At 60.5% G+C, this 112647-nt stretch carries 109 protein-coding genes and 1 pseudogene (1 of these 110 only partly in view); 56 read left to right on the top strand and 54 right to left on the bottom strand.

Going from position 1 to position 112647, the window contains the following annotated elements:
- Positions 1–88: 88 nt before the first annotated feature.
- Positions 89–433 (top strand): hypothetical protein, encoded by a 345-nt coding sequence (locus HYI44_RS14375; protein ID WP_122838865.1) that lies wholly within the window; start codon positions 89–91, stop codon positions 431–433.
- A gap of 96 nt (positions 434–529) precedes the next feature.
- Here HYI44_RS14375 and trxA read toward each other — a convergent pair whose 3' ends face one another.
- The 3 genes from trxA to HYI44_RS14360 all read right to left on the bottom strand — a co-directional run bounded on the left by trxA (position 530) and on the right by HYI44_RS14360 (position 2692).
- On the bottom strand, positions 530–1402 hold the full coding sequence (gene trxA, locus HYI44_RS14370) for a thioredoxin (protein WP_122838866.1): 873 nt from the start codon (positions 1400–1402) through the stop codon (positions 530–532).
- A gap of 169 nt (positions 1403–1571) precedes the next feature.
- The gene (locus tag HYI44_RS14365; RefSeq protein ID WP_225569684.1) at positions 1572–2231 is read right to left on the bottom strand and encodes a class I SAM-dependent methyltransferase; all 660 of its coding nucleotides are present in this window, start codon (positions 2229–2231) and stop codon (positions 1572–1574) included.
- The gene (locus HYI44_RS14360; protein WP_122839054.1) at positions 2228–2692 is read right to left on the bottom strand and encodes a YbaY family lipoprotein; all 465 of its coding nucleotides are present in this window, start codon (positions 2690–2692) and stop codon (positions 2228–2230) included. The genes HYI44_RS14365 and HYI44_RS14360 overlap by 4 nt, the downstream gene beginning before the upstream one ends.
- 128 nt (positions 2693–2820) lie before the next feature.
- On the opposite strand from HYI44_RS14360, the gene nrdR reads away from it, so the two are divergent.
- The 12 genes from nrdR (at position 2821) to HYI44_RS14300 (ending at position 11529) form a co-directional block, all read left to right on the top strand.
- On the top strand, positions 2821–3285 hold the full coding sequence (gene nrdR / locus HYI44_RS14355) for a transcriptional regulator NrdR (protein WP_003228656.1): 465 nt from the start codon (positions 2821–2823) through the stop codon (positions 3283–3285).
- Positions 3282–4415: a bifunctional diaminohydroxyphosphoribosylaminopyrimidine deaminase/5-amino-6-(5-phosphoribosylamino)uracil reductase RibD gene (gene ribD / locus HYI44_RS14350; protein WP_045057494.1), complete on the top strand. Its 1134-nt coding sequence runs from the start codon at positions 3282–3284 to the stop codon at positions 4413–4415. Before nrdR ends, ribD begins: the two co-directional genes overlap by 4 nt.
- A gap of 46 nt (positions 4416–4461) precedes the next feature.
- Entirely contained in the window at positions 4462–5127 is a 666-nt protein-coding gene (locus HYI44_RS14345; protein WP_045057495.1) for a riboflavin synthase, read from the top strand.
- Positions 5128–5157: 30 nt separating this feature from the next.
- Positions 5158–6249 carry a bifunctional 3,4-dihydroxy-2-butanone-4-phosphate synthase/GTP cyclohydrolase II gene (gene ribBA / locus HYI44_RS14340; RefSeq protein ID WP_045057496.1) on the top strand — a complete coding sequence of 364 codons (1092 nt, stop codon included), beginning with the start codon at positions 5158–5160 and terminating at the stop codon, positions 6247–6249.
- A 91-nt stretch (positions 6250–6340) separates the two neighbouring features.
- Entirely contained in the window at positions 6341–6817 is a 477-nt protein-coding gene (ribE, locus tag HYI44_RS14335; protein ID WP_003185938.1) for a 6,7-dimethyl-8-ribityllumazine synthase, read from the top strand.
- A complete protein-coding gene (nusB, locus tag HYI44_RS14330) occupies positions 6814–7314 on the top strand; it encodes a transcription antitermination factor NusB (protein ID WP_045057497.1) in 501 nt (166 codons plus the stop codon). The genes ribE and nusB overlap by 4 nt, the downstream gene beginning before the upstream one ends.
- 18 nt (positions 7315–7332) lie before the next feature.
- Positions 7333–8298, top strand: a complete 966-nt coding sequence (gene thiL, locus HYI44_RS14325) for a thiamine-phosphate kinase (protein WP_225569683.1) — start codon at positions 7333–7335, stop codon at positions 8296–8298.
- Positions 8295–8798, top strand: a complete 504-nt coding sequence (locus tag HYI44_RS14320) for a phosphatidylglycerophosphatase A (protein WP_045057499.1) — start codon at positions 8295–8297, stop codon at positions 8796–8798. Before thiL ends, HYI44_RS14320 begins: the two co-directional genes overlap by 4 nt.
- A gap of 23 nt (positions 8799–8821) precedes the next feature.
- Positions 8822–9547: a substrate-binding periplasmic protein gene (locus HYI44_RS14315; protein ID WP_122838871.1), complete on the top strand. Its 726-nt coding sequence runs from the start codon at positions 8822–8824 to the stop codon at positions 9545–9547.
- Positions 9548–9695: 148 nt separating this feature from the next.
- On the top strand, positions 9696–10313 hold the full coding sequence (ribA, locus tag HYI44_RS14310; protein ID WP_045057501.1) for a GTP cyclohydrolase II: 618 nt from the start codon (positions 9696–9698) through the stop codon (positions 10311–10313).
- Entirely contained in the window at positions 10310–10729 is a 420-nt protein-coding gene (locus tag HYI44_RS14305) for an MFS transporter (RefSeq protein WP_122838872.1), read from the top strand. The genes ribA and HYI44_RS14305 overlap by 4 nt, the downstream gene beginning before the upstream one ends.
- The gene (locus HYI44_RS14300) at positions 10729–11529 is read left to right on the top strand and encodes a cobalamin-binding protein (RefSeq protein WP_225569682.1); all 801 of its coding nucleotides are present in this window, start codon (positions 10729–10731) and stop codon (positions 11527–11529) included. Before HYI44_RS14305 ends, HYI44_RS14300 begins: the two co-directional genes overlap by 1 nt.
- A gap of 138 nt (positions 11530–11667) precedes the next feature.
- Here the strand turns inward: HYI44_RS14300 and HYI44_RS14295 are convergent, their stop codons facing one another.
- The 4 genes from HYI44_RS14295 to HYI44_RS14280 all read right to left on the bottom strand — a co-directional run bounded on the left by HYI44_RS14295 (position 11668) and on the right by HYI44_RS14280 (position 16810).
- Positions 11668–13551, bottom strand: a complete 1884-nt coding sequence (locus HYI44_RS14295) for a TonB-dependent receptor domain-containing protein (RefSeq protein ID WP_122838874.1) — start codon at positions 13549–13551, stop codon at positions 11668–11670.
- A gap of 141 nt (positions 13552–13692) precedes the next feature.
- Positions 13693–15591, bottom strand: a complete 1899-nt coding sequence (gene dxs, locus HYI44_RS14290) for a 1-deoxy-D-xylulose-5-phosphate synthase (RefSeq protein WP_225569681.1) — start codon at positions 15589–15591, stop codon at positions 13693–13695.
- A 92-nt stretch (positions 15592–15683) separates the two neighbouring features.
- On the bottom strand, positions 15684–16571 hold the full coding sequence (gene ispA, locus HYI44_RS14285) for a (2E,6E)-farnesyl diphosphate synthase (protein WP_225569680.1): 888 nt from the start codon (positions 16569–16571) through the stop codon (positions 15684–15686).
- A complete protein-coding gene (locus tag HYI44_RS14280) occupies positions 16568–16810 on the bottom strand; it encodes an exodeoxyribonuclease VII small subunit (protein ID WP_003228627.1) in 243 nt (80 codons plus the stop codon). Before HYI44_RS14280 ends, ispA begins: the two co-directional genes overlap by 4 nt.
- A 358-nt stretch (positions 16811–17168) precedes the next feature.
- On the opposite strand from HYI44_RS14280, the gene HYI44_RS14275 reads away from it, so the two are divergent.
- The 14 genes from HYI44_RS14275 to HYI44_RS14210 all read left to right on the top strand — a co-directional run bounded on the left by HYI44_RS14275 (position 17169) and on the right by HYI44_RS14210 (position 36873).
- Positions 17169–17960: a YfaP family protein gene (locus HYI44_RS14275; RefSeq protein ID WP_225569679.1), complete on the top strand. Its 792-nt coding sequence runs from the start codon at positions 17169–17171 to the stop codon at positions 17958–17960.
- A gap of 51 nt (positions 17961–18011) precedes the next feature.
- On the top strand, positions 18012–19709 hold the full coding sequence (locus tag HYI44_RS14270; protein WP_225569678.1) for a DUF2138 domain-containing protein: 1698 nt from the start codon (positions 18012–18014) through the stop codon (positions 19707–19709).
- A gap of 32 nt (positions 19710–19741) precedes the next feature.
- A complete protein-coding gene (locus HYI44_RS14265) occupies positions 19742–20344 on the top strand; it encodes a DUF1175 domain-containing protein (RefSeq protein WP_163019400.1) in 603 nt (200 codons plus the stop codon).
- Positions 20341–24906 (top strand): alpha-2-macroglobulin family protein, encoded by a 4566-nt coding sequence (locus tag HYI44_RS14260; protein WP_225569677.1) that lies wholly within the window; start codon positions 20341–20343, stop codon positions 24904–24906. The genes HYI44_RS14265 and HYI44_RS14260 overlap by 4 nt, the downstream gene beginning before the upstream one ends.
- A 1-nt stretch (position 24907) precedes the next feature.
- Entirely contained in the window at positions 24908–26527 is a 1620-nt protein-coding gene (locus HYI44_RS14255; protein ID WP_225569676.1) for a DUF2300 domain-containing protein, read from the top strand.
- A gap of 3 nt (positions 26528–26530) precedes the next feature.
- Complete coding sequence (locus tag HYI44_RS14250) at positions 26531–27337, top strand: YfaP family protein (RefSeq protein ID WP_225569675.1); 807 nt, start codon at positions 26531–26533, stop codon at positions 27335–27337.
- Positions 27338–27561: 224 nt separating this feature from the next.
- Positions 27562–27990 (top strand): hypothetical protein, encoded by a 429-nt coding sequence (locus HYI44_RS14245; RefSeq protein ID WP_225569674.1) that lies wholly within the window; start codon positions 27562–27564, stop codon positions 27988–27990.
- A 555-nt stretch (positions 27991–28545) separates the two neighbouring features.
- The gene (locus tag HYI44_RS14240) at positions 28546–29016 is read left to right on the top strand and encodes a GNAT family N-acetyltransferase (RefSeq protein ID WP_225569673.1); all 471 of its coding nucleotides are present in this window, start codon (positions 28546–28548) and stop codon (positions 29014–29016) included.
- 575 nt (positions 29017–29591) lie between these two features.
- Positions 29592–30086 (top strand): CS1 type fimbrial major subunit, encoded by a 495-nt coding sequence (locus HYI44_RS14235; RefSeq protein WP_225569672.1) that lies wholly within the window; start codon positions 29592–29594, stop codon positions 30084–30086.
- 108 nt (positions 30087–30194) lie between these two features.
- Complete coding sequence (locus HYI44_RS14230; protein WP_225569671.1) at positions 30195–32717, top strand: TcfC E-set like domain-containing protein; 2523 nt, start codon at positions 30195–30197, stop codon at positions 32715–32717.
- A 131-nt stretch (positions 32718–32848) separates the two neighbouring features.
- The gene (locus HYI44_RS14225) at positions 32849–33589 is read left to right on the top strand and encodes a molecular chaperone (protein WP_225569670.1); all 741 of its coding nucleotides are present in this window, start codon (positions 32849–32851) and stop codon (positions 33587–33589) included.
- 50 nt (positions 33590–33639) lie between these two features.
- Positions 33640–34125, top strand: a complete 486-nt coding sequence (locus HYI44_RS14220) for a CS1 type fimbrial major subunit (protein WP_225569669.1) — start codon at positions 33640–33642, stop codon at positions 34123–34125.
- 7 nt (positions 34126–34132) lie between these two features.
- Positions 34133–35398, top strand: coding sequence for a hypothetical protein (locus HYI44_RS14215; RefSeq protein WP_225569668.1), 1266 nt, complete (start codon positions 34133–34135; stop codon positions 35396–35398).
- 173 nt (positions 35399–35571) lie between these two features.
- Positions 35572–36873 (top strand): M20/M25/M40 family metallo-hydrolase, encoded by a 1302-nt coding sequence (locus HYI44_RS14210; RefSeq protein WP_225569667.1) that lies wholly within the window; start codon positions 35572–35574, stop codon positions 36871–36873.
- Here HYI44_RS14210 and gspM read toward each other — a convergent pair whose 3' ends face one another.
- The 15 genes from gspM to HYI44_RS14135 all read right to left on the bottom strand — a co-directional run bounded on the left by gspM (position 36874) and on the right by HYI44_RS14135 (position 51685).
- Entirely contained in the window at positions 36874–37374 is a 501-nt protein-coding gene (gene gspM, locus HYI44_RS14205) for a type II secretion system protein GspM (protein ID WP_225569666.1), read from the bottom strand.
- The gene (gspL, locus tag HYI44_RS14200) at positions 37371–38513 is read right to left on the bottom strand and encodes a type II secretion system protein GspL (RefSeq protein WP_225569665.1); all 1143 of its coding nucleotides are present in this window, start codon (positions 38511–38513) and stop codon (positions 37371–37373) included. The genes gspM and gspL overlap by 4 nt, the downstream gene beginning before the upstream one ends.
- A 5-nt stretch (positions 38514–38518) precedes the next feature.
- The gene (gene gspK / locus HYI44_RS14195) at positions 38519–39406 is read right to left on the bottom strand and encodes a type II secretion system minor pseudopilin GspK (RefSeq protein ID WP_225569664.1); all 888 of its coding nucleotides are present in this window, start codon (positions 39404–39406) and stop codon (positions 38519–38521) included.
- Positions 39399–40019, bottom strand: a complete 621-nt coding sequence (gene gspJ / locus HYI44_RS14190) for a type II secretion system minor pseudopilin GspJ (protein WP_225569663.1) — start codon at positions 40017–40019, stop codon at positions 39399–39401. Before gspJ ends, gspK begins: the two co-directional genes overlap by 8 nt.
- Positions 40016–40402: a type II secretion system minor pseudopilin GspI gene (gene gspI, locus HYI44_RS14185; protein ID WP_225569662.1), complete on the bottom strand. Its 387-nt coding sequence runs from the start codon at positions 40400–40402 to the stop codon at positions 40016–40018. The genes gspJ and gspI overlap by 4 nt, the downstream gene beginning before the upstream one ends.
- A complete protein-coding gene (gspH, locus tag HYI44_RS14180; RefSeq protein ID WP_225569661.1) occupies positions 40386–40871 on the bottom strand; it encodes a type II secretion system minor pseudopilin GspH in 486 nt (161 codons plus the stop codon). The genes gspI and gspH overlap by 17 nt, the downstream gene beginning before the upstream one ends.
- A 3-nt stretch (positions 40872–40874) precedes the next feature.
- Positions 40875–41309, bottom strand: a complete 435-nt coding sequence (gene gspG / locus HYI44_RS14175; RefSeq protein ID WP_318653931.1) for a type II secretion system major pseudopilin GspG — start codon at positions 41307–41309, stop codon at positions 40875–40877.
- A 17-nt stretch (positions 41310–41326) separates the two neighbouring features.
- Complete coding sequence (gspF, locus tag HYI44_RS14170) at positions 41327–42544, bottom strand: type II secretion system inner membrane protein GspF (protein ID WP_225569660.1); 1218 nt, start codon at positions 42542–42544, stop codon at positions 41327–41329.
- A gap of 2 nt (positions 42545–42546) precedes the next feature.
- A complete protein-coding gene (gene gspE / locus HYI44_RS14165) occupies positions 42547–44037 on the bottom strand; it encodes a type II secretion system ATPase GspE (protein ID WP_225569659.1) in 1491 nt (496 codons plus the stop codon).
- A complete protein-coding gene (gspD, locus tag HYI44_RS14160) occupies positions 44034–45974 on the bottom strand; it encodes a type II secretion system secretin GspD (RefSeq protein ID WP_225569658.1) in 1941 nt (646 codons plus the stop codon). Before gspD ends, gspE begins: the two co-directional genes overlap by 4 nt.
- An 11-nt stretch (positions 45975–45985) precedes the next feature.
- Positions 45986–46534, bottom strand: a complete 549-nt coding sequence (locus HYI44_RS14155; RefSeq protein WP_201148500.1) for a type II secretion system protein N — start codon at positions 46532–46534, stop codon at positions 45986–45988.
- 36 nt (positions 46535–46570) lie between these two features.
- Complete coding sequence (locus tag HYI44_RS14150; protein ID WP_225569657.1) at positions 46571–47086, bottom strand: cytochrome b; 516 nt, start codon at positions 47084–47086, stop codon at positions 46571–46573.
- Positions 47087–47169: 83 nt separating this feature from the next.
- A complete protein-coding gene (gene gbpA / locus HYI44_RS14145; RefSeq protein WP_225569656.1) occupies positions 47170–48651 on the bottom strand; it encodes an N-acetylglucosamine-binding protein GbpA in 1482 nt (493 codons plus the stop codon).
- Positions 48652–48849: 198 nt separating this feature from the next.
- Positions 48850–51021: an ATP-binding protein gene (locus tag HYI44_RS14140; protein ID WP_225569655.1), complete on the bottom strand. Its 2172-nt coding sequence runs from the start codon at positions 51019–51021 to the stop codon at positions 48850–48852.
- Positions 51022–51055: 34 nt separating this feature from the next.
- Complete coding sequence (locus tag HYI44_RS14135; protein ID WP_201148502.1) at positions 51056–51685, bottom strand: response regulator; 630 nt, start codon at positions 51683–51685, stop codon at positions 51056–51058.
- Positions 51686–52012: 327 nt separating this feature from the next.
- On the opposite strand from HYI44_RS14135, the gene HYI44_RS14130 reads away from it, so the two are divergent.
- On the top strand, positions 52013–52345 hold the full coding sequence (locus HYI44_RS14130) for a hypothetical protein (RefSeq protein WP_225569654.1): 333 nt from the start codon (positions 52013–52015) through the stop codon (positions 52343–52345).
- Positions 52346–52406: 61 nt separating this feature from the next.
- On the opposite strand, the gene HYI44_RS14125 is transcribed toward HYI44_RS14130, so the two are convergent.
- Positions 52407–53600, bottom strand: coding sequence for a lytic polysaccharide monooxygenase (locus HYI44_RS14125; RefSeq protein WP_263868630.1), 1194 nt, complete (start codon positions 53598–53600; stop codon positions 52407–52409).
- Positions 53579–53911, bottom strand: a complete 333-nt coding sequence (locus tag HYI44_RS14120) for a lytic polysaccharide monooxygenase (protein ID WP_225569653.1) — start codon at positions 53909–53911, stop codon at positions 53579–53581. Before HYI44_RS14120 ends, HYI44_RS14125 begins: the two co-directional genes overlap by 22 nt.
- Positions 53912–54421: 510 nt before the next feature.
- On the opposite strand from HYI44_RS14120, the gene HYI44_RS14115 reads away from it, so the two are divergent.
- Positions 54422–54862, top strand: coding sequence for a cupin domain-containing protein (locus tag HYI44_RS14115; protein WP_225569652.1), 441 nt, complete (start codon positions 54422–54424; stop codon positions 54860–54862).
- A gap of 207 nt (positions 54863–55069) precedes the next feature.
- On the top strand, positions 55070–57526 hold the full coding sequence (locus HYI44_RS14110) for an ATP-binding protein (RefSeq protein WP_225569651.1): 2457 nt from the start codon (positions 55070–55072) through the stop codon (positions 57524–57526).
- A 159-nt stretch (positions 57527–57685) separates the two neighbouring features.
- On the opposite strand, the gene HYI44_RS14105 is transcribed toward HYI44_RS14110, so the two are convergent.
- Positions 57686–58096, bottom strand: a complete 411-nt coding sequence (locus HYI44_RS14105) for a hypothetical protein (protein WP_225569650.1) — start codon at positions 58094–58096, stop codon at positions 57686–57688.
- A 433-nt stretch (positions 58097–58529) separates the two neighbouring features.
- Between HYI44_RS14105 and HYI44_RS14100 the strand changes: the two genes are divergently transcribed.
- The 3 genes from HYI44_RS14100 (at position 58530) to HYI44_RS29620 (ending at position 61003) form a co-directional block, all read left to right on the top strand.
- Positions 58530–59225 carry a response regulator transcription factor gene (locus HYI44_RS14100; protein WP_201148505.1) on the top strand — a complete coding sequence of 232 codons (696 nt, stop codon included), beginning with the start codon at positions 58530–58532 and terminating at the stop codon, positions 59223–59225.
- Positions 59226–59778: 553 nt separating this feature from the next.
- Entirely contained in the window at positions 59779–60498 is a 720-nt protein-coding gene (locus HYI44_RS14095; protein ID WP_225569649.1) for an MFS transporter, read from the top strand.
- A 154-nt stretch (positions 60499–60652) separates the two neighbouring features.
- Positions 60653–61003 carry an MFS transporter gene (locus HYI44_RS29620; RefSeq protein ID WP_225569648.1) on the top strand — a complete coding sequence of 117 codons (351 nt, stop codon included), beginning with the start codon at positions 60653–60655 and terminating at the stop codon, positions 61001–61003.
- Here the strand turns inward: HYI44_RS29620 and HYI44_RS14085 are convergent.
- From HYI44_RS14085 to HYI44_RS14035, 11 genes are all read right to left on the bottom strand, one after another.
- On the bottom strand, positions 60949–61236 hold the full coding sequence (locus HYI44_RS14085) for a hypothetical protein (protein ID WP_225569712.1): 288 nt from the start codon (positions 61234–61236) through the stop codon (positions 60949–60951). The two genes, HYI44_RS29620 and HYI44_RS14085, sit on opposite strands and share 55 nt — an antisense overlap.
- Before the next feature lie 47 nt (positions 61237–61283).
- Positions 61284–61538: a helix-turn-helix domain-containing protein gene (locus HYI44_RS14080; protein ID WP_225569647.1), complete on the bottom strand. Its 255-nt coding sequence runs from the start codon at positions 61536–61538 to the stop codon at positions 61284–61286.
- Positions 61539–62011: 473 nt separating this feature from the next.
- Positions 62012–62764: a helix-turn-helix transcriptional regulator gene (locus HYI44_RS14075; RefSeq protein WP_225569646.1), complete on the bottom strand. Its 753-nt coding sequence runs from the start codon at positions 62762–62764 to the stop codon at positions 62012–62014.
- Positions 62765–62994: 230 nt separating this feature from the next.
- The gene (gene ppa, locus HYI44_RS14070; RefSeq protein ID WP_045061525.1) at positions 62995–63522 is read right to left on the bottom strand and encodes an inorganic diphosphatase; all 528 of its coding nucleotides are present in this window, start codon (positions 63520–63522) and stop codon (positions 62995–62997) included.
- 113 nt (positions 63523–63635) lie between these two features.
- Complete coding sequence (locus HYI44_RS14065) at positions 63636–64448, bottom strand: zinc-dependent peptidase (RefSeq protein WP_225569645.1); 813 nt, start codon at positions 64446–64448, stop codon at positions 63636–63638.
- 6 nt (positions 64449–64454) lie between these two features.
- On the bottom strand, positions 64455–65111 hold the full coding sequence (locus tag HYI44_RS14060) for a DedA family protein (RefSeq protein ID WP_225569644.1): 657 nt from the start codon (positions 65109–65111) through the stop codon (positions 64455–64457).
- Between the two features lie 338 nt (positions 65112–65449).
- The gene (locus tag HYI44_RS14055; RefSeq protein WP_122838915.1) at positions 65450–65911 is read right to left on the bottom strand and encodes a GNAT family N-acetyltransferase; all 462 of its coding nucleotides are present in this window, start codon (positions 65909–65911) and stop codon (positions 65450–65452) included.
- Positions 65912–66029: 118 nt separating this feature from the next.
- Positions 66030–66866, bottom strand: coding sequence for an ethanolamine ammonia-lyase subunit EutC (gene eutC, locus HYI44_RS14050; RefSeq protein WP_412548490.1), 837 nt, complete (start codon positions 66864–66866; stop codon positions 66030–66032).
- Positions 66863–68257, bottom strand: a complete 1395-nt coding sequence (locus HYI44_RS14045; protein WP_225569642.1) for an ethanolamine ammonia-lyase subunit EutB — start codon at positions 68255–68257, stop codon at positions 66863–66865. The genes eutC and HYI44_RS14045 overlap by 4 nt, the downstream gene beginning before the upstream one ends.
- Positions 68258–68308: 51 nt before the next feature.
- Positions 68309–69760 carry an ethanolamine permease gene (gene eat, locus HYI44_RS14040; protein WP_045061519.1) on the bottom strand — a complete coding sequence of 484 codons (1452 nt, stop codon included), beginning with the start codon at positions 69758–69760 and terminating at the stop codon, positions 68309–68311.
- Positions 69761–69908: 148 nt separating this feature from the next.
- On the bottom strand, positions 69909–71429 hold the full coding sequence (locus tag HYI44_RS14035; RefSeq protein WP_225569641.1) for an aldehyde dehydrogenase family protein: 1521 nt from the start codon (positions 71427–71429) through the stop codon (positions 69909–69911).
- A gap of 299 nt (positions 71430–71728) precedes the next feature.
- Between HYI44_RS14035 and HYI44_RS14030 the strand changes: the two genes are divergently transcribed.
- From HYI44_RS14030 to HYI44_RS14015, 4 genes are all read left to right on the top strand, one after another.
- A complete protein-coding gene (locus tag HYI44_RS14030) occupies positions 71729–73645 on the top strand; it encodes a sigma-54-dependent Fis family transcriptional regulator (protein ID WP_225569640.1) in 1917 nt (638 codons plus the stop codon).
- A gap of 176 nt (positions 73646–73821) precedes the next feature.
- The gene (mpl, locus tag HYI44_RS14025; RefSeq protein ID WP_122838919.1) at positions 73822–75171 is read left to right on the top strand and encodes a UDP-N-acetylmuramate:L-alanyl-gamma-D-glutamyl-meso-diaminopimelate ligase; all 1350 of its coding nucleotides are present in this window, start codon (positions 73822–73824) and stop codon (positions 75169–75171) included.
- Positions 75168–75800, top strand: coding sequence for a flavin prenyltransferase UbiX (gene ubiX, locus HYI44_RS14020; protein WP_045061515.1), 633 nt, complete (start codon positions 75168–75170; stop codon positions 75798–75800). The genes mpl and ubiX overlap by 4 nt, the downstream gene beginning before the upstream one ends.
- Positions 75793–76077: a YceK/YidQ family lipoprotein gene (locus tag HYI44_RS14015; protein ID WP_122838920.1), complete on the top strand. Its 285-nt coding sequence runs from the start codon at positions 75793–75795 to the stop codon at positions 76075–76077. The genes ubiX and HYI44_RS14015 overlap by 8 nt, the downstream gene beginning before the upstream one ends.
- 37 nt (positions 76078–76114) lie before the next feature.
- Here the strand turns inward: HYI44_RS14015 and HYI44_RS14010 are convergent, their stop codons facing one another.
- From HYI44_RS14010 to HYI44_RS14000, 3 genes are all read right to left on the bottom strand, one after another.
- Positions 76115–76756, bottom strand: coding sequence for an oxidoreductase (locus tag HYI44_RS14010; RefSeq protein ID WP_122838921.1), 642 nt, complete (start codon positions 76754–76756; stop codon positions 76115–76117).
- Positions 76757–76783: 27 nt separating this feature from the next.
- Positions 76784–78502 (bottom strand): C13 family peptidase, encoded by a 1719-nt coding sequence (locus tag HYI44_RS14005; protein ID WP_122838922.1) that lies wholly within the window; start codon positions 78500–78502, stop codon positions 76784–76786.
- 113 nt (positions 78503–78615) lie between these two features.
- Positions 78616–79071 carry a MaoC family dehydratase gene (locus tag HYI44_RS14000; protein WP_045061511.1) on the bottom strand — a complete coding sequence of 152 codons (456 nt, stop codon included), beginning with the start codon at positions 79069–79071 and terminating at the stop codon, positions 78616–78618.
- Positions 79072–79268: 197 nt separating this feature from the next.
- Here HYI44_RS14000 and HYI44_RS13995 point away from each other — a divergent pair, with 197 nt between their 5' ends.
- The 3 genes from HYI44_RS13995 to HYI44_RS13985 are packed head-to-tail and all read left to right on the top strand — an operon-like array spanning position 79269 to position 80946.
- Complete coding sequence (locus HYI44_RS13995) at positions 79269–79631, top strand: CidA/LrgA family protein (RefSeq protein ID WP_122838923.1); 363 nt, start codon at positions 79269–79271, stop codon at positions 79629–79631.
- Positions 79628–80344, top strand: coding sequence for an LrgB family protein (locus tag HYI44_RS13990; RefSeq protein ID WP_045061509.1), 717 nt, complete (start codon positions 79628–79630; stop codon positions 80342–80344). Before HYI44_RS13995 ends, HYI44_RS13990 begins: the two co-directional genes overlap by 4 nt.
- Positions 80345–80355: 11 nt before the next feature.
- A complete protein-coding gene (locus HYI44_RS13985; RefSeq protein WP_122838924.1) occupies positions 80356–80946 on the top strand; it encodes an LON peptidase substrate-binding domain-containing protein in 591 nt (196 codons plus the stop codon).
- A gap of 25 nt (positions 80947–80971) precedes the next feature.
- Here the strand turns inward: HYI44_RS13985 and HYI44_RS13980 are convergent, their stop codons facing one another.
- Together HYI44_RS13980 and HYI44_RS13975 are read right to left on the bottom strand one after the other, a co-directional pair.
- Positions 80972–82288, bottom strand: coding sequence for a bifunctional DedA family/phosphatase PAP2 family protein (locus HYI44_RS13980; RefSeq protein WP_225569639.1), 1317 nt, complete (start codon positions 82286–82288; stop codon positions 80972–80974).
- Between the two features lie 185 nt (positions 82289–82473).
- Positions 82474–83172 (bottom strand): DNA-3-methyladenine glycosylase, encoded by a 699-nt coding sequence (locus HYI44_RS13975; RefSeq protein WP_122838926.1) that lies wholly within the window; start codon positions 83170–83172, stop codon positions 82474–82476.
- A gap of 170 nt (positions 83173–83342) precedes the next feature.
- On the opposite strand from HYI44_RS13975, the pseudogene HYI44_RS13970 reads away from it, so the two are divergent.
- The 13 genes and pseudogenes from HYI44_RS13970 to HYI44_RS13910 form a co-directional block, all read left to right on the top strand.
- Positions 83343–84632: pseudogene (locus tag HYI44_RS13970) on the top strand (glutamate-5-semialdehyde dehydrogenase); the annotation flags it as partial.
- A gap of 1 nt (position 84633) precedes the next feature.
- Positions 84634–85323: a nicotinate-nucleotide adenylyltransferase gene (nadD, locus tag HYI44_RS13965; RefSeq protein ID WP_163019394.1), complete on the top strand. Its 690-nt coding sequence runs from the start codon at positions 84634–84636 to the stop codon at positions 85321–85323.
- Positions 85324–85395: 72 nt separating this feature from the next.
- Positions 85396–85890 carry a ribosome silencing factor gene (gene rsfS / locus HYI44_RS13960; protein ID WP_045062095.1) on the top strand — a complete coding sequence of 165 codons (495 nt, stop codon included), beginning with the start codon at positions 85396–85398 and terminating at the stop codon, positions 85888–85890.
- 12 nt (positions 85891–85902) lie between these two features.
- The gene (rlmH, locus tag HYI44_RS13955) at positions 85903–86370 is read left to right on the top strand and encodes a 23S rRNA (pseudouridine(1915)-N(3))-methyltransferase RlmH (protein ID WP_003185785.1); all 468 of its coding nucleotides are present in this window, start codon (positions 85903–85905) and stop codon (positions 86368–86370) included.
- 10 nt (positions 86371–86380) lie between these two features.
- A complete protein-coding gene (gene mrdA / locus HYI44_RS13950; protein WP_122838929.1) occupies positions 86381–88276 on the top strand; it encodes a penicillin-binding protein 2 in 1896 nt (631 codons plus the stop codon).
- Between the two features lie 31 nt (positions 88277–88307).
- Positions 88308–89411 carry a rod shape-determining protein RodA gene (gene rodA, locus HYI44_RS13945; RefSeq protein WP_163019402.1) on the top strand — a complete coding sequence of 368 codons (1104 nt, stop codon included), beginning with the start codon at positions 88308–88310 and terminating at the stop codon, positions 89409–89411.
- Between the two features lie 17 nt (positions 89412–89428).
- Complete coding sequence (mltB, locus tag HYI44_RS13940) at positions 89429–90439, top strand: lytic murein transglycosylase B (protein WP_122838931.1); 1011 nt, start codon at positions 89429–89431, stop codon at positions 90437–90439.
- Positions 90439–91452, top strand: coding sequence for a septal ring lytic transglycosylase RlpA family protein (locus HYI44_RS13935; RefSeq protein WP_045062092.1), 1014 nt, complete (start codon positions 90439–90441; stop codon positions 91450–91452). The genes mltB and HYI44_RS13935 overlap by 1 nt, the downstream gene beginning before the upstream one ends.
- 180 nt (positions 91453–91632) lie before the next feature.
- Positions 91633–92790, top strand: coding sequence for a D-alanyl-D-alanine carboxypeptidase family protein (locus tag HYI44_RS13930; protein WP_045062091.1), 1158 nt, complete (start codon positions 91633–91635; stop codon positions 92788–92790).
- An 86-nt stretch (positions 92791–92876) separates the two neighbouring features.
- On the top strand, positions 92877–93152 hold the full coding sequence (locus HYI44_RS13925; protein WP_045062090.1) for a DUF493 domain-containing protein: 276 nt from the start codon (positions 92877–92879) through the stop codon (positions 93150–93152).
- Positions 93152–93799, top strand: coding sequence for a lipoyl(octanoyl) transferase LipB (gene lipB, locus HYI44_RS13920; protein WP_010467370.1), 648 nt, complete (start codon positions 93152–93154; stop codon positions 93797–93799). Before HYI44_RS13925 ends, lipB begins: the two co-directional genes overlap by 1 nt.
- 1 nt (position 93800) lies before the next feature.
- A complete protein-coding gene (gene lipA, locus HYI44_RS13915) occupies positions 93801–94823 on the top strand; it encodes a lipoyl synthase (RefSeq protein ID WP_007894397.1) in 1023 nt (340 codons plus the stop codon).
- A 172-nt stretch (positions 94824–94995) separates the two neighbouring features.
- Positions 94996–95946 (top strand): S66 peptidase family protein, encoded by a 951-nt coding sequence (locus HYI44_RS13910; RefSeq protein ID WP_225569637.1) that lies wholly within the window; start codon positions 94996–94998, stop codon positions 95944–95946.
- A gap of 117 nt (positions 95947–96063) precedes the next feature.
- Here HYI44_RS13910 and HYI44_RS13905 read toward each other — a convergent pair whose 3' ends face one another.
- From HYI44_RS13905 to leuS, 4 genes are all read right to left on the bottom strand, one after another.
- Positions 96064–97386, bottom strand: coding sequence for a lytic murein transglycosylase (locus HYI44_RS13905; protein WP_122838933.1), 1323 nt, complete (start codon positions 97384–97386; stop codon positions 96064–96066).
- Between the two features lie 124 nt (positions 97387–97510).
- A complete protein-coding gene (gene holA, locus HYI44_RS13900) occupies positions 97511–98548 on the bottom strand; it encodes a DNA polymerase III subunit delta (protein ID WP_122838934.1) in 1038 nt (345 codons plus the stop codon).
- 39 nt (positions 98549–98587) lie between these two features.
- Entirely contained in the window at positions 98588–99193 is a 606-nt protein-coding gene (gene lptE, locus HYI44_RS13895) for an LPS assembly lipoprotein LptE (protein ID WP_122838935.1), read from the bottom strand.
- An 87-nt stretch (positions 99194–99280) separates the two neighbouring features.
- Complete coding sequence (gene leuS / locus HYI44_RS13890; RefSeq protein WP_225569636.1) at positions 99281–101887, bottom strand: leucine--tRNA ligase; 2607 nt, start codon at positions 101885–101887, stop codon at positions 99281–99283.
- Positions 101888–102166: 279 nt separating this feature from the next.
- Between leuS and HYI44_RS13885 the strand changes: the two genes are divergently transcribed.
- Together HYI44_RS13885 and HYI44_RS13880 are read left to right on the top strand one after the other, a co-directional pair.
- A complete protein-coding gene (locus tag HYI44_RS13885; RefSeq protein ID WP_045062082.1) occupies positions 102167–102487 on the top strand; it encodes a hypothetical protein in 321 nt (106 codons plus the stop codon).
- A 106-nt stretch (positions 102488–102593) separates the two neighbouring features.
- On the top strand, positions 102594–103355 hold the full coding sequence (locus HYI44_RS13880) for a YdcF family protein (protein WP_122838937.1): 762 nt from the start codon (positions 102594–102596) through the stop codon (positions 103353–103355).
- A gap of 131 nt (positions 103356–103486) precedes the next feature.
- Here HYI44_RS13880 and lnt read toward each other — a convergent pair whose 3' ends face one another.
- The 5 genes from lnt to miaB form a co-directional block, all read right to left on the bottom strand.
- Positions 103487–105010, bottom strand: a complete 1524-nt coding sequence (gene lnt, locus HYI44_RS13875; RefSeq protein WP_225569635.1) for an apolipoprotein N-acyltransferase — start codon at positions 105008–105010, stop codon at positions 103487–103489.
- Between the two features lie 8 nt (positions 105011–105018).
- Positions 105019–105858, bottom strand: a complete 840-nt coding sequence (locus HYI44_RS13870) for an HlyC/CorC family transporter (protein ID WP_045062079.1) — start codon at positions 105856–105858, stop codon at positions 105019–105021.
- 5 nt (positions 105859–105863) lie between these two features.
- Positions 105864–106358 carry an rRNA maturation RNase YbeY gene (ybeY, locus tag HYI44_RS13865; RefSeq protein ID WP_225569634.1) on the bottom strand — a complete coding sequence of 165 codons (495 nt, stop codon included), beginning with the start codon at positions 106356–106358 and terminating at the stop codon, positions 105864–105866.
- Positions 106351–107355 (bottom strand): PhoH family protein, encoded by a 1005-nt coding sequence (locus HYI44_RS13860; protein ID WP_122838940.1) that lies wholly within the window; start codon positions 107353–107355, stop codon positions 106351–106353. Before HYI44_RS13860 ends, ybeY begins: the two co-directional genes overlap by 8 nt.
- 228 nt (positions 107356–107583) lie before the next feature.
- On the bottom strand, positions 107584–108912 hold the full coding sequence (gene miaB, locus HYI44_RS13855) for a tRNA (N6-isopentenyl adenosine(37)-C2)-methylthiotransferase MiaB (protein ID WP_163019395.1): 1329 nt from the start codon (positions 108910–108912) through the stop codon (positions 107584–107586).
- Between the two features lie 135 nt (positions 108913–109047).
- On the opposite strand from miaB, the gene HYI44_RS13850 reads away from it, so the two are divergent.
- The gene (locus HYI44_RS13850) at positions 109048–109377 is read left to right on the top strand and encodes a DUF1820 family protein (protein ID WP_045062075.1); all 330 of its coding nucleotides are present in this window, start codon (positions 109048–109050) and stop codon (positions 109375–109377) included.
- A gap of 137 nt (positions 109378–109514) precedes the next feature.
- On the opposite strand, the gene HYI44_RS13845 is transcribed toward HYI44_RS13850, so the two are convergent.
- The 4 genes from HYI44_RS13845 to HYI44_RS13830 all read right to left on the bottom strand — a co-directional run.
- Positions 109515–110063: a tetratricopeptide repeat protein gene (locus tag HYI44_RS13845; RefSeq protein WP_225569633.1), complete on the bottom strand. Its 549-nt coding sequence runs from the start codon at positions 110061–110063 to the stop codon at positions 109515–109517.
- Positions 110064–110287: 224 nt separating this feature from the next.
- Positions 110288–111571 carry a glutamate-1-semialdehyde 2,1-aminomutase gene (gene hemL / locus HYI44_RS13840; protein WP_225569632.1) on the bottom strand — a complete coding sequence of 428 codons (1284 nt, stop codon included), beginning with the start codon at positions 111569–111571 and terminating at the stop codon, positions 110288–110290.
- 31 nt (positions 111572–111602) lie between these two features.
- Complete coding sequence (gene thiE / locus HYI44_RS13835) at positions 111603–112226, bottom strand: thiamine phosphate synthase (protein ID WP_122838943.1); 624 nt, start codon at positions 112224–112226, stop codon at positions 111603–111605.
- A 32-nt stretch (positions 112227–112258) separates the two neighbouring features.
- Positions 112259–112647: the 3' end of a hydroxymethylpyrimidine/phosphomethylpyrimidine kinase gene (locus HYI44_RS13830; RefSeq protein WP_045062071.1), read on the bottom strand. Its footprint extends 409 nt past the window's final position; only the last 389 of its 798 coding nucleotides appear in the window; its start codon lies off the right edge, out of view; the stop codon is at positions 112259–112261.

The raw sequence follows: 112647 nt of genomic DNA, 5'->3' as shown, positions 1-112647 counted from the left end.
TTATAACGTGTACAGAGTTTGACTGCCTGCTTGGCGTTGCACAAGTCCCGTGGGAGCATGCGCAGAAGAAAAAGGCGGGAGCAGACTCATGTTGCGTATACGCGGAAGCATCGGCGCCTGGCCGGTGGATTTGACATTGGAGATGGACGACGCGGATTGGGCGCGGCTTGGCGCGCAGTTGCAGGTCGCTCCGGCTGACGCCAGCGCGACGCCTGTGGCGAAACCGGTCACCCAGGACGATGCGCTGTGGCAGGTCGCCAAGGATCTGTTGCGCCAGGCCGGGCAGTTGAGCGGGCCGGATTTGCTCGAGCAGCTGGAAGGGCTGACTGGCAGCGCGGCAGCGGGCAAGCGCTTGCTGGTGCGCTTGCGCCATTGTGCGGACGTGAAGGTGGTCAGCGGCGCAGATACGCCGATTTACAGCTGGGTCGATTGAAGATCGCCGCCTCCCTTCGCTCGACCGCCCCTGCAAGGAGTCACGTGCACCCCGTAGGCGCTATCGAGTGAAACAAGGCGGCGATCTTTTGCTCTTTTAATAAAGAGCAGCAAACAACTTGCGACGGTACGTGGTCACCAGCGGGTGATCGTTGCCCAGCAGCTCGAAGACTTGCAACAAGGTCTTGTGCGGCAGGCCTTCGTTGTAGCTGCGATTGCGGATGAACAGCTTGAGCAATCCGTCCAGCGCCGCATCGTATTGCTGACGGGCCAATTGCTGGACGGCCAGTTGATAGACGGCCTCATCGTCCAGAGGGTTCTTCGCCAGGCGCGCCTTCAGGTCTGCGGCATCCGGCAGGTCCTTGGCCTGGCCGAGGAACTGGATCTGCGCCTTGGCACCGGCCAGGGCGGCCTTGTGTTCGTCGCTCTTGACCGAGTCGAGTACCGATTGCGCATCAGCCAGCTCGCCGCGCTCAGTCAGGCAGCGGGCGTAGAGAATCAGCGCCTTGGCGTTGGTATTGTCTTCACCCAGCAGCACCTTGAGCACGGCTTCGGCATCGGCGAAGCGGCTGTCGTCGAACAACGCCTGAGCCTGTTCGAACGGATCGGCGGCGGCCGGCGGTGGCATCTGCACATGCGGCTCGAGCATGGTGCGTACGGCTGACTCCGGCTGCGCGCCGGCAAAGCCGTCGACCGGCTGGCCGTCCTTGAACAGCACCACGGTCGGCAGGCTGCGAATGCCAAAGCGGGCGACGATGTCCTGCTCCAGATCGCAATTGACCTTGGCCAGCAACAGCTCGCCCTGATAGCTCTCGGCGATGGTCTGCAGCATCGGCATCAGCACTTTGCAAGGCGCGCACCATTCGGCCCAGAAATCCACCAGGACGGGTTTGTGGAATGAGTTCTCGATCACCGACTGGTCGAAATCGGCGGTGGTGGCGTCGAAGATGTACGGCGTTTCCTGACTCATGGGGGATCTCGTAAAAGCGTGAATGGGGCCACTATAAGGCTTGGCGGGGGGTGGCCGGAAGCGGGGTGTGACCGGGAGAGTTGTATCGCCTGATCTGACGCTTCGCCAGCAGGCTGGCTCCCACCATGGAATGCGGTCAACTGTGGGAGCCAGCCTGCTGGCGATGGCGTCAGCCAGGGCGCCGCGCGTGGTAGAGACTCACATGCCGAAACTCTTCCGGTTCGGCCAGATCCGGCAAGGTCATCGCCTCCAGCATCTCGATGCGCCTATACAGCGGATGGCGAAAATCCCTCACCCGCGAATCCGCCACCAGCGCCTCGCGCCCGCGACTCAGGAATTGATCGAGTAACGGCAGGTTCGCCCGGTCGTACAGGACGTCGGCCACCAGGATCAGGTCGAACCGGTCTGCTTCGGCGAAGAAATCTGTCGAGTAGGCAAGTTGCACAGCATTGAGCTCGGCATTCGCCCGGCACGCTGCGATCGCCAGCGGGTCGAGATCGCAGGCCACCACTTCCAGAGCGCCGGCCTTGACCGCAGCAATGCCCGCCACCCCGGAGCCGGCGCCGAAGTCCAGCACCCGTTTGCCGGCGACCCACTGCGGGTGTTCGGCGAGGTAGCGTGCCACCGCCAGGCCACTGGCCCAGCAGAAACTCCAGTACGGCGGCTCATGCAGGATCCGCCGGGTTTCCTCCGGGCTGAAGGCGCGGTCCATGTTGTCGCCGTCGATCAGCCAGAGCTTTAGCTGTGTTCCGGGCAACGCGACAGGCACCAGCTGCGCATCACCCAGCAATTGCCCCAGCGACTGCTGCAGGTCGAGCGGTGCAGTCATGGTGCTTTGACGAATTGCAGCTGACCCATGGCCTGGGTCGTCGGTTGGGTAATGACCTGCGACGGCAGATGCAGAATCAGCTGCCCCGACTGGCTGGCGCGGCCACGCAGTTCAACCCGCTGGCCCGCCGGAAAGGATTCCGGATTGAACCGCAGGTGGAACGGCAGGACCTGATTGGTACCAATCAGGCTGGAACTGGCGAGCAACTGCTGCGGGCGGTCCTTGTCGTCGATTACCAGCAAAGCCAGTTCGACTTCGGCGCCGGCCGGCACGCCTTGCAGCGTGCCGCTCAGTTCGCGCTGGTAAGCGGGCAGTGGACCAAGCTGGGCCGACTCCCGGGCTTTCTTCTGCGCCTGTTGCGGTGCGGGGCCCGGGGTCGGCGGTTGCGGCTTGGGCGCATCAGTGCCGCAGGCCACCAGCAGGCTGAGAAGGCTGAGTAAAACGAGCGGTTTTAGTGGCATTTGCGGCTCCAGCAGGGTGAAATCCATGGATCGTTCGATATAGCCAGTCTGTATACCGCAAACCCTATGGCTTGTCTTGCGACGGGGATGCGCTACCATGGCCCTCCCTTTTTTTGTTGCCTGCCACCATGCACTGTCCCTTCTGCGGTGCCAACGACACCAAGGTCATCGACTCGCGTCTGGTCGCCGAGGGCGAACAGGTGCGCCGCCGGCGTGAATGCCTGGCCTGCGGCGAACGTTTCACGACGTTCGAGACGGCTGAACTGGTGTTGCCGCGCCTGATCAAAACCGACGGCAGTCGTCAGCCGTTCGACGAAGAAAAACTCCGCGCCGGCATGCAGCGTGCCCTCGAAAAGCGTCCGGTGAGTGTCGAACGCCTCGAATCGTCGCTGGTGCACATCAAACACAAATTGCGAGCCACCGGCGAACGTGAGGTCAAGTCTCTCGTTGTCGGTGAACTGGTGATGGCCGAGCTGCAAAAGCTCGACGAAGTCGCCTACATTCGTTTCGCCTCCGTGTATCGACGCTTCCAGGACCTTAATGAGTTCCGTGAAGAGATCGATCGCCTGGCCCGTGAGCCGGTGAAAGAATGAGCACATCCGCAGAGCAAACCGTCCTCGACGCCCACTACATGGCCCGCGCTCTTGAACTGGCGCGCAAAGGTCACTACACCACCCACCCCAACCCGCGGGTCGGCTGTGTGATCGTGCGCGACGGGCAAATTGTCGGCGAAGGCTGGCACGAACGCACCGGCGAGCCTCACGCAGAAGTCCACGCCTTGCGCGCCGCAGGCGACAAGGCCCGAGGCGCCACCGCCTACGTCACGCTCGAACCGTGCAGCCACCACGGCCGTACGCCGCCCTGCGCCGATGCGCTGGTGCATGCAGGCCTGGCCAGGGTCGTTGCGGCCATGCAGGACCCGAACCCGGCGGTTGCCGGTCGCGGCATGCAGCGTCTGTCTCAAGCCGGTATTGCCACTGAAAGCGGCGTGCTCGAAGGCGAGGCGCGCAAGCTCAACGAAGGCTTTCTCAAACGCATGGAACACGGCTTGCCGTTCGTGCGGGTCAAGCTGGCGATGAGCCTCGACGGTCGCACGGCGATGGAAAGCGGCGAAAGCCAATGGATTACCGGCCCGGCAGCGCGTTCGGCGGTACAACGCCTGCGTGCACAGGCCAGCGTGGTGCTGACTGGCGCCGACACGGTGCTGGCCGATAATGCCCGCTTGACCGTGCGCGCCGATGAGCTGGGCCTGGATGCCGAGCAAACCGCGCTGGCCATGAGCCGGCCGCCGTTGCGCGTGTTGATCGACGGGCGGCTGCGAGTGCCGCTGGACGCGCCGTTCTTCAAGGCCGGCCCGGCGCTGGTCGCTACGTGCATGGCGATCGAAGAGCAATATGCCAATGGCCCGGAGTGCTTGATCGTTGCGGGCGAGGATGGCTTGGTCGACCTGCGCAAGCTGCTGGTCGAGCTGGCTGCCCGCGGGGTCAACGAAGTGCTGGTCGAAGCGGGGCCGCGTCTGGCCGGTGCTTTCGCGCAACAAGGGCTGGTGGACGAGTTCCAGATTTTCATCGCTGGCAAGTTCCTTGGTTCCTCGGCACGCCCCCTGCTGGATTGGCCACTGGCGCAGATGAAAGACGCGCCAGCACTCAAAATCACCGAAATTCGTGCGGTTGGCGATGACTGGCGGGTCACTGCCATTCCTGTGCCAGCAGCGAGCGTATAATTTCCGGCCATCGCCACAGCGCTGGCCCGTTCTCGAGGAGGACTCCATGTTTACCGGCATCATCGAATCCATCGGCAGTATTCGTGCATTGACCCCAAAAGGCGGAGATGTACGGGTTCACGTAGAAACCGGCAAGCTCGATCTGAGCGACGTCAAGCTGGGTGACAGCATCGCGGTCAATGGCGTGTGCCTGACCGCGGTTGAATTGCCAGGCAATGGTTTTGCCGCCGACGTCAGTCGCGAAACACTCGACTGCACCGCCATGAACGACCTCAAAAGCGGCAGCCCGGTCAATCTGGAAAAAGCCCTGACCCCGACCACCCGCCTTGGCGGTCATCTGGTCAGCGGTCACGTCGACGGCGTCGGCGAAGTGGTTGCACGCACCGAAAATGCCCGTGCCGTGGAGTTTCGCATCCGCGCCCCGAAGGAGCTGGCCAAGTACATCGCCCATAAAGGCTCGATCACCGTCGACGGCACCAGCCTGACCGTGAACGCGGTCGATGGCGCCGAGTTCATGCTGACGATCATCCCCCACACCCTGAGCGAAACCATCATGGCGTCGTATCAGCCAGGTCGCCGGGTGAACCTGGAAGTGGACTTGCTGGCCCGTTACCTGGAGCGCTTGCTGCTGGGCGACAAGGCCGCGGAGCCAGCCGCCGGCAGCACCATTACTGAAAGCTTCCTGGCCCAAAACGGCTACCTCAAATCCTGAGCTCTAATTTCGAAAGAAGGGGGGTGCCTTGTGGCGCTCAATAGCATCGAAGAACTGGTTGAAGACATCCGCCAAGGCAAGATGGTCATCCTGATGGATGACGAAGACCGCGAGAACGAAGGCGACCTGATCATGGCCGCCGAGTGCTGCCAGCCAGAACACATCAACTTCATGGCCAAGCACGCTCGCGGCCTCATCTGCATGCCGATGAGCCGCGAACGCTGCGAACTGTTGAAGCTGCCCTTGATGGCCCCGCGCAACGGTTCCGGTTTTGGCACCAAGTTCACCGTGTCCATCGAAGCGGCCACCGGCGTGACCACCGGCATCTCTGCCGCAGACCGTGCTCGCACCGTGCAGGCGGCTGCAGCGAAAGACGCCAGGGCTGAAGACATTGTCAGCCCCGGCCACATCTTCCCGCTGATGGCCCAGGCCGGTGGCACCCTGGCCCGTGCTGGCCACACCGAGGCGGCGTGTGATCTGGCGCGCATGGCCGGTTTCGAGCCGAGCGGGGTGATCTGCGAAGTGATGAACGATGACGGCACCATGTCCCGTCGCGCCGAGCTGGAAGCCTTCGCTGCCGAACACAACATCAAGATCGGTACCATCGCCGACCTGATCCACTACCGGATGATCCACGAACGTACCGTTCAGCGGATTGCCGAGCAGCCGCTGGACAGCGAACTGGGCCAATTCAACCTGGTGACCTATCGTGATTCCGTGGAAGGCGACGTGCACATGGCGCTGACCCTGGGCACCGTGTGCGCCGACGAGCCGACGCTGGTTCGGGTGCATAACATGGACCCGCTGCGTGACCTGCTGATGGTCAAGCAACCGGGCCGCTGGAGCCTGCGCGCTGCGATGGCGGCGGTTGCCGAGGCCGGCAGCGGGGTGGTGCTGCTGCTCGGTCATCCGCTCGATGGCGATGTTTTGCTGGCGCACATCCGCGAGACGGCGGACCAGACACCTGTGAAAAAACCGACCACCTACAGCATCGTCGGTGCCGGTTCGCAGATCCTTCGGGACCTTGGCGTGCGCAAAATGCGCCTGATGAGTGCGCCAATGAAATTTAATGCGATATCCGGTTTCGATCTGGAAGTTGTAGAATACGTGCCCTCCGAATAAAGACCGGTTGTTTCCAGTCCTTGATTCGCGGTTAACACATCACTGAGGGACGCGTAGAAAACGCGTCCCGGCTCTTTAAGAGATCTAACGAATGACCCTGAAGACCATCGAAGGTACCTTCATCGCCCCTAAAGGCCGCTACGCTCTGGTAGTCGGCCGTTTCAACAGCTTTGTCGTTGAAAGCCTGGTCAGCGGTGCAGTTGATGCCCTGGTTCGCCATGGCGTGAGCGAAAGCGACATCACCATCATCCGCGCTCCTGGCGCCTTCGAAATTCCGCTGGTTGCACAGAAAGTCGCCCAGAAGGGCGAGTACGCTGCAATCATCGCACTGGGCGCAGTCATTCGTGGCGGTACCCCGCATTTCGAATACGTCGCTGGCGAATGCACCAAGGGCCTGGCCCAGGTGTCCATGGAGTTCGGCGTACCGGTCGCTTTCGGCGTCCTGACCGTTGATTCCATCGAACAAGCCATCGAGCGTTCCGGCACCAAGGCCGGTAACAAAGGTGCTGAAGCTGCCCTGTCCGCCCTGGAAATGGTCAGCCTGCTGGCGCAGTTGGAGGCCAAGTGATTAGCGACGAAAGCGATCGTTTCAACCCGCGCGATCCAAAGCCTGCGGATGCCGGCAAGCCATCGAAAAGCGTAAAGCGTCGCGAAGCCCGTCAGCTCGCGACCCAGGCGCTGTACCAATGGCACATGGCCAGGCAGTCGCTGAACGAGATCGAAGCGCAGTTCCGGGTCGATAACGATTTCAGTGATGTCGACGGTGCCTACTTCCGTGAAATCCTGCACGGCGTTCCGGCACAAAGAGACCGCATCGACGCCGCACTGGCGCCATGCCTGGACATCACCATCGAAGAGCTGGACCCGGTTGAACTGGCCGTGCTGCGCCTGTCCACCTGGGAGCTGCTCGAGCGCGTCGACGTGCCGTACCGCGTTGTGATCAACGAAGGTATCGAGCTGGCGAAAGTCTTCGGTTCCACCGACGGCCACAAGTTCGTCAACGGCGTACTCGACAAGCTGGCTCCGCGTCTGCGTGAAGCTGAAGTGAAGGCGTTCAAGCGCTAACCGGCGTTTGGTATCGCTATGGGCGAGTTTGAGCTGATCCGCAATTTCTTCGCCGCCGCGCCTTGTGCGCGAGGCGGCGAAGGCGTTGCTCTGGGAATCGGCGACGATTGTGCCTTGCTGGCTGTTCCCCCCGGGGAGCAGCTGGCCATTTCCACCGACACCCTGGTTGCAGGTGTGCATTTCGCAGATCCTTGCGACCCTTTTCTGCTCGGCCAGCGTTCGCTGGCGGTGGCTGTGAGTGATCTGGCCGCCATGGGCGCCACGCCGGTTGCCTTTACCCTTGCCCTGACCTTGCCGACGGTGACTGCCGATTGGCTGCAAAGCTATGCCCGTGGGTTGAACCTCATGGCCCAGGGCTGCGGCGTGGCGCTGGTGGGCGGGGATACCACCCGCGGACCGCTGAGCCTGACCATGACCGTGTTTGGCCGAGTGCCCAGCGGTCAGGCCCTGGTGCGAAGCGGCGCGCAGCCAGGTGACCTGGTGTGCGTTGGCGGTGAGCTGGGCAACGCTGCCGGGGCCTTGCCGCTGGTACTCGGCCAGCGAACGGCCGAACCGTCGATTGCCGATCCGTTGCTGGCACATTACTGGTCGCCGCAGCCTCAGCTGGCCCTGGGTCGAGCGCTACGGGGCAAGGCGACCTCGGCGCTGGATATCTCCGACGGCCTGCTGGCGGACTGCGGGCACCTGGCGCTCGCCTCGAAGGTAGGCGTTCAGGTCGAGCAGAGTAAGCTGCCGGTCTCTGCGCCCCTGGTGGCCTTCCTCGGCCAGGCGGGCGCGCAAGAGGCGGCCTTGAGCGGTGGCGACGATTACGTGCTGGCCTTTACCCTACCGTCCGTCGAGTTGCCCGGCCTGTTGGCCGACGGCTGGCCGATCCATGTGGTCGGACGTGTAGTCAGTGGTCAGGGCGTGACCCTGCTGGATGCCGACGGACGAGACATCACCCCGCAAACCCGGGGCTACCAACATTTTCGGGAGACAACGTGACAGATCATCCCAAGCAGGTTCCGGCGGAATTCGTACCGCCGTCGGTCTGGCGCAATCCATGGCATTTCCTGGCGTTCGGCTTTGGCTCGGGCACCTTGCCAAAGGCACCGGGCACCTGGGGGTCATTAGTTGCGCTACCCTTCATTCCCTTATGGCAGATGCTGCCCGATTGGGGTTACTGGCTGATGCTGGGCATCACCATGCTGTTCGGCTTTTGGCTGTGCGGCAAGGTGGCCGATGATTTACGCGTGCACGACCACGAAGGTATCGTCTGGGACGAGATGGTCGGAATGTGGATCACCCTGTGGCTGGTGCCGGAGGGCTGGTACTGGTTACTGGCGGGCTTCCTGGTGTTCCGCTTCTTCGACATTCTCAAGCCGTGGCCGATTCGCTGGATCGACCGGCACGTGCATGGCGGCGTCGGGATCATGCTTGATGACGTACTGGCCGGTGTATTTGCCTGGCTGGCGATGCAGGGGTTGGTGTGGTTATTGGCTTGAGGGACTGACCAGGGGGACAGGGAATGGCTCGGCGTGGTTTGGCGGTAATGATTTTGGCGATGCTGTGCTCGTGGGTGCAAGCGGGTGACCTGGCGCCACCCTCGGTGATTCATCTGGCCAGCGAAGAGTGGGAAGACTATACCGCTGCCGATGGCCATGGCCTGGCCTGGGACGTCTTGCGCGAAGTGTTCGAGCCGGCGGGCGTCAAGCTGGATATCCGTACCGAACCCTATACCCGCTCCATCGGCCTGGCCCAGCGCGGTGAAGTGGATGCCTGTGTCGGCGGCTATCGTGACGAAGTCAGCGACCTGCTTTATCCAAGGTGGAGCTACGACACCGATCACATCTATGCCTTGGGGCTGGCCAGTAATCCCGCGCCTACCCTCGATACCCTGGGCAACTACCGGCTGGCCTGGGTGCGTGGCTACCAGTATCAACTCTACCTGCCCAATATCAGCCGCTACAACGAAGTGGTCCGGCGCACAGGCATCCTGTCGATGCTGCTGCACAACCGTGCCGACTACTACATCGATGCCCTCACCGAGGTGGATTACGTGGTCAGCCGGGCCAAGGATCCTGCGCAGTTTCGCCGTACCCATGTCGCCGAGTTGCCGTTGTACCTGTGCTTTGCCGACAACCCCAGGGCGCGCGGGCTGATGGCGTTGTTTGATCAGCGCATGGAAGTGCTGGTGAAGAACGGCCAGTTGAAGCCGATCTTCGAACGCTGGAAGCAACCCTACCCCTTCTAACGTCCAGCTCCTACGGGGCTGATCGCACGACCGTTGATCAAACATTTTGATTGTTATGCCCCATAATTCAGCCTAAGCGTCCGCTGGAACCTGCTGTTACAATGCCGCGTCTGCGAATCTCCAGTACCTATAGATCAGGAGCACACCGGTGCCTGTCGTTTTTGTCGCCGCTTCCAAGCTGCCAACGCCTTTTGCGCAATTCACCATGCACGGCTTTCTCGACGAAGAGAACGGGCGCGAGCACGTAGTCCTGAGCCTGGGTGAGTTCGATGACGGTGCCCCGGTACTGGGTCGCTTGCATTCCGAATGCCTGACCGGCGATGCCTTGTTCAGTCAGCGCTGCGACTGTGGTTCGCAGCTTGAGGCAGCCTTGCAGGCCATCGCCCGTGAAGGCCGTGGCGTGTTGCTGTACCTGCGCCAGGAAGGTCGCGGCATTGGCCTGTTGAACAAGATCCGGGCCTATGAATTGCAGGACGGGGGCGCCGACACCGTCGAAGCCAACGAGCGCCTGGGCTTCGCCGCTGACCAGCGTGACTACGCCATGTGCCTGCCGATGCTGGAACATCTGGGAGTGAAATCCCTGCGCCTGATGACCAACAACCCACGCAAGGTCAAAGCCTTGACCGACATGGGCATCGTGGTCGCCGAGCGCGTGCCGCTGCACACCGGGCATAACCCTCACAACAAACTGTACCTGGCCACCAAGGCCAGCAAGCTCGACCACATGATGGGCAACGAGCATCAGGGCGAGGCGGATCGAGCGTGACCCGAGGTCAGGTGCGGCGGCGACTGTCCGTCAACTGGTGGCAATACCTGGCGCTGGCGCTGGTGCCATTGTTCGTGATCAACGGCGTGTTCGGCCAAATGGAGCCCATCCTGCCGGTGTTGGCGATGCCTTTGTTCATTGCTGGCGTGGCCTCGATGTTTGTCAGCCTGAAATTCTTCGGTGCCTACAAGCACGCGCTGATCGCCACGCAAAAAGCCCTCGATACCCCTGAGGAGCCCGCCGCCTGGATCGCCCTGGCCGCCAAGCGACGCACGGCGTTCCTGGTCGCCGGTTTGCCTGCCTGGATCGGCGCCCTGGCGGTGTTTGTGGGGCTGGAAGCGGTGCCGCTGTTTCTGCTGGCGCTGTCGACCGCCGTGTTGTTCTACCTCTACCGCATCCCGCGTCAGCTTGGCTGATGTGGCGTAATTGGCTGGCGGTGCTGCTGCTGGCCGTGAGCGGCAACGCTGCGGCGGTCGAGCGGGTTGTCAGCCTGGCGCCATCCCTGACTGAAATCGTCGTTGAGTTGAATTGCGCAGATCTCCTCGTGGGCGTTCTGGATGCCGGCGAGCGCCCCGCTGCACTTGATCAACTGGCTTCGGTCGGCCGCTACGGCCAGCTGGACATGGAGCGCCTGCTCAGTCTCAAGCCGGATTTGCTGTTGTTATGGCCCGGCAGCGTCGGCCCGGCCCAGCGCGAACAGCTCAAGCGCCTTAATATCCCCACTTATGTTGCCGAACCGCATGACCTGCAACAACTTGCGGCACAGATCGAAGCGATAGCTCGCCAGCTCGGGCGACCGGAGCGGGGTCTGGCGCTGGCTGCAAGTCTGCGGGCTCGCCTGGCTGAGCTGCGTCAGCGATACCGAAGGGATGAACCGTTGCGGGTGTTTTATCAGGTCTGGGATCGACCGCTGTATACCGTGGGTGGCGGGCAGATCATCAGTGATGCTCTTGAGGTGTGTGGGGCGCGCAATGTGTTTGCCGACCTGCAGCTGCCGGCGCCGCAGGTGAGCGTGGAGGCGGTGCTGCAGCGCAATCCCGAGGTCATTCTGGCCGGGGATCAGGCACAGCTTGAGGCATGGAGGGCCTGGCCCCAGGTCGCGGCCGTGGCGCACGGGCGGTTGTTGCGCGTGGTGGATAAGGGGCTGGAGCGGCCTAGCGGGCAGATGGTCGAGGCGACGGCCGCATTGTGTCGGTTAATTGCGCCGGACCGCTAAACCGAGTCGCCTGCATCGCGGGCAAACCACGCTCCCACAGGTTTTGTGCATTACCTGAAACCTTTGGGAGCGGCGGTTCGACGGTTCGGCTTGCCCGCGACGAGGCCAGTCCAGGCAACGTTGGGTCAGAGCTCTGGGTCAGAGCTCCGGCGTCCAGCTCACCCCGAACATCCACGCCCGGCCTTCCTCGCGATACCCGTATTGACTCCCGTCATAGCTGTACAGCACCCGGCTGTAACCCTTGTCCAGCAGGTTATCCACCTTCAGTTCAAGCCTGATCTCGCGATTCAACTCCCAGCTGCTGCGCAATCCCAGCAGCGCATAACCGCCTAAGGGCTGCTGGTTGGTCTCGTCGTCGTAACTGCTGCTCACGGCCTGCCAGCTGGCGCCGACGCCCAGCCGGTCAAACTGTCGATCCAGGTCCAGGCTCAGGGTGCGTCGAGCGCGGCGGGCCAGGGTATGGCCGGTGTCGCGATCCTGCGGATCAATGATCGCTACGCCCAGGTTGCCTTGCCAGCCGAACAGCTCCTGCTTCAACGCAGCCTCGAAGCCGTTGATGCGCGCCGATGCGACGTTCTGCGGGCGTGAATTGCTGCCGAAAATGATCGCGTCTTCCAGGTCGGTGCGATACAGCGACGCCTCCAGGCGACTGGTGTCGCTTAACTGGCTGCGCCACTGCAGTTCGTAGCTCTTCGAGGTTTCCGGCTTGAGATCCGGGTTGCTGAAATCCGGGTAATACAGGTCGTTGAAGGTCGGTGCGCGGAAACCTTCGCTGTAGCTCAGCAACAGGTCATTGTCCGGATTCAGCGGCAAGGTAAAAGTGCCACTCCAACTGTTCTGGCCGCCAAACTGCTGGTTCTGGTCCCGGCGCAAGCCCAGCTCCGTGGAAAAACTCTCCGCCTGGTAGCGGTGCTGAATGAACGCAGCACGGTTCCAGCGACTGTCTTGATCGAACGGCGTGCTGCTGTTGATCCGGTCTTCATACCAGTCGCCCCCAAGGATCAGGCTGTTGCGGTCGTTGAGCGTCAGGTCGTTCTGCCAGTTCACCGAATCGCGGTAGGTATTGAAGACGCTGCGCTCGTCGCTGAGCTTGTCGAGCGTCTTCTCGCGGTTCTCGCTGTGCCCCAGTTCGACCCGGGTTTTCCAGCGGTCGTTGACCCGGGCATCGACGTAGCTGCTGAAGCTGCTGACGGCAAAGTCGCTGTAGGGTTGCTGTTGAAATGATTCAAACGTGTCCAGGTCGAAGCGGCCAAACGGGTTGTCAAACGCGCTTTTGCCGCGGTTATCCAACAGGTTGGCGCCGACTTCGATGTCATCGGTCAGCGCATGGCTGAGGCTCATGCTCACCGACTTGTTACGGTACTCATCATGGTCGCCATCGCTGGGGTACGACTCGTGGGTGCGATCGATGCCGGCGGTCTCATCAAGACTGGCCCCCAGGTCGAAACGGGTTTTCTCGTCACCGCCAGACAAGCCAAGGCTGCGTTCCCAGGTCTGATTGCTGCCAAAGCCGGCGTGAATGCGCGCCTTCAGGCCCGGCTCGGCGCCGCGGCGGGTGAAAATCTGGATCACCCCGCCAATGGCATCGCTGCCGTAAATCACCGACCGGGAGCCACGCAACACCTCCACTCGCTCAACCTGCTCGATGTTGATGTGCTGCAGGTTGCTGTCGCCGGAAGTCGAGTTGCCGATGCGCTGGCCATCCACCAGCACCAGGCTCTGCGCCGACCGGGTGCCGCGAATGTAGATCCCCGGCAGGCTGCCGCGCCCGCCGGTTTGTCCGACCTGTACCCCCGGCACGCGCCGCAGCAGGTCGGTGACACTGGCCGGTTGCAGGCGGTCGATATCTTCGCGGGTGAACACAGTGTTGGCGGCGCTGCTGTCGTTGCGCGCTTCGACCTGGCGGTTGGCGCTGATCAGCACGTCGGGAAGCTTCAGGGCCTGGTCGCGTTCAAAGGTGTCGGCCAGCAGTTGACCGGCAGGCAGGAGGGTCAGCGCCAGGGCGAGCGGGGAGAGTTTCATGGAGGATCCGAGGTGATGCGGCACAACGCCCTGTAGGAGCTGCCGAAGGCTGCGATCTTTTGATTGTGTTTTGGCAGATCAGGAGCTGGCGAAGGGCAAGATCAAAAGATCGCAGCCTTCGGCAGCTCCTGCGCGGGGTGGTTACAAATTGAACAACTGCAGGCGCTCGCGAATCGAAGCTTCGATCCCGGCCTCATCCAGTCCACACTCAGCCAGCATCTGCGCCGGCTTCGCGTGCTCGACGTAAAGGTCCGGCAAGCCCAGGTGCAGCATGGACTTGAGGATATTTTCCCGAGCCAGAAATTCGCTGACCGCGCCGCCAGCGCCGCCCATGATCGCGTTTTCCTCGACGGTCACCAGCAAGTCGTGACGGCCGGCAATTTCACGGACCAGGGCTTCATCCAGTGGCTTGACGAAACGCATGTCGACCACGGTTGCATCCAGCGTCTCGGCGACCTTTAACGCTTCGGCCAGTTGCACGCCAAACACCAGCAGGGCGACCTTGCTGCCCTGGCGGCGAACGATGCCCTTGCCGATGTCGATCGGCTCCAGGGTTTTTTCTATCGCAGAATTCGGGCCAGTGCCGCGTGGGTAGCGCACTGCTGCCGGACCGTTGTACAGGTGGCCGGTGGTGAGCATCTTGCGCAGTTCGTTTTCGTCGCTTGGTGTCATCACCAGCATGCCGGGGATGCAGCGCAGGAACGACAGGTCGAAGCTGCCCGCGTGGGTCGGACCGTCTTCGCCCACCAGGCCGGCACGGTCGATAGCAAACAGTACGTCGAGGTTCTGCACCGCCACATCATGCACGAGCTGGTCGTAGCCACGTTGCAGGAAAGTCGAGTAGATCGCCACCACTGGCTTTGAACCTTCGCAAGCCATGCCTGCCGCCAAGGTCACGGCGTGCTGTTCGGCAATCGCCACGTCGAAATAGCGCTCCGGGAACCGTTCGCTGAACGCCACCAAGTCCGAGCCTTCCTTCATGGCCGGAGTGATGCCGACCAGTCGCGGGTCTTCGGCGGCCATATCGCACAGCCACTCGCCGAATACACCCGAATACTTGGGGCCGCCGGCTTTCTTCGGGGCCGCCGCCGGTGCGTCGACCGGCTCCAGCTTGGTGATCGCGTGATAGCCGATCGGGTCGACTTCTGCCGGAGCAAAGCCTTTGCCTTTCTTGGTGACCACGTGCAGGAACTGCGGGCCCTTGAGGTCGCGCATGTTGCGCAGGGTCGCGATCAGGGTCGGCAGGTCGTGGCCGTCGATCGGTCCGATGTAGTTCCAGCCCAATTCCTCGAACAACGTTCCGGGGACCAGCATGCCCTTGGCATATTCTTCAGTACGACGAGCGATTTCCCAGGCACCGGGCAGGCGCGACAAGACCTTCTTGCTGCCTTCACGCATGCTCGCGTAAGTGCGGCTCGACAGGATCTTCGCCAGGTAATTCGACAGGCCGCCGACGTTGCGCGAAATCGACATGTCGTTGTCGTTAAGAATCACCAGCATGTCGGCGTTCACTTCCGGCGCGTGGTTCAGCGCTTCGAAGGCCATGCCGGCGGTCAGTGCGCCGTCGCCGATCACCGCGATCGCCTTGCGATCACTGTTCTGCAGGCGGGCGGCAATGGCCATGCCCAGCGCGGCACTGATCGAGGTGCTGGAGTGGCCGACGCCAAAGGTGTCGTACTCGCTTTCGGAGCGACGCGGGAACGCAGCAACGCCGTCCTTCTGGCGCAAGGTGGCCATGCGCTCGCGGCGGCCGGTGAGGATCTTGTGCGGATAAGCCTGATGACCCACGTCCCACACCAGCCGGTCATCCGGGGTGTCGAATACGTAATGCAACGCGATGGTCAGCTCGATGACGCCCAGGCCGGCACCGAAATGCCCACCGGTCTGTCCGACCGTATAGAGCAATTCCAGGCGCAACTCATCGGCCAGGGTTTCCAGCTCGGCTTCGCCTAACCGGCGCAGGCCGTCCGGCGTGTTGGCACGGTCGAGCAGGGGCGTGGTCGGGCGCTTGCGGGGAATCTCATGAAACGTCGTGGGCATCAGGCGAATCGTTATAGGTATAAAAGATGCGGCAGTTTACCTGATGCATCGCCCCCTGCCCACGCGTTGGTTTTAACTTGGCGGATACGCCGTCAGCTGCGGCGCTCGACAATATAGCGGGCCAGGTCGCGTAACGGCTCCGCGGCCGCGTCAAACGGTCGCAGGGCGTGCAGGGCCTGATCGCGCAATTCCAGGGCGTAGGCCTTGGCTTCATCGAGACCGAGCAGGGCGGGATAGGTCGGCTTGTCGCGGGCGATGTCCGCACCTTGGCGTTTGCCCAGGGTTTCGGTGTCGCTTTCGACGTCGAGAATGTCGTCCTGCACCTGGAATGCCAGGCCGATGGCCTGTGCATAAGTCTGCAGGGACTTCAGTTCGTCCTTTTCGGCACGGCCGCTGGCCAGGGCGCCAAGCTTGACGCTGGCTTCGATCAACGCGCCGGTCTTGTGCCGGTGCATGTATTCGAGCGCCTTCTGATCGAGCTTCAGGCCCACCGAGCCGAGGTCGATAGCCTGGCCGCCCACCATGCCGGCCGGGCCTGCGGCCAACGCCAGGGCGCTGACCATCTGCAGGCGGATGTCAGCATCGGCGCTGCTCAGCTGCGGATCGAGCAGGGCGCTGAACGCCAGGCTCTGCAAGCCATCACCGGCCAGAATGGCGCACGCTTCATCGAATTTTTTGTGCGTAGTTGGCTGGCCGCGACGCAGATCGTCGTCGTCCATGGCCGGCAAATCGTCGTGCACCAGGGAGTAGGCGTGGATCAGCTCAACCGCACAGGCCGCACCATTGGCCTGCTCGACCTTGCCACCCAGTGCTTCGCAGGCGGCATAGGCCAGCAATGGGCGAACGCGTTTGCCGCCGTTCATCACGCTGTAACGCATGGCTTCGTACAAACGCCCGAGTTCGGGGCTTGGGGCGATAAACAAGGTCTCCAGTGCCGCGTTGACACGCGCCTGGCTGTTGGCCGAATAGGCGGCAATCATTCCGGTTGTTCCGCGTCGAAGGGTTCCTCGGCGAGTTCGCCATCGCGCTCAAGCAGCACCTGAACCTTTTGCTCGGCCTGAGCCAGCGCCGCCTGGCAATCGCGAGTCAGCCCGATGCCCTGCTCGAAAGCCGTCAGCGAATCTTCCAGCGACAACTCGCCGTTCTCCAGTCGCTCTACCAGCGTTTGCAGGTCAGCGAGGGATTGTTCGAAATCCAGTGCAGCTTTTTTGCGGGCCATGGCGGCTATTTCCGGTTGACGTTAAACCGGCGCGACACTAGCAGACATGGGGGTTATGGGCAAATGAACGGGGTTTTTTAGACCTGTTTCAAGAGCATTGACACCGTCCCTGTGGGAGCGGGCTTGCTGGCGAAGGGGGAGTATCCGTCACCATTAATGTTGGCTGGTAAATCGCTTTCGCGAGCATTTCCACCACAAATAAAGATGTATCTGATTGTTTAAAAAACGCCACATCGCTAACCTTCGCGCCTTGTGCGACCCGATATCACGGGTCATTCTGACGAAACGCAGTTTTTTGGATCTGTAACGCACCGAGGATCGGGTGCCAGGTTTCGTTATGCATGGCAGGAGGCGTCACATGCGTTGTTTTCTTTCACTGCTGATGCTGCTGGGCTGGGCCTGCGCCGCCTTGGCCGAGCCGACGGCGCAATTGTCAGAACCGGTCGGTGGCTGGCGCTACAACGGCTTGCTCGATCGCAGCGGATACTCTCAGGTTGCCTATCCGACGCCACCCATCGACCGGGGCGTGCAGCGCAATCGCACCATGATCCAGGGCCAGCTCAAGGCCATCGGCACCCAGCGCGGGCCGCATACCCTGGCGGTCAACGGCAATCCCCTGAATCTGTACACCGACGACCAGGGCCGCTTCGCCCGGCCCTATGCGTTCGGTGCCGGCTCCAACAGTGTCGAAGTGCGCAGCGCCGAAGGCAAATCCCTCAAGCGCGTTCAATTCTATGAAGCCAACAGCCTGCGCACCCCGGCGCAGATTCGCGTGGTGCTGGGCTGGGACGATCCGAAAGCCGAGCTCGACCTGCACATCGTCACACCCGATGGCCAGCATGCGTTCTGGTCGCATCCGGCGTTATCCAACGGGGGCGGCCTGGACCCGGACGGGGTGGACGGTCCCGGCCCGGAAATGTTCACCATGACTGCGCCGATGCGTGGCACCTATCTGGTTTACGTCAACTATTGGGGCAACTTCGGTAGCGGCGGCTATAACTTCGATGAGACCAGTAACCAGAACGAGGTTATCACCTCGCAAATCAACCTGGTGCTGAACGAGAACACCATCAACGAGAAACGCGAAACTTTCATCGTGCCCCTGCGCGCGATTGGTGACCTGCTGCTGGTCAAGACTTTCAACTATTAAGCATCCCGCTCCACGGATGAACTGCTGAGCCTCGGGAACATGAGCGTGAATATGAGCGATAACACCGTACCTGCGTCAGCCAATCCCCCGCGTCGCTGGCCGGCACTGTTGATCGGCCTGTGCGTAGTGGCTGGCGTGGCCGGCGCCATGGGTTGGTTCATGTACAAACCCAAGGCGCCGATGGCACTGCTGGCCAGCGACAAGCTGGGAATGAGCCGGCCGGACGGCCTGCTCGAAACCCATTCCCTGAGTCAGTTGCCCAAAGACCTGCTGGCCGTACCGTTTCTCAAGGAAACCCTGACTGAGGATTTCGTCTTTTATTACGAGACCCATGCCGATCGCCTGGGCTTGATCGGCAGCCTGCGACGGATCATTTACGAGCATGACCTGAAATTACAGGACAGCCTCATCGAGCAGCTGTTCGATCAGCCGGCAGATGTTGCACTGTGGCGCGGGGCAGATGGTCGCCTGAAGGATTTTCTGCTGGTGATGGATCGTGGAGGCCTGGCCAAAGTGCTGGAGCCGCTGGCCAAGGTGGCGCTGGATGATACCCAGTTGAGCAAGGTCGCTGAGGTGAAAGTCGGCGCCGACGATGTCGCGCTGTACCAGCTGACCTATAACGCTACCAAGGCGTTGCTGTTCGCTTCTCATGGCGACAAATTGGTGGTGCTGTCCAATCCGACCCGCCTGCAAGACCCCGAAAATGGCGCAGCGCCAGAGCCGGGGAGTGTTTCCAGCCAGGCCATCGCGGCCTTGCTCAATGGCGAAAAACTGTTTCCCGAGGCCTTTGGCCTGCCACCCCGAGCCCCGGGGGTGAAACAGCGGTTGTCGGTGAATTCCAGTGTTTTGGCCATGGGCTACCAGCGATTCATTCCCAACTTTGCCGGGCTTCGTTTCGACATGGACGACCAGGGCTGGCACGGCTTCCTCGCCATGGACGAACTGGACAATCAGCCAGACTTCGATTTCAAGCCGATCTGGCAGGCCATGCCCATGGGCGCCAGCGCTTGCGTAGCCTTGCCGCTGGCTGCCGAGCAACAGCAACCCTTACTGGTGAAGCTCGGCGCCGATGACAAGGTGGCCCAGGCGTTGACCGGACACATGGCAGGTGCTGCCGGCCTGTGCTGGTACGCCGATTCGCGGCTGTACACACCGTTGATGGTGGCGAGCCTGGACGATGATGACAGTGCCAGGCTCGACGGCGACCTGGGCACTTTGTTCGGCTCGATGGTCGGTGCCTATGAAGGCAAGGTCGATGAGCACGCTTTCCCTGTGGTGGAGAAACAGCAGGGTGACACCCGTCAGTGGCAGCGTCAGGTCAGCTCCAGTTTCGGCCCCTATGCAGCCAGCGAGGCCGAGCAACCGGCGGCGATCACCGGCAAGGCGTTCATGCGCGTGAGTCTGGCGCGCCATGGCTCGACGCTGCTGTTCTCCCTCGACGACAAACTCGTCGACAAAGCCCTCGACACCCTCGACAAGCGTTTTCCGCCGATGGCCGACCTGGTGCCGAAAGACCTGTTGATGCCGGTGTATTTCGGCCCCGATGCCATGGCGCAACTGATGCAGCGCGAAACCCTCGACAGCCTGCCACAGGACATGGAGCCGGTGTTTTACAACGCCGCCCAGACTTACCTGATGCCCAAACTGCGCACGCTGGGCGGCTATGGTAAATACGCCCTGACCTTGCCCGAAGGCAGTGAGCCCAACGGCCATTGGCAGTGGCTGCCGTTGCAGTGGAAAGCCCTGTGACCTTGCTTGTCCGCAGCCTTGGCCTGGTGGCGATGCTCTTGGGCACTCGCGTGTTCGCCAGCGACGCGGCCTCGCTCGATCCACAGCAATCCCAAGTTTTTCGCGCCTGGTTCGTACGCATCGCCCAGGAACAGTTGGTGCAGGGCCCAAGCCCGCGCTGGTATCAGCAGGACTGCGCCGGGCTGGTTCGATTTGCCGCCAACGAAGCCCTGAAGGTGCATGACGACAAATGGCTGCGCAGCAATGGTATGTCCAATCGCTACCTGCCGCCGCAATTGCAACTGAGTGAGGCGCAACGTGGCCTGGCCCGGCAGTGGCAGCAAGGTGGCGGCAAGGTCGGGCCCTACGTCAACGCGATCAAGCTGATCCAGTTCAACAGTCATCTGGTTGGCCGTGACGTGGCTCAGGCCCGGCCCGGCGACCTGATGTTTTTTGATCAGGGTGACGACCAGCACTTGATGATCTGGATGGGCCGCAACATTGCCTATCACACTGGCACCACCACCCCCACTGACAACGGCATGCGCTCCGCGAGCCTGCAGCAACTCATGACATGGAAGGACACCCGATGGATACCCGACGCAGCCAATCCCAACTTCATCGGCGTCTATCGACTGAATTTTCTCTCCCAATGATCGGTGCCCGCATGCTGCGTTTTCTGCCTTTGCTGTTGGTTCTGATGCTGCCTTTCTCGGCGGCTGATGCTGAAGACAGCGTCGAGCCAAGTGGCTACACGCCGGTGCCCGGCGAGAGTTTTTTCCTGCTGGCCGACAGCAGTTTTGCCAGCGACGAACCCGCAGTGGTTCGGCTCGAAGCCCCCGGGCGCGATTACCGCCGGTTTCGCATGGAGCCTTATGGCGGCGCGGATATCCGGGTGTATCGCATCGACAAGCCGCTGGACTTTCTCAAGCGCCAGAAGAACCTGCACCGGGTGGTCAGCGATGGCCAGTTCAAGGGCGAAGGCCTGTCGAACACCCTCGCGTACCTGTGGGACAACTGGTACCGCAAATCCCGTCGAGTGATGCAGCGAGCGTTTTCCTACGAGTCGCGTAAACAGGTCACCGAGCAAGTACCGGAGCTGAAGATGGGCGCCGCCATGGCTGCGCCCACGCCCTACGATGCCCAGCCGCAGTTCGCCCTGATTCCGGGCTTGCCGGTGGTCAGCCAGTTCCGCTATCCGCTGTGGGAAGCCAAGCCGATCCAGCCGCCGCCAGGCGTGAACCTGGCCGGTTCCTCCAGCGATTTTGTCAGCGTCGCTGCGGGCAACGTCTACATCCCGCTGGGTCATTTGAAGCCGGGTCTTTATCTGGTGGAGGCGCTGATCGGCAAGTACCGCGCAACCACCATGGTGTTCGTCTCCAACACCGTGGCGGTGAGCAAAATTGCCGGTGATGAATTGGTGGTCTGGGCGGCGCGCAAACACGAAGGCAGCTCGGTGCCGAAGGTTAATGTGCTGTGGACCGATGGCCTCGGCGTGATGAGCAGCGGCGCTACCGACACGGACGGTTTGCTGCGGCTGAAACACGTCAGCCCCGAGCGTTCGTTCGTGATCGGCGAGGACGAGGAGGGCGGTGTTTTCGTCTCCGAAAACTTCTATTACGACAGCGAAATCTACGACACCAAACTCTACGCGTTCACCGACCGGCCGCTGTACCGGCCAGGGGATTGGGTGTCGCTGAAAATCGTCGGCCGCGAGTTCAAGAACGCGCGGGAATCGGTGGCGCCGACTGCTGCCGACGTCAACGTGACCGTGCTCGATGCCACCGGCACGGCGCTGCAATCGCTGGCTCTGAAGCTCGACTCCAAAGCCGGTACCCAGGGCCGTTTCCAGCTGCCGGACAACGCGGTGGCGGGCGGTTATGAAATGCGTTTCAGCTACAAGGATCAGGCCTACAGCAGTGCCTTTCGCGTCGCCGAATACATCAAGCCGCACTTCGAAATTTCGCTGAACCTGGCCAAGCAGGATTACCGCACGGGCGAGCCGGTGAAGGGCAGCCTCGTGCTGTTGTACCCGGACGGCAAACCGGTGGCCAACGCCAAGTTGACCCTGAGCCTGCGCGCCCAGCAGCTGTCGATGGTCGACAACGAGCTGCAATACCTCGGGCAATTCCCGATCGAGCTGACCAGCACCGAACTGACCACCGATGTCAAGGGCAACGCGACCCTCGACCTGCCGGCCGCCGACAAACCGAGCCGCTACATGCTGACGGTGTTCGCCAGTGATGGCGCGGCGTATCGGGTCAGGACCACCAAGGAAATCCTCATCGATCGTGGTGCTGCAAGTTTCAGCTTGCGTGCACCGCAGCGCTTCAGCGCAGTCGGCGACAAGGTTGCCTTCGGCTACGCCAACGAAAGTGCTGGCGAGCAAAGCAAAGCCGTGACCCCGAGCAGCTACAGCTGGGTGCGTCTGGAAGACCAGAGCACCGGCGAGGGCAAACTCGGCGCGAAAGACCAAGGCTTCACTATCGCTTTCGACCGTCCGGGCACTTACAACCTGACGCTGAAGGATGAACATGGCCGCGTCGTCGGCGCCACCGGTCATTCGGTCACCGGCGAGGGGGTCAAAGCCGTGCCGGGCACTGTGGAAATTGTCCTCGATAAACCCGAGTACGCGACCGGCGATGAAGCCCTCGCCTTGATCACCTTCCCGGAACCGGTCAGCGATGCACTGCTGTCCCTGGAGCGTGACAAGGTCGAGGCCACCGCGTTGCTGTCCAGGGGCGGTGACTGGCTGAAGATGGAAAAACTCAGCGAGACCCAGTACCGCGCGCGCATCCCGGTGAAGGATAACTTTGCACCGAACCTGACATTCTCCGTGCTCTACACCAAGGGCGGTCAGTACAGCTTCCAGAACGCCGGCATCAAAGTGGTGACGCCGCAAATCGACGTGGCAATTGCCACCGATAAAGAGGCGTACCAGCCGGGCGATACCGTGTCGGTTGACCTGACCACCCAGTTCGCCGGCAAGCCAATTGCGGCGCACCTGACGGTCAGCGTCGTCGATGAAATGATCTACGCGCTGCAACCGGAAGTTGCGCCGACCATCGACCAGTTCTTCTACCACCCGCGCCGCAACAACGTGCGTACCAGCGCCAGCCTGTCGTTCATCAGCTACGACGTGGCATTGCCCGGCAGCCCAGGCGCGCCGGGCAAAGCCAACCGCAGCGAGCGCGGGGTGAAAGTGCTGGAGCGCCCGCGTCGTGAAGACGTCGACACTGCCGCCTGGCAGCCGGAATTGGTGACCGATGCCAGCGGCAAAACCCGTTTCACCTTCAAGATGCCGGACTCGCTGACTCGCTGGCGTATCACTGCCCGGGCCATCGCTGATGACGGGCAGGTCGGGCAAAAGAAACAATTCGTGCGCTCGGAAAAACCGCTGTACCTGAAGTGGAGCGGCCCTACCCGATTCCGTACCGGCGACAAACCGGATCTCGGTGTGTTCGCCTTCAGCCAGGCCGAAAAACCGGTCAAGGCTGAGCTGGTGATTCATTACGGCGGCGCCGACCAGCGCGTGCCGGTGACCCTGAACAACGGCATCAACTACATCGCGTTGCCGGCGTTTGCTTTGGCGAGTGGGGACTGGACGGCTGAACTTGTGCAGGACGGTAAGACCGCTGATGCCTTGGCCGTGCGCCTGACTGCGACCGGTGAAGGCTGGCAGGTGACTCAAAGCCAGGTGGTGGATGCGCCCAGCGGTGATACAGCGCTGAACTTGCCGGCGGACGCGACGGATATTCGCCTGCGCCTGGATGACAGTCCGCAAGCGTTGTTCCGCTCGGCGCTCGATGATTTGTTGAGTGACCCGTACGGCGGCGTCGAGCAAACCGCCAGCCAGTTGTTGCCATTGAGCATCGCCTATCCATCGCTGTCGTCGAACCCTCAGGTCCGCGATCGCTTGCGCCTGATCATGCAAAACAGCCGTCTGCGCCTGGTGCAAATGGCCGGTCCTTCGGCGAGTTTCACCTGGTGGGGCCAGGACGGGGAGCCGGACGCCTTCCTCACCGCTTACGCCTATTACGCCGACTGGTACGCCAGTAAAGCGCTGGAACTGACCCTGCCGCCGGAGCATTGGCAGCGGGTGCTCGAGGTTTACGCCAAGCAAGCGAAAAACACGCCGCTGTTGCAGCGTGCGCTGATTCTGGCTTTCGCCAAGCAGATGCAATTGCCGGTGAACACCTTGCTCAGCGGCTTGCTGGATGACCTGACACAAGCAGGCGAGGGGCCGGCAGCGAACATGCTCGACGACGCGCAAGACAGCCTGGTCATGGGCGATCCGGATTCGGCGTTGGGCCTGTCGGTGGCCCGCGTGCTGGCGGCGTCCCTGGCCAACCCGTTGAGGGTCAGCCTGCCGGAGGCGTTCAATCGTCAGCTGGCGGACGCCCGGCAGCGCCTGGAGGTCAGTTCACACCCCTTTGTCGAAGCATTAAATCTGTCGCTGCAACCCTTCGAACAGGCCCGGGCGCAAGCCTTGCTGCCACGCCTGCTGCCGCAACAATCCACCCTGGAACGCGCCTTGGCGCTGACCTGGCTGGCGCGCAGCATTGAACAGGCCTCGCCCACCATCGCGCTGGCACCGGGAGACGGCTGGAAGAAACAGCATGGCGCTACCGGTGAGCTGTACTGGACGTGGCAGGGCGCTACGCCAGTGCCGACAGTGCTGGCGTTGTCCGGGGCACAGGAGCGGCCGTTAAAAGCCGCGCTGAGTTTCCAGACACGGCAGCCGCCAGCCGAGCCGTTGGCCGTGACCGTTACCCGCCGTTTGTCACGACTGGTGCCCGGTGACGAAGCCTTCACCTTCAAGCTCGAGCCGGTGAACGGCAAGCCGTTGTCCAGCGACAGCCTGTACCTGGACGAAGTGGTCATCACCAGCAAAGCGCCGAAACCGCTGCGCTACGGCATGATCGAAGTGCCGCTGCCACCGGGCGCCGATGTCGAGCGCACCACCTGGGGCATCAAGTTGATGGGCAAGGCCGGCACCGAACCGACTTCGCTGGAGAAGGCGCGTTTCGAACCGGGGCAAATGGCTTACGCCATTCCAGTGGATGCCTTGAGCGGCGAATTGCGCGTGCGTCACCTGGTGCGCTTCTCGCACAAAGGCCAGTTCAACCTGCCGCCAGTGCGGTTCACCCAGATCTACGCGCCACAGCACCAGGCCCAGGAACAGAAACCGGCGCTTGGCCAGGTCATGGTCCACTGACATGACCCGGCGTCTGGTCTGGCTACTGCTGTGTTTGCTCCCTGCGCTGGCGACAGCGCAGGACGACCCGCTGCGGCTGGGCTTCAAGGGTGAATTGCTGTCGTTGAACCGGACGCAATTGATCTCCCGCGAGTCGTTGCCTTCAGATCTGCAGACGCCGTTAGGCAGTATGTGGAAGCTGTTTGTCTACGCATGGCTGGTGGATACCGGCGCCCATGAACCACCTTATGAATGTCGCGGGCAGTCGAAGGAAGAAGTGTATTGCTGTACGACTGGCGGCAAGATCGGGCGTGATCAGGCGCTGGTGAATTCCTGCGGGTTGTACTTTGAGCCTGCGCGGTTGGGCATTGCGGGCGCTCAATGGCGCACGTATTGGCAGGCACGGCAGGCACCGCAGTGGTTGCTGAACTTGCCGTCGTTGCAGCCTTCGACCCGGGTACAGGTCGTTGACTTGCTGCGGATGCTGGCCGTAATGCCCGCGCAGGATCAGGCGCGGCGGGTGTTGCTCGATGTGGTGTTGAACGCGGCGGACGGCAATGTCGTCGGTGAACTCGGCGGCCGGCTGCGGGTGAAAACCTGGAGCTGGCTGGGGGATCAGGACCCTGCGTCGCGTCAGGGCGGGTTTGCCGGTTGGACGGTGGATGGCACGCCGATCTGGGCCGGTGGGCGCGGCACCAGTCAGATGGTTCTGCGCAAACATGGCCAGGCCCTGGCGGCAGTGTTGCCGGTGGATTGGCCGTTGGATGCGGGACGTTGCGTTGAGGTTGGTCTGTTTTCACGCTATCCGGTTGGACGGGTTCTGGCGGGGGATCGGGTGGTTGCCGATGGGCCATTGCAGGGCGACTATCGCGTGGAGTTCGCTAATGGCAATCAGCTGGCTATCCACAGCGACGGTGAGCTGTTTCTGCTCAAGGACAAACTCGTTGCGCGCCTGGACCGCGAAGAATACGTCGCCCGTGTCCTGCAGCGAGAAGCCAAATCCGAACCGGTTGAAGCGGCCAAAGCCCTGGCCATCGCGATCCGTACCTACCTGCTGCAAAACGCCACCCGCAGCGGCGACTGCCTGAGCATCGACGACAGCAGCACCCGCCAACGCGTCGCCCCACGGCCGGCCATCGCCCAATCGCGCAACATTGCCGCGTGGACCAGCGACCTGGTCCTGGCCGGCAGCACCGTCACCTATCACTCCGACCAGCCCGGCCCGGACAAACTCTCCTGGCAACAAGCCGTCGAACAAGCCAACGCCGGTCAGCGCTACGACGCCATCCTGCTGCATGCCTATCCACGCGCCAGCCTCAGCCGCTGGGACAACCCTGTGGCGTCCTGCGAAGCACTGCCCGCCGCCCAGGACTGGCTGCAAAAACAGCGCCGCAGCTGGCGTGGGCGGTTGGACAGCGAGGTCGGCTACAACGAAATCAGCACCTTTGCCGTCTGCCGCCTGGCGTTCGGCCGCCCCTATGTCGACCGCGAACGCCAGCGGCTCTATGTGCGCGGCGTGCTGTCGCTGCAGGATCGTCTCGACCTGACCCATGAATACTTGCACCTGGCCTTTGAAGCACATCCCAACGGCCAGGACGAAACCTACATCGAAGGGCTTGCCCGTCACCTGCTGCTGGAATAGGCCATGAAACTCCGTTATTCACCGATCATCCTGTTCCTTTGCCTGTTGCCGACAATGGTGGCGGCCCAGAGCGCCGTGAAACTCGACACCCCCGTCGGCGGCTGGCGCACCGGTGCGCCCGAGGGGGAGGGCGAGCGTTTCCGCCAGACCGTCAACTACCCGGCTTCGTCGGTCAACACGCCAGCCGGCCAGGCCAACACCGCCCGCATCAGCGGCCAGATCAAGGCCACCCCCAAATCCACCGAACCAGGCCGCCTGATCGTCAACGGCGTCAGCATGCCCCTGAAGATCGACGACGCCGGCCGCTTCGATCGTCCGTTCTCATTCCCCAACGGCAGCAACAGCGTCGAAGTCCGCAGCCCCGACGGCCAGCAGCGCCACCGCAGCCAATTCCTCAACACCAGCGGCGGCGCCACCCCGGCCAAGCTGCGGGTACTGCTGGCATGGGACAGCGACAACACCGACCTGGACCTGCACCTCATCACCCCGGACGGCGCCCACATCTGGTACGGCGACCGCGCCGTCCCGAACGGCGCGGCGCTCGACGTCGACGTCACCACCGGCTACGGTCCGGAAATCTTCGCCATGCCGGCACCGATCAAGGGGCAATACCTGGTGTACGTGAATTATTTCGGCGGCGGGTACCGCAGCGATGACGAAGGCCAGGAAGATGCCGTGCAGCCGCTGACCACGGCGCAGGTGACGGTGATTACGGAGGAAGGGACGCCGAACGAGAAGATGGAGACGTTTGTGGTGCCGATGCGGGCAGTGGGGGAGTTGACGTTGGTTAGGGGGTTTAGTTATCCGTGAGGGGATTTCGGCAGTGTTGCTGGAATTACTTCCCTGACGACGCGACCGGGTGAAAATCTCAAGAAGTAAGCAAAATCTTATAGATATAAAGAATGTTTGCACTAATGCTCGTAAGGTTTTGCCGGTGCGCAACTCTGTATGGAAATTAAAATACCATCCAGATGGTCGCCACATTTTTCTCCCATTGTTCTAATAACGTTCCCTACTTGCTTGGAGATTCTTTGATGCTATCGCGCGTCATAACCCTATCATTGCTCGCCGGCCTGGCGTCTCAGGCCATCGCCAGCTGTGACATGCCCGACTCACTGGTCAATCAGACCATGATCAATGTGGCCGATCCACTTTACTCGCCGAGTAATCCCAATGCCGGTAATCAAATTCGGTTAACGTTGAACGATGGTCATTATCAACTTGAAGTCCTCGGAACGCCGATCATCTCCACTGGCGAATATGAATACCGTAAGCATGCGCGCGACCTGGGTCAGTTGGTCATGCGAGAAACGTATCAAGGCGAGCCGGTAAACTACACATGGACCCTGGTGTGTGAATCCAACCAGCGCGGCACTTTTGTCTTCAGTCAGCAGAACGGCCCCATCAAACCGGATGTTCGCCAAAACACCGGGCGCTATACGCTGGATGCGACGAGTCGCTGACACCTTGCCGACAGGCTGAAGGTTGGCTTTTTGTACGCGTTCTCCTGTAGAAGCCAGCTGGCTGGCGATGGTCGTTAACGATAACGCGTGTGGGCTGGCTAAATGCGGCGCGCTTGAGTCCATCGCCAGCCAGCTGGCTTCCACAGGTTTTGGGTGAGTTGAGTTTCCCGCGATGGCATGAACATGTTCAGCGTGGGCACGGCCACCTGTGGGAGCTGGCTTGCCAGCGAAGGCGGCCTGACAGCCACCCCACTGTCTTCTGATGCACCTATCCGCTTCTGCGATAACAACCGCTTATATCTTTATCAGAGCAGTAGGCCGGCTGGGCGTCATTGACGTTGAAATCCCGTACAAGCCACAGGAAGCAAGAATAATTCTATAGATGCAAGTCACGTTTTACGATAACCCGCGTGATGTTCTCCGGGAGTGATTTATACATAAAAAGTAAATATGTAATAACTTGCCGTACTCGTGTCTTCTGTTTTAGTTGTGTATCGTGTTTGACTGTAGGCACTCCTGATTTTCTTACTGATACATTTTCTTCTTGAGAGCAACATGAAGATCATCCTCGAACCCATGTCCGTCGCTTCATTCGAGCGCTTCAAAGTTTACAGCATTGCCGATTTCGCCGCGCAGATGCAGCGCACCGGCGAGTGGGCGATTGACCGGGCGCCGGCGTTGGCCGAGGCGGCCTTTGCCCGGTTGCTGCCCGAGGGTTTGCTGACCGCGGATAACTACCTGTTCGATATCAGGGACAGGGCCCTGGGTGAGTGCGTAGGCGCCATCTGGGCTGGGGTGATCGAAGAGGAGCAGCGTGAAGGTTTCATATTCGACCTGGTGGTCCATGAGTCCTACCGGCGCAAAGGCTATGCAAGATTGGCGATGCAGGAAGTCGAAGCATTTTTTGTGACCTTGAGCGTGCGCTCGATTGCGCTGGAGGTTTACTTTGATAATGAGGGTGCGCGGCGCCTTTACGATGAGTCGGGCTATCAGGTGACCAGCCAAAGCATGCGTAAAATATTATGACTTTTTAGGTCTTGATAAAATATTGTCAATGATGATGCAGGTGTCCGTGCGAGGTTTTATCCCAGTCCACAACTGTAGCCGTTTGGCACCGCCGTTGGTCGCTTTCAAAGAGCGATGCTTCCGGCGCGATTTCAAGCATGTTTTGGGTTTTAGCGTGGGGGGTAATGGCAAGTCGTCGGCTTCGGCATTATTTTGGTATAAATACTCTAAATCGAATAGTTGCTCTAATTTCCGCTGCGCAGGCGAATGATGGGAGTAAATTGAATAAGAAGAGTACTGGATTTTGAGGTATGTAGTACTTATCTGTAGGAGATAGTTGTAAGTAGAATATTGGGATTTTTTCTTATTTTTTTTTCGGAATTTTCCTAAAGTCGCTGTGGTGTGCTCTGCTTATATTCGTGGAGTCAAGCAGCCAATTGAGAATGTTCGTTATATCTGCGGTCTGTAATTTTATATGTGTGATGGGTTACCAGACTTGAACATATTGAAGTTTGTCGTGGATCTGGCGCATTCGTTTTATTTGGCTGGATCGTTTTGACTTGACTAACGATTCTCTCAATCACAGGTAGTGAAAAATGTTTAAAAAACTTGCGTTCTCCCTTTCCTCGGTTGCTGTGCTGATGAGTTCTTCCCTGGCCATGGCCGCGACGGAAGAAGCGATCACTATTCAACTCAAGGCCAATGTGCCAGGTCCGACTTTCCATGTCCGTCCGCCTGCGAGCGAAGACTGGACCACCGTGCAGGAAATTCGCTGGGATGCCCAGCGCAAGCAACTGATTAACTGGAGCAAAAACCTCGAGGTCTTGAGTACCACGGCCGGTATCCAGGCCAAGCTGGTCTCCGAACCGGAGCTGATCAGCGGCTCCAACCATATCAAGCTGGAAGTGTTTGTCCACGGCAATAGAGTAAAAACCACAAGCGAAGAGGTGGTTAACGCTGCAGATGCTCAGGCGGGCCGTCAGGTAACGTTTGAAATCAAGCCGGAGCAGACCACTGGAGCGGCTCGTCATCCCGAAGGCAACTATACCGGCACCGTCGCGCTGATCTTCGAGCCCGCCGCCGCCCCTTGAGACGCCGTTAACTGAGCAGTTGATCAACGGCTACCTTACGCGGCTGGCGAGTCACTTGGATCCGCCAGCCCGTTTTTAACTTTATTTTCCGCCAAGAGAATTCCCTGCATGTTCCCGATGACGCCCATCGCGGCGGCGCTTGCATTTTTTTTCTGTGCCGGAGTGCTCGCGGCCCCCACTGCCATCGGCACCACGCCGCGCAGTTTAATGGCCCAGGCCAAGGGTCTGCCCAGTGAGTTCGAGGAGCATTTTTTCGATGTGCCGCTGGCGGTTCGCGTGGAACTGGATCAGCAATTGCTCGGTGAGGCGATGATCGTGCTGTCGCGCGATGACCGCATCACCCTGCTGGAGTTTACCGACGTCGCCGACAGTCAGATCCCGGCCAATGAGCGCGACACCTGGGCCGCTTACCTGCAACAGGGCGTGCCGCTGGGGGCCTGTGTCGGCAGTTGCCCGGAGCAGATGCTGGCCGTGCACTACAGCCTGCAAAACTCGCTGGTGTCGATCGCCACCGAGCGCGCCGAACGCGACACCCAAACCCCGCGTTTTTACGACCAGCCGCGCGCCGGCAGTACCGGCCTGATCGTGCGCAACCAGTTGAACCTCAACGGGGGCCAGCAGCAGGACCTGGGTGGGCGGTACGGTCTGGAAGCCAGCAGCAGCCTCGGCAACTGGACCCAGAGCTTCAACATGCAACTGTCGCGCATGGGCGGCGGTAATGACCAGGTCTATCATGCAGTGCAGGAGCTTTATAGCCAGCGCGAACTGCAGGGCAACTTCCTGCGCCTGGGCTACTTTACTCCGGCCTCCGAAGGCTTGAGCCGCCAGCCGCGGACCTTGGGCAACAGCCCGGACACCGCCCTGGGCGTCATGTACGGCAGCTCTGACAGCCTGGCCATCGACACCCCGACCCCCAGCGTCTACCCGATCTATGTCACCGCCAATCGCCTGGGCTCGGTGGAGATCTACCGCGACGGCCTGTTGATCAACACCCAGCCGGTGCCCGCCGGTTTGCAGACCCTTGATACCCGGCCGCTGCCCGGCGGTATCTATGAAGTCGAAGTGCGCCTGATCGAAGACGGGCAGATCACCTCGACCAGCCAGGAGCTGGTGTACAAACCCAACAACTGGCGCAACCCCGACGAGCGCTGGCGCTACAACCTGTTCGCGGGGCGCGAGACCAAGCTGCTGAGCAACTGGGACGACGACAAGAACGACGCCATGACGGCGGGTGTCGCATTGAACTACCTGCTGCACCCACGGGTGGTGGTCGGCCTGTCCGGGCGCCAAGTGCGCGACACCTTGCAATACGGCACCTCGGTCGACTGGAGCCTGGCCGACAGCGTCAGCGTCTACGCCAACCTGTATCAAACCCAGGACTATGGCACCGGCGTCGACCTGCAAGGCCTCTACAGCTATGGTTCTGGCAGTCTTATCGCCAGCCATACCCGCAGCTGGCTGGACACTCGCAACACCTACGAGACCCTGCCCGACGGCACCCGTATTCGCCAGCGCAACGTGTACAACGGCGAGGCCAGTAACTCGTTGCTGTCGATCAACCACCGTGTCAGCCAGAAAAGCTCGCTCAGTGCGCGGGTCTCCCACAGCGACGGCTACACCGAGGGCGTGGGCCTGGATGTGGGCTGGAATCAGCGCACCTACCTGTTTGGCAGCGATGGCAACTGGCGCCTGTCGCTGTTCGACCGCCCGGGCAGTTCCAGCACTGGCAACGAGCGTAATCGCGGCATCGACCTGAGCCTCAACCTGTCCCTGGGCGGCCCCGGCCAGCAGATCAGCGGCAGCATTGGCTCGCGCACTTCCCGTGACGGCGCTCGCGACAACAATGCCTCGGTCACGTATCGCAAGACCCTGCAGGATCACCTGCTGCAAAGCGTTTCCGCCACCGCCAGCAACGACACCTACGGCGTCGGCGTCTCTGGCACCGCCAGCTTCCTCACCGAAGCGGTCAGCGGCGATGCCTTTGCCCAGCGCTCGTCCTATAACGGCAACCTCACCGGTGGCCTGAACCTGGACAGCACCTTTGCCTTCAGCGGCGAGCAGATGGTCATGACCAGCCAGTCCCGGGGCGATGGCGCCGGCATGATCATCGACGTCGAATCCGACCTCGATAACATTGCCCTGCGCGCCGACGATTTGAGCGGCGGCAGCACCCGGCTGCACCCCGGGCGCAACTTCGTGCCGATCACTGCCTATCGCAACAGCACGGTGAGCTTCGATTTTGAAGGCAACCACGTGCCGGCCGCCAGCATCCAGCCGGTACGCACCCGCTATCACCTGAACAAGGGTGGCGTCGAGTACCGCAAGATCAGCGTTAGCAAGACCCTGACCGTGCTCGGTCGCCTGCTCGACCCGCAAGGCCGGCCACTCAAGGGCCACCACGTGATCAACCACGCCAGCCGCGGCGTCAGCGAAGTCGACGGCTTCTTCTCGATGGAAATGAGCGCCAGCGCGCCGACTTTGGAAGTACGCCACAACGACCAGTTGCTGTGCCAGTTCCGCCTCGACCCGGCGGCCCAACCGACCGAGCAGGATGTGTTGATGATCGGTGATCTGCGCTGTTCGCCGGATACCCTGGCGGATGCGACATTTAAAGCAGAGAAGGCCGGTTAATGGAGTTCTTCAATGCTCATGGGGTTGGTAACTGCCCAGGCAATACCCAGACAACATTCACGGTTGGCAAGGGCCCGAAAGTCTGGTCTGGCGACTCTCTATGTATCAAGCAACAAACGAGGTTTTAACCCATGAAATACCTGATGACGTTCTTCGGTCTTTGCTGTTTGCCATTCCTCGCCCAAGCAGGCCCGCAAATCAATGTCGGGGTGGTCTACGACTACCTCGACGGCGAAAAAAGCACCTACTTGAAGCGGGTGTTCAATGGAGGCGATGCCACGGCCTTCGTCAAGGTCAATGTTCTGGAGATCGTTTACGACGCAGAGGGCGTGCCGCAGGAAATCCCGGTCAAGTCCCAGGCCGACGTGGTGGCCCGCGATGGCCTGATGGCCAGCCCGGCGCGGTTGATCGTGCCGGCCAATGGCATGCAGGGCACGCGCTTGCTGTTCATGGGCGAGCGTGAGCATGAGCGTTATTTCCGTGTGCGCTTCATCCCGGTGGTGCCGGAGCAGGAGGATCAGTTCGCGGTCTCCAGCGAAGAGCGTGAAGATTACAAAAAAGAGCTGTCGGCCGGGGTCAATATCCTGGCCGGGTACGGCACGATCTTTTTCGTGCGCCCGAAAGTGACCCGTTTCGATACCAAAATTGAAAACACCAAGGGCCAGTACCTGTTGCGCAATAACGGCAACAGCGTGGTGATCGTCGATCAGTTCAAGGACTGTTCGAGCAAGAGCGAGCAGGAATGCAACCCGGTAACCAAACACCACATTCTCGCCGGGCGCGAGTTCAAGTTCGACAAACAGGCCGGTCGTGAATACCGCTTCAAGCTGGTGGAAGGCGAAAAGAAAAAGACCATTGAGGTCAAGGGTTGATCCCGGCGCCCCGCACTGGCGGGGGCGCCCTGAAGTCACAGGTATTTGCCATGTTCAAGACACTGACCACCACTGTGCTGCTGTTGACCAGTACCTGGGCGCTGGCCGCTCGGGAGGAACACGTGTTCGAGGTCTCGGTGCGCATCCCGACCTTGCAGTTCTACGTGACACCCACCGACCCCGGCTGGATGCACAAGGAGCAGGAACTGCAGTGGGATGTGCGTAAGTCGACCCTGAGCAGTTTGCGCAAAGAGTTTGACGTGCTCAATGACGGCGGCGCGGTGAGCGCGAAGTTGGTGGCCCCGGCGTATTTATCCAATGGCAATGCGCCGGACAATATCCAGTTGAAAGTGAAGTTCAACGGGGTGGAGCTTGATGCGCAAGCGTATAAGCAAGTTGTCTCGGCGCAGGATGCCAAGGTGGGGAGTCGGGTGCCGCTGGAAGTTATTCCGCAGATGACGGCTGGGGGATATAAGCCGGGGACCTATTATGGGAATGTTAATATTGTCTTCAATGCTGTTGCACCGGATGCTTGATAGATTTATGACTTTATTAGAAATTTTGGTTTTACGCGTTCGTCACTGGTTGTGGCGAGTGGTATTGGTCGGTAGTGTTGTATCTCCTGCATCTGCCGTTGATATAGATATCATGGCGGAATTTGTGCCGGATCGTTCTCGTCCGCAGGATAATAAATTTAAAGATATTACTCCTCCTTATGGTATGTGTGCCTGGAAGCCGAACAATTGTCCAGGTATAAATAGCGTGCATATGCGGTCCTACGCAATGGCAACGCGGCCTATTATTGCCAATCATTCTTCAGAGCGCCAGGGTGCAATGTTTCGTTTGCCCTCTCAATGGCGGACGATCAGCGTATATCACGAGGCAGATGGAATGCCGGAAATTTTAAAATTTAGGATGGCCGGCATCTCAGGCACTTACTCCACGGGTCCAGATTTAAGACGATATTTTAACGACTATAGTTCGACTGCTGAGCAGTTACATGAACGTTTGTGGGGTGGCGGTAATGGTTGGCGAAATCCACCATCCCCATGTGGGTTTTTAGCGGAGCCTGCACGTATAGACTTCCTCACGCATCAATTTAACTGGGGAATGCCGATACAAAGTGACGGTGTATGCGCGAAGCGGGCTTCATACGATATAATCAGCTTGCAGTACTACAATTTGACTATGGTGTATGAGCTTGAAGCACCGAAGCCGCTAGATATGCGGGCGGGAAGGTATAGAGGGAATTTGAATTTCTTGATGGGCCCGGGTCAAGATATAGATTTTGGTGATGTTGTTTTACCTGATACTCCAAATTTAAACATCAATTTCACTCTCGATGTCGAACATGTGTTTAAGGTCGATATTCCACCGGGCGGTGATCGGGTGGAATTAGTGCCCGAAGGTGGCTGGCAATCCTGGTTGCAAAACCCGGCTCGTGCTCCGAAAAAACTGTTTCGGGACCAGACGTTCCTTATCTCGTCGTCCGTTCCTTTTAGTATGCAATTGATTTGCAGCGACGGGTATGCAGAATGGTGCGGAATTCGTAATGAAAATAACCACCATATACCCCTTGCGGTCCATGTCAGTCTGCCGAGCGGGATTGTTGATGGTGAGGGACGTCCGGCCGTTCGTCAGACACTAAGTAATAAGCGAGGCGTAAAGTTTCAGCCGGGAATTTATGTGGACAATAAGCCCGCCACCTTGCACTTCGAAGCCGGTCGCTTCGTTGACGAGATGCTCCGTGATCATGCTGGCAGCACTTACTCGGGTACCGTCACGGTTGTTTGGGATTCAGATGTTTAATGCTGGCCGATTGAGGGAACTGTAGGAGCGAGCTTGCTCGCGAGGGTCGTTACGATAACGCGGGGAGTCTGGTTGCCCGTGGTGTTCTCGGGTTTTTCGCGAGCGTGCTCGCTCCTACAGTTTGGGGGGCGTACTTGTTATTTGGGGGTTCTGTTAATGGGCGGTGATGACTTATGTGTTTCGGTAAGAAAATTCTTGGTTCGCTGAGTTTGTCTGTTTTTCTATTGGCGCCGCTGGCGAGCGTGCAGGCCTCGGATCAACAGATCAGTCAGTACCTTTCCTCGCAAAAGGCCGAGCAACTGTCGCTGCTGGAGCTTCTGGTGAACACCAACAGCGGCACCCTGAACATCGAAGGCGTGCTCAAGGTCGGCAAGCTGCTGGAGCCCGAGTTCCAGGCGGCCGGTTTCAGCACCCGCTGGATCGAGCTGCCAGCGGCGATGCAGCGCGCCGGCATGCTGGTGGCGGAGCGCAAGGGGACCTCCGGTAAAAAACTGTTGCTGATCGGCCATCTGGATACGGTGTTCCCCAAGGACAGCCCCTTCCAGACGTTCGAGCGCCAGGGCCGGTTCGCCACCGGCCCGGGCATCATCGACAACAAGGGCGGCGTGGTGGTGATGCTGTATGCGCTCAAGGCCCTGCACGCCATGGGCGCGCTGGACGGTGCGAGCATCACCGTAGTGTTGACCGGCGATGAGGAAAACAGCGGCAAGCCGATTTCGGTCTCGCGCCAGCCCCTGATCGAGATGGCCAAGGCCAGCGACGTGGTGCTGGACTTTGAACCGACGGTCAGCGGCCATGCCTCGGTAGGGCGGCGGGGCACGGCGCACTGGTTGATTGAAGCTGCCGGTCGAGAGGGGCATTCGTCGATCATCTTCAGTGACGAAGTGGGGGCGGGTGCAGGTTTCGAACTGGCGCGTATTCTCGATCAACTGCGTACCAGCCTGGCAGGCGAGCCAGGGCTGACCGTTAACCCCGGCACGCTGGTGGCCGGGGTCAAGGCCGAGTACGACAAGGCCAGTGGCGCGGGCAGGGCTTTTGGCCGGACCAACCTGGTGGCACAAACCGCCATCGCCAGTGGCGATGTGCGCTACTTGACCATCGAGCAAAAACAACAGGCCGAGGCGCGCATGGCCGCTATCGTCAAGGACAGCCTGCCCGGCACTACCTCGACCCTGCATCTGGAGCAGGTGCTGCCACCGATGCCGAGCACCGCCAGCAGCCTTCAGCTGTTCGAGCGTTACAGCCTGATCAGCCAGCGCCTGGGCCATGGCCCTGTTACGTTGCTGCCCGCCGAGTTGCGTGGCGGTGGGGATATTTCCTATGTTGCGCCCTATGTCTCCACCGCGCTGGTGGGCATTGGTGCCAGCGGCGACGGCGAGCATTCGGCGCGCGAACGCCTGGACGTCGAGTCGTTGTTCAGCCGCTCGCAACTGGCCGCGTTGCTGATGCTGGAGCTGGTCAAGCCAGCGCCCTGACTAACGGCCAGACAACTGCAACTGTGCCCTGGCCCGGGCATCCGGGCTGACTTCCAGCGACAGCGACAGGACCTTGACCTGTTGCTGTTCGAGCTCCGCCAGCCAACCGATAAACGACGCTAAAGGGCCTTCCAGGCTCAGGTCGATGTGTCCCGAAGGCGAGTTGTCCATGCGTTCCAGATTGAGCTGCGCCTGGCGGCTGGTGCGGGTAATCAGCCCCGGCAGCGCTTCGCCGCTGATGGCCTTGGTGCTGACGCGCGGTTGCGCGGGCAGGCTGTGCAGTTGCTGTTGCAAACGGCTTTGTTGATTAAACGCCTGTTCGGCGCGGGCCAGAGCCTGTTGCGGCGGTTGCCAGAGCAGCAGGTAAGCGGCCATCACGCCTATGAACACCGCCAGGCCGCGCACGGCCTGTTGCTCGCGGGTGGCCAGGGCTTGCCAGCGCTGGCGCAAAACGGCAACGGCTGACGGTGCTGCGGTCGGGGTTACGGGGGCGTCGCTCATAGGGCTTGTTCCTTGATCTTGAGGCGCGTGCTGACGCCCTGGCTGTCGCGTACAGACGCCTCGGCGCTGACGCTTAGCCACTGGCTGACCAGGCGTTCACGCAGTTGTTGCAGGTCGGCGAAGTCCGGGGCGCTGACTTGCAGGCCCCAGCCTTCGCCCTGCTGATAGCTGAGGCGATGGACCACAGCCATTCCACCGCCGCTGGCGCCCCATTGTTCGGCCAGTTGCGAGAGCTGGTGGGTCATCCCGACCTGGCTTTGGCCTTGCTGGCGTAGCTTGGCTTGCACTTGGCGTGGCAGGTCGATGACCGGGCCGTCGTCCGGGAAGCGTTGTTGCCACAGGGCCAGGTTGGCCTGCTTGAGTGCTGTCGTGCGTTGCTCGATCAGCAATCGATGGCCGACGGTCTGCACCAGGTGTGCGGCGCAACCGATCACCAGCACCAGGGCCAGGGTTCGCCACGGCCAGCGGCGTTTGCCGGGGCGTGCGAACGCGCCCTGGCACAGGTCAATGGCACTCGCCGAGCCCTGGCTCAAGCGGGTCCAGGGGTTGTCTTCAGTGTGCCACTGGGCCGGATCGATGCCGCTCGGCGCCTGCGCGCCGAACCAGTACAGGGTGCCGGGCAGTAGCGCGGCGAGGGCGGGTAGTTCGGCGTCGCTCAGGGCCAGTCGCAGCGGTGCCGCGCCGCCGATCAGCCAGCGTTGGTCCCAGGCGAGGGCGCAAGGCTGGTCGGCGGGCAGGCAGTCGGCGTCGATGTGCACGCGGACCGGGTGCAGGCCCTGTTCGGCCAACGTTGCCAGGCACTGGCGCAAGCGCTCACGGTCGATGGCAAACAGTGCGCAGTGCTGCTTGTTGCGCAAGGCGCCGTGGGCCAGGTGCAGGTCGTCGAGGTCGTCGATCACCTGCTCTTCCAGGGCCGATTGCAGCGCCTGGCGCAGCCAGCGACCGCTGCGTGCGGGCACGCTGACCTGATGATAACTGGCCATTTCCATCGGTAGCAGCAGGGTCAGCGGTTGGCCGCGCAGCTGTGCCGCGGCCTGTGCCAGGCTGCCTTGCTGCGCAGGGGTATCGGCCTGCCACCAGGTCAAGGACCACTCGGCGTCGGCACTTGCTGGGGGGGAAAGGTACAGCCAGTGACTCATGATCATTACTCGTTTGGCCGGTCGGCTTTGGCAGGGTTGGGGGGCAGGTGGCGCTGTTCGACGCGCAGGGTCTTGCCGTCGATGCTGTGCAGGTCGCTGACCAGGCGCAGGCGTCTTCCGTCGAGTTCTACGTCTATGGTGGCGCGAAACTGCTGGCTGCCCACCGTCAACCCACGGGCTTTGATGTCGCGGCCAGCGAGCATGGGGTTGTCGAGGAAGACCTGGACACTGGGGTAGCCGGCCTCGGGTCGGGTCTTGACCAGGTTGCTGGCGGTGGCCAGGTCCAGTCCTTCGAGGCTGGCCAGCACCACGGCACTGGCGGTGTTGATGTTCAAGGCGCTGGCGGGGCCTGCCGTGAGCATGGGCCGCAGTTTTTCCAGGGCTGCGGCGTCCACTTGCGGCAGTTGGCGCAGTTCGCTGATGTCGCTGATGGGCAGGGGCTTGCCGTTGCGCCCGGGCCGGCTCGAGAGCAAGGCCGGGTCGTGGGCACGCACCCCCAGCAGCGCCAGCAGGCGCTGGTAGCGGGCGCTGGCAAGCAGATCATTGGGACGGCGCAGGCTGTTGAGGTTGAGCCGGGCGCCGAGGTCTTCGAGCTCGATATGGATGCGCCCGCCTTCGATGTCCATGACCGGTGCCGGTGCTGCCCAGGGCTGGCCCGGGTGCACCACTTGCAAGCCGTTCTCGCGGCGTGCTTGCGCCAATATTTGCTGACGGGCCCAGCTTTCGCCACTCAATGCCAGTTGCCAGAGTTGCTGGTGCTGCACCAGGTTGGCACTGCTGTGCAGGCTCAGGCGCTGGCGGGCGAGCATATGGCTGACGATGACCGTCACCAGGGCGGTGATCAGCAGCACACTGAGCAAGGCGACGCCGCGCTGCTGGCGGGGATTACGCATGGGGCGGGTCGGAGCGGCTGGCGCTGGCGGGCATACCGCCAGGCATCAGGATGACCCGGCGGATATCCGGGAACCCGGGGGCATCGATCACGATTTCCAGGGCCCCCGGCAGGCCCAGTTTTTGCTCATCCGCCGGCCAGCCGGTGTGGGGTTGGCCGTGGCCATCGATGTAGCGCAGGCGGCTCAGGCGCACGCCGTCGAGCAAGACCTGGCGCTGGGGCTGCGCGACGCCCGGCTTGCCGTCATCCAGTGGCAGGGTTTCGCGCAGCCATTGCTCGTCTAGCCACAGGTGGCGCACCTGCAGCACCTCGCTGCGCGGCTGGTCCAGCGGGTTGCGCCAGCCGCCGCGCACCAGGCGCAGTTCGCCGGGTTGGCCGATCATCGCCTGGCTGGCGCTGGCGTCATCGCTCAGGGCACGGCGGCTGGCCAGTTGCAGGTCACGCTCGAGCAGGGTCATGGCCCGCTGCAGATGCCGCAGTTGTCGTTCGTGACTGGCGATACGCCGGTCACTGTGCAACACGCGGTCGAGCAACTGCCAGGTGGCCAGGCCCAGCAGGCTGAAGATGGCGATGGCCACCAGCACCTCGAGCAGGGTAAAACCGCGCTGCGTCATGGTTGTGCCTCGATAAAACCGACCAGGTGCGCGCGGCTGTATTGCCGGGCGTCATCCAGGCTGGCCTGGGGGGAAACCCGCACGCTGACTTTGAGCAGGCGCGAGTCGGGCGCCGGTTCGCTATCGGTCAGCAACCACCACTGGCGCCCGCCGAATTCGACCCTTTGTTCCTGGCGTTCCTGGCCACGCGCGAGCATGCCGGCGCGCAGTTCGTTGAGGCGGTTGTCGGCGATCCACAGGGCCTGGGTACGTTCCGACAGCCCGGCACTGTTGCGCGTAATATGTTGCACGGCGCTGTAGAGGGCGATGGAGGCGGTGGCGAAAATCGCCAGCGCCACCATCACTTCCAGCAGGGTAAAGCCGCGTTCACTCGACAGGTTCAAGGAGCGGCTCCTGGATACCGTCGCTAGACAGGCTTAGCAGCGGCTGGCCGCGGTATTCCAGCCATAGAGTGAAAGGCGTGGTTTCGTCGCTGGACAGCACCAGCAGCTGTGGCAGGTCGTGGCCCTCATACGGAGTTTCGAGCAGGTCGGTGGTCTCCAGGCGCAGGCTGAGGTTCGGCGCCAGGGTCTGGCGCGCAAACTCCTGATTCGGCGCCCAGCGCCCGTGTTCCTCCAGCCGCTGCACGGCGTAACCGTCGGGCTCGAAGCGCACCCCATACTCGCGGTTGGTCAGCACCGCTTGTTCACGCAGCAATTGCAGCAGGCCACGCAGGCGCTCACCTTCACGGCGCACCTGTTGCGTCCCGGAGTCGGGGTTGAGCAGGCCGACCAGGCCGCTGAACAGGGCAATCACCAGAATCACCAGCAACACTTCCAGCAGGGTGAAACCCCTGGCGCGTGAAGGGCCCACCGCCTAGCGCTCCCAGTTGCCTATGTCGGCATTCAGGCCTTCGCCGCCGCTCTGGCCATCGGCGCCAAAGGAAAACAGGTCGTAGCTGTCGTTGTAGCTGCCCGGCATCAGGTATTGGTACGGATTGCCCCAGGGGTCCATCGGCAGGCGCTTGAGGTAACCGTCGGGGTTCCAGTTGCGCGCCGGTGGGTAGCCGTCGGGTTTGCTGACCAATGCCTGCAGGCCCTGCTGGCCGGTGGGGTAGTTGTGATTGTCGAGCTTGTAGATGTCCAGGGCCATGGCGATGGCCTTGATGTCGCTCTGGGCCGCCGTAGCCTTGGCCTGGTCGGGGCGGCTCATGATCTGCGGCACCACCAGGGCGGCGAGCACCCCGAGGATGACCACCACCACCATGATTTCGATCAGGGTAAAACCGCGTTGTCGCTGGATGTTTTGCACGTTCAAGTGTTCCGGATTCAGGTGATCAGTTGGTTGAGGCTGAGGATCGGCATCAGGATCGCCAGGACGATGATCAGTACCGAGGCGCCCATGAACACCAGCATCGCCGGCTCGAACAGGCCGACCAGCAAGGCAATGCGGTTGGCCAGTTGTTCTTCCTGCTGGCGGGCCGCGCGTTCGAGCATGTTGTCCAGCTCGCCGGAGCGTTCGCCGCTGGCGATCATGTACAGCATCATCGGTGGAAAACTGCCGTTGAGTTCCAGCGCCCGCGTGAGGCTCACACCTTCGCGGACCCCGCGAGCGATGTCTTTAAGACCTGTACGAATTTTCTCGTTGGCCACCACTTCGCAGGCGATTTCCAGGGCGTCCACCAAGGGCACGCCGCTGCGCCCGAGAATCGCCAGGGTGCTGACAAAACGCGTGCAATCGCTGGCCCTTAGCAGGCGTCCGATCAGCGGCAATTGCAGCAGCGTGGCGTGCCAGCGCTGGCGGTGGCGCGGCTGGCGCAGGGCCATCCGCACGCTGAGCACCAGCACACCCACCAGCACCAGCACCGGCAGGCCGAAGTCGCGCAGCAGGGCGCTGCTGGCGATCAGGCCACGGGTCAGCAGCGGCAGCGTTTGGCCGCTGTCGATAAACACTTGCACCACGTCCGGGACTACAAACCCGAGCAGGAAGCCGACGATGCTGAAGGCGGCGACCATCAGGATGCTCGGGTAGAGCATCGCCAGTTGGATCTGCTGGCGCGCGGCCTGGCGCGCCTCGGTGTAGTCCGCCAGTTTGAGCAGCACCTGGCCCAGGTGCCCGGAGCGCTCGCCGGCGGCGACCGTGGCGCGGTACAGCTGTGGGAAGGCTTTGGGGTAGCCGCCCAGGGCGCTGGCCAGGCTGTAGCCTTCGAGCACCCGCGCCCGTACCGCCAACAGCATGCTTTTGATCCGTTGTTTTTCGCACTGCGCCGCCACTGCCGCCAGGGTTTCTTCCAGCGGCAGCGCCGCCTGCACCAGGGTCGCCAGTTGCCGGGTCAACAGCGCCAGCTCGGCGCTGTTCAGGCCGCCACCCGAGGGGCGCGCCGGGCCTTCGCCGCGCACGCGCTGTCGCTGGGTGGCGGTGATTTTGAGGGGCACCAACTGACGCTCGCGCAACAGCTGGCGCACCTGGCGTTCGCTGTCGGCCTCGATCACACCGCTGGATTTTCGACCGGCGCTGCACATGGCCAGGTATTCGTAGGCGGCCATGTTCAGTCCTCCTGGGTCACGCGCAGCAGTTCTTCGAGGCTGGTCAGGCCTTGCAACACCACGGCGCAGCCATCGCCGAACAGGCTCGGGCTGTGCTGCCGGGCCTGGGCCAGCAGCTCGTGCTCGCCGGCGCCGGCATGGATCAACTGGCGCAGGCTGTCGTCGAGCAACACTAGCTCGTAGATGCCCTGGCGCCCGCGATAGCCGCTCTGTTGGCAAGCGCTGCAGCCTTGTGGCTGGTACAGCAGCGGGGCGTTTGCCGGGCTCACGCCGAGGCGCTCGCAGGCTGCGGCATCGGCCGGCGCACTGCGCTTGCAGTCGGCGCACAGCAGGCGCACCAGGCGCTGGGCCAACACCCCCAGCAGTGAGGTGCAGAGCAGGAAGCGTTCGACGCCCATGTCCGCCAGGCGCGTGACGGCGCCGACGGCGCTGTTGGTGTGCAGGGTCGAGAGCACCAGGTGCCCGGTCAGGGAGGCCTGCACGGCAATTTCGGCGGTCTCGCGGTCGCGGATCTCGCCGACCATCACCACGTCCGGGTCCTGGCGCAGAATCGCCCGCAAGCCACGGGCAAAGGTCATTTCGGCCTTGGCATTGACCTGGGTCTGGCCGATGCCGGTGAGGTGATACTCCACCGGGTCCTCGATGGTCAGGATGTTGCGCTGCGGGCTGTTGAGGCTGGCGAGCCCGGCGTACAGCGTAGTGGTCTTGCCGGAGCCGGTGGGGCCGGTGACCAGCAGGATGCCGTGGGGTTTGTGCAGGGCCTGTTCCAGGCGCTGGCGCACCTCGGCGTTCATCCCCAGGCGGCTCAGGTCCAGGCGCCCGGCCTGTTTGTCGAGCAGGCGCATGACCACCCGTTCGCCGTGGCTGGAGGGCAGGGTCGAGACGCGCACGTCGACTTCGTGGCCGGCAATGCGCAGGGCAATGCGGCCGTCTTGCGGAACGCGTTTTTCGGCGATGTCGAGCTTGGCCATGACCTTGATCCGCGACACCAGCAGGGTGGCCAGTTCACGCCGTGGCCTGAGCACTTCGCGCAGCAGGCCGTCGACCCGCAGGCGCACCGACAGGTGTTCTTCGAAGGCTTCCAGGTGCACGTCCGATGCTTTGTTTTTCACCGCTTCGCTGAGGATCGCATTGATCAGGCGGATAATCGGCGCGTCGTCCTCCTGCTCCATCAGGTCGGTGGTGCGGGGTAACTGCTCGGCCAGGCTGGCCAGGTCGAACTCCTCGATGAACTGCTCGCCCAGGCCTTCGGCCACCTGTTGTGCACCGTCCTGGCCGTCGCGGTAGTGCGCGGCCATCTGCAGGGCGAAGGCATCGTCGTCCAGCACCTGGCTGAGCAGCGCGGCGCCATGATAGCGGCGCACTTCGGCGATAATCGCCAGCGGCGTGTCGGCCCGGCAATACAGGCGCGCGCCCTGCTCGCCGGGCTCCAGCAGCACGCCGTGGCGACGTGCGTAGGCAAAACTCAGGCGCGACATCGCCGGCGCCGTCATGGGCGCTGCAACCTGGCCGGAGCACGCATATCGAACGCCTCCGCAGGGTCAATCGCTTCGGCGTCAAACAACTGGTGTGGGCTGTCCGGCAGCAAGGCGCGGGTCTTGCCGTCGGGGCTGCGCAGGTCACGCAGGCTGCGGTATTTGCGCGAACTCAAGGCCTCGGCACTGGCCTGGCTGCGCAGCAGGGTCGGGCGCAGGAACACCATCAGGTTGGTCTTTTCATTGACCTCCTTGGTGCTGGAAAACAGCTTGCCGATCCAGGGAATGCTGCCGAGCACTGGCACCTTGCTGACCTGCACCTTGACGTTGTCCTTGATCAACCCGCCGAGCACGATGATCTGCCCGTCATTGGCCAGGATGGTGGTCTTGACCGAGCGCTTGTTGGTGATGATATCGCTGGTGCTGATGCCCGCGGGCGCCGCGGCCAGCTCCGAGCTTTCCTGCTCGACCTTCAGGCGCAGGGAGTTGCCTTCGTTGATGTGCGGGGTGACCTTGAGGGTGATCCCGACATCCTTGCGTTCCACGGTGGTGAACGGGTTGCTCGCGCCATCGGTGCTGGTGGTGTAGGAGCCGGTCTGGAAGGGCACGTTCTGGCCGACCAGGATCTCCGCTTCCTGGTTATCCAGGGTCAACAGGCTGGGGGTCGACAGCAGGTTGTTGTTAGAATCGCTGGACAAGGCGTTGATCAGGGCGCCGAAATGACTGCTGCCCAGGCCGATGATCGCGCCATCCGGCAGTGTAGGGGGCTTGCCGTCCTTCAAACTGCCCAGCAGCGTGCCGATGGCCAGACCGGTGCCGCTGAAGTTGGCCGCACCGCCGAAGTGTGCGCCACTGCCGGCCCATTGCACGCCCAGGGCTTCGTTGATATCGCCGCTGACTTCGACGATGGCCGCCTCGACCAGCACCTGGGCCCGGGGTTGGTCGAGTTCGTCGATCACGCTGTCGAACATCGCCAGTTGGGCCGGCGAGGCCATTAGCACCAATGCGTTCTGACTTTCATCGGCGCTGATCAGGATCGGCGCGTTCTGCTTCTGACTGGATCTGCCACTGCTGCTCCCACCGTCGCTTCCATTAGCCGACTCCAGGCGTTTGCCGATGCCGCCGAGCAGGGTTTCCAGTTCCTTGGCGTCGCTGTGGTTAAGACGGCGCACGCGGGTGTTGTCGCCGGCGTTTTTCGGCACATCCAGCACCTGTGCCAGGCGCTGCATCTGTTGGCGCACCGGGGCCGAGCCGACCAGGATCAACTGGTTGCTGCGGCTGTCGCCGATGGCCTTGGCGCTTTGCTGGGCGCCACCGCCCTGGTTCAGGCTGTCGGTCAGGGTCTTGGCCACATCGGCGGCCCAGGCATGGCGCAGCTGCAGGGTGCTGAAGGCCTTGTTGCCGGGGGAATCGAGCTCGCCGATGACTTCGCGCAGGCGTTTGACGTTGTTGGCGCTGTCGGAAATCACCAGGGCGTTGGCGGTGGTCGACGGTGCCAGGTAGGCGTCGGTGGCCACCAGCGGGCGCAGCGCCACGGCCACTTCGTTGGCAGCGGCATGGTGCAGTTCGACCACCTGGGTGACGATTTCTTCACTGCTGGCGCTGCGGCTGGCACTGGCCTTGGTCTTGGCTTCGGCCACCGGCAGGATCAGTACCCGGTCGCCCTGGTCCATGGCGGCGAAGCCCTGGCTGCGTAACGCGGAAAGGAACAGTGAATAAATGCCTTGCTGGTCCATAGCGGTCGTCGATTGCACCGTGACCTTGCCGTTCAGGCGCGGGTCCAGGACCATGGTCTTGCCGGTGATCAGGCCGACCTCGTTGACCAGGTCGCGCAGTTCGGCATCCTTCATGTTCAGGGTCCATTGTTGCGCCGCAGGGGGCTTGTCGGCGGCCTGCACGGGGGAGAACACGGTGCCGAGTGTCAGCAGGGACGCGGCCAGTAACGCTAGGTTCATGATTTTTGGCTTCACAGGGACGGTTGAATGAGGGACCCGGCCGGCGCGGCGGCGACGGTCGTACCGGCAGGCGCTGAAGGGGTTAGTAGCGAGGTCTTCGCCGTTGCCAGTGTCAGCGTCTGCTCCACGCCGTTGCGCAGGATCACCACCTGCGTTGCACCGATCCGGCGCAAGCTGCCGCCGCCCGGCAGGGGCTGGCCGATTTGGTAGAAACGGCTGCCCTGGGGGCTACCGATCAGCGCCCTGGACAGCTGCGCATCGCTTTCAAGCAGGCTGCCCAGCAGGTCCAGCGGCACGCGTGGGGTGTTCAGCGTTTCGGCGGCGGGCACCGCGCCGAACAGCCGGGCGATCGCACCGCTGTTCAGCGGCGCCGTGGCGACCGGCGGGGCGCTGGCCTGGTGGTTGGCGTCACTGGTAGGCGCGGCGTTGCTCAGCAGCCAGCTGCCATGGCCCAGCCAACTCAACCAGGCACATAGCAGCAGACACGCGGCAACGCCCAGCCAGGTATCCACGGCAGCCGTTTTCAGCCAGTGGGCCATGCGTGCATCAAGGTCTTTCACGGCGGCTCCATGGGCGGCAGGCGCCCGCACGGGGGGTCATGCCCGGCGCAGCGACATGCGCTGCAGCAGCTTGTGCCCATTGCAGTGATGCACCGCCACGGCGCCGATGTGGCCGACCACCAGCAGGGCCAGGACTACGCAGCAGGCCTTGTGCACGGTGTTGAAAAAGCCAGTCAGCAGCGGTTCTGCCAAAGGCTGGGGAATGAGCGCCAGGGAAAACACGTTGATCGGGCGTTCCATCATCAGTACCCCGGTGACCAGCACCAGCGCAGTCATGACGTACAGGCCCAGGTGGCCGGCTTTGACCAGCACTTGATTGCCCTCGTCTGGCGCATGCGCCAAGGGGTGGGCCAGGGTGAAATAGATCCGCAGCGCAAACAGCGGAATCAGCACCGCAGTCAGCGATACGTTGATGAAATTGATGCCGTCGCTTAGGGCGTCGGGCAGGTCGAGCATCGCGTTGCCGAAACCACTGACCGTGGCCCAGATAATCACCAGGGCGAAAATCCAGTGCAGCAGCACGCGTGGGGTTGAATAAGCGATTGAGCGCATGGGTGGTTTTACTTCAGAAATAGGCAGGACAAGACGGAAAGCGTGGCGCTTGCGCGCCACGCCTGGTTCAACTCCGGGATCGCTTACTTGCGGATCCAGGCGTCTTGCCAGTTGGAACCGACGCCTGGTTCAAAACCGGTGGCGTTTGCGCCCCACTGGGAGCAGAAGCCGCTGTAAGGGAAGATCTTGCATTCGTAGGTATTGCCATCCTTCGGCTGCAGCACGGTGGTGCCAGCCTTGTATTCCTTCAGGCCTTCAGGGAAGACGAAGTCATACGAGCCATCGCTTTCAGCCTGCACGGTGAAAGAAACGGTTTCCTGTTTGGTCGCGCCTTTCTTCGGTGCCGCTTCGACTACCAGGTCGAACTTGCCGGCCTCGATGTCCTTCAGGTTGAGCGAGAAGTGCGGGGTGTTATCGCCGGCGGCGGCTTGCTTGTGTGCAACGCTTTCATGCTTGGCGTTGAACACCGTGGCCTTGATGGTGAAATCACTGCCCTTGGCAATCGCGTTGAAGTGCAGGTCGACTGCGCCTTCCTTCAAGGTGTAGCTCGGCTGCATACCGGTGATGTTCAGTTCGATCGGCTGGTTGACCAGTTCCTTTTCCAGCTGGAAGCCAGTGATGTCGCTGCCTTTCTTGACGAAGACGCTGTTCTTGCCGAAGTTCGGTACCACTTCGCCATCAGTGTTGAGCTCACCCATCAGGAAGCCCAGGTTGGCCGCATTGACTTTTTCCGCCAGCATGTGTGGCCAGATATCGGCTTTGGCTTGTTCGTCCGAGGCAATGGTCAGGCTGACTTTCTTGTCTGTCATTTCGCCGCTGGCACCGAACAGGCGGGTGGTGACTTTATCGCCGATTTCCAGCGCTTGTGGCTGCACCACGCCGAGGTTGTCCCAAGGGGAAGGGGCCACTTCCTCACCGTCGATGTTGACGTCGATGGTTTGGTAGAAGGTGGCATCGGTATCGCCGACTCTCCAAGTGGCCAGCACTACGTGGTAGCCGGTGTGATCAGCAGGAATATTGACTTCGTGGGAGGTACGCACCTCGGCCATCTGTTTGCCGCCATTGACGTGAAGCAGTGGTACCAGTTCAAACGAATCGCGAGTCAGGGGCTCGTTCGGATTCCAATCTTTTTTGGTGATGTAGAACTCTTGATAGTCGATCGGGTGGCGAGCGCTGTAATGCCAGGTGAACGTGTTCAGGCCGGGCTTGATGTCGCTTTTTCCCCAGCGAGTAGCCGTCTGGATATCTAATTCGCCGAATTGGCTCATGCCGCCGCTGGCGATCTTGCCGTCTGCCGGGCCACATTCGGTAAAGGGGCCCGTGCAGGCAATGCCGTTATAGTCGCTGCGGCCGGTGACGGTGTATTCAACACTCTGTGGCTCGTACGTCACGCTGCCGCAGTCATTGTTCACATTGGTGCGGCACATGTATGCACGGGATTTCGGGCTTTCGATGTAGCCGTGAGCACTGGCTTGCTGGACGGCCATGGAAGCCAGGGACGCCATGCCGATGGCGGCAACCAATGGCAGTTTGCGGAACAGACGCGATTGCTTATTGCGGATCATCTCTCGACCTTAAATCAGATGAATAATCATGGGGTTCATGCCTCCTGAGGGGGGGGCCCGATACGCCAGTAACCTTTGTCGATACCTGCCACCGGGCCACCTCAGAAAGCATCGACAGACTAAGGCGGGTGTGCGGGGGCGGGTATGGGAGGAGTACGAGAGTGCGGCGGACGCCTATCCCGTCCGCCAGCGTGAAGATCACGCCACTGTTTCAAGTGCCTGCTGGACGTCGTCGTGCAGCGTTGCCAAGCTCTGGCGCAGTGCCAGCAGGCCGTTGGCAATGCCTGAAGGATCACCTTCAGCCAGCTGTTTGAGCGCATGGCAGGCCCGGGCCAGGTCCTCGGCATCGATCAGGCAGGCGACGCCGTTGAGGCGATGCACGAGGTCGTCGACGGCCTGTGTAGTCGCCGGGAGCCGGCACAGTTGCGCAATCTCCTCACCCAGGTTGTTGCGCAGTTCCAGCAGTACGCGCCGGCGCAGCTCGGGGGTGTCGGCGAAGGTCTCCAGGTGCTGCAGATTCAAGCTGCAGATGGGTTCCTCGCAGGGTGTCGGCGCAGGGGCGAAGTGATGGGTGCTGAGCACCTCCTGCAGGCGCTCCAGGGTGACCGGCTTGATCATTAACTGGTTCATCCCTGCTTCCAGGCAGCGCGTCGCTTCGTTGGTCAGGGCGCTGGCGGTGTAGCCGATGATCGAGAGGGGCCAGGCCTGGCGGTTTTTTTCTGCGGTGCGCACCGTGCGGGTCAGCTCGTAGCCGTCCATGTCGGGCATGTTGCAATCACTGATCAGCACGTCATACGACTCGAGCTGCAAGGCCAGCAGTGCCTCGGCGCCGCTGCACACATGGGCGGCCTGATGGCCCAGGCGCTCCAGCTGCAAGGCCATGACCAGGCCGTTGGTCGAGACATCGTCGACCACCAGCACGTGCAGCGCGCGGCTCGCCTGCGCAGTGGGCGCCCGGCGCTTGGCGCTCGGTGGGCTGACGGCCTGCCAGGTCAGTGGCAACTCGAGACTGACAGCGCAGCCCTGTCCGGGCTGGCTGTCGAGCCAGATCCGGCCTCCCATGAGCTGGACCAGTTGATGGCATATGCTCAGGCCCAGTCCTGATCCGCCGTAGAGGTGCGCGATGCTGGCGTGGGCCTGGCGATAGGGCTCGAAAATTTCGGCCTGCTGTTCTTGTGGAATGCCGATGCCACTGTCGCTGACCGTTAGTTTGAGCAGGCTGGTGTCGGGCCCTGTATCGCTTTCCTGCACCCAGATACGGATAGCGCCGCTGTGGGTGAATTTCAGCGCGTTGCTGATCAGGTTATGCACGATCTGTTGCAGGCGCAGGGCATCCAGGTGATGCATCCGTTGCGGGGCCGCGCAATAGTCGAGACTCAGCTCCAGATGTTTTTCATGAGCCTGGGCAGCGAACAGGCGCAGGCTGCTGCTGAGCAGCGGTTGCAACGCAGTCGGCGCCGGGGTTAGTTGCATCAGGCCGCTTTCGATCTTGTCGAGATCAAGGATATTACCAATCAGGTCGATCATCGACATCGCCGATTGCTGGGCGACACGCAGGTTCATCGAAGGAGTTGGCTCGGCGCTGGCCTCCAGCTCCAGCAAGCCGACCAAGGCGTTCAACGGGGTACGCAACTCATGGCTCATGGTGGCGAGAAACTCGCTCTTCGCCGCGCTGGCTTTCTGGGCGATCTGCTTGGACTCACGCAGCTTGAGTTCAAGCTGCTTGCGCTCGGAAATATCCAGCCACCCGCCGAGCAGGCCCTCCAGTTCACCCCGGGCATTGTAAAAGGGCACCAGCCATTGGTAGAGCTGGCGTAGTACTCCGTTGAGCTCAAGACTGGTGTCGACAAAGTGCGGTTGGTGGGCCCTTAACAGGCGCCGGTGCGCGTGCTGCAGGTTTTGGGAAAAAATACTCGGCAGGCAGTCCTGCTCGGTCGGCAATTGGCCTCGAATATTTTCCAGTGCGGTGCAGAACAATTCTTCGTAGGCGCGGTTGCAAGTGTTGAGGCGGCCCTGCAAGTCGCACACGTATAAGGGGGTCGGCAGGCTGTTGATCAGTGAAAATTGAAAGGCCAGTTTGTCCTGCAGTTCAGCCTGCGCCGATTTGCGCTGGCGAACCTGAATCTGCAGGCGCCAGTTCCAGTATAGCGACGACAGGAAGATCACCAGAATCACCAGCGCGATAGCCCAGGCCTGGTCCGATACCAGGGCCCAGGGCGAATGGATCGGAGCTGGAGCACTGACGGGCAGTTCATCGCAGGCTTGGACCGGGCACCAAGCCCCCATTCCTGAAAGCAGGCACATAGCGGACAACAGGCGCAGCAGCCGGCGCCCCATGCGGTAATGGAAAGCGGGAGTTAAAGCGAGCATTGAATAACCGGGATCTGTGAGTGACGGGTGCGTCTCATGCCAGGCCGCAGGCCTTGATGTGGGTGAACAGAGCAGCAGCCGTGTCCACGCCAAGCTTGCGCATGGCACTGATTTTCTGGGTGCTGATGGTCTGTTTGCTGCGACACAGGTGCTGGGCAATCATGCTGACGCTGAGCCCCGAACCGATCAGGCGCAGCACTTCAACCTCCCGGGCGGTCAGTTTATGCAGTTGTTGCGAGCTGTCGTGGCTAACGCTGAGTAGTTGCTGGATCGAGGGCGACATGAATGGTTGCTCGCCACGGTGGTTGATGGCTTTTGGCAAGTCATTGAGCAACCCGCGCTTGCTCACCAGGCCGCTGATATTCATTTTCAGCAATTGCGCGGTCAATGTCGGGTTGTCGAGCATGGTGACCACGACTATTGCCATGTCGGGGTAGTACCTGCGCAGTCTCTGGATCAGCCGCAGCCCATCCATCTGGCGGTCGCAAGGCATGTTCAGGTCAGTGACCAACAGCTCGCAGGGCTGCTGGTGCAGCAGGTCAAGCAACGTTTCCACGCTTTGCGCCTCGCCGACAATCTTGAGTGCGCTTTGGCTTTTCAGTACGGCGCGCACGCCCATCAGGGTGATTGGGTGGTCGTCGGCTATCACTACGCGCAGAGTCATGTTCGGGGTGTGCTCGAGGTTTGGGGCGAAGGCAGGACAGACATCCTGTGGCGTGCCAAGGAGCGTCTGGTCAAAGACCCGAGGATCCTACCCTTGTTACACGTAGGAAAATTCAGGAGAAGTCTGAAAATGTAATCCTGGTTTTTAGCCGGGGTCGCGCCAGGGGGGGCATGAGCTCAAGCTCCCTTTATTTATGGTTTTAATTGGGAGTTTTCCTATGGGTGTTGATGCTCGCGCGCGCTAAACAAGATGGCTGCGCTGCTGGCAGAAGGGCCGATAAACAAAGGGAAGTGAGTGACAATGAAAATAGACCTACAGGCGTTGGTCGTGCCATTCGTCAAGGCATTTTATGGTGAGGTCATCTGCTCGCCGGAAAGACTGGCTGGATTATACGGTGACGAGTCGGTGTGTTTTTCCAACAGTGAGCTCTTCAAGGGGGCCAATGAGATCGTTCAGGGCAGTGCGTGGCGCAGCCAGCTCGATCATCACGTGCATACCAGCAATGTGCTGCCCTTTGGGGACAATGCGCTGATTGTGGTCATTGGTGAGGTGCACAGCCAGGCGCTGGAGCAAAAGAGCTGCTTTTATGAAACCTTCGCTCTGGTGATGCGTGAAGGTGGCCGGGTCTACGTATCTCATCAGTCCTGTGTGTTTGGCTGAGAGTGCTCTTACCGGGGGGGCGTGACGCTTGCGCGTCACGCACGGGTGCTGAAAGCACCGATTACCTGCGCGACCAGGCCGCCTGCCAGTTTGCGCCGTTGCCCGGCTCAAAAGAAGTTGCACTGGGGCTCCACTGGATGCAGTGGCCACTGTTCGGGAACGGCTTGCACTCGTAGATTTTACCGTCCTTGGGCTGCAGCACCCGGGTGCCGGAGACGTAGCTCTTCAAGCTCGCAGGGAAGACATGGTCATACTGGGCGTCGCTTTCCTGCTGCACAGTGAAGCTGACGGTGTGTTGCAACTGGGCTCCCTTCTTCGGGGTGGCGATGATCACCAGGTCGAACTTGCCGACCATGATGTCCTCGAGGGTGATCGAAAACTGCGGCGTGTTGTTACCGGCTTCAGCCTGCTGGTGCGCGATGCTTTCACCCTTGGCGTTGAATACCGTGGCCTTGATGGTGTAGTCGACGCCCCTGGCGATCGCATTGAAGTGCAGGTCGACCTTGCCGTTTTTCAGTGTGTAATTTTGGCGCATGGCGTCGACTTTCAGCTCACCTGGCTGTTCTGCCAGTACCTGCTTGACCAGGACGCTGGTGATGTCACTGCCTTTCTTGACGAAGAAGCCGTTCATGCCGAAGTTCGGCACTACCTGGTTTTCGACATTGAGTTCGCCCATCAGGAAGCCCGGGTTGGTCGCGTTGACCTTTTTCGCCAGCAGGTAGGGCCACACATCGGCGCGGGACTCTTCGGCCGAGGTAATTTTCAGGCCGACCTGTCGTGCTTGCAGTTCGCTGCCTTCGACAAACGCACGGGTGAATACCTCGTCGCCGATTTTCAGGGCCTGAGGTTGCACGGTTCCGATGTGTTGCCAATCCGAGGGCGGTGCCTTTCCGTTGTCAATATCGAGGTCGATGACCTGGTAGAAGGTGGCGTCGGTATCCGCCGCTTTCCAGGTGGCCAATATGACATGGTACCCGCCGTGGTCGGCCGGGATGTAGACCTTGTGCGGAGTGGTGCCCTCGGCTGGAACCGGTACGGTGTTGTTCCATTTTTCGTCGAGCAGTGGCTTGAGTTCGAATGATTCTCGGCTAAGCGGCCGGTTCGGATTCCAGTCTTTATTTGTGATGTAAAATTGCCAATAGGCGGTGGCATGGCTGGCGTTGTAATGCCAGGTGAAGGTGTTGAGTCCTGGCTTTATAAGGGTTTTTTTCCAGCGGGTCGCCGTCTGCTCGTTCAGTGGCGAGAAGACGTCCATACCGCCAGCCGCGATGGTGCCATCAGCTGGGCCGCATTGATTGAAATCTCCGGCGCAGGCTCGGCCCTCCCCTGGAAATGGCGGATGCTGCCGCCGGGACGACCAGGGAATTCAATGCTTTGCGGTTCGTACTGCACGCTGCCGCAGTCCCTGTTCAGCGCGCCTTGATGTTCCTGGCACATGAAGGCCCGCGATTTCGGGCTTTCGATGTAGCCGTGAGCGTTGACTGGCTGGGCAATGATGGCGGTAACGCCCATGGCCATGACCATGGGCAGTTTGCGCAGCAGGCAAAAGGGTGTTCTGTGGATCATCGATTGACCTTATGAGTATTAGGAGTTGATTCTGTGCCTGTCGACGTTGCGGATTTGGCAGCGGGCATCGGCTGCCTGCGTTTGTTGTTGGCACAACCCCGGGGCGTCGCTATACGTTACGGGATGTGTAGCGCGGGTATATGGGACGAGTCCGAACTGGCTCTTTAAACTGCGGGTCACGGGCTGGCGCTTTCACACCGGTATGCTCATTGGGCCGATGCCGCCGAGCCTCACGGCGGCATTGAGTAGTGCGTGGTGCCAGGAAGTCCCTGCTTCGTAATAAAAGTGCCTGGCCACGCCGTAGCAGCAAGCCCCGGCGCCTGGCTGGCGGCCAGGTGGCGTCATATATGGGAGTATTCCTATATCCCTGTTCTTCCAGGTCGCATACATAGGAAGAGTCTTGTAAGGGTGAGCCTGCGCGGGACGAAGACTGACTATTTCAAGTAGTTCATCAAATAGCGATGATTAACAACAAGATGTGTCATCAGTCCCTGATTCTTCCGTTAGAGAATGAAGCCATTGTTTGATGCTTTTATAAAAAAAATTCTATTTGTCTGCGGCGTCAGCCTGCCGTTGTTGGCAGGCTCGGTAAGTGCACACAATCAATCCACCGTTGAAACAGAGACGCTACTTCGTGGTAGTACATCTTGGGATGGCCTGCCTTATGTAGATTACCCGAGCGGATCGCCCGAGTTGACGGTGGTTAAAATTACCATCCCGGCACACACGGCATTGCCTTGGCATACACATCCAATGCCGAATGCAGCCTACGTCTTGTCCGGAGAACTCACCGTCGAAAAAAAGGACAGCGGTGAGAAAAAGACCCTCAGCGCAGGGCAGGTGTTGCCGGAGATGGTGGGGGCGTTGCATCGTGGGCTGACGCGCGACTCGCCCGCAGTGCTGATTGTGTTTTACGCCGGGGCCAAGGGTATGCCGTTGTCCCAGCCTTGACGCGGGTGTGGGTGAAATCAATAGATAACTGTTCACGCGAGTTGGAGCTGTTTGCCATTGCGCTGGCGGCGTTAGTTCAAACGGTGACTCATTACAATTTCGTAAACATATTTCATGAAGTATCCGAATTAAAGGGGCTTACAATGATTTCCCCCCGGCGTCCCTACTGGCTGCGGTGGGTTGAGTCTTCATGACAGGGAATGAGGGATGAAGTGGTCAGGTGTGACCGGTGTGCGGCGCTATCTTGAGGGGGCAGGGGCTCGTTATGAGCAGGCGTACAGCAAGGGAATATTGCGTGCTTTCCTGCGTACACTGCTGTTGACGATTGCCGGTTTCCAAGAGGGGGCCTGGGGCCAGTCCAGCGACTTGTTTACAGAGCAGGAGCTGGCCTGGATAGCTGCGCATCCGGTGTTGAACATCGGTATCGACCCCGATTGGCGCCCCATCGAATACATCGGGGACGGGGTCTACAAGGGGCTCAGCGCCGAGTACGTGAAGGCGGTCGCCAGAGTGTCCGGGCTGCAGTTTCGCCTGGCCCCGCCGGTAGGCTGGACGAGTGCTACCGAGGCGCTGTTCGAAGGACATGTCGATCTGCTCCCGGCTGTTTCCGAATGGCTGGCGTCTCCGAATATTCGGCAACGGATCGCCTACAGCGAACCGTACTTCGTCGGCTCGACCCTGATCGTCACCCAGGCGAGTTCACCGGTTATTTTTGATCCGCGCCAACTCAGCGGTAAACGGGTTGCCGTCAAGGGCGGGGGCGGCTACGAACAAAGCTTGCGCGCGCGTTACCCCGACATCGAACTGGTAGTGGTCAATAGCCCTGCGCAAGCGCTGGAGAAGGTCGCCTTGGGCGACGCATATGCGGCGGTCGATATTGAAGCGGCACTGATTCCGATCCTGCAGAAACGTTACTTCGATACCCTGCACGTGGCGGGCTCTCTTCCGGATATGCTCGCGGTGGTCAGAATTGGTACCCGCATTGAAGATCAGCTGTTGATCTCCATCATCGACAAGTCGCTGGCCTCGCTGACTGCGAAGGAGACCGACCTGATGCTGGCGCAATGGGTGAGCACCACCCATTACCAGCTACCTTCGTGGTCGACGATGCTGCATTACTACGTGTGGGAGCTGGCACTCGCCGTAATCTTGTTGCTCGCCTTCGTTTTCCTGTTGTTGCGAGCGTACAGGGCTCGACGTCGGGCCGAGCGCAGCGAGCGCGACAAGGCCATGTTCCTTGCGGTCATGAGCCATGAAATCCGTACGCCGATGAATGCCGTCCTGTCGTCGGTGGAGTTATTGGGGCGCAGCAAATTGTCGCCTGATGATGCGTTGCTGGCCAAGGTCGCCGTGACCAGCGCCAATTCCCTGCTGGGGTTGCTGGACGATGTGCTGGACTTTTCCAAGCTCGAAGCCGACAAGCTGGAGTTGCGCTGTCTGCCGACGGATTTGCAGGCGCTGATTCAGGACGCGTTGAGTATCGTCGAATCGCGGGCCGAGGAAAAACGTCTGCGGTTGAACATGTCGGTGCGGCTGGATTCGCCACTATGGCTGGTCATCGACGCCCAGCGTGTACGTCAGGTGCTGATCAACCTGTTGTCCAATGCGATCAAGTTTACCGAGGCCGGGCTGGTCAGGGTCGAGGCTGAAGTGACTGTTGACCCGCTTGTCCCTACTACCGGTCGGCTGCGTGTTGTGGTGTCGGACACCGGGATAGGTATCTCCAGGCGCCAGCAGTTGCGATTGTTCCAGGCGTTTTCACAAGTGGATGAATCCATCGCGCGCAAGTTTGGCGGTTCCGGTTTGGGGCTGACGATCTGCGCCAGCCTGCTGAAGTTGATGGGTGGCTCCATTCGACTGGAGAGTCAGTTCGGCCGTGGTACCCAGGTAGAGGTGTTGTTGAGTGCGCCCTTGGTCCCGCCTTTGAACAACCCGATGCACGATGGGCATCCCCCTGTGTTGTCGACGGGCAGGCGGCGTGCGCTAAGTGTGCTGGTGGTAGAGGATCATCCGGAAAACCAGTTTGTCATCAAGCGCCAGCTGCATGCACTGGGACACAGCGTCACACAGGCAGAAACCGGGGGGCTGGGCCTGAGCCTGCATGCCCATTCGAAGTTCGACATCATCCTGTTGGACTGCAATTTGCCAGACATCGATGGCTACGCATTCGCCGCGAGTGTTCGTCGACGAGAGGTCGAGACCCTGGAGCGTGTGCCGATCATTGCGATCTCGGCGCTGGTCGGCCCCGAGCACACGAGTGTTTGTTTCGAGGCTGGTATGGATGGCGTACTGGCCAAGCCATTGAGACTCGAACAGCTGGGGCAAATCATTGACCTGTGGTGTGATGTCCCGCCTCTGGCGACGGTCGATGCAGACGAGCCCCCTGGCGTTGAAGTTGATTTACAACAGGCATTTACTTTGACCTCCTGTGTGGACCTTGAATGTATGTTCCAGGCCCTTGGCGCCAGTGACTGGCTTCAGGTAGCCCGCATGGCCCATCGTATATCCGGGGCCGCCATGATGCTCGGGGTTACCGATGTGGTCGCTGCCGCGCGCGAGGTAGAGAGCCTGGCAGCAGAGGCAGGGGGCACGCAGGGCATTGCCGCGGCTATCGAACGCCTGCGAGAAACAGTCGACTGTTTGTCATGCGTCGAGAGTGGGTGATTCGCGATGGCCGGCAAACCGGTGTTGTTGATACCGGCCCTTTGTTCCGCTTTGGGGTTTTCCCCTGAGTGCGATTAAGGTCTTCGATTGGCGGACGCGGTCTGCAGGTTGGCTTGCACGAATGACAGGGCGAAAGTCATTCTTCCTGTCATTCAGGTTTTATTTAAAGCAGATCAGCATGAAGCTCTGAGAGGTATCACCTGAACGGCCTGCTTTGCCCATGTACGATGTGATGACCGTGACGCGATCCTGCCGTGGTGCTGCACCCAGCTTCGCTACCCCATAGAGCAAGTCATCTTCGCCCTCGCTGTCAGTCGTGGATGCAGAGCAAAAAGCCGGTGCTTGTTTGTAGGTGTCGGGCTTGAAATTAATTTCATAGTTTGAAAACCAATCCTTTTGAGGGAAGTATTTCACGCTATCAATCCATTCCGACGACTGACTGAGTACTTTTCCCTCTTTGCTGATAGAAGCTGTAAAGTACTCGTTTTCTGCAGGGGCTGACACTGCCGTACAGCTGATGCCTAGTACCGCCAGTATGCCCGAATTTCGCACTATTTTACTTAAGTTCATAGTATGCCTCCAAAGAACATGGTGCCTGTTAAATACTTCCAGGTTGGAGCAAAATTAAGTTAATAGGGAGTTGTGCGTCAATTGCCTTGAAGTATCTGAATATAACAACTGTAAATATTGAAACTTTGTTGAAAGCGCCAGGGTTGGCTCTTGTTATGGATGTTGATGATGTTTTTTTACAGGGTGGGATTTTTTCGAGTTGAAAGCAGGTTGATTTCTCAACGGAGAATTACCGTTCCGATACCCGCACTGGCCGCGCCATGGGATTAATCTGAATCTCTAAAAATTTAGGAATATTCCTATTTTATTTGGGCGCAGGTTCTCTGTATTCTTGACTCTGCTTGTTTTAGTCATAATAACCCTGGGAAGCGTGTGGGCTTGTGCTCAAGTAATGAGTAGCCATTCTGGTTGTCCTGAGGCTAAGGAATTTTTCATGGTTTCATTGTTTCGTCCCATTCGCCTGATGGTGCTGGATGACCATGCGCTCATTCTGCAAGGCATCGCCGAGAATGTCAGGCAAGAGCGGGATATCACTGTGCTCGGGTATTTTACCCAGAGCCAGAAGTTGATCGACGCATTGAATCAACAGGAGGTGGATGTGGTCCTCATGGACTATTCCCTGGGGCCGGGCGAAGTGGACGGACTGAACCTGATTCGCGGCTTGCGGATCAAGTTTCCCAAGGTGAGCCTTCTGGTGATTTCCGCATTGCATGCCCCGGCTACTGTGGCCATGGCGATGCGCTGCGGTGCCAAGGGTTTCCTGGGCAAGGAAACGGCGAAGGAACAGTTGCTGATAGCGATTCGCCGTGTCGCCAGCGGGCGTGACTACCTGCATCCCATGATGGAAAACGAACTGCGGGAAAATCAGGTGTCAATGGCCCAGGAGAGCCAGGAAGATCTGGCGAACCCTTTGGGATTGAACACGTTGATCACCTCCAGCGAACTGTCCGTTCGTGAGCGGGAAGTATTGCGCTGTTGCCTGGATGGCTTGTCGGTGACGCAAATCGCTCAGAAATTCACGCGCAGCGTCAAGACCATCAGCACCCAAAAGCATTCTGCCTATAGAAAGCTCGGGATTCGCAACGACAACGAACTGTTCAAGGTTCGTTCGCAGTTTGAGGGTTGGTAGTGCGGCGGGTCGTTGTTTTTCAGCCTACCGGCTTGTCACTGCGGCCGCCGCTTTGTACTGACAGGTCTGCCTCCACACCAAGAAACTGACTGACACAACCTTTGGGGACGTGGGCGAGACGCGAAACTGTAATTAATTGAGGGGCGGCCTCATAGGCTTCGTATTTATTGGGTGGTGAATTGCCGCTCGACGAAGTGATCAAGGACTGTTTGCCATTCCTCGCGTTGCTTATAGTGCTTCTCGGGTGCTTCGCTGCTCAGCAAGGGATCTATATTAGGCTGGGTTCAGGGAAGTTACGAACTGGGGCTCCGGGCTTTAGTTGCTCGCGCCGACGAATCGGTCGGACTCCAACCTGTATAAGATCTTCAGAAACCTATGTATGAGCTATTGAAGTCGTTTGGGGTCAGACCGCCATTGCGGTGTTATGTAACATATTCGTTGGTTTCAATGGGTGTGGTTTTATAAATAGACTTTCTGATCTGCGAATCTTTTCGATTACAAACGCATCAGATGGTGTTGCATTTGAGCCTGATCTTTATCTCCAGGTAGGTGCATGAAAATGAACAATGTGAGAGCGCTTCTGACTGTAAGCGCCTTATCATCACTTTCGCTGTGGATTGATTTTTTTCTCATTTTTTTAGTGCCTATTTATTTATGGCACGCATCACCCTCTGAAATTGCGATTCTAGCCTTCTCCTTGGGGGCAGCTTCACTATTTGTGGGGCCCATAGCGGGCATTATTCTAGATCGTATACATATTAGAGTTAGCTTTCTTTCGGGAATGTCATTGCGAATTCTCACTACATTAGGTTTTTTTCTCGCGCCTAGCTTCGAGTGGTTTGTAATAATCGCCGTGCTTAAAGGTCTAGCTAATATGCTGTATTTTCCAGCATTAGCGATATCAGTTAAGCAGCTAGTGTCAGCGGACTGTAGAACAGATTTCTTTAGTTACTCCAGCCTGCTTGATCAACTTACAAAAGTATCCACCCCGCTTCTTGCTGGAGTCCTCACTATTTTGCTGCCTGTGCAATCAATCTTTTTGGTGTCAGTCGCACTTCTACTTGCGGCTATACCCTTTTTAAAATTGATATGGCCTAGCTTGCAGCCAGCTCTGCCAAATGCTGTGCTTACTATAAGGTCAGTTTTTCTCGATCTTATAAGCGGAGTTAAAATATTTCGATCTTTAGACGTTCAGTTAAAAATAGGTTTTTTTACTCGCTCTCAACATCTCTCGCTTTGGCTAGCTACGACCCTCACCTTGCATCACTCATAACGTCTCTTCAATTTCCAGCGATTGTTTTTTCCTTAATAGTATCCTCTACCGCAGCGGGTGCTGTATGTGCTGCGATTGCGATTAAATTTAAAATAATAAATTTTAATGAAGTAAAGTTGCGAACTCTTGGGTTGGTTTTTTTAGTGCTGGGGTCTTGTCTGCATGTATTATTTTATATTTCTCTTCTGTTATCCGCCCCGCTTATTTTATGGTCTCTTGGCTTCTAAATGGATTTGGCTACGAGCTATTGATTATAGCTTCTAACATCATACTTCAAAATCTCTGTCCAGCAGAAAAGTTAGGAAGGGTTTCAGCGTCATTCAGAAGCCTGCAAATGCTCTGTATCGTCTTAGGCCCAATATTAGGTAGTGTGCTTATTTCAGTATTTGGTCGGGCCTCACCTTTTATTTTGGCTTCTACATTAGCTTTGCTCACGGCAGCACTGGCGATCTATTTCCAGTGTATGTCGAAGCGCATCGAAAATGCAGAATCACAAATGATGTGAGTGAGCCTCTGTCGTCCGACAGAGAAACCCCAACTTGCGTCATTACCCTCAATGCACAACAACCGTTGTCCCCCCACCGTCAGATCATTCGCTGCATGAGTGGTGCGCCAATCATCAGTGGCATCCCATTGCAGGATATCCCCGGGATTATTGAGCGCCTGCCAGGTTTCACCGATGGGCGCGCAACGCTCGTTTGGATCTTGATTTTCATAATGTAAAAGCCATTCCGGCACAAATCGGGCGTCCAGTGGCAAGTACGTGCATGCAGTGGCCGCTCGCTCTAGGCATGGCGGTTCCTGATTAGCATTTGTTCTATCTCGCTCAGGATACGGTGCGGGTCAGCACCCAGGTTCATGGAGACCTCAAGAAATTCAATCACGTCGAGCCTGCGCTCTCCACGCTCATACTTCGATACGTAGGACTGGGGTCGGCCCAGCTTTTCGGACAGCTCTTGCTGAGTGAGCTGCGAGGTCTTGCGTGCCTCGACCAAAAGCGCGAGAAAGTGTTGATACGGTGCTGTGTGAATCGTCTTCATGCTGATCTGCCGATTTTTTACCAACAGATCAAATAAACCTTTTTCAGGTTTATCCCAAAACGGGTTCAACCCGTTTTAGGTTTGTGGTAGATTTTTATTTTCTTCGCAGACGTTGGGAGCATGTCGTGGCGTCGACCAGTACAAGAGCAATCAGGAAGGATGCCAAAGCGGACAGGTTTATTTCAGGCATTAAAAAGCCGGCTTGTGGCCGGCTTCTCGGGGACTGGCTTGATTCATTTTTGGTAAACCGCGCCAGCCTTCAAAACGTACACCCGGCTCTTGCGTCCGGCTGTGGGACCTGGGGAGAAAATCATCTGCCAGGTCGGTGCGATCTGGGCCTCGGAAGGGTCGATGCGCAAATGTGGGGCGCAGCATACTGATTTTTGTGGGGAATTCCCAGTGTGATGTGGCCGGTCGAGCGTTTCGGTGAGTAGCAGCTAACTGCGCAGCTGCTACAGGTCAGTTCGTCAGGTTTACAGGAACGGCACGATCGGCCGGCGTTTGTTGAGGGTGGACCACCAGAAGACCCAGCCGAGCACGCGGATGTTTTCTTCTTCGATTTGCGCCGGGCGGAAGACTTCGTCGGGGTATTGGGCGTTGTTGTGACTGCGCATGCGAATGGCGTTGCCGGGCACGCGGTGCAGGTATTTGATCAGGAGCATACCATCGTGTTCGACGGCGTAGATCTCGCCGTCGATGATTTGAGTGAGACCGCGATCGATTGCGAGCAGGGAGCCGTCTTCGATTTTCTCGGCCATGCTGTTGCCCATCATTCGTGCGCAAATGGCGTCGGAATATTTGATTTCCAGGGAGTCGAGGTCGCAGCGCGGCAGGCGGATGAAGTTGTCCGGGTCCTTGCCGACGTGAGTTTTGCTGGAGCCGGGTGTAATTGGCATTTCCTTGTAGAAGGGCACTTCGACATCCGTCGGCTCGATCACCTGGTAGGTGCCGCGGATGGCATGGGCGTCGAAGATGTTGCCGGTGTTTTCGATCAGGCGCGCTTCTGCGGCATCCTTGGGCCCTTCGCCGATTTTCAGCCAGGCGCTGTTGATGGACAGAATCCTGGCGACTTCTTCCATACGGTACTCGGGCACGCCTCGGGTGTACCAGTTATGGACGTTTTGCGCATTGGAGATCTGGAGGAAGTCGGCGAATGCCGTCGTCGTGATCTTCGCCTCCTTGAGGGCTGCCTTGAATCGTTTGCCGCAGGTTTTGTTCTTTTTCATAAACGCGAGTTTAATGCGGTGGGCCAAGGCTTTGAATCAACGAGCCGTTCAAATATCGCCTGATTTTTGCCACTGGATGTAAGACGCTTTGTAGGAAAATTAAACAAAGAAAAACCAATTCGGCCTGCTGTTAAACACATCGTTTAAGGCGCTTTTCCAGCGCCCACAAAAAACCCCGGATATCCGGGGTTTTTCTTGAAGCTGCAAGCTTGAGGCTTGAAGCGGCTTCTTTAGCCTTTATAGGCCGCAACCGACTTCATGATCTCGGTGCGGGCTGCTTCTGCGTCGCCCCAACCTTCGATCTTCACCCATTTGCCTTTTTCGAGGTCTTTGTAGTTCTCGAAGAAGTGCTTGATCTGTTCCAGCAGCAGGGCTGGCAGATCGGTGTATTCCTTCACGTCGACGTACAGCTGGGACAGCTTGTCGTGCGGGACTGCGATGACTTTGGCATCGCCGCCGCCGTCGTCGGTCATGTGCAGGATGCCGACCGGACGAGCGCGGATCACCGAGCCTGGGGCAACCGGGTAAGGGGTCACGACCAGCACGTCGAGGGGATCACCGTCGTCAGCCAGGGTGTTCGGGATGAAACCGTAGTTGGCCGGGTAGAACATCGGGGTGGCCATGAAACGGTCAACGAACAGGCAATCGCTGTCTTTGTCGATTTCGTACTTGATCGGCGCGTGGTTGGCCGGAATCTCGATCGCGACGTAGATGTCGTTCGGCAGGTCTTTGCCAGCCGGAATCTTGCTGTAGCTCATTGGGCGGTGCCCCCGTTAGTTGACCAAAAACACTTGGCCGGATTGACCAAAAAGTGGCGGCGATTATAGGCATATTCCGCCGTCGATGCCACGTACCAAGGGTCGTAGAGACCTTAGTCGTGTGCCTGATAGACCGGGTCTTCGGCCTGAAGTTGCCGCAGCCGGGCGAGCGGGTCCTGCCGGTAAAACAGCTTCAGCTGCTCGTAGACCTGAGGATACGCCTCGTGCAGCAAATCCGGGGCGCTGAAGAAGTATTCGCTGGTGACGGCAAAAAACTCCGCAGGATTCTCTGCGGCGTACGGGTCAATGGCGGTCTGGGCGTCGGGATCGTGGTCCAGTTGCTGGTCGAGGTCGTCGTACGCCTGCTGCATGACCCGGGCCCAGTCGCTGATCCGCATGTCGGCATGCAGCGGCGGCAGGCCGTTGGCGTCGCCGTTGAGCATGTCGAGTTTGTGCGCGAGTTCGTGGATGACCAGGTTGTAGCCTTCCCAGCCACCGCTGGCCATCACGCCCGGCCAGGCGAGGATGATCGGGCCTTGCTGCCAGGCTTCACCGCTGTGTTCGCCATCCCATTCGTGCTCGACGCCGCTCGCGTCGCGATGGCGCTGAGGGCTGAGGAAGTCATCCGGGTAGAGAACGATCTCGTGAAAACCCTGATACCAGTTCAGGTCACCCAGGTGCAGCAACGGCAATTGCGCCTGGACGGCCAGCAGCAGGCGCTGTTCCTGGTGCAGTTCGACGCCGGGCAGGGCGCTCAGGTGTTTATCGTCGAGGAACAGCACGCTGGCTTCACGCAGCCACTGGTCTTCCTCGGCGCTGATGCCGTCGAGGAAGCTCAAATGCTGGCGCACCCGTTGCCACAGGTCGTCGGCAATCGGGTGCTTGGCCAGGATGCGCTGGCGCCGCCAGGCGCTCAGGGACCACATGACCGGTCAGTGTTGGGCGGTTTTGGAGCTGGAGCCGCCCATGCGGCTGCGCACGATGCCGATGATCATCGGAATCAGCGACAGCAGGATGATGCCGACCACCAGCAACGACAGGTTGGTCTTGATGAACGGTACGTTGCCGAAGAAGTAGCCCAGCGTCACCAGCCCGCCGACCCAGAGGATGGTGCCCAGTACGCTGAAAAAGAAGAAACGCGGGTAAGGCATCCGGGCAACGCCGGCGACGAACGGAGCGAAGGTGCGGATGATCGGCAGGAAGCGCGCCAGGGTCACCGTTTTGCCACCGTGCTTGTCGTAGAAGTCGTGGGTCTGCTGCAGGTAGTCGCGACGAAAGACTTTCGAGTTCGGGTTGCTGAACAAGCGCTCGCCCGCCGTTCGTCCTATCACGTAGTTGGTACTGTCGCCGAGGATGGCCGCCAGCATCAACAGGCCTCCCAGCAGTACCGGGTCCATGCCGCCACCGGCGGCTACGGCACCGGCGATGAACAACAGGGAGTCGCCCGGCAGGAACGGCATGACCACCAGGCCGGTCTCGCAGAAGATCACCAGGAACAGAATGGCGTAGATCCATGGCCCGTAGTTGTTGACCAGCAAATCGAGGTAGACGTCGAGATGCAGGATAAGGTCGAGCGGGTTGAAATCCATGGAAAGCACCTGTGGTGACGGCCCGACTCAGCAAGCCTGTGCGAATGACTGCGCGAAAAGGCCTACAGGGGGATGTAGTTTTTCTTACGAGCCGAAAAGGTCGGCATTATACGAGCTGACAACTGAAAAGCCCGTTGAGTTTGTAGCGGGGGATGTCGGGGAGACCGGCGGTGTATTCGGGAGGCTTTTGTGTGGGCTGCTCGCGATCGGGTGTGTCATGCGCACCTGCGGTGTATGCGCCACCGCTATCGCGAGCAAGCTTTGCTCCCACAGTATGAGCTGACCCCCACAGTAGAGGGTGAGCTTGCACCCTCAGTCGCGAGCTCCGGGTGTACCGCTCAGAGCTCGTCGCTGATCGGCAGCACGTAGTTCTTGAACTCGGTGTCTTCCTTGAAGCCAATGGACTCGTAGGTTTTCTGCGCGACTTCGTTATCACTGCTGGTGGACACGCGCATGCGCACGGCATTGGTGTCCTTGGCCATCTTCTTCGCAGTGCGGATCAGATTGTCGGCCACCAGTTGGCGCCGGGCATCTTCGGCAACGTAGATGTCGTTAAGGATCCACACGCGTTTGAGCGACAGCGAAGAAAAGCTTGGGTACAGCTGGCAAAAGCCCATCAGCTTGGTGCTGTCGTCATCGGACACCGCCAGGTAAATCACCGACTCCTTGCGACGCAGGCGTTTTTCGAGGAACGCCCGGGATGAGTCCGGATAAGGCAGGGAGCCATAGAACTCGCGGTATTTGACGAATAACGGGGTCAGCATGTCCAGGTGTTCGAGGGTCGCTTGAATAATCCGCATCGATAGGTCTCGTCTTCAAGTGGCTGTCTTCACGTGCTCTGACGGCGAACGGTTCTCACTCGGCAGCCGTGCGTCGATCCTGCCTGAAACCAAAGGCCAAACGCAATGCGGAAACGGTTCAGGCTTCTGGTGGACCGAGCAGGAAGTTGCCTTTCATTTCAACGTCCGGGTGCGCTTCGAGGGTTTGCACCTGGGCTTCATCCTTCAGATTGACCCCGGACAACTGCCGCCGACAGGCCTCGCGCATCAGGTACAGCAAGCGATGTGCCGCCATGCCGTAGCTCAAGCCCTCGAGACGAACGTTGGAAATACAGTTGCGGTAGGCATCGGTCAGTCCGACCTTGGGGTTGTAGGTAAAGTACACCCCAAGGCTGTCCGGCGAGCTGAGGCCGGGGCGTTCACCAATCAGGATGACCACCATCTTTGCGCCCAGCAGCTCGCCGATTTCGTCACCCACCGCGACTCGACCCTGTTCCACCAGGATCACCGGCGACACTGACCAGCCTTCGGCCTGGATCTGTTCTTCCATGCGCTCCAGCAATGGCAGGGTGTGCCGATGCACGGCCAGCGCCGACAGGCCGTCGGCCACCACGATGACCAGGTCAACTCCGCCGGGGTTGGCTTGGGCGTGTTCGCGCAGGCTCTGGGCCGACTCGTCGCTCAATTTCCGGCCCAGATCGGGGCGTTGCAGATAGCTGTGGCGATCAGTGGCGGCACTGCGCAGCAGCAGGCTTTGACGTGCGCGTTGATCGAGTTGTGCGCTGATAGCGGCGTGATCAACCGGCAGATGCACGGCGTCCCGCGCCTGGGCGTGGGCCAGCTGGAAGTCCAACTGGGCACTGGTGGGCATGCTGGTGCCGGTTCGTCCGAGGGCGATCCGCGCCGGCGTCAGGCGGCGCAGTTCCAGCCAGGGGTTTTGCGGATCAACAGGTGGTTTGTCCATATCAACACTCATCCCAATTGCGCCAAGGCCTGGCGGAAGGCCGGGGGCAGGTTGTTGCCGAAGAGGACCTTGCCGTCCGCCTGGGTAAAGATGCCCATCCTGGCCAGCCACTGTTCGAATTCCGGCGCGGGTTTCAGGCCCAGGGTCTGCCGGGCATAGAGCGCGTCATGAAACGAGGTGGTCTGGTAGTTGAGCATGATGTCGTCGGAGCCGGGGATGCCCATGATGAAATTGATCCCGGCCACGCCCAGCAAGGTCAGCAGGGTGTCCATGTCGTCCTGGTCGGCTTCGGCGTGGTTGGTGTAGCAGATGTCGCAGCCCATGGGCACGCCCAGCAGCTTGCCGCAGAAGTGATCCTCGAGGCCGGCGCGGATGATTTGCTTGCCGTTGTACAGGTATTCGGGCCCGATAAACCCGACCACCGTATTCACCAGAAACGGTTTGAAATGTCGCGCAACGGCGTAGGCCCGGGTTTCACAGGTCTGTTGATCGACCCCGTGGTGGGCGTTGGCGGACAACGCACTGCCCTGGCCGGTCTCGAAATACATCAGGTTCTGCCCCAGAGTGCCGCGATTCAGGCTTAGCCCGGCGTCGTAGCCTTCCTGCAGGACATTGAGGTTGATGCCGAAACTGGCATTGGCCGCTTCGGTGCCGGCGATGGACTGGAACACCAGGTCCAGGGGAACTCCGCGATTGACCGCTTCGATGGAGGTGGTGACATGGGTCAGCACACAAGCCTGGGTCGGGATGTCATAGCGCTGGATGATGGCATCGAGCATTTCCAGCATCGCGCAGATGGAGGCGATGCTGTCGGTGGCCGGGTTGATCCCGATCATGGCATCGCCGTTGCCATACAGCAGGCCATCGAGAATGCTCGCGGCAATGCCGGCGGGTTCGTCGGTGGGGTGATTGGGCTGCAAGCGCGTGGACAGCCGGCCGCGCAAGCCCATCGTGCCGCGGAACCGGGTGACCACGCGGATCTTCTGCGCGACCAGCACCAGGTCCTGGACGCGCATGATCTTCGACACGGCGGCGACCATTTCCGGGATCAGGCCAGGTGCGAGGGCGCGCAGTCTCTGTTCGTCGGCATGGTCGCTGAGCAGCCAGTCGCGAAAACCGCCGACGGTTAAATGGCTGACTACCGCGAAAGCCTGCTTGTCATGGGTGTCGATGATCAGCCGGGTGACTTCATCGGCTTCGTAGGGGATCAGTACTTCCTGCAGGAAGTGGGTCAGCGGGATGTCGGCCAGCGCCATTTGCGCGGCCACCCGCTCGCCGTCGTTGAGCGCGGCAACGCCGGCCAGGAAGTCCCCGGAGCGTGCCGGACTGGCCTTGGCCATGACGTCCTTGAGGCTTTCGAACCGATAGACCTGGGCGCCGACGGTGTGAGCAAAACTAGCCATACAGATTCTCCGTGACGGCGCAGGCCGGGCCTGCGCCGTGGTTTGCGGCGGTCAGTGCAAGGCTTTTTCAGCGGCCTGAATCGCCGCGAACTCTTCTTCGGGCGTGCCTGCTACCAAGTGATGCCGACTGTAGAACGCAAAGTAAGCAATTAACACTCCATAGATGATCGCGGCCCCGATGACCACCCGCGGATCCACCAGGAAGCCCGCCACTACCGCGATGCAGGCCAGTACCAGGGCCACGCCGGAGGTGAAGATACCGCCCGGCGTACGGTATGGCCGATCCATTTTGGGGCGGCGAATGCGCAGGGTGATGTGGGCGGCCATCATCAGGACGTAGGAAATGGTCGCGCCGAACACTGCCACGAGGATGAGCAGGTCACCCTGGCCGGTCAGCGACAGGCCAAAACCGATAATCCCTGGAATGATCAGCGCCAGCACCGGTGCTTTGCTTTTATTGGTTTCAGACAGTTTGCGCGGCAGGTAGCCGGCGCGGGACAGGGCGAAAATCTGCCGCGAATAGGCATAGATGATCGAGAAAAAGCTGGCGATCAGGCCTGCAAGGCCCACCAGGTTGACGAAGCCGCCCATCCAGGTCGAACCGCCATACGCCTTGCTCAAGGCTTCGACCAGCGGGTTGCCCGAGGTCAGCAGCGCGTTGGCACCTGCACCACCGGGCCCGATGACCAGGATCAGCAGGGCAAAGCTCACCAGCACCAGCATCGCGCCGATCAGGCCGCGGGGCAGGTCGCGTTTCGGGTTTTTGGTTTCTTCTGCCGCGAGCGGCACACCTTCGACCGCGAGGAAGAACCAGATCGCGTAGGGAATCGCCGCCCACACGCCGACATAGCCAAAGGGCAAGAAGCTGCTGGCGCCCTTGGCGTCCGTTACGGGAATGTCCAGCAGGTTGGCGACGTTGAAGTGCGGCACCATCGCTACCAGAAATACGCCCAGGGCCAGCGCGGCAACGGCGGTGATGATAAACATCAGTTTCAGGGCCTCACCGACACCGAAGATGTGGATCGCGATGAAGATAATGTAGAACGCCAGGTAGATCATCCAGCCGCCAATGCCGAACAATGACTCGCAATAGGCGCCGATAAACACCGCGATCGCTGCGGGTGCGATGGCGTACTCGATCAGAATCGCTGTCCCGGTCAGGAATCCGCCCCAGGGGCCGAATGCGCTGCGGGCAAAACCGTAACCGCCACCAGCGGTAGGAATCATGGAAGACAGTTCGGCCAGTGAAAAGCACATGCACAGGTACATGGTGGCCATCAGCAATGTGGCGAGGAACATGCCACCCCAGCCACCTTGGGCGAGGCCGAAGTTCCACCCGGCGTAATCGCCGGAAATGACGTAGGCCACGCCGAGGCCGACCAGCAGGACCCAGCCGGCGGCGCCTTTTTTCAGTTCCCGTTGCTGGAAGTATTGCGAGTCGACTTTTTCAAAGTCCACGGAAGAGCCGGTCGCCGGGACGCCCGAAGGGGATTCGCTAGGCATAGGGTTCACCATTGTTATTGTTTTGGGTGGGCCTTGTGGGGTGTGAGCCTGCTCGCGATGGCGGTGGATCATTCAACTGATGCGTTGAAAGGGTGAACCGCTATCGCGAGCAGGCTCGCTCCCACAGGGGGAGCAAGTGCTGCGAGTTTTAGAAGAAGCCCAGCGGATTGATGTCGTAGCTCACCAACAGGTTTTTGGTCTGCTGGTAGTGGTCGAGCATCATTTTGTGGGTTTCACGACCGACGCCGGATTTTTTGTAACCGCCAAACGCGGCGTGCGCCGGGTACAGGTGGTAGCAGTTGGTCCATACGCGACCGGCCTTGATGGCGCGGCCCATGCGGTAGGCGCGGTTGATGTCGCGGGTCCAAAGGCCCGCACCCAGGCCGAACTCGGTGTCGTTGGCGATGGCCAGGGCTTCGGCTTCGTCCTGGAAGGTGGTGATGCTCACCACCGGGCCAAAGATTTCTTCCTGGAACACGCGCATTTTGTTGGTGCCCTTGAGCAGGGTCGGCTGGATGTAATAGCCGGTCGCCAGGTTGCCCTCGAGTTTTTCCACCTTGCCGCCGGTCAGCAGTTCCGCGCCTTCGCCCTTGGCAATCTCCAGGTACGACAGAATCTTGTCGAACTGCTGCTCGGACGCCTGTGCGCCGACCATGGTGTCGGTGTCCAGCGGGTCGCCTCGCTTGATCTGCAGGACTTTTTTCATCACCACTTTCATGAAGTCGTCGTAGATCGACTCCTGCACCAGTGCGCGGGACGGGCAGGTGCAGACTTCGCCTTGGTTGAAGAACGCCAGCACCAGGCCCTCAGCGGCCTTTTCAATGAAGGTTTCTTCAGCGTCCATGATGTCGGCGAAGAAGATGTTCGGCGACTTGCCGCCCAGCTCCACGGTGGACGGGATGATATTTTCGGCGGCGCATTTCATGATGTGCGAGCCGACCGGAGTCGAGCCGGTGAAGGCGATCTTGGCGATGCGTTTGCTGGTGGCGAGCGCTTCGCCGGCTTCTTTGCCGAAGCCTTGCACGACGTTCAACACACCGGGCGGCAGCAGGTCGCCGATCAGCTCCATCAGTACGGTGATGCCCAGTGGCGTTTGCTCGGCTGGCTTGAGCACTACGCAGTTACCGGCGGCCAGCGCCGGGGCGAGCTTCCAGGCAGCCATCAGGATCGGGAAGTTCCACGGGATGATCTGCCCGACCACGCCCAGGGGCTCATGGATGTGATAGGCCACGGTGTTGCCGTCGATCTCGGCAGCGCTGCCTTCCTGGGCGCGCAGGCAACCGGCGAAGTAGCGGAAATGGTCGGCCGCCAGCGGAATGTCGGCATTCAGGGTTTCGCGCACGGCCTTGCCGTTGTCCCACGACTCGGTGATCGCCAGGACTTCCAGGTTCTGCTCGATACGATCGGCAATTTTCAGCAGTACCAGCGAACGGGCCTGGGCAGAAGTGCTGCCCCAGGCGTCAGCGGCGGCGTGTGCAGCGTCCAGCGCCTTGTCGATATCTTCGGCGGTGGAACGCGGGAATTCGGCGATGGGTTGGCCATTGACTGGCGAGGTATTGGTGAAGTACTGACCTTTGACAGGCGCGACGAACTCGCCGCCGATGTAGTTACCGTATTTGCTTTTGAACGAAACGATAGCGCCTTCAGTACCGGGGTGAGCGTAACGCATGATGGTTCTCCTTGGCTTTTATGCTTATTGAGGGAGTGGCGCATGTGCGCTTGCCATAAGCGTAGAGCAAAGGTTGGGCCACTGCCTTGCAGGGCCGGGGAATCAAGGGGTTGCGCGGTTTTTCTCGGACGGGTGGGCGGGCGCTGTGACGGTATCGGTACAGCGTGGGTGACAGTTTGTGCCGGATTTGCCACACCCTGTGACTGGGCGGTCTTGCCAGTATTGCAATGCGCTGGAGCCTGGAGGATGCTCAGTGGGCGTGATGGACCGCGTAGGACCTCTCGGGAGAATAATAAGAGATGCAAGACAACCATTTGAGCCGTCATGCCCAGCAGGTCATGACCGTCACCCAGGGCAAATCACACTTGCATGGCCCTGGCAGTGATCCGTCCATCGCCCGTTCGTGGCTACGTTGTCTTGAGGACTATCACCTTGACCCTTCCCTGACGATGGCGCCCACGGTGCTGGAGCACGGCCGCGTGCTGGAAAGTCGCGAGCGCTTGCAGCAAGTGCTGCATATCGCCGGTACTGAAATGACCAGCCTGCACCAGCAATTGTCCGGCGCCGGTCATGCCGTGCTGCTGACCGATGCCCGGGGGGTGATTCTCAACTGTGTCACGGCGCCTGCCGAACGCAAGATCTTCGAGCGTGCCGGCCTCTGGCTGGGCGCGGACTGGAGCGAAGCCTGCGAAGGCACTAATGGCATAGGCACATGCCTGGTGGAGCGTCAGTCGCTGACCATCCACCAGGATGAACATTTTCGCGGGCGTCACACCGGCCTGACCTGTTCGGCGAGCCCCGTGTTCGACCCGCATGGCGAGCTGCTGGCGGTGCTCGACGTGTCCTCGGCGCGCCACGATGTATCGCGCCAGAGCCAATTCCACACCATGGCCCTGGTGAACCTATCGGCGAAGATGATCGAGAGCTGTTACTTCCTGCGCTATTTCGACAATCAATGGCTGCTGCGCTTTCACCTGCAGGCCGAATCCGTCGGGCTGTTCAGCGAAGGCTTGCTGGCATTTGACGGAGAAGGGCGGATCAGCGCGGTCAACCAGAGCGCCCTGAATCTGTTGGGGCACATTCGCGGCGGGCTGCTGGGTAAGCCCGTCGAGGCATTTTTCGATTGTTCGCTGGACGAGCTGCTTGGTCGTGCAAGTATCAATGCCAGCGCCAGTTGGCCACTTCGCACTCGTGACGGGCGCAACCTGTTCGCCTTGTTGCGCGGGCAATCGCGCAGTATTGCGGCACCCATAATAAAGAGCCCGGTAGCGCCGCAGCAATCGCGTCCTGCCGGCATTTGCCTGGGTGATACGTCGCTGCAGGAGGATTTTCGCAAGGCCTTGCGAGTCTTCGAGCGTGACGTGCCGCTGCTGATCAACGGCGAGACAGGCTCGGGCAAGGAGGCCTTTGCCAAAGCCGTGCACAATGCCAGCCAGCGCTGCGAAAAAGCATTCGTCGCGCTCAATTGTGCGGCCATCCCCGAAAGCCTGATCGAAAGTGAGTTGTTCGGCTATCGCGGCGGCAGTTTCACCGGGGCGCGCAAGGAAGGCATGCGAGGCAAACTACAGCAGGCGGATGGCGGCACCCTGTTCCTGGATGAGATCGGTGACATGCCCCTGGCATTGCAAACCCGTCTGCTCAGGGTGCTGGAAGACCGCCAGGTGGTGCCGATCGGCGGTGAACCGGAGGCGGTGGATGTACGCATCATCAGTGCAACTCACCGTAACTTGCTGGGGCGGGTGCAGAACGGCAGTTTCCGCGAAGACTTGTATTACCGGCTCAATGGACTCGAAGTGGCCTTGCCGGCGCTGCGCGAACGCACCGATAAATCGCAGCTGCTCGATTTCCTGCTGGCCGAGGAGGCCGGCTCGGACGCTGTGCTGATTGAAGAGCCTGCGCGCCAGGCGCTGCTCGGGTTTGCCTGGCCGGGTAATGTGCGCCAACTGCGCAATGTGCTGCGCACCTTGGCGGCGTTGTGCGACGGCGGGCGGATCGGTCTTGCGGACTTGCCGGCAATGATTCGCCAGGCGCTGCCGCAAACGGATATGGCCCCCGCACCATCGGAGCATCCGCTGGAGGATGCCGAGCGGTTGGCCTTGCTCAATGCGCTGGAGCAAACGCGCTGGCACATGACTCACACGGCCGAGCAGCTGGGTGTCAGCCGAAATACCCTGTATCGCAAACTTCGCAAGCACGGCCTAAGCCGATCCCTGTAGGAGCGAGCTTGCTCGCGAAAAACCTGAGAACAATGGGGTCATTCAGAAAACACGCGTTATCGTTGACGTTTTTCGCGAGCAAGCTCGCTCCTGCAGGGCAGGCGGTGATCTTGAAACACAGAGTGCGAATTTTGCCTCTCTAGGCTAACCTGCGGCCATGTTTTACGAGGTCGACTATGCACATTCATATTCTTGGTATTTGCGGCACTTTCATGGGTTCGATGGCGGTCCTGGCCAAAGAGCTGGGCCATCGCGTCACGGGCTCCGATGCCAACGTCTACCCGCCAATGAGCACTCAGCTTGAGGCTCAGGGCATTGAGTTGACCCAGGGTTACGATCCCGCGCAACTGGACCCGGCTCCGGACCTGGTGGTGATTGGCAACGCCATGTCCCGCGGTAACCCGGCAGTCGAATACGTCCTGAACAAAGGCCTGCCGTATGTCTCCGGCCCGCAGTGGCTGGCGGACCATGTGCTGCAAGGCCGCTGGGTGCTGGCTGTCGCCGGGACCCATGGCAAAACCACTACCAGCAGCATGCTCGCCTGGGTGCTGGAACACGCGGGCATGAGCCCGGGCTTCCTGATCGGCGGCGTGCCGCAGAATTTCTCAGTGTCGGCGCGTCTGGGTGATACGCCGTTCTTCGTCATCGAAGCAGACGAATACGACAGTGCCTTTTTCGACAAGCGCTCCAAATTCGTTCATTACCGTCCGCGCACCGCGATCCTGAATAACCTTGAGTTCGATCATGCGGACATCTTCCCGGATCTGCCGGCTATCGAACGGCAGTTTCACCATTTGGTCCGAACCATCCCGAGTGAAGGCCTGGTGATCCATCCGACCACCGAGCCTGCCCTGCACCGGGTGATCGACATGGGTTGCTGGACACCTGTGCAGACCACCGGTGCCGGCGGCCAGTGGCAGGCCAGGCTGCTCAGCGAAGACGGCTCGAAATTCGAAGTGATGTTCGAAGGCAAGGTCCAGGGCGTGGTGGAGTGGGACATGACCGGTCAGCACAACGTTGCCAATGCCTTGGCAACCTTGGCGGCGGCGCGACATGTCGGCGTGGTGCCGTCCATGGGCATCGCAGCCCTGAGCGCCTTCAAAAGCGTGAAGCGGCGAATGGAGAAAGTGGCGGAAGTTCGCGGCATCACCATCTATGACGACTTCGCTCACCATCCGACGGCTATCGCCACGACGCTCGACGGCCTGCGCAAGCGCATCGGTGACGCACCGCTGATTGCGATCATCGAACCGCGTTCCAACTCCATGAAACTTGGCGCACACCGTGATGGCCTTCCGGAAAGCGTGGTCGATGCCGACCAGGTGATCTGGTATGCCCCGGCCAATCTCGGCTGGGACCTGGGCGCCACCGCCGCGCTGTGCACGGTACCGTCGATTGTCAGTGATTCCCTCGAAGGCATCATCGAACGCGTGAAGAGCCAGGCCCGGCCCGGCACTCACGTGGTGATCATGAGCAACGGCGGCTTCGGCGGCCTGCACGGCAAACTCGCCGAGGCGCTGCAATGAACAACGGGCCGGAACGCATCACGCTGGCGATGACCGGCGCTTCGGGCGCCCAATACGGCTTGCGCCTGCTGGACTGCCTGGTGCGCGAAGACCGGGAGGTGCACTTTCTGATCTCGAAGGCGGCGCAATTGGTGATGGCCACCGAGACTGATGTTTCGCTGCCGCCGAAAACCCAGATGATGCAGGCGTTCCTGACCGAATACACCGGCGCTGCCGCCGGACAGATTCGCGTCTATGGCAAGGAAGACTGGATGTCGCCGGTCGCTTCGGGCTCCGGGGCTCCGGCGGCGATGGTGGTGGTGCCCTGTTCCACCGGGACTTTGTCGGCCATCGCCACCGGGGCTTGCAACAACCTGATCGAACGGGCTGCGGACGTGACCTTGAAAGAGCGTCGCCAGCTGATCCTGGTGCCCCGTGAAGCGCCTTATTCGAGCATTCATCTGGAGCACATGCTCAAGCTGTCGAACATGGGCGTGACCATTCTGCCGGCATCGCCGGGCTTCTATCATCAGCCGCAGACGATTGATGACCTGATCGATTTTGTCGTGGCGCGGATTCTCAACCTGCTGAACATTCCCCAGGACATGCTGCCGCGTTGGGGCGAACACCACCTGACCAGCGATGAATAAGCTGCTGGTGATCGTCCTCGCGCTGCAATTGGCCGGCTGCGCTACTGCACGCACGCTGGATGCTGCCAAGCCTGGGGCCCCCGTGGTTTATGCAGGGACTCGGCTGGATTTGTATGCCCTGAACGGCGGGTGCTGCGCCATGGATCGCTTCGGTGCCGAGGCGCCTGGTTACCCCGGCGCGGACCTGCCGGCGAGTGCGTTGCTGGATACGCTGTTGTTGCCGTTGTCGTTGTTGACGGTGATTGGCGTGGGGTTTCAGGCGACCGGGGGATTGTGAAAGTCAAAAGATCGTCCGATCGGACGATCTTTTGATCTTATTTACCTAACTTACGTAATTCATCCGACTCTACCACCCGAACCCCGTCCTGCTCCTCCAGTGCCAGGCGCCACATCGCCCGCGCCAGTTGGCAGGCTTCAATCCCGTGGTACTTGCCCGGAATCAGCCGGGATAACGGCCCGGCGACTTTTTCAGCCAGGCGTGGCTCAACTCGATCACCCAGCAGTAGAGAAGGGCGGCAGATAGTCAATTGCGGCCAGTCCTGCGCGCGCAAGGCTTGTTCCATCTCGCCTTTGACCCGGTTATAGAACACCGACGACTTTGGATCCGCCCCCAGCGCGCTGACCACGATCAGGTGCCGAGCGCCCATTTCCCGGGCGCGTTTGGCGAATGCCACCACCATGTCCAGGTCCACGGCGCGGAACGCCTGTTCCGAGCCGGCCTGCTTGATGGTGGTGCCGAGGCAGCAGTAGGCAATGTCCACGCGGCCGTTGAGTTGGGGTAGAAATACCGCCGGGTCGCCGACAGGGTTTTCCAGGTGGGGATGCTCGGCCAATGGCCGGCGTGAGGGCGCCAATACCCGGGTAATCGTGGGTTCATTAAGCAGGCGGTCAAGCAAGTGTTCACCGGTCAAACCGGTAGCTCCGGCAAGCAATACGTGCTGAGGCGTCAAGTACATAGTGTTTCTCCCTTGATACTGTTCAGCTTAGTTGCTCTTTGCATCCTTGCTGTCGACAGACACACTTTGCAGCGCTTTGCGTGCCTGCTGCTTGCGCAATAATTGCCAGTGCGACAGGACGGTTTTGGGCGCCCAGATCTGCGGTTCGGATGCTTCAAAGTTGTCAGCCAGCTCGCGCTCGGCCACGGTCGCCCTGGCCAGCTTGAAGGCTTGTTCCAGGTCATCGGTCTGGTTCAGCGCCTGGGCGAACAGGGCATCGCCGAAATAGGTGAAGTTGGCTTCCTCGGAGCAGCCGAACGACACGCGATCAGCCCGTGAGGCGGTCATGATCAGGGTGCGTTCATCCTTGAGGGTCGGGATGAAACCACCGGAGTAGCACGCGGAAATCACGATGACCTTGTCGCGATTTTTCAGCGGGGCCAGCACTGCGGCAAGCTCGTCTGCCGGCAGGTCTGACAACTCCATGCGCGGCTGGTCCAGGACCAATTCATGCTCGCTGGTGCCGTGGCTGGTCAGGTAAATGAAAATAAGGTCTTCCGGCCCGCTGCGCTCGGCCAGGGTCGCCGCGGCGCGACGCAGGTTTTCTCGGGTGGCCATCGGTCGATCCACCAGATGGTCGCGATGATTGACCAGGCGGATCTGGCCAAACGCACCGAAACGGCTGCTGAGCATGTTGCTGACATAATCGGACTCGCGCAGGAACACGCTCTGCTTGCCATCACCCCCGAGGGTCAGGGTGTAGAGCTCGACGGCTGGCGTCGAGGCGGGCACGCTTGCCAGCGCGTCGTCCAGTAACCGCCCCTGGGCCAGCAGGCCAAGCTCAAGGCTGTCAGGCAGCAGCTTGCCTTCGGCATCGCGAACCCGCTGGCCAGCGATCCAGGTACCGCTTTGCACGGTGCCGTCAGTCAACACCAGCGTGCCGCGACCCGAGTAGCTGTCATTGTCGAACTGGCCAATATAGAAACTGCCGTCCGCAAGGTTCAATCGCCCCGCGCCGCTGAAGCGCCAATCGCTGAACTGACCCACGTAATGGCTGCCATCGGCGCCAATCAGTTCGCCTTTGCCATTGAGCGACCCTTCCTTGAACTGCCCGAGCCAGACATCGCCATCGGCATTCTCGTAGCGACCCTTGCCGTGCAGCTGGTTGTTCTTGAAGCTGCCGACATAGATATCGCCATCGGCACTGTTGAAGGTCCCGTTACCTTCCAGCTGACCGTCGACGAAATTACCGGTGAACTGGTTGCCACTGGCGTCGCCGCGCTGGCCTTCACCATTAGGTTTGCCATGCGCGAACTGGCCCTGATACGAACTGCCGTCCTCGAGCTCGAGGCGACCCAGTCCTGAATATTGATCGGCCTTGAACTCGCCGCGATAGGTCATGCCGTTTTCTTTGAGGGTGCCTTCGCCGTCCCGTCGACCGGCCTTGAAACCGCCGGTGTAGCTGCTGCCATTGGTGGTCAGCGTCCCCTGGCCGTCGAACAGGCCCTGGTTGAATTGTCCGCGATACACTTCGCCATTGCTGCCGTGCCACTCGCCCTGGCCATGCCATTGGCCTTTGTCGAACTGGCCTGCGTACCAGCTGCCGTTCGGATAATCGACGCGGCCCTGGCCTTGCAGCAATCCGTCTACCAGTTCGCCGCGATAGCGTCCGCCGTCCGGCAGGCGCGCGTCAGGGGGCAGCAGCGATTCGCCGTCTCCGCAAGCGGTCAGCAACAGGGTCAACGCGAGGAGGGCAATCGAGCGCATAGCGGGATCCGGGCAATTAGGCGACCGAGTATGCCGCAGCTCCATGACCTTATATAGCCAGGAAAGCACCAGAAGGCGCGAAACAGCATGAGCTGCTTCGCATCCAGGATCATTTACACGAAGCAGAGCGACAGGGGTTCGGCAATGTAGGCCGGTTTCTCTGAGCCTTCGATTTCCAGCGTGGCGGTGGCCTTGAGGAGCCATTGGCCGGGCTTTTTCTCGGTGACTTCGGCCAGGTCGACCTTGAGGCGGACCCTGGAATTGACCTTGACCGGCTGAATGAACCGCACGCTGTCGAGGCCATAATTGACCACCATCTTCAGGCCTTCAGGCAGTATGAGGATGTCTTCCATCAGCTTCGGGATCAGCGACAGCGACAGGAAGCCGTGGGCGATGGTGCTCCCGAATGGCGTTTGCGCGGCTTTGACCGGGTCGACGTGGATGAACTGGTAATCCCCGGTGGCTTCGGCGAACAGGTTGATGCGCTCCTGGTCGATGGTGAGCCATTCGGAACTTCCAAGTTCCTTGCCGACATAATCTTTGAGCTCTGCAACTGGAACATAGGGCATTGAGACTCTCCTTGGGTTCATCGGTTTTATAGTTTTGAGGTGGGGGGGCTCAGGCCTCCCGAATTACCACTTTAGATCACCATGGCCGTTTACTGCGGTCAACTGACCATGCTTTTGGCGAATGCCGGTCCATAGCGTGGGCATGCTTATAATGCTCGGCCCGCCATTGCGGGTGACAGGATTGGCGGGAGGCCAGGATGTTGCTACGAGGTTTGACATGGCTGGTGCTGTTCCAATTGCTGGGAACAGCGATCAATCACCTGTTTCTGCCAGTGTTGCCGGGGCCCATCGTCGGGCTGCTGCTGTTGCTGGCGTATTTGATCAGTCGCGGGCAAGTGGGCGAGCCACTGAACCTGGCAGCGGGCAGTCTGCTGCGTTACCTGCCGCTGTTGCTGGTGCCGCCAGCCGTGGGCGTGATGGTGTACGCCAAGGATATTGCCGCAGACTTCTGGGCCATTGTTGGCGCGCTGGTGCTGTCGCTGCTGCTGTCGATGGCGTTCGCCGGGGTGCTGATGCAGCGTTTGGTCAAGCGTCATGCGCCGCCTGAGGACAGCCAATGATCTTTGACTGGCAGGGCGCGTGGACGTCCGTGATCCACCATCCATTGTTCGGCATCGGCATTACGCTGGGCGCCTACCAGCTGGTGCTGGCGGCATTCGAGAAAACCCGCTGGGTCTTTTTACAACCGGTGCTGGTCTCCATGCTGTTGGTGATCGCAGTGTTGGCAGGTTGCGGCATCACTTATGCCGAGTATCGCAAGAGCACCGAGATCCTCAGCATCCTCCTGGGGCCGGCGACTGTGGCGCTGGCCGTGCCCCTTTACCTGAACCTGCGACGCATTCGGCAGTTGTTCTGGCCGATATTTACTACGCTGGTGATAGGCGGCGTGGTCGCCACCGGTCTTGGAGTGTTGCTGGGCTGGTCGTTCGGCGCAGAGCACATGATCCTGATGACCATGGCGCCCAAGTCCGTGACCTCGCCGATTGCGATGCTGGTCGCGGAGCAGATTGGTGGGGTGGCCGCGCTGGCGGCGGTATTCGTGCTGATAACCGGCGTGATCGGGGCGATTTTCGGGCCTGGCCTGTTGAATCGGCTGGGCGTGCACAGCCCCGAGGCTCGGGGCATGGCGTTGGGCATGACGGCCCATGCGGTGGGCACTTCGGTAGCCCTGCAGGAAAGTGAAGAGTGCGGCGCCTTTGCGGCGCTGGCAATGAGTCTGATGGGCGTGGCCACGGCGGTGTTCCTGCCGTTGGCGGTGTCGATGGTGGTGTAAGGAAAATGTCTATGAGCTTGCCGCTTTTTCCACTGAACACAGTGCTGTTTCCTGGCTGCATCCTCGACTTGCAGATTTTTGAGGCGCGCTATCTGGACATGATCGGCCGTTGCATGAAGCAGGGCGGCGGGTTCGGCGTGGTGTGCATCCTTGATGGCGAAGAGGTCGGCCTTGCTCCGCAGGGTTATGCGCTGGTGGGCTGTGAAGCGCTGATCACCGACTTCAAGCAGCAGGCCAATGGTTTGCTGGGCATCCGCGTCCAGGGCGGCAGGCGCTTCAATGTGCTGCGCACCGAGGTCCAGCGCGATCAGTTGACGGTGGCCGAGGTCGAGTGGCTGGAAGACGAGCCGGAGCAACCGCTGCAGGACGAAGACGCGGACCTGGTGGCCTTGCTCAAGGCATTGGCCGAGCACCCGATGGTCGAGGCCTTGAACATGGGTACCGAAGCGACCGGGCAGCAGTCGTTGGCCAATCAGCTGGCGTATCTGTTGCCTTTCGCCGAAGTGGACAAGATCGATTTGCTGCAACTCGATGATCCGCAGCAGCGCCTGGATGCCATCCAGGCACTGCTCGATGAACTGCAAGGCGAGTTGTTCGCCTGATCACCACGCCAATGCGCGCTGCGCCTCAGTAGGCGTAGCGCAGCATGGCATGCGGCAAGTGGCGCAGGGCGAAGAAGCCGAACAGCGCCACCATTGCGGGCAATACCAGCCACCAGACCCTGGGTGTCATGGCCTTCAATTCTTCACCGCGCTGTATTGTCCACAGGCTTGCCGCACAGACGCAGGCCGCCAGCATGGCCCCTGCCGTAATGTCGGTCGGCCAGTGCGCACCCAGGTAGACCCGTGATAACGCAATCGCCAGCGCCGGCAGGCATCCCACCAGCAGCCAGGTCAGGCGCATGCGTGGGGGTTGCCCGCGACCGGCCAGCACCGCCAGGGTCAGGAACAGCGCAAACGCCCCGGAGGCATGGCCGCTGGGCATGCTGTAGCTGGTCAGTGGGTCGCTGAGAACTTCCGGACGTACCCGGGCGAAGAACTGTTTGGTCCCGGTATTGGCCAGTGCCGTGATCAACAAGGTTGCGCAGGCGAATATTGCTTGGCGCCACTGACGCATCACCAGCAGCAAGGTCACAAGCAGTGCGCTGAACAGCAGCATGTTGCGGAATTCGCCGATAATCGTCAGCGTCACGGCGACTTCATCGAGTGTCGGGCTGCGATGTTCCTGCACCAGCGTCATCACCCCCTGGTCGAGTGCGGTCAGGTGCGGATAGCCGATGAACAACCCGGCCAGAATCAGCAGGCTCATGCTGGCAATCAACACCGTCGCCTTGCGATGGCGACGCATGCTGCTGGTGATGCTCAAGCCGACCATCACCGCAATGCTGCCCGCCACGATGCCGGCTTCCGGCCAGAAACCTTCCGGCAAAGGCAGGCGAATCGCCGCGCCGGTGGCCCAGCCAGGCAGCAGGTAGGCGACGCTCCAGCCAGCCGCAGCCAACAGGCTTACGGCGGCAAAGCGCGGGAAGGGCATGTCGAACATTCCTGCGACCATGGGCAGCATGGGACGTAGCGGGCCGATGAAGCGGCCGACCAGCAAACTGGCAATGCCATAACGCTGGAAGTACGACTCTGCGCCGGCAATCCATTCCGGATGATGGCGCAAGCCGGGCAGGCGGCGGATGTTCTGGTGAAAATGTCGCCCGATGAAGTAGGAAACACAGTCACCCATCACGCCGGCGACGAATCCCAGCAGCAACGTCTCGCTCAGCGAAAGGGCGCCGCTGCCCGCCAGCACCGCGACGGCAAACAACAGCACCGTGCCGGGGACGATCAACCCTGCAATCGCCAGGCACTCGACGAAGGCCACGACGAATACAGCCGCTGCCAGCCACTGCGGGTTTGCCGCGAGCCATCCGGTCACGCTATCGAGCCATGGGCCCATAAACACTACTCCATCGAATTTTTATAAGCGTCCGCAGTGGGCGAACGCAGGCTTCAATACACCAACGAACCCTGTAGGAGCGAGCGTGCTCGCGATGGTCGCTAACGATAGCGAGTGCTGTCTGGATCAACGCGGCGCTCGGGAAAGCATCGCGAGCAAGCTCGCGCCTACAGGGGCTCGATTATTCAATTCAGCAAAATATAATCCCGCCCTTCGACCTGACCGCGTCGCAGCGGGTTCCGCGTGCAATAGGGCGCATAAGCCGCATCGACGAAGCGGTACATGAGGTGTTCATCCCGTCCTTGGGGAATTCCCAGTCGAGTGGTCTGGATCACATGGGCCGGTGCCGCTCCCACGTCTTCCACCAGCAACATCTCGTGGTCAAAGCGCTTGGCGTCCCACATGGGCACTTTCAGGCCCAGCGCCTTGCACAGCAAGGTCTGCCCGGCGCAGAGCTTTTGCGACGGGCGAGGGCGTCCCTGGCCATCGGGGTTGTTCAACAGCATTTGCGCCAGGCTGGCCGGTCCGCTCAGTTCGTCGACCCAGGGATAGGCCGACTTGATCAACACGGCATTGCCCGGCCCCAGAGCGCTGAAATTCAGGGAGTCACCGCCGCGGGCGTAATACATATAGATGTGGCCGCCATCCAGAAACAAAGCCTTACGCTTTTCTGTATAGCCGAGGGAGGCGTGGCTGCCTTTTTCTTCGAAATAATAGGCTTCGGTCTCGATGATCCTGGCGCTGAGCCACAAATTACCGACCCGGTGCCGGATAACTTTGCCCAGCAGATCCCGCGCCAGCGTCTGTGCGTCGCGGTCGAAGAAGGCGTCCGCAAGCCCGTGGGGCTTGAGGTCGGCGGCGGATGGGGCAGTCAGGTTAGTCATGATGAACAGCGTTTATCAGGGCTGATTGAGCCGTGATGATAACAATGTGCACCTTAATTACGGCTGAACGTCGGCAAATTGAAGTCCATTTCGACCATCCGCCCGTCACCGCTGTTAGTCACGGGTCGCGACAGCTATAATCTGCCGCTTTACTCTTTAACAAGACCAAGCAAAGACCACTCCAGACCATGACCGAGTCCGTTCTTGACTACATGACCCGCCTGGGTCGCGCTGCCCGCGAAGCTTCTCGCGTCATTGGCCGTGCCAGCACCGCGCAGAAAAACCGCGCCCTGCAGGCTGCTGCCAATGCGCTGGACGCGGCGCGCGTCGAGCTTGCCGCTGCCAATGAGCTGGATCTGGCGGCCGGTCGTGCCAATGGTCTGGAGCCTGCGCTGCTGGAGCGCCTGGCCCTGACGCCGGAGCGTATCGACGGGATGATCGTCGGCCTGCGGCAGGTCGCGGCCTTGCCCGACCCTGTGGGCGCCATTCGCGACATGAGCTTTCGGCCTTCCGGTATTCAGGTCGGCAAGATGCGTGTGCCCCTGGGGGTGATCGGGATCATCTACGAGTCGCGTCCCAATGTGACCATCGACGCCGCCAGCCTTTGCCTCAAGTCGGGTAATGCGACCATTTTGCGTGGCGGCTCCGAGGCGATTCACTCCAATCGCGCCATCGCTGCGTGCATCCAGCGCGGCCTGGCCGAGGCCGAGTTGCCTGCCGCCGTGGTGCAAGTGGTCGAAACCACCGACCGTGCAGCAGTCGGCTCCCTGATTACCATGCCCGAGTACGTCGATGTCATCGTGCCCCGTGGTGGCCGTGGCCTGATCGAGCGGGTCAGCCGCGATGCGCGGGTGCCCGTGATCAAGCATCTTGACGGTATTTGCCACGTTTACGTCAGCGCTCACGCCGACCTGGCGAAAGCACAGCGCATCGCCTTCAACGCCAAGACCTACCGGTATGGCATCTGTGGTGCGATGGAAACCCTGCTGGTGGATGAAACCGTTGCCAGGGATTTCCTGCCGTCGATGGGCGCCCAGTTCCGCGAGAAAGGCGTTGAACTGCGCGGCTGCGCCCGGACCCGGGCGATCATCGATGCGGCCGTGGCAACCGAAGACGACTGGAACACCGAATACCTGGCGCCGATCCTGTCGATCCGCGTAGTCGATGGGCTGGACCAGGCCATCGAACATATCAACCAGCACGGTTCCCATCACACCGACTCGATTGTCAGCGAAAGCCTCGCCGACACGCGACGTTTCGTCGCCGAAGTCGATTCGGCATCGGTGATGATCAACACCCCGACCTGCTTCGCCGACGGGTTTGAATATGGATTAGGTGCCGAGATCGGCATTTCTACTGATAAGCTGCACGCCCGCGGACCTGTGGGTCTGGAAGGCCTGACCTGCGAGAAATATATCGTGGTCGGCGATGGCCAGTTGCGCGGCCAGGCGTCGGTCTGACTTGGGCGACCTCGACCTGACAGCGCCGGCCACTCCCGACGAGCCTGCCCCGAGACGCATAGGCGTACTGGGCGGCACGTTCGATCCGGTGCACATCGGCCACTTGCGCGGTGGGCTGGAAGTCGCCGAGTCCCTGGCACTGGACGAATTGCGCCTGACGCCCAGCGCCCGACCGCCTCATCGCGGTACGCCGCAGGTGTCGGCGAAGGACCGGTTGGCAATGGTCGAATGCGCGGTGGCCGGTGTGGCACCGTTGGTGGTGGACGCTCGCGAATTGCAGCGGGACAAACCGTCCTACACTATCGACACCCTGGAGCTGATGCGTGCCGAACTGGCCGCTGAGGACCAGGTTTTTCTACTTTTGGGCTGGGACGCATTTTGCGGCCTGCCCACTTGGCATCGCTGGGAAGAGTTACTCCAGCATTGCCACATCCTGGTGCTGCAACGCCCGGATGCCGACAGCGAACCGCCGGATGCCTTGCGCAACCTGCTGGCAGCGCGCTCGGTGAGCGACCCGCTGGCCCTGAAAGGGCCGAGCGGACAGATTGCATTCGTCTGGCAGACGCCGCTCGCGGTATCCGCCACCCAGATCCGTCAACTGCTGGCCAGCGGTAAGTCGGTACGTTTCCTGGTGCCCGACGCGGTCCTGGCCTACATCGATGCGCACGGACTCTACCGTGCGTCGAACTGAAAAACGGCGAGCTTCAAGGCACGTGATCACGTGTAGCGAAGCGCCCGAACATACGAGCAAAACGAGTTTTATATGACTGACAAAGACGTAGCTAAAGTAAAGCGCAAAGGCACATTCAAGAGCGCCCCTCTGCCAGTAGAGGCGCCAACCGGGCCGGAGTTGCGCGGTGAAGAGCTGGTCAAGGTTGCCGTTGCAGCCCTGGAAGACGTGAAGGGCCAGGACATCCAGGTCATCGACGTTCGTGAAAAGCAGAGCATCACCGATTTCATGATCATCGCCACCGGTACTTCGAACCGCCAGATCGGCGCGATGCTGGACAAGGTCCGCGAAGCCGTCAAAGCCCTGGGCGTCAAGCCGTTGGGTGAAGAAGGCAAGGGCGACAGCGACTGGGTATTGCTGGACATGGACGACGTCATCGTACACATGATGACTGCCTCGGCACGTCAGTTCTATGACCTGGAACGCCTGTGGGCCGGTGCCGAGCAAAGCCGTTCGGCCAGCGCTGCACACCACAGCCCAGAGAACACCCATGAGCACTTCACCAAGCTCAACAAAGACCAGCAATAATAAGGGACCGCTGTGCGACTGCGACTGATCGCCGTCGGTTCACGCATGCCCAAATGGGTGGAAGAAGGCTGGCATGAATATGCCAAGCGTCTTCCATCCGAGCTGGCGCTGGAACTGGTGGAAATACCGCTCAATACCCGTGGCAAGAACGCCGACGTGGCACGCTTCATCCGACAGGAAGGCGAAGCCATGCTGGCTAAAGTCGGCCCGAACGAGCGGATTGTCACTCTCGAAGTCCACGGCAAGCCCTGGAGTACAGAGCAGTTGGCGGTCGAACTCGATCGCTGGCGGCTGGACTCGCGCACGGTGAACTTCATGGTCGGTGGCCCCGAAGGGCTGGCGCCGGAAGTCTGTGCCCGGGCAGATCAGCGCTGGTCGCTCTCGCCGTTGACCCTGCCGCACCCCCTGGTGCGGATCCTGATCGGCGAACAGCTGTACCGTGCCTGGACAGTGCTGTCCGGCCACCCTTACCACAAGTAGCTTTACCCTCATGCCCCAGCCGATCCGCATCAAGGACCACGAAAAAGACGCCCGTCTGGTGCGTGGCCGCGTCGTGTTCGGGGCAATTGCGGTGGTGACGCTGATTTGTGTGCTGATTGCGCGGCTGTATTTCCTGCAGGTGATTCAGTACGAGTATCACTCGACCCTGTCGGAAAACAACCGGGTGCATGTGCAGCCGATCCCTCCGACTCGCGGGTTGATCTTCGACCGCAATGGGGTCGTTGTCGCCGACAACCGACCCAGTTTCAGTCTGAGCATGACCCGCGAGCGTTCCGGCGACTGGCAGCAGGTGCTCGATGTGATCGTCGAAGTCCTGGAGCTGACGCCGGACGATCGGGTGATATTTGAAAAGCGCATGAAACAGGGGCGTCGGCCGTTCGAGCCGGTGCCGATCCTGTTTGAACTCTCGGAAGAACAGATCGCCCGGATCGCGGTCAACCAGTTCCGCCTGCCCGGGGTGGAAGTGGTCGCGCAACTGGTGCGCCACTACCCGCAGGGCGCGCACTTCGCGCACTCGGTGGGATACATGGGGCGAATCAACGAGAAAGAGTTGAAATCCCTCGATCCGGTCAATTACAGCGGCACCCATCACATCGGCAAGACCGGTATCGAACGATTCTACGAACCCGAACTGCACGGCCAGGTGGGTTACGAAGAGGTCGAAACCAACGCGCGAGGCCGTGTACTGCGGGTGCTCAAGCGTACCGATCCGATTCCCGGCAAGGACATTGTCCTGAGCCTGGACATCAAATTGCAGGAAGCTGCCGAAGCGGCACTTGGCGGGCGTCGTGGCGCCGTGGTGGCATTGGACCCGGCCACCGGCGAAGTGCTGGCGATGGTCAGCCAGCCGAGTTTCGACCCTAACCTGTTCGTCACCGGCATCAGCTTCAAGGCCTATGCCGAGTTGCGCGATTCCATTGACCGGCCGCTGTTCAACCGCGTGTTGCGCGGCCTGTACCCGCCGGGCTCGACCATCAAGCCTGCCGTGGCCATTGCCGGCCTGGATTCAGGGGTGGTGACCGCATCGAGCCGTGTGTTCGATCCGGGCTACTACCAGCTGCCGAACTACGACCACAAGTACCGCAACTGGAACCGTTCCGGTGACGGCTTCGTCGATCTGGACACGGCAATCATGCGCTCCAACGACACCTATTTCTACGATCTGGCCCATAAGCTGGGAATTGATCGGCTGTCGGCCTATATGGGCAAGTTCGGCATCGGCCAGAAGGTCTCGCTGGACATGTTCGAAGAATCGCCGGGGCTGATGCCGTCCCGGGAGTGGAAGCGCGCCACCCGACGTCAGGCGTGGTTCCCTGGCGAGACATTGATCCTGGGAATCGGCCAGGGGTACATGCAGTCGACACCGCTGCAACTGGCGCAGGCCACCGCACTGGTGGCGAACAAGGGCGTCTGGAATCGTCCGCACCTGGCCAAGACGGTCGAAGGCGAGAGACCCAAGGACGAAAACCCGATGCCGGATATCATCCTGCGCGATCCGTCGGACTGGGCCAAGGTCAACCACGGCATGCAGCAGGTGATGCACGGTGCCCGGGGCACCGCGCGCAAGGCAGCCATCGGTGCGCAATACCGCATTGCCGGCAAAAGTGGTACGGCCCAGGTGGTCGCGATCAAGCAGGGCGAGAAGTACGACCGCTCCAAGGTTCAGGAACGTCACCGCGACCACGCCCTGTTCGTCGGCTTCGCGCCGGCCGAGAACCCGAAAATCGTCGTGTCGGTAATGGTCGAGAACGGCGAGTCCGGTTCCGGCGTAGCGGCACCAGTGGTCCGTCAGATCATGGATGCCTGGCTCCTTGGCCAGGACGGTCGGCTGAAAGCCGAGTACGCCAGCCCTACCAGTGCGGAGGCTACGGCCCGTGAAGAGTAATTTCGATCGCATCCTCTCCAGTGAAGATGTGATGCGTCGCCGTGCGACGCTGCTGCAACGCATGCATATCGACGGTCCGTTGCTGATCCTACTGTTGACCCTCGCGGCCGGCAGCCTGTTCGTGCTGTATTCGGCCAGCGGCAAGAGCTGGGATCTGCTGGCCAAGCAGGCCACCTCGTTCGGCATCGGCCTGGTGTCGATGGTCGTCATCGCCCAGTTCGAGCCGCGCTTCATGGCCCGTTGGGTGCCGGTGGGTTACGTGCTGGGCGTGCTGTTGCTGGTGGTGGTTGACATCATGGGCCACAACGCCATGGGTGCCACGCGCTGGATCAACATCCCGGGGGTCATCCGCTTCCAGCCTTCGGAGTTCATGAAGATCCTGATGCCGGCGACCATCGCCTGGTACCTGTCCAAGCGCACCTTGCCGCCGCAGCTCAAGCACGTGGGGGTAAGCCTGTTCCTGATCGGTTTGCCGTTCATCCTGATCGTGCGCCAGCCCGACCTCGGCACTTCGCTGCTGATTCTGGCGGGGGGCGCCTTCGTGTTGTTCATGGGTGGCCTGCGCTGGCGCTGGATCCTCAGCGTGCTTGCGGCCGCGGTGCCGGTATCCGTCGCCATGTGGTACTTCGTGATGCACGATTACCAGAAACAGCGCGTGCTGACCTTCCTCGACCCTGAGAGCGATCCACTGGGCACCGGCTGGAACATCATTCAATCCAAAGCCGCCATTGGTTCCGGCGGGGTGTTCGGCAAGGGCTGGCTGCTGGGTACCCAGTCGCACCTGGACTTCCTGCCGGAAAGCCACACCGACTTCATTATTGCGGTGTTGGGCGAAGAGTTTGGCCTGGTGGGCATCTGTGCGCTGCTGCTGATCTACCTGTTGCTGATCGGCCGTGGCCTGGTCATTACCGCCCAGGCCCAGACATTGTTCGGAAAATTGCTCGCCGGTGCCCTGACCATGACGTTTTTTGTTTACGTTTTCGTCAACATCGGTATGGTCAGTGGCCTGTTGCCGGTTGTGGGGGTGCCGTTGCCGTTCATTAGCTACGGAGGAACTTCGCTGGTGACACTGCTGTCAGCGTTTGGGGTTTTGATGTCGATCCATACCCATCGTAAGTGGATCGCGCAAGTTTGAATAAGGTGAAGATTTCAATGCAAGAAATGCGTGGCTGGGCGACTCGATACGCGCCGTGGGTCGGCCTGGTAGGCATCCTTGGCACAGCGCAGCAAGCGCTGGCCGGCGATTACGAAGGCACTGCGCAGGTGGCCGAATTCGTCGGTGAAATGACCCGCGACTACGGTTTCGCCGGTGAGCAGCTGATGGGCGTGTTCCGCGAAGCCGAGCGCAAGCAGTCGATTCTGGACGCGATCTCGAAACCTGCCGAGCGGGTCAAGCAGTGGAATGAGTATCGCCCGATGTTCATCACCGACGCGCGCATTGCCCGCGGTGTGGACTTCTGGCGCCAGCACGAAGCCGTATTGGCGCGTGCCGAACAGGAATACGGGGTGCCGGCCCAGGTGATTGTGTCGATTATCGGCGTTGAGACCTTTTTCGGCCGTAATACCGGTAATTTCCGGGTGATCGACGCCTTGTCCACCCTCGGTTTCGACTATCCTCCCCGTGCCGAATTTTTCCGCAAGGAATTGCGCGAGTTTCTGCTGCTGGCCCGGGAAGAACAGGTCGATCCATTGACCCTCAAGGGTTCATACGCCGGGGCCATGGGCCTGCCGCAGTTCATGCCCAGCAGTTTTCGCGCCTATGCAGTGGATTTCGACGGTGATGGCCACATTAATATCTGGACCAATCCGGACGATGCAATCGGCAGTGTCGCCAGTTATTTCAAGCGTCACGGCTGGGTGGCCGGAGAACCCGTGGTCAGTCGCGCCGATGCGCGTGGCGACCAGGTGGACGAGGGTTTGACCACTGGCATCGAGCCGACTAAAACCGTCGGGGAGTTGCGAGCGTTGGGGTGGTCGAGTCATGATGCGCTGCGCGATGATATGCCGGTCACAGCTTTCCGCCTGGAAGGTGACCAAGGTCCTGAATACTGGATGGGCCTGAAGAATTTTTACGCGATCACGCGTTATAACCGCAGCGTGATGTATGCCATGGCCGTACATCAACTGTCTGAACAGCTGGTCCAAGCACGGGGCGTCAAGTAATGCGGGCATTGCCTATGAATAAACCCCTGAAGCTGATGGCATTCGGTGCCTTGGCGGTGCTGGTCGCCAGTTGTTCGACCAGCCGCTCTCCTACGCAAAAACCTGCGACCACGGCTGTGCGCACCATGCCGGGCCTGGACATCAACCGTGCTCACAAAGACGGCGCGCCGTGGTGGGATGTCGACGTATCGCGCATTCCGGATGCCACGCCAACCCTGCATACCGGTCCTTACAAAGCCAACCCCTACACCGTACTGGGCAAGACCTACTTCCCGATTCAGGAATCGAAGAGCTACGTGGCATCGGGCACGGCGTCCTGGTATGGCACCAAGTTCCATGGTCAGAACACCGCCAACGGCGAAGTCTATGACTTGTATGGCATGAGTGCTGCCCACAAGACCTTGCCACTGCCAAGTTACGTTCGGGTGACCAACCTGGACAACAACAAATCAGTGGTGCTGCGAGTCAACGATCGTGGGCCGTTCTACTCCGACCGGATCATCGACCTGTCCTATGCCGCCGCCAAGAAGCTCGGCTACGCCGAAACCGGGACCGCGCGCGTCAAGGTCGAGGGTATCGACCCGCAACAATGGTGGGCCGCCAAGGGGCGTCCGGCGCCGTTGATGCTCAATGAACCGCAGATCGCCCAGAACAAGGCACCGGTCATCACGGCTTCGGCCGGTACGGTGGAGCAATGGACACCGCCGCCACAGCAGCACGCGGCGGCCGTAGTGCCAGTGCAGATCGATGCAAAAAAAAACGCTTCTGCACCAGCCTCTGGCCAGTATCTGCAGGTGGGCGCGTTCGCCAACCCGGACGCTGCAGAGCTCCTGAGATCGAAGCTGAGCGGAATGGTGAGCGCTCCGGTGTTCATCAGTTCGATAGTGCGCAATCAGCAAACCCTGCACCGGGTGCGCCTGGGGCCAATGGGCTCGCCGGGTGAAATCCAGCAGGTGCAGAACAGCGTGCGACTGGCCAATCTCGGTTCGCCGAGCCTGGTCACCGCCGAGTAATACGTAGTACTTGATTGAAGGCTCACTTGCGATTTGGGGGTGAGCCTGGTTGTTGGCTCGATGAAGAACAAAAGCCCGGCAAGGGTTATGAGTGAACAACTGAACACGCGACAGCTCGTTAGAGTGCTGTCTGATTAGTTTTGCCTTTGGGCAGTTCCCATTAGCGATTTCGAGAGACGGATGAACATCACCACCTTTGCCAAACGCCTTTGCCTGCTAGTCCCGCTGCTCATCTCGCCTGCCGCTTTCGCGGTCGAGATGATGCCGTCGCCACCTCAACTGGCGGCTAAATCCTATGTACTCATGGACGCCAGCAGCGGCAACGTGCTGGTCGAGAACAACGGTGACCAGCGTCTGCCTCCGGCCAGCCTGACCAAGCTGATGACCGCGTACATCGCGACCCTGGAAATTCGTCGTGGCCAGATCGGCGAAAACGATCCGGTGACCGTCAGCGAAAACGCCTGGCGCACCGGTGGTTCGCGGATGTTCATCAAGGTCGGCTCCCAGGTAACGGTCAGTGACCTGCTGCACGGCATCATCATCCAGTCGGGTAACGACGCCAGTGTTGCGCTCTCCGAGCACATCGCCGGCAGCGAAGATGCCTTCGCCGACATGATGAACAAAACCGTGGCCGACCTTGGCATGACCAACAGCCACTTCATGAATCCGACTGGCCTGCCGAACCCGGAGCACTACTCGTCGGCTCACGACATGGCCGTGCTGGCTCGCGCAATCATCCACGAAGACCCTGCCCACTATGCGATCTACTCGCAGAAAGAGTTCTTCTGGAACGGCATCAAGCAACCTAACCGCAACCTGCTGCTGTGGCGCGACAAGACCGTGGACGGCCTGAAAACCGGTCACACCGACGAAGCCGGCTACTGCATGGTGTCTTCGGCTGTACGTGACGGCATGCGCCTGATCGCCGTGGTCTTCGGCACCAACAGCGAAGTGGCTCGCGCCTCTGAGACCCAGAAGCTGCTGACTTACGGTTTCCGCTTCTTCGAAACCCAGACCTTCTATCAGAAAGGCGCCGAGCTGGCCCAGGCTCCAGTCTGGAAAGGCACCACCAACCAAGTCAAGGCCGGCCTGGCTCAAGACCTGACCATGACCCTGCCAAAAGGTCAGCTGAAGAAGCTCGCCGCCAGCATGACCATGAACCCGCAACTGATTGCGCCAATCGCCAAAGGCGACGTGATCGGTAAAGTCGAAGTGAAACTGGACGACAAGGTTGTGCACAGCGCAGACCTGATCGCACTGGACGCGGTCGACGAGGGTGGTATCTTCCGTCGCATGTGGGATAGCATCCGTCTATTCTTCTACGGCTTGTTCAACTGATTTAGTGTGGACCTGCATGGCCCCCTTCCAATCCGGTGCGGGGCCATGTTCGTTACCACGGCTTACGCTCACGAGGCCGTTACGCCATGACCGATACCGAAGTAAAGGCGCCAAAGATCGAATTCCCCTGCGCGGATTATCCTATCAAGGTGATCGGCGATACCGGCGTAGGTTTCAAGGACAGGATCATCGCGATCCTTGAGAAGCACGCCACTGTTGACCTCAAGACGTTCGCCGAACGCCAGAGCACCAACGGCAAGTACACGACCATCCAGCTGCACATCATCGCTACCGGTCAAGAGCAGCTGTACGACATCAACAGCGAATTGCGCGCTACCGGTTTTGTGCACATGGTGCTGTGATGTCTGGCACGCTGGGCTTTCGCGAGCTTGGCCAGATGGCTTACGAGCCGGTCTGGCATGCCATGCAACGCTTTACCAACGAACGTGGCAGCAATGCCGCGGACGAGATCTGGCTGGTCGAGCACCCACCGGTGTTCACCCAGGGCCAGGCCGGCAAGGCTGAACATCTGCTGTTGCCGGGTGATATCCCGGTGGTGCAGGTCGACCGTGGTGGCCAGGTGACTTATCACGGCCCCGGCCAGTTGGTCGCCTACCTGTTGCTCGATGTACGCAAGCTCGGTTTTGGTGTGCGTGACCTGGTCACCCGCATGGAGCATTGCCTGATCGAGCTGCTGGCTAGCTACGGCGTTACCGCTGCCGCCAAGCCGGATGCACCGGGTGTGTATGTAAACGGGGCAAAAATTGCCTCCCTGGGTTTGCGCATTCGCCATGGCTGTTCCTTTCATGGCCTGGCCCTGAACGTGGACATGAACCTGGAACCGTTTCGACGGATTAATCCCTGCGGCTACGCCGGGCTGGCGATGACCCAGCTGAGCGATCACGCAGGATCGATTGAATTTGCCGAGGTAAGTGCCCGGCTGCGCGCGCAGCTCGTCAAACACCTCGACTATGCTGAGCAGACGACCCTAACGGGCGGAATCGACTGATATGACTACTGATGCAGTGCAAACCATGATCCCGACGCTGGATGTTACCGAGCGTCCGGCCCCGCGTGCCAAGGTTGAAGCCGGCGTCAAGCTGCGCGGCGCCGAGAAGGTTGCACGCATCCCGGTAAAGATCATTCCGACCACCGAACTGCCAAAAAAGCCGGACTGGATCCGTGTGCGCATCCCGGTTTCCCCGGAAGTCGACCGCATCAAGGCGCTGCTGCGTAAACACAAGCTGCACAGCGTGTGCGAAGAGGCATCCTGCCCGAACCTGGGCGAGTGCTTCTCCGGCGGCACGGCGACCTTCATGATCATGGGTGACATCTGCACCCGTCGTTGCCCGTTCTGTGACGTGGGCCACGGTCGTCCGAAGCCACTGGACGTCAATGAGCCGCAAAGCCTGGCCATCGCCATCGCTGATCTGAAACTCAAGTACGTGGTGATCACCTCCGTTGACCGCGATGACCTGCGTGACGGCGGTGCCCAGCACTTCGCCGACTGCATCCGCGAAATTCGCAAGCTGTCGCCAAATGTGCAGCTCGAAACCCTGGTCCCGGATTACCGTGGACGCATGGACGTGGCGCTGGAAATCACTGCGGCCGAGCCGCCTGATGTGTTCAACCACAACCTGGAAACCGTGCCACGCCTTTACAAGGCTGCGCGTCCGGGCTCGGACTACCAGTGGTCGCTGACCCTGCTGCAACGCTTCAAGCAGATGATGCCGCACATTCCGACCAAGTCCGGCCTGATGCTGGGGCTGGGTGAAACCGATGAAGAAGTCATCGAAGTGATGAAGCGCATGCGCGAACATGACATCGACATGCTGACCCTGGGCCAGTACCTGCAACCGTCGCGCAGCCACTTGCCAGTCCAGCGCTTCGTGCACCCGGACACCTTCGCCTGGTTCGCCGAGGAAGGTTACAAGATGGGCTTCAAGAACGTCGCATCCGGCCCGCTGGTTCGCTCTTCGTATCACGCTGACGAGCAGGCCAAGCTGGTCAAGGCCGAGCTGATGTCGTCCTGATCAACTGCTGGTAAAACAGCCCGCAAGGCCTGTCCGGCTTGCGGGCTGTTTTTTGCCTGGCCTGAGGCACACCGCAATTTTGTCCTGCAGTTGGAGGGCGCTGTCCCTCTTCTGTTTGTGCCCGTTCCTGACTACTGTGGTGCAAGACGCCTTCACACCGGGAGATTCATGGATGACCGTTAAACCAACCCACGTTCTCAGCCCGCACGTTCCTGTCCCGGCGCTGCCTGCCGAGGGCCTGATCGGCGTCATCGCTCCCGCCGGCCCTGCGCCTCTGGACACCGACAAAGCCACCGCCTGGATGCGTGCTCGCGGGTATGCGCTGCGGATTTTTCCCGGGGTCTACGAGAAGGAGGGTTACCTTGCCGGCAGCGACGAAAGGCGGCTGGCAGATTTACACGCCGCGTTTGCCGATCCGCAAGTCGATGCGATCATTTGCTTGCGTGGCGGTTACGGCACCCCGCGCTTGCTCGATCGCATTGATTTCGACCTGTTGCGCAACAATGCCAAGCCATTCATTGGCTATAGCGACATCACCGCGCTGCATCTGGCGATCAGTCGATATGCGGGGTTTGTGACCTTTCACGGGCCGCTGCTCAATGCCGACCTGCTGGGTGACCGTAAGCGGCCGACCGAGTCCTCGTTTTTCAACATGCTCAGAGGGCAGGTGAAGGCGGGGAGTGTACTGACTCACCCGGTGGCCTACCCCTTGATCACGATCGAGCCAGGTATTGCCCACGGGCGCTTGCTCGGCGGTAACCTGTCGATGATCGCGGCCGTCATGGGCACGCCCTATGCGCTCGATGCCGAGGGCGTCATCCTGTTTATCGAGGACATCAACGAGCCGCTGTACCGTATTGACCGCCTGCTGACCCACCTGCGCCTGGCGGGCACGCTGGGCCAGCTGCGCGGGGTATTGGTAGGCGATGTGGCGGGGGTGGAGACGGCTGCGCTTGAGCGGCTGCTCAAGCAGACTTTCGAGCCTTTACGCATCCCGGTACTGGCCGGTTGGCGCAGCGGGCATTGTGATCCAAACCTGACGCTGCCGATGGGGGCGTTGGTGAAGCTCGATGCGGGGGGCAAGGCGTTGGTGTTGGAGCAGGATGTTGTAATCAAGTCTTAGATCATCACGGACTGATAGTCAGTCATCGCGGGCAAGCCCGCTCCCACAAGTTCCAGGTTGAGTGCGAATGTTGCGTACGCCCTGGATCCTGTGGGAGCGGGCTTGCCCGCGATGCTTTTAGCGGTTACGCAGGCCTTCCAGCAACTTGTGCGTCGGATACCCATCCGCCGGCCAGCCAAACGACTGTTGGGCACTGCGTATCGCCTTGCGCGTGTTGGCGCCTATGATCCCGTCGGCGGTACCGGCGTCGTAGTTCTGTGCGCTCAGCAGGCTTTGCAATTCAATGCGCTCGGTACGACTGAGCGGCATGTCATCTTTGGGCCAGGTACCACTGATCAGGCCGCCACCGCTGAACCGTTCCGACAGCAGGCTGACGGCCAGGGCGTAGGACGACGAGTTGTTGTACTTGAGAATCGCGCGGAAGTTATCCAGCACCAGAAAGGCCGGGCCCCGGTAGCCTGCCGGCAGCAGCAGGGCGGCAGACAACTGCTCTGACCCTGCTGGAACCTGGGCACCACCGGGCAGTGTTACGCCCAGCTGCCGCCATTCGGCGACACTCTTGCGCAGCGTACCGTCTGCCAGGACGTAGTTAAAACCGTTCGGCAGCTGCACTTCAAAGCCCCAGGGCTGGCCTTTCTGCCATCCCGAGCTTTGCAGGTAGTGCGCGGTGGAGGCCAGCGCGTCGGCGGAACTGCCCCAGATGTCACGGCGCCCGTCGCCATCGAAGTCCACGGCGTGGGTGTTGTAGGTCGTCGGGATGAACTGGGTCTGGCCCATGGCCCCGGCCCAGGAACCGAGCATCTTCTCGGGTTCTATATCACCCTGTTGCAGGATTTGCAGCGCGGCGATCAACTGCGCCTGGGCGAAGCCCGGACGGCGGCCTTCGTAGGCCAGGGTTGCCAGGGAGTTGATGACCGATTTACTGCCCTGGAACTGCCCAAAGTTGCTCTCCATGCCCCAGACCGACACCAGTACCTGCCGGTCAACTCCATAGCGCTGCTCGATGCTTTGCAGGATGTCGGCGTACTGGTTGACCAGCGCCTGGCCCTTGCGCACCCGCAGGGGCGAAAGCGCGCCATCAAGGTATTCCCACACCGGGCGGGAAAACTCCGGCTGGCTGCGGTCGGCGCGAATGACGCTGGGGTCCAGGCTGACATTGGCGAATGCGCGATCGAACAGATCGGCACGGATCCCGGCGGCGAGTGCTTCCTTGCGGAAACCTGCCTGCCAGTCGGCAAACGTCTGCGTGGGCTGGAGATCAAGATTTTCACCGGTCGGGACCACCGGCGGTATGACCGCAGGGGCTGTTGCGACAGGGAGGGTCTGGAGCGGTTGAGCGTCGGCGGCGGTGGGTTTTTCCGCGCAAGCGACAAGCATAACGAGGCTGGAGGCAGCTAGCAGTTGGCGCAGGGGCCAACGACGGGAAAGACTAAGGGGCATGCACAGGTCCAGGGAAAAACGAGTCAGGTGCAGACCTTAACATGTTGAGCGGTTGGTTGCCTTTCAGGGCGCCAGAAAGTAAGCAGCCACTATAGGCGCTGCCGAAGGCTGCGACCTGTTGATCTTATTCAGCCGGCAACATCAATCGCTGGCCAGCCATTAACAACGACAGGCGGCTCAGGCTCATCCATGGCGAACCCGCTGCCTGACCTTTGATCTGCGCATCAATACGCTGCGCTTCCAGCAACAACTGCGCCCAGCGTTGCGCCGAGTAGCGTTGCAGGGCCTTGCTCATCAGCGGTTTGCGCTTGTCCCAGACCGGTGGTCGGGCCGAGCTGAATGCCTTGTCCAGTGGTACGCCCTGGCTGTATTGCAGCGACAGGTTGGCCAGCAAACGCAGCTCCCGCGCCAGAGCCCAGAGAATGACCGGTGGCTCGACGCCTTCACCGCGCAGGCCTTCAAGCATTCGCAGTGCGTGGGCCGCTTCGCCGTTGAGAATCGCATCGGTCAGGCCAAAAACGTCGAAACGCGCGCTGTCGGCCACCGCCGCTTGCACGGTTTCCACCGTGATCTGCCCACCTTCAGCCATCAGCTTGAGCTTTTCGATTTCCTGGGCGGCAGCCAGCAGGTTGCCTTCGACCCGTGCGGCAATCAGTTCGACCGCGTCCTGGCTGGCGGAGAGCCCGGCCTGCGACAGACGCTGGCGGATCCAGCTGGGCAGCTGGTTGGCATCCACCGGCCAGATCTGCACGAACTGGGTGTGCTGGCCTTCGACCAACGCCTTGCCCCACTTGGTTTTCTGCGCGCTGCCGTCCAGCTTGGGCAGGCTGATCAGCAATACCGTGTCTTCGGCAGGTCGCGAGCAATATTCGATGAAAGCGGCAGCACCCTTGTCGCCGGGTTTGCCCGACGGCAGGCGCAGTTCCAGCAAGCGTTTTTCAGCGAATAACGACATGCTGGCACCCGCTTGCAGCAAGGTGCCCCAGTCGAAACTGGCGTCGGCGGCGAATACCTGGCGCTCGTCAAACCCTTGTTGGCGAGCCGCAGCGCGGATGGCGTCGGCGGCTTCCTGGCACAGCAGCGGGTCGTCGCCGCTGATGATGTAGACCGGCGCGAGGTTGCCTTGCAGGTGTTTGGCGAGTTGGGCGGGGGCGAGTTTCATGGCAAAGGGCGAGCGGGGCGCCTGGGCGCCCCGCAGGTCTTACTGCTGCGGCAGTTCAACGGGCGACTGACGTGGCGTCTCCGCCTCGGCTTTCTGCGCCGCTTCCATGGCGGCGGCCTCAGCCTGGGCCTTGGCGTCAGCAGTCTGCTGCATCTGATCCAGCTGTGCCGGGGTGAGTTGTTGCAGGCGCAACATCATGCGCTGGACCAGGTCGCGACGGATTTCCTTGCGTGCATCATCGGCTTCCAGTTCGGAGCCCACCAGGTTGTTGCCGTCGTGGATGAACACCTTCTGCACTTCGATTTTGTCGCTCAGCAGCTCGCGATCACGCTGGCCACGGATATCGTACTCAAGCACGGTCGTCAGCTGGTACTCGCCAGTACGGCCGGCACCTGCATAGCTGAGAATGCGCTGGCTCTCCTGCTCGTTGGTCAGGATCAGCTTGTACGGCGCGCCGGCGATAACCTTGACGCCGCTGCTTTCGAGCACCTGGCGCATCTGGGTCACGGTAGGGCCGTAGGCATTACGTGCGCTCAAGTCGAGTTCCTTGATCGCCAGCTCGGTCGTACCAGTACCACGCAGCTGGAAACCGCAGGCGCTCAACAGGACCGCAAGGCCCATCACCAGCAAATTGCGTTTGATCATCTTGATGTTCCCCTTGAAACCAGGTGGGCCGACTGTGCGGCCCGAAAGGTTTTACTCGGCGCCAGGCTCACCTGGCGCCTGGTCCAATTAGCTGGCGACGATATTGACCAGTTTCCCGGGCACTACGATCACTTTACGAATAGTCAGGCCGTCAACGAAGCGCAGCACGTTCTCGTTGGTGCGGGCAGCGGCTTCGACTTCTTCGCGAGTCGCGCTGGCCGGCATTTCGATCTGCCCACGCAATTTGCCGTTGACCTGGATAACCAGCGTCAGGCTGTCCTGCACCAGCGCGGTTTCGTCCAGCACCGGCCAGCCGGCGTCGATCACCGCATCCGGGTGGCCGAGCTGATTCCACAGCTCGTGGCAGATGTGCGGAGTGATCGGAGCCAGCAGCAGGGTCACGGCCTCCAGGCCTTCCTGCACCAGCGCGCGATCCTGTTCGGTCACTTGCGGTGCTTTTTCCAACACGTTCATCAGCGTCATCACCTGGGCGATGGCGGTGTTGAATTTGTGGTTCTGGCCGACGTCGTGGCTGGCCTGCTTGATAGCCAGGTGGATCGAGCGGCGAATGGCCTTCTGCTCGTCGTTCAGGCCGGCGACGTCCAGTTTCCCCGGCAAGCCTTGAATGACATGGCCTTGAGCCAGGCGCCAGACGCGCTTGAGGAAGCGATGCGAGCCTTCCACGCCAGAGTCGGACCATTCCGCGCTCATGTCGGGTGGCGAAGCGAACATCATGAACAGACGGCAGGTGTCTGCGCCGAACTGGTCGATCATCGACTGTGGGTCGACGCCGTTGTTCTTCGACTTGGCCATCTTCTCGGTGCCACCGATTTCCACCGGCAGGCCATCGGCGATCAGCTTGGCGCTGACCACCTTGGCCTTGCTGTCGCGCTCGAGTTCGACGTCCGCCGGGTTGAACCAGGTGTAGGCACCATTGGCTTCGCGACGATAGTAAGTCTCGGCGATCACCATGCCCTGGGTCAGCAGGTTCTTGAACGGTTCGTTGGAGCTCACCAGGCCTTCATCACGCATCAACTTGTGGAAGAAGCGCGCGTACAGCAGGTGAAGGATGGCGTGCTCGATGCCGCCGATGTACTGATCCACCGGCAACCAGTGGTCAGCGGCGGATTTCTCCACCAGGCCGCCTTCATAGTGCGGTGAGGCGTAACGGGCGTAGTACCACGAGGACTCGACGAAGGTGTCCATGGTGTCGGTTTCACGCTTGGCCGGCTGGCCGCATTTCGGGCAGTTGCACTCGTAGAACTCGGGCATGCGCGCCAGAGGTGAACCTGCACCATCCGGGACCACGTCTTCGGGCAATACGACAGGCAGTTGATCTTCCGGAACCGGCACGTCACCACAAGACTGGCAGTGGATGATCGGGATCGGGCAGCCCCAGTAGCGCTGACGGCTGATGCCCCAGTCGCGCAGGCGGAACTGGGTGCGCGAGGCGCCAAGGTTTTTCTTGATCAGCGCGACTTCGATGGCGTCAAACGCGCCCGGGAAGTCCAGGCCGTCGAACTCGCCGGAGTTGATCAGCGTGCCGTGCTCGCCGTAGGCGTCCTGCCATGGCGCCGTGTTGGTGTCGCCGGAACTGGTGCGCACCACGGACTTGATAGGCAGGTTGTACTTGGTTGCGAACTCGAAATCACGTTCGTCGTGGGCCGGAACAGCCATGACCGCACCGTCGCCGTAGTGCATCAGCACGTAGTTGGCGACCCATACCGGGAGTTTCTCACCGGTCAGCGGGTGCTCGACGAACAACGAGGTCGGCAGGCCTTTTTTCTCCTGGGTGGCGACGTCGGCTTCAGCCACGCTGCCGCCTTTGCATTCGGCGATGAACGCCTGCAGCTCAGGGTTGTTCTGTGCCGCCAGGGTCGCCAACGGGTGTTCGGCGGCCACGGCCACGTAGGTGGCGCCCATCAGGGTGTCCGGACGGGTGGTGAAGACTTTCAACGCGCCGGTTTCGCCGATGGAGTCGACGTTGTAGGGGAACTGCACTTCCATGCCGCGGGATTTGCCGATCCAGTTGCGCTGCATGGTCTTGACCTGTTCAGGCCAGCCAGTCAGCTCGTCGAGGCTCTCGAGCAGTTCATCCGCGTAGGCGGTGATCTTGAAGTAATACATCGGAATTTCGCGCTTTTCGATCAGCGCGCCGGAACGCCAGCCGCGACCGTCGATCACCTGTTCGTTGGCCAGGACGGTCTGGTCGACCGGGTCCCAGTTCACGGTGCCGCTTTTCTTGTAGATCACGCCTTTTTCGAACAGGCGGGTGAACAGCCATTGTTCCCAGCGGTAGTAATCGGGCTTGCAGGTGGTCACTTCACGCGACCAGTCCACCGCCAGGCCGAGGCTGCGCAGCTGGTTCTTCATGTAGGCGATGTTTTCGTAGGTCCACTTGGCGGGAGCCACGTTGTTCTTCATCGCGGCGTTTTCCGCCGGCATGCCGAAGGCGTCCCATCCCATGGGTTGCAGGACGTTCTTGCCTTGCATGCGCTGGTAGCGGGAGATCACGTCGCCGATGGTGTAGTTGCGCACGTGCCCCATGTGTAGCTTGCCGCTAGGGTAAGGGAACATCGACAGGCAGTAGAAAGTCTCCTTGCCTGGCTGTTCACTGACTTCAAAGGACTTTTGCTCGTCCCAGAATGACTGGGCGGCGGCTTCAATTTCACGGGGCTGATATTGTTCGTGCATGGCTACTTTTGAACTGAATAGGGGTGGCCTAATCCTCTTCGTTGCAATGCTGGACGGTGAACGCGCCAATTCGACGTTTCGCTGTCCAGGCGAGCTGGAAGTGGAGTTACAGGAAGCGCCGTAGCATACATGACCGCGCTCTGCCGAGGGAAACCCTGATTGCACGCAGGCGCCGCCCGATTTGCCCGGCGAGGGCCGTTGGTCGCGGCGCTGAGCCGGTTTGGTGATGGAAGCTAAGCTCTAAATGGGGAGCAAGACTTATCTTCAATGAGGTGAGGGATGGTTGAGTCACAGCAAAAAGTCACGAAACCGCAGCTTTATGAACGACTGATCGATCGTCTGGGGATCGCCCTGGACGCTGCTAAAACCGCTGACCGGCTGCGCGATGAGCGCCCCCTCGAGTTGGAACTGCGTGGCCTGAGCCCCGCAGAATTTGCCTTGGTAAAAGCGTATCTGGACCGCAGTGAACGTGAAACACACGGATGCCTGTCAGAAGCAGTGAAGCAGCTTGACGCACCGCGCTCGGCCAAAATCATCTGGCTCAAGGACAAGGTACCTGGCAGGGACGCGGTAAAGGTCCGGTCGCTGCAATTCAAATAAATAAGGCTCCGGCCGCATTTCAGGCAATGAAACAGTTTAGTCCTTTCGATTTAGTTGTCGCATTGCATCAACCCTCTTAGGCTTCGGGCATCTCTGGAGATGCTCGATGCCTTTTCGTTATTTCGTGAAACAACTTCTCTTGCCGCCCGGCATCCTGTTGCTTTTGCTGGCCCTTGGCTGGTGGCTGCGCCGCACCCGGCCACGACTGGCCGGCCTGTGCTTTGCGTTGGGCCTGGGGGGCTTCTGGCTGATGAGCCTGCCGATTGTCGTGCAATGGAGTGCCAATGCCCTGGAGCGCGTGCCGCCGTTGACACGTGAAGAGTGGGCGACACTCGGCCAGCGTGCCGATGCCATCGTGGTGCTGGGTTCAGGGCGCGAACGTGGTGACCCGGCATGGGGCGCCGATCAGCCGACAGGTATCGGGCTGGAGCGGCAACGTTATGCCGCGCGCCTGGCCAAGGCGTCGGGGTTGCCGGTGCTCACCAGTGGCGGCTTGCATTACGGCACGCCACCTTCCGAAGCCAGGTTGATGGCGGATTCGATGCTGGACGATTTCGGGGTGACCGTACGCTGGCAGGAAGGACTCAGCCGCACGACCTGGGAGAACGCGCAGATGAGCGCCAGCATGTTGCTGCCCCAGGGGATCAAGCGCGTGGTAGTGGTAACCCAGGCGGCCCACATGCCGCGGGCTGTCTGGAGTTTCCAGAAAGCCGGATTCGAGGTGGTGCCTGCGCCGGTGGGGTTTCTCGGTGGGGATAACGCGCGACCGCTGGGTGGCTGGATGCCCGAGTTCAAGTCGATCTGGCAGAGCGGGCAGTTGATGAACGAGGCGGTAGGACAGGTGGGGTATTCGTTGTTTTACCGATAAACCATGCTTACGCATTCCGCACTCTGTGTAGGAGCGAGCTTGCTCGCGAAAAACTTAACGACACCGCGTTCATTCAGAATGCCCGCGTTATCGCTAGCGTCCATCGCGAGCGAGCTCGCTCCTACAGACAATCAGACGGTCTTGGCCATCCTGTTCGCCACCAGCGCCCAGCCAAACAACAACACACACACCACGATCAACGGCCACGAACGCCATTGCAGGTAGGGCGTCAGGTTATGCATCGGCACCACTTCCCCATACAAAATGCCGCGCTCGAACTGCGGAATCTGTGCGGTGATCTGGCCGAACGGGTTAATCAGCCCGGTGACGCCATTGTTGGTCGCGCGAATCATCCAGCGACCGGCCTCCAGTGCGCGCATCTGCGCCATCTGCAAGTGTTGCAACGGGCCGATGGACGTACCAAACCAGGTGTCGTTGCTGATCGTCAGCAACAGGTCGCTGCGCGCCGACAGGTCGGCGGCGAAGTCTGGATACACCACTTCGTAGCAAATGAATGGCGCAATCTGATAACCCTTGGCTTGCAGCAGTGGCTGATCGGCCGGGCCGCGGGCGAAGTCGGACATCGGCAGGTCGAAGAACGCGATCAACCCGCGCAGGATGTCCTGCAGCGGCACGTACTCGCCGAACGGGACGAGTTTCTGCTTGAGGTAGGTCCCGTCGCCTTCACCGACCACGGTAATGCCGTTGTAAAAGCGTTTCTGGTGGTGAACTTCCTGACGGATCGGCACGCCGGTGATCAGCGCAGAATCACGCTCGGCCGCGAACTTGCCCATCATATTCAGGTAGCCTTCGGCGGATTCCTTGAGCACCGGTACTGCGGTTTCCGGCCAGATCAGCAGGTCGACCCGTTTGGAACTGAGGCTCATGTCGCGATACAGGGCAAGCTGAGCGTTCAACTGCGCCGGGTCCCACTTCATGCTCTGTTCGACGTTGCCCTGGATCGCGGCAACACTCAGTGGCGCGCCTGAGGGGCTGGTCCAGGCGTGTTCCTTCAGTGCAATGCCCGCCACCCAAGGGCCGGCCAGCAGCAATGCGCCCGCAGCGATGAAACCTTTGCGTCCAGTGCGCACCAGGCGCAGGCCGTTACAGATAAGCGCCGCCGTGAGGGCGAGGGCAAAGGAGATCAGCCACATCCCGCCCACAGGCGCGAGCCCGGCCAGAGGCCCGTCGAGCTGGCTGTAACCGGAGTAGAGCCATGGGAAGCCGGTGAGGAACCAGCCCCGGAAGGCTTCCTGGGCAACCCACAAAGCAGCGAATGCCAAGGCGTCGGCCAATGGCGCTTCATTACGGCGCAGCCAGCGCGCCCAGATCCAGGCGGGCAGGGCGAAGAACCAGGCAATCGCCGCCGTGAAGATCAGCATGAGGAAACCGGCGAGCAGCACCGAGGCGCCACCGAAGTGGTGGATGCTGTAATAGATCCAGCTGGTACCGGCACCAAACAGGCCGAAACCGAAACACCAGCCACGGCCCAAGGCCTGGCGTGGAGTCAGTTGGCGTAAGCCGGCGTAGAAAAAACCGACCGCCAGCAATGCCAGCGGCCAGATATCGAACGGCGCCAGGGCCAGGGTGGTGAGTGCACCGGCCGCCACGGCCAGCAGGTTACCGGGCCAGCCGGGGGCGGTCAGACGGCGCATTTCAATCCTTAGCGAGCAATGGGTGTCAGGCGCAGCAAGTGAATTCGACGGCTGTCGGCGTTCAGGATGCGGAAGCGGTAAGGGCCGATTTCAGTGATTTCGTTGCGTTTTGGCAAGTGCCCGAACGCGCTCATCACCAGGCCGCCGACGGTGTCGAACTCGTCATCGGAGAACTCGCTGTCGAAGAACTCGTTGAAGTTCTCGATCGGCGTCAGGGCCTTGATCAGGAAGTCACCGCTGGGCAGTGGCTTGATGTAGCTGTCTTCTTCGACGTCGTGCTCGTCTTCGATGTCGCCAACGATCTGTTCCAGCACGTCTTCGATGGTCACCAGGCCAGCGACACCGCCGTATTCGTCGATCACGATGGCCATGTGATTGTGGTTGGCGCGGAATTCGCGCAGCAGCACATTAAGGCGCTTGGACTCCGGTACGAAAGTGGCCGGGCGCAGCAGATCCTTGATGTTGAAGCTGTCGCCGTTCTCCTTGAGGATCAACGGCAGCAGGTCCTTGGCCAGCAACACGCCCATCACGTCATCGTGGCTTTCGCCGATCACCGGGTAGCGGGAGTGGGCCGAGTCGACCACGGCAGGCAGGAACTCGCGAGGTGTCTGGGTCGCCTTGATGCTGATCATCTGCGAGCGCGGGACCATGATGTCCCGTACCTGCAGGTCAGCGACCTGGATGGCGCCTTCGACAATGGCCAGCGCTTCGCTGTCCAGCAACTTGTTCTGATGGGCATCACGCAGCAGCTCCAGGAGCTCCTGGCGGTTTTTCGGCTCGTGGGCAAAAGCCTGGGTGAGCTTACCCAGCCATGACTTCTGCCCGTTGCTCGATCGATCTTCGCTCATAGCGATTACTCTGAATCCTTTGTTGTAACGATAGGGGATGTTTGTGTGTCGTCGTCCGCGTACGGGTCCGGATGACCCAACTCGGCAAGCAACGTTCGTTCCAGCGCTTCCATTTCTTCGGCTTCGTCGTCATCTATGTGGTCGTAACCCAACAGATGCAAGCAGCCATGAATCACCAGATGCGCCCAGTGGGCCTTTAGTTCCTTGCCTTGTTCAGCGGCCTCGCGCTCGACCACCGCCACGCAGATCACCAGATCGCCCAGCAGCGGTATATCGAGGAACTCGTCAGGCACGTCAGCCGGAAACGACAGCACGTTGGTGGCATAGTCTTTCTGCCGCCAGGTGTGGTTCAGCTCGCGCGCCTCATCCTGGTCAACCAGGCGAATGGTCATTTCGGAATCGGCGGTGCGTTGGCGCAGGGCTAGCTCGCACCATTGGCGGAACTCGGCTTCGCTGGGAACAGGCGCCTGGGTAGCCAGTTGCAGATCAAGCTCAAGCATCGCGGCGGCTGTCCTTCGGTGCTTCGTCGGCCACACGGTTTTCAAAGCGCTCGTAGGCTTCGACGATGCGTTGCACCAGCGGATGGCGCACGACGTCCTTGGGCATGAAATGGGTAAAACTGATGCCTGGCACGTCCTTGAGCACCTCGATCACGTGGTGCAGCCCGGACTTGGTGCCCTTTGGCAGGTCGACCTGGGTGATGTCACCGGTGATGACTGCCGTGGAGCCAAAGCCGATCCGGGTCAGGAACATCTTCATCTGCTCGACGGTGGTGTTCTGGCTTTCGTCGAGGATGATGAAGCTGTTATTGAGCGTGCGGCCACGCATGTAGGCCAGCGGTGCGACTTCGATTACCTGGCGTTCGATCAGCTTGGCCACGTATTCGAAGCCGAGCATTTCGTACAGCGCGTCGTACAGCGGGCGCAGGTAGGGGTCGATCTTCTGCGACAGGTCGCCGGGCAGGAAGCCGAGCTTTTCGCCCGCTTCAACCGCCGGACGAACCAGCAGGATGCGGCGGATCTGCTCCCGTTCCAGCGCATCTACTGCGCAGGCGACGGCCAGATAGGTCTTGCCGGTACCGGCGGGGCCGATGCCGAAGTTGATGTCGTTGCCGAGGATTTCCTTCACGTAGCGCAATTGATTCAAGCCGCGAGGGCGAATCATGCCTTTCTTGGTGCGCAGGGCGACGGACGGTTCGGACGGGGACACGTTGTCCAGCTCTGCGACGGCCGATTCCTGCAGGAACAGGTGGACCATGTCCGGCGACAGCTCGGTACCCTTGGTTTCCCGGTACAGGCGGCGCAGCAGGTTTTCCGCTGAGCTGGTGTGTTTAGGGTCGCCGATCAGCTCGAACTGGTTCCCGCGGTTGCGGATCTCGATTGTCAGGCGCTGTTCGATCAAGCGCAGGTGCTCGTCGAATTGCCCGCACAGATTGGCGAAGCGGCGAGCCTCAAAGGGCTCGAGGATAAAGCGATGTGGTTCGATGGGTGCGTTCAAGGTCGTATTTAGCCGCCCTGGGGCAATTAGGATGAAATCAAGGATAACGCCAGTGGGCTGGGTGCGAAAGCTCTTAAATGGATGAGCTCATTCTTATGATCAACTCGGTCCACTGTGGGAGCTGGCTTGCCAGCGATGAGGCCATCAAGTCCAGCGAAGATGTTGCCAGTTACGCCGCTATCGCTGGCAAGCCAGCTCCCACAAAGTCGTCATTGCCCCGGTTATTTGCTACTGGATCAGCGAGCCCCGCAGCGAGTGCGGCTGGGCGGCATCGATGTGCACGTCGGCAAACTGGCCAATCAGGGTTGGATTGTCGCAACGGAAGTTGACGATACGATTATTCTCGGTGCGGCCTTGCAGTTCGCCAGGGTCCTTTTTCGAATAATCGGTGACCAGGATCCGCTGGATCGAACCGACCATTTGTCGGCTGATTTCGAAACCTTGCTGGTTCAGGCGATGTTGCAAAGCATTCAGGCGCTCTTTTTTCAACGCTTCCGGCGTCTCGTCCGCCAGGTCGGCTGCCGGGGTGCCCGGGCGCTGGCTATAGACGAACGAGTAGGAAAAGTCGAAACCGACGTCCTCGATCAGTTTCATGGTCTGCTCGAAATCTTTTTCGGTTTCGCCCGGGAAACCGACGATAAAGTCCGAACTGATGCAAATTCCCGGAACGGCTGCACGCAGTTTGCGCAGCTTGGATTTGTACTCCAGCGCCGTGTGGTTGCGCTTCATCGCCGAGAGAATCCGATCGGAACCCGACTGCACCGGCAAATGCAGGTGTTTGACCAGTTCCGGTACTTCGGCGTGGGCCTGGATCAGGCTGTCGGAGAACTCCAGCGGGTGTGAAGTGGTGTAGCGGATGCGGTCGATGCCATCGACAGCCGCAACTACGCGGATCAGCTCGGCCAGGTCGGCCAGGCGTCCGTCGTGAGTGGCGCCACGATAGCCGTTGACGTTCTGGCCCAGCAGGGTCACCTCACGCACGCCATTTTCGGCCAGGTGGATGATCTCGGCGATCACGTCGTCGAACGGGCGGCTGACTTCTTCGCCGCGGGTGTAAGGCACCACGCAGAAAGTGCAGTACTTGCTGCACCCTTCCATGACCGACACGTAGGCGCTTGGGCCGTCGATGCGCGGCTCGGGCAGGTGGTCGAATTTTTCGATTTCCGGAAACGAGACGTCGACTTGCGGCAACTTGGTGGCACGCGCGGCGTCGATCATTTCCGGCAGGCGGTGCAGGGTCTGTGGTCCGAATACCACGTCGACATAGGGCGCGCGGTCGCGGATGGCCGCCCCTTCCTGGCTCGCCACGCAACCGCCCACGGCGATCACCATGTCCGGGTTGGCCAGTTTCAATTCGCGCCAGCGGCCGAGCTGGGAGTACACCCGGTCCTGGGCACGTTCGCGGATCGAGCAGGTATTGAGCAAGATCACGTCGGCATCTTCAGCGCGAGCGGTGACTTCCAGGGCCTGGTGTTCACCCAGCAAGTCGACCATGCGCGAGCTGTCGTACTCGTTCATCTGGCAACCGTGGGTTTCGATGTAAAGTTTCTTGGCCATGGACAGAGTCATCACGTGATTCAAAGAACCGCGCATTATAGGGAACATGGCCCCATGTTCCTACCGCTGTGCGTCCGGCGGCTATGCTATAGTTCGCGCCCTCATTTTTATCCCCCGATGTGTTGCTCGCCCACCATGACCAAACGTGAAGCTCCAATCTACAAGGTGATTTTCCTCAACCAGGGCCAGGTGTACGAAATGTATGCCAAACAGATCTATCAAAGTGATCTGTGGGGTTTCCTGGAAGTGGAAGAATTCGTCTTTGGCGAGCGCACGCAAGTGGTCGTCGATCCGAGCGAAGAGAAGCTCAAGGCTCAGTTCGAGGGTGTGGTACGCAGTTTTGTGCCGATGCATTCGATTGTGCGCATCGATGAAGTCGAGCGCCTGGGTACGCCAAAAATCAGCGAAGCCCGTGGCGCGGTCGGCAATGTGATGCCGTTTCCGATGCCGATGCCTGACAAGTAAGCCTTCGAGACCGCGTCGACCCTATCGCTGGCAAGCCAGCTGCCACAGTAGATCTGCGGTGTTCACATTATTTGTGAACGACAGCGCCGCTGTGGGAGCTGGCTTGCCAGCGATGGGTCGTCAGATTGAAGCAAAAACTAGGGAAGTGGCGAAAACGGCGTACGCCCATCCGCGCTTTGCAATTCCATCAAGTACTTGCGGAAAATCTGCCCGAGCACCTGAGTGGCCACCTCAAGTTCTTCACGCGGCATCTTCTCGGCCACCTCGTCGGCAGTGTCCAGCGCATCCTCCGCGCCATTGACCGCCGCCATCTTCAGCACGATATACGCCTGGACATTGTTGGCCGGCACGCCTTCGCCGTGGAAGAACATGGTGCCGAGCTTGAATTGCGCCTGGGCGTGGCCTTGCAGTGAGGCTTTTTCGAAGTAGCTCAGGGCTTGATTGAGGTCGCGCGGCGCATTTTTGCCGTCGTAGTAGAACTCACCCAACTCGTATTGCGCCTGTGCATCCCCTTCATCCGCGGCTTTCTGGCAGGCAGCAAGCGCCTGGGCCAAGTCCTGCGGCTGAGTATTGAGGGTGCAGCGACCCATCGCTGGGATTAACAACGAGTTGCCGCCTGCTTGTACAAGCAAGGGCTGAAGGAGCAACAGGCAGCCCAGTGCAAGGGCGCGGCCGGTGCGGTTCATGGGAATCGACTTACCTCTGAAGGGCGCGCGGACCCATCGAGGGGATCCAATAAGCGCGCATTATGAAATAAGCAGGGCCATCCTTACAAAGTCTTTACTCGTTTTTCTGCTGCGAGGGAAATATATAACCCACTTTGCGGGAAAAACCTGGCAGATGAGCAGGAAAGGGGGCGCGGATGCAGGGATTACTGACGCTGGCAATCGCCAGCGTCAGCGGCACGGCATTACTTCAAGGCAGCGAATGCACGTTCAGCGGCATCCAGCGTCAGTTTCAACTCGGCTTCGCCATGGGCGATCGAGGTGAAACCGGCTTCGAATGCGCTTGGCGCCAGGTACACGCCGCCTTCGAGCATCAGGTGGAAGAAACGCCCGAACAGCTTGGCATCGCTGGCCATCACGTCGTCGAAGGTCACGATGTCATCGGCACCACTGAAGTACAGGCCGAACATGCCGCCGGCCTGGGTGGTCACGAACGGGATACCGGCTGCATCGGCGCGTTGTTGCAGGCCATCGAGCAGGCGACTGGTGTAGTCGGTCAACTCGGCATGGAAGCCAGGACGGCTGATCAGGCGCAAGGTGGTCAGGCCCGCCGCCATTGCCAGCGGGTTACCCGACAGCGTACCAGCCTGGTAAACAGGCCCCAGTGGTGCAATGTGCGACATGATTTCACGCTTGCCGCCGAAGCAGCCAACCGGCATGCCACCACCAATGATCTTGCCGAAGGTGGTCAGGTCCGGGGTCACGCCGTAATGCGCTTGTGCACCGCCCAGTGCCACACGGAAACCGGTCATCACTTCGTCGAAAATCAGCACCACGCCGTGCTTGTCGCACAGGGTCCGCAGGCCTTCGAGAAAGCCCGGTGCCGGAGGAACGCAGTTCATGTTGCCGGCCACCGGCTCGACGATGATGCACGCGACTTCCTGGCCCACTTCAGCCAGCATGGTTTCGACCGCGTCGATGTCGTTGAAGGGCAAAGTCAGCGTGTGTCTGGCGAATGCCGCCGGTACACCTGCCGAACTCGGCACGCCTTGGGTCAGGGCGCCGGAACCGGCCTTGACCAGCAGGCTGTCGGAGTGACCGTGATAGCAGCCTTCGAACTTGATGATGCTGTCGCGCCCGGTAAAGCCGCGGGCCAGGCGAATGGCACTCATGGTCGCTTCGGTGCCGGAGCTGACCATGCGCACCATTTCCATTGAAGGCACGAGCGAGCACACCAGATCCGCCATCTGGGTTTCCATCTCGGTCGGTGCGCCATAGGACAGGCCGTGCTCAAGCTGCTTGCGCACGGCGTCCAGAACGTCCGGGTGGCTGTGGCCGAGGATCATCGGGCCCCACGAGCCGACGTAATCAACGTAGCGCTTATCGTCTTCGTCGGTGACGTAGGCCCCTTCAGCGTGTTTGAAAAACAGCGGCGTACCGCCAACGCTCTTGAACGCGCGCACTGGCGAGTTCACACCGCCGGGGATGTGTTTCTGGGCATTGGCAAATAGCGTTTCGGAACGAGACATGATCGGACTCTCAAATCAGATTTTAAGCGACTTAAATGGAAAGCAGTTCGTTGAACGCGCGGGCGCGGCGTGTGACTTCAGCCGTGCTTTCGGCGCCAAACAGGCCGTGGACCACCGCCAGCAGATCGACCCCGTGGGCCACCAGCGGCTCCGCGTTTTCCAGGGTGATGCCACCGATTGCGCAGATCGGCAAATGCAATGTGCTGCGAGCCCGATCCAGCAGTTCGAGGCTGCAGGTCGGCGCGCCGGGTTTGGTGGTGGAATTGAAGAAGCGACCGAAGGCAACGTAACTGGCGCCTTCTTTGGCGGCCTGCTCGGCAAGGTTGATCTGCGCGTGGCAGGTCGAACCGATAATTGCCTGGCGGCCCAGTAATGCGCGGGCCGGGGTCAACGGGCCGTCGGTCTGGCCGAGGTGTACGCCAACGTTCAGGCGCGCAGCCAGCTCGGCATCGTCATTGATGATCAGCCGGGTCTTGTACCGGTCGCACAGATCCCGCAGGGTTTCGGCCTCGCGCAGGCGCCGGGCTTCGTCCGTACTCTTGTCGCGGTACTGCAGCAGGGTGACGCCACCTTCCAGCGCCGCCTCCACGTACGAGAGGAATTTACCGGCCAGCAACTGGCTGTCGGTGATGGCGTAAAGGCCACGTAGTTTCATCGGACAAGCCTCACCGCATGACTAATGGGAAGTTACGAACAGAAATCCAGCGGCAGGCGGCGTGGCACAAATTGACCTTTACCCAGCTGCTCCGCATCACGCAAGGTGCGCCATGTGTAGTTAAGCGCGGTCTGCACGGCACTGACGAGGTTTTCACCCTGCGCCAGACGACCGGCCAGGGCGCTGGCCAGGGTGCAGCCGGAACCGTGATAACTGCCGGGCAAACGCTGGCAGGTGAAGGTTTCGCGGCGACCGTCGCGGGTGTACAGGCGGTTGTGAATTTCCTGCTCGTCGCCGTGACCGCCGGTGATCAGCAGATGCTTGACGTAGGGCAGCAGTTTTTCCGCGCATTGGTCTGCCGTGCCTTCGGGGAGCTCGGCGAGGATGCGCGCTTCGGGCAGGTTGGGGGTGGCAATGATCG

Source organism: Pseudomonas sp. Y24-6 (assembly GCF_020295325.1).
Lineage (GTDB): Bacteria > Pseudomonadota > Gammaproteobacteria > Pseudomonadales > Pseudomonadaceae > Aquipseudomonas > Aquipseudomonas gregormendelii.
The sequence above is the reverse complement of the archived record's forward strand: the minus strand, read 5'-3'. Positions and strand labels throughout refer to the sequence as shown.

What these genes read in the sequence shown, in the direction of transcription:
- gspK (WP_225569664.1), bottom strand. Translation starts at nt 39,406, where the DNA reads ATGCGTAATCCCCGCCAGCAGCGCGGCGTCGCCTTGCTCAGTGTGCTG.
- dxs (WP_225569681.1), bottom strand. Translation starts at nt 15,591, where the DNA reads ATGCCCACGACGTTTCATGAGATTCCCCGCAAGCGCCCGACCACGCCC.
- HYI44_RS14365 (WP_225569684.1), bottom strand. Translation starts at nt 2,231, where the DNA reads ATGACTGCACCGCTCGACCTGCAGCAGTCGCTGGGGCAATTGCTGGGT.
- HYI44_RS14060 (WP_225569644.1), bottom strand. Translation starts at nt 65,111, where the DNA reads ATGGATTTCAACCCGCTCGACCTTATCCTGCATCTCGACGTCTACCTC.
- rsfS (WP_045062095.1), top strand. Translation starts at nt 85,396, where the DNA reads ATGACTGACAAAGACGTAGCTAAAGTAAAGCGCAAAGGCACATTCAAG.
- HYI44_RS14360 (WP_122839054.1), bottom strand. Translation starts at nt 2,692, where the DNA reads ATGCCACTAAAACCGCTCGTTTTACTCAGCCTTCTCAGCCTGCTGGTG.
- HYI44_RS14295 (WP_122838874.1), bottom strand. Translation starts at nt 13,551, where the DNA reads ATGAAACTCTCCCCGCTCGCCCTGGCGCTGACCCTCCTGCCTGCCGGT.
- HYI44_RS14055 (WP_122838915.1), bottom strand. Translation starts at nt 65,911, where the DNA reads ATGCGGATTATTCAAGCGACCCTCGAACACCTGGACATGCTGACCCCG.
- ribE (WP_003185938.1), top strand. Translation starts at nt 6,341, where the DNA reads ATGACCCTGAAGACCATCGAAGGTACCTTCATCGCCCCTAAAGGCCGC.
- HYI44_RS13980 (WP_225569639.1), bottom strand. Translation starts at nt 82,288, where the DNA reads ATGGGCCCATGGCTCGATAGCGTGACCGGATGGCTCGCGGCAAACCCG.
- HYI44_RS13985 (WP_122838924.1), top strand. Translation starts at nt 80,356, where the DNA reads ATGAGCTTGCCGCTTTTTCCACTGAACACAGTGCTGTTTCCTGGCTGC.
- HYI44_RS14045 (WP_225569642.1), bottom strand. Translation starts at nt 68,257, where the DNA reads ATGGCTAGTTTTGCTCACACCGTCGGCGCCCAGGTCTATCGGTTCGAA.
- HYI44_RS14065 (WP_225569645.1), bottom strand. Translation starts at nt 64,448, where the DNA reads ATGTGGTCCCTGAGCGCCTGGCGGCGCCAGCGCATCCTGGCCAAGCAC.
- mpl (WP_122838919.1), top strand. Translation starts at nt 73,822, where the DNA reads ATGCACATTCATATTCTTGGTATTTGCGGCACTTTCATGGGTTCGATG.
- HYI44_RS14135 (WP_201148502.1), bottom strand. Translation starts at nt 51,685, where the DNA reads ATGACTCTGCGCGTAGTGATAGCCGACGACCACCCAATCACCCTGATG.
- HYI44_RS14095 (WP_225569649.1), top strand. Translation starts at nt 59,779, where the DNA reads ATGAAAATGAACAATGTGAGAGCGCTTCTGACTGTAAGCGCCTTATCA.
- HYI44_RS14250 (WP_225569675.1), top strand. Translation starts at nt 26,531, where the DNA reads ATGAAACTCCGTTATTCACCGATCATCCTGTTCCTTTGCCTGTTGCCG.
- HYI44_RS14115 (WP_225569652.1), top strand. Translation starts at nt 54,422, where the DNA reads ATGAAGCCATTGTTTGATGCTTTTATAAAAAAAATTCTATTTGTCTGC.
- rodA (WP_163019402.1), top strand. Translation starts at nt 88,308, where the DNA reads ATGCGTCGCCGTGCGACGCTGCTGCAACGCATGCATATCGACGGTCCG.
- gspM (WP_225569666.1), bottom strand. Translation starts at nt 37,374, where the DNA reads ATGAGCGACGCCCCCGTAACCCCGACCGCAGCACCGTCAGCCGTTGCC.
- HYI44_RS13975 (WP_122838926.1), bottom strand. Translation starts at nt 83,172, where the DNA reads ATGACTAACCTGACTGCCCCATCCGCCGCCGACCTCAAGCCCCACGGG.
- HYI44_RS14225 (WP_225569670.1), top strand. Translation starts at nt 32,849, where the DNA reads ATGAAATACCTGATGACGTTCTTCGGTCTTTGCTGTTTGCCATTCCTC.
- holA (WP_122838934.1), bottom strand. Translation starts at nt 98,548, where the DNA reads ATGAAACTCGCCCCCGCCCAACTCGCCAAACACCTGCAAGGCAACCTC.
- HYI44_RS14150 (WP_225569657.1), bottom strand. Translation starts at nt 47,086, where the DNA reads ATGCGCTCAATCGCTTATTCAACCCCACGCGTGCTGCTGCACTGGATT.
- nrdR (WP_003228656.1), top strand. Translation starts at nt 2,821, where the DNA reads ATGCACTGTCCCTTCTGCGGTGCCAACGACACCAAGGTCATCGACTCG.
- HYI44_RS14035 (WP_225569641.1), bottom strand. Translation starts at nt 71,429, where the DNA reads ATGCGTTACGCTCACCCCGGTACTGAAGGCGCTATCGTTTCGTTCAAA.
- HYI44_RS14345 (WP_045057495.1), top strand. Translation starts at nt 4,462, where the DNA reads ATGTTTACCGGCATCATCGAATCCATCGGCAGTATTCGTGCATTGACC.
- lipA (WP_007894397.1), top strand. Translation starts at nt 93,801, where the DNA reads ATGACTACTGATGCAGTGCAAACCATGATCCCGACGCTGGATGTTACC.
- HYI44_RS14240 (WP_225569673.1), top strand. Translation starts at nt 28,546, where the DNA reads ATGAAGATCATCCTCGAACCCATGTCCGTCGCTTCATTCGAGCGCTTC.
- eat (WP_045061519.1), bottom strand. Translation starts at nt 69,760, where the DNA reads ATGCCTAGCGAATCCCCTTCGGGCGTCCCGGCGACCGGCTCTTCCGTG.
- HYI44_RS14265 (WP_163019400.1), top strand. Translation starts at nt 19,742, where the DNA reads ATGCTCTTGGGCACTCGCGTGTTCGCCAGCGACGCGGCCTCGCTCGAT.
- HYI44_RS14315 (WP_122838871.1), top strand. Translation starts at nt 8,822, where the DNA reads ATGGCTCGGCGTGGTTTGGCGGTAATGATTTTGGCGATGCTGTGCTCG.
- HYI44_RS13910 (WP_225569637.1), top strand. Translation starts at nt 94,996, where the DNA reads ATGACCGTTAAACCAACCCACGTTCTCAGCCCGCACGTTCCTGTCCCG.
- leuS (WP_225569636.1), bottom strand. Translation starts at nt 101,887, where the DNA reads ATGCACGAACAATATCAGCCCCGTGAAATTGAAGCCGCCGCCCAGTCA.
- HYI44_RS14015 (WP_122838920.1), top strand. Translation starts at nt 75,793, where the DNA reads ATGAATAAGCTGCTGGTGATCGTCCTCGCGCTGCAATTGGCCGGCTGC.
- HYI44_RS14000 (WP_045061511.1), bottom strand. Translation starts at nt 79,071, where the DNA reads ATGCCCTATGTTCCAGTTGCAGAGCTCAAAGATTATGTCGGCAAGGAA.
- HYI44_RS14010 (WP_122838921.1), bottom strand. Translation starts at nt 76,756, where the DNA reads ATGTACTTGACGCCTCAGCACGTATTGCTTGCCGGAGCTACCGGTTTG.
- HYI44_RS14100 (WP_201148505.1), top strand. Translation starts at nt 58,530, where the DNA reads ATGGTTTCATTGTTTCGTCCCATTCGCCTGATGGTGCTGGATGACCAT.
- HYI44_RS14120 (WP_225569653.1), bottom strand. Translation starts at nt 53,911, where the DNA reads ATGATCCACAGAACACCCTTTTGCCTGCTGCGCAAACTGCCCATGGTC.
- HYI44_RS13930 (WP_045062091.1), top strand. Translation starts at nt 91,633, where the DNA reads ATGAACATCACCACCTTTGCCAAACGCCTTTGCCTGCTAGTCCCGCTG.
- gspJ (WP_225569663.1), bottom strand. Translation starts at nt 40,019, where the DNA reads ATGACGCAGCGCGGTTTTACCCTGCTCGAGGTGCTGGTGGCCATCGCC.
- hemL (WP_225569632.1), bottom strand. Translation starts at nt 111,571, where the DNA reads ATGTCTCGTTCCGAAACGCTATTTGCCAATGCCCAGAAACACATCCCC.
- HYI44_RS14105 (WP_225569650.1), bottom strand. Translation starts at nt 58,096, where the DNA reads ATGAACTTAAGTAAAATAGTGCGAAATTCGGGCATACTGGCGGTACTA.
- thiL (WP_225569683.1), top strand. Translation starts at nt 7,333, where the DNA reads ATGGGCGAGTTTGAGCTGATCCGCAATTTCTTCGCCGCCGCGCCTTGT.
- HYI44_RS13850 (WP_045062075.1), top strand. Translation starts at nt 109,048, where the DNA reads ATGACCAAACGTGAAGCTCCAATCTACAAGGTGATTTTCCTCAACCAG.
- HYI44_RS14245 (WP_225569674.1), top strand. Translation starts at nt 27,562, where the DNA reads ATGCTATCGCGCGTCATAACCCTATCATTGCTCGCCGGCCTGGCGTCT.
- HYI44_RS13870 (WP_045062079.1), bottom strand. Translation starts at nt 105,858, where the DNA reads ATGAGCGAAGATCGATCGAGCAACGGGCAGAAGTCATGGCTGGGTAAG.
- gspF (WP_225569660.1), bottom strand. Translation starts at nt 42,544, where the DNA reads ATGGCCGCCTACGAATACCTGGCCATGTGCAGCGCCGGTCGAAAATCC.
- HYI44_RS13880 (WP_122838937.1), top strand. Translation starts at nt 102,594, where the DNA reads ATGCCTTTTCGTTATTTCGTGAAACAACTTCTCTTGCCGCCCGGCATC.
- gspD (WP_225569658.1), bottom strand. Translation starts at nt 45,974, where the DNA reads ATGAACCTAGCGTTACTGGCCGCGTCCCTGCTGACACTCGGCACCGTG.
- HYI44_RS14300 (WP_225569682.1), top strand. Translation starts at nt 10,729, where the DNA reads ATGTGGCGTAATTGGCTGGCGGTGCTGCTGCTGGCCGTGAGCGGCAAC.
- mrdA (WP_122838929.1), top strand. Translation starts at nt 86,381, where the DNA reads ATGCCCCAGCCGATCCGCATCAAGGACCACGAAAAAGACGCCCGTCTG.
- HYI44_RS14110 (WP_225569651.1), top strand. Translation starts at nt 55,070, where the DNA reads ATGAAGTGGTCAGGTGTGACCGGTGTGCGGCGCTATCTTGAGGGGGCA.
- HYI44_RS14220 (WP_225569669.1), top strand. Translation starts at nt 33,640, where the DNA reads ATGTTCAAGACACTGACCACCACTGTGCTGCTGTTGACCAGTACCTGG.
- lipB (WP_010467370.1), top strand. Translation starts at nt 93,152, where the DNA reads ATGTCTGGCACGCTGGGCTTTCGCGAGCTTGGCCAGATGGCTTACGAG.
- ribD (WP_045057494.1), top strand. Translation starts at nt 3,282, where the DNA reads ATGAGCACATCCGCAGAGCAAACCGTCCTCGACGCCCACTACATGGCC.
- HYI44_RS14125 (WP_263868630.1), bottom strand. Translation starts at nt 53,600, where the DNA reads ATGGACGTCTTCTCGCCACTGAACGAGCAGACGGCGACCCGCTGGAAA.
- HYI44_RS14210 (WP_225569667.1), top strand. Translation starts at nt 35,572, where the DNA reads ATGTGTTTCGGTAAGAAAATTCTTGGTTCGCTGAGTTTGTCTGTTTTT.
- HYI44_RS14280 (WP_003228627.1), bottom strand. Translation starts at nt 16,810, where the DNA reads ATGGCCCGCAAAAAAGCTGCACTGGATTTCGAACAATCCCTCGCTGAC.
- HYI44_RS14075 (WP_225569646.1), bottom strand. Translation starts at nt 62,764, where the DNA reads ATGAAAAAGAACAAAACCTGCGGCAAACGATTCAAGGCAGCCCTCAAG.
- HYI44_RS13925 (WP_045062090.1), top strand. Translation starts at nt 92,877, where the DNA reads ATGACCGATACCGAAGTAAAGGCGCCAAAGATCGAATTCCCCTGCGCG.
- eutC (WP_412548490.1), bottom strand. Translation starts at nt 66,866, where the DNA reads ATGAGTGTTGATATGGACAAACCACCTGTTGATCCGCAAAACCCCTGG.
- HYI44_RS14030 (WP_225569640.1), top strand. Translation starts at nt 71,729, where the DNA reads ATGCAAGACAACCATTTGAGCCGTCATGCCCAGCAGGTCATGACCGTC.
- HYI44_RS13885 (WP_045062082.1), top strand. Translation starts at nt 102,167, where the DNA reads ATGGTTGAGTCACAGCAAAAAGTCACGAAACCGCAGCTTTATGAACGA.
- HYI44_RS14080 (WP_225569647.1), bottom strand. Translation starts at nt 61,538, where the DNA reads ATGAAGACGATTCACACAGCACCGTATCAACACTTTCTCGCGCTTTTG.
- HYI44_RS14215 (WP_225569668.1), top strand. Translation starts at nt 34,133, where the DNA reads ATGACTTTATTAGAAATTTTGGTTTTACGCGTTCGTCACTGGTTGTGG.
- miaB (WP_163019395.1), bottom strand. Translation starts at nt 108,912, where the DNA reads ATGGCCAAGAAACTTTACATCGAAACCCACGGTTGCCAGATGAACGAG.
- HYI44_RS13990 (WP_045061509.1), top strand. Translation starts at nt 79,628, where the DNA reads ATGATCTTTGACTGGCAGGGCGCGTGGACGTCCGTGATCCACCATCCA.
- HYI44_RS14255 (WP_225569676.1), top strand. Translation starts at nt 24,908, where the DNA reads ATGACCCGGCGTCTGGTCTGGCTACTGCTGTGTTTGCTCCCTGCGCTG.
- HYI44_RS14140 (WP_225569655.1), bottom strand. Translation starts at nt 51,021, where the DNA reads ATGCTCGCTTTAACTCCCGCTTTCCATTACCGCATGGGGCGCCGGCTG.
- ubiX (WP_045061515.1), top strand. Translation starts at nt 75,168, where the DNA reads ATGAACAACGGGCCGGAACGCATCACGCTGGCGATGACCGGCGCTTCG.
- HYI44_RS14270 (WP_225569678.1), top strand. Translation starts at nt 18,012, where the DNA reads ATGAGCGATAACACCGTACCTGCGTCAGCCAATCCCCCGCGTCGCTGG.
- HYI44_RS13905 (WP_122838933.1), bottom strand. Translation starts at nt 97,386, where the DNA reads ATGCCCCTTAGTCTTTCCCGTCGTTGGCCCCTGCGCCAACTGCTAGCT.
- HYI44_RS14260 (WP_225569677.1), top strand. Translation starts at nt 20,341, where the DNA reads ATGATCGGTGCCCGCATGCTGCGTTTTCTGCCTTTGCTGTTGGTTCTG.
- lptE (WP_122838935.1), bottom strand. Translation starts at nt 99,193, where the DNA reads ATGATCAAACGCAATTTGCTGGTGATGGGCCTTGCGGTCCTGTTGAGC.
- gbpA (WP_225569656.1), bottom strand. Translation starts at nt 48,651, where the DNA reads ATGATCCGCAATAAGCAATCGCGTCTGTTCCGCAAACTGCCATTGGTT.
- gspE (WP_225569659.1), bottom strand. Translation starts at nt 44,037, where the DNA reads ATGACGGCGCCGGCGATGTCGCGCCTGAGTTTTGCCTACGCACGTCGC.
- ppa (WP_045061525.1), bottom strand. Translation starts at nt 63,522, where the DNA reads ATGAGCTACAGCAAGATTCCGGCTGGCAAAGACCTGCCGAACGACATC.
- HYI44_RS14235 (WP_225569672.1), top strand. Translation starts at nt 29,592, where the DNA reads ATGTTTAAAAAACTTGCGTTCTCCCTTTCCTCGGTTGCTGTGCTGATG.
- trxA (WP_122838866.1), bottom strand. Translation starts at nt 1,402, where the DNA reads ATGAGTCAGGAAACGCCGTACATCTTCGACGCCACCACCGCCGATTTC.
- mltB (WP_122838931.1), top strand. Translation starts at nt 89,429, where the DNA reads ATGCAAGAAATGCGTGGCTGGGCGACTCGATACGCGCCGTGGGTCGGC.
- thiE (WP_122838943.1), bottom strand. Translation starts at nt 112,226, where the DNA reads ATGAAACTACGTGGCCTTTACGCCATCACCGACAGCCAGTTGCTGGCC.
- gspL (WP_225569665.1), bottom strand. Translation starts at nt 38,513, where the DNA reads ATGAGTCACTGGCTGTACCTTTCCCCCCCAGCAAGTGCCGACGCCGAG.
- HYI44_RS14275 (WP_225569679.1), top strand. Translation starts at nt 17,169, where the DNA reads ATGCGTTGTTTTCTTTCACTGCTGATGCTGCTGGGCTGGGCCTGCGCC.
- ispA (WP_225569680.1), bottom strand. Translation starts at nt 16,571, where the DNA reads ATGATTGCCGCCTATTCGGCCAACAGCCAGGCGCGTGTCAACGCGGCA.
- ybeY (WP_225569634.1), bottom strand. Translation starts at nt 106,358, where the DNA reads ATGCTTGAGCTTGATCTGCAACTGGCTACCCAGGCGCCTGTTCCCAGC.
- HYI44_RS13845 (WP_225569633.1), bottom strand. Translation starts at nt 110,063, where the DNA reads ATGAACCGCACCGGCCGCGCCCTTGCACTGGGCTGCCTGTTGCTCCTT.
- HYI44_RS14005 (WP_122838922.1), bottom strand. Translation starts at nt 78,502, where the DNA reads ATGCGCTCGATTGCCCTCCTCGCGTTGACCCTGTTGCTGACCGCTTGC.
- HYI44_RS13935 (WP_045062092.1), top strand. Translation starts at nt 90,439, where the DNA reads ATGCGGGCATTGCCTATGAATAAACCCCTGAAGCTGATGGCATTCGGT.
- HYI44_RS14375 (WP_122838865.1), top strand. Translation starts at nt 89, where the DNA reads ATGTTGCGTATACGCGGAAGCATCGGCGCCTGGCCGGTGGATTTGACA.
- HYI44_RS14230 (WP_225569671.1), top strand. Translation starts at nt 30,195, where the DNA reads ATGTTCCCGATGACGCCCATCGCGGCGGCGCTTGCATTTTTTTTCTGT.
- lnt (WP_225569635.1), bottom strand. Translation starts at nt 105,010, where the DNA reads ATGCGCCGTCTGACCGCCCCCGGCTGGCCCGGTAACCTGCTGGCCGTG.
- HYI44_RS13995 (WP_122838923.1), top strand. Translation starts at nt 79,269, where the DNA reads ATGTTGCTACGAGGTTTGACATGGCTGGTGCTGTTCCAATTGCTGGGA.